This window comes from Janthinobacterium sp. P210006, assembly GCF_036231885.1.
GTDB lineage: Bacteria > Pseudomonadota > Gammaproteobacteria > Burkholderiales > Burkholderiaceae_D > Janthinobacterium > Janthinobacterium violaceinigrum.
Window position 1 is genome coordinate 1 of the sequence record NZ_JAZARD010000003.1, and the last position, 115,343, is coordinate 115,343.

81 protein-coding genes and 2 pseudogenes (1 of these 83 running past the window's edge) are annotated in these 115,343 nt (G+C 65.8%); 34 read left to right on the forward strand and 49 right to left on the reverse strand.

The window, feature by feature from the left end; translation table 11 throughout:
• Positions 1–119: pseudogene (locus VPH41_RS14240) on the forward strand (IS1595 family transposase); the annotation flags it as partial.
• 9 nt (positions 120–128) lie between these two features.
• On the opposite strand, the gene VPH41_RS14245 reads toward VPH41_RS14240, so the two are convergent.
• Together VPH41_RS14245 and VPH41_RS14250 are read right to left on the reverse strand one after the other, a co-directional pair.
• Entirely contained in the window at positions 129–1,115 is a 987-nt protein-coding gene (locus VPH41_RS14245) for a FecR family protein (protein WP_328570534.1), read from the reverse strand.
• Positions 1,112–1,630: a sigma-70 family RNA polymerase sigma factor gene (locus VPH41_RS14250; RefSeq protein WP_328570535.1), complete on the reverse strand. Its 519-nt coding sequence runs from the start codon at positions 1,628–1,630 to the stop codon at positions 1,112–1,114. Before VPH41_RS14250 ends, VPH41_RS14245 begins: the two co-directional genes overlap by 4 nt.
• Positions 1,631–1,757: 127 nt before the next feature.
• On the opposite strand from VPH41_RS14250, the gene VPH41_RS14255 reads away from it, so the two are divergent.
• Positions 1,758–2,249, forward strand: coding sequence for a hypothetical protein (locus VPH41_RS14255; RefSeq protein ID WP_328570536.1), 492 nt, complete (start codon positions 1,758–1,760; stop codon positions 2,247–2,249).
• A gap of 42 nt (positions 2,250–2,291) precedes the next feature.
• Here the strand turns inward: VPH41_RS14255 and VPH41_RS14260 are convergent, their stop codons facing one another.
• From VPH41_RS14260 to VPH41_RS14300, 9 genes are all read right to left on the reverse strand, one after another.
• Positions 2,292–3,011 carry an SIMPL domain-containing protein gene (locus tag VPH41_RS14260; RefSeq protein WP_328570537.1) on the reverse strand — a complete coding sequence of 240 codons (720 nt, stop codon included), beginning with the start codon at positions 3,009–3,011 and terminating at the stop codon, positions 2,292–2,294.
• A 74-nt stretch (positions 3,012–3,085) separates the two neighbouring features.
• Positions 3,086–5,293 (reverse strand): aldehyde oxidoreductase molybdenum-binding subunit PaoC, encoded by a 2,208-nt coding sequence (gene paoC, locus VPH41_RS14265; RefSeq protein ID WP_328570538.1) that lies wholly within the window; start codon positions 5,291–5,293, stop codon positions 3,086–3,088.
• Between the two features lie 3 nt (positions 5,294–5,296).
• Entirely contained in the window at positions 5,297–6,256 is a 960-nt protein-coding gene (locus VPH41_RS14270) for an FAD binding domain-containing protein (protein ID WP_328570539.1), read from the reverse strand.
• On the reverse strand, positions 6,253–6,912 hold the full coding sequence (gene paoA, locus VPH41_RS14275) for an aldehyde dehydrogenase iron-sulfur subunit PaoA (RefSeq protein ID WP_152284952.1): 660 nt from the start codon (positions 6,910–6,912) through the stop codon (positions 6,253–6,255). The genes VPH41_RS14270 and paoA overlap by 4 nt, the downstream gene beginning before the upstream one ends.
• Before the next feature lie 112 nt (positions 6,913–7,024).
• A complete protein-coding gene (locus VPH41_RS14280; RefSeq protein ID WP_328570540.1) occupies positions 7,025–7,765 on the reverse strand; it encodes an RNA polymerase sigma factor in 741 nt (246 codons plus the stop codon).
• Positions 7,762–20,403 (reverse strand): filamentous haemagglutinin family protein, encoded by a 12,642-nt coding sequence (locus tag VPH41_RS14285; protein WP_328570541.1) that lies wholly within the window; start codon positions 20,401–20,403, stop codon positions 7,762–7,764. The genes VPH41_RS14280 and VPH41_RS14285 overlap by 4 nt, the downstream gene beginning before the upstream one ends.
• Positions 20,404–20,547: 144 nt before the next feature.
• Positions 20,548–21,528 carry a FecR family protein gene (locus tag VPH41_RS14290; RefSeq protein ID WP_328570542.1) on the reverse strand — a complete coding sequence of 327 codons (981 nt, stop codon included), beginning with the start codon at positions 21,526–21,528 and terminating at the stop codon, positions 20,548–20,550.
• Positions 21,529–21,536: 8 nt separating this feature from the next.
• The gene (locus VPH41_RS14295; RefSeq protein WP_152258700.1) at positions 21,537–22,112 is read right to left on the reverse strand and encodes an RNA polymerase sigma factor; all 576 of its coding nucleotides are present in this window, start codon (positions 22,110–22,112) and stop codon (positions 21,537–21,539) included.
• On the reverse strand, positions 22,109–22,849 hold the full coding sequence (locus VPH41_RS14300; RefSeq protein WP_328570543.1) for a hypothetical protein: 741 nt from the start codon (positions 22,847–22,849) through the stop codon (positions 22,109–22,111). Before VPH41_RS14300 ends, VPH41_RS14295 begins: the two co-directional genes overlap by 4 nt.
• 209 nt (positions 22,850–23,058) lie before the next feature.
• Between VPH41_RS14300 and VPH41_RS14305 the strand changes: the two genes are divergently transcribed.
• Genes VPH41_RS14305 through VPH41_RS14315 form a run of 3 tightly spaced genes read left to right on the forward strand, consistent with a single transcriptional unit; the run spans position 23,059 to position 25,930 of the window.
• Positions 23,059–24,075, forward strand: coding sequence for a M14 family zinc carboxypeptidase (locus VPH41_RS14305; protein ID WP_328570544.1), 1,017 nt, complete (start codon positions 23,059–23,061; stop codon positions 24,073–24,075).
• Positions 24,072–24,878: an alpha/beta fold hydrolase gene (locus VPH41_RS14310; RefSeq protein WP_328570545.1), complete on the forward strand. Its 807-nt coding sequence runs from the start codon at positions 24,072–24,074 to the stop codon at positions 24,876–24,878. Before VPH41_RS14305 ends, VPH41_RS14310 begins: the two co-directional genes overlap by 4 nt.
• On the forward strand, positions 24,869–25,930 hold the full coding sequence (locus tag VPH41_RS14315) for a serine hydrolase domain-containing protein (protein ID WP_328570546.1): 1,062 nt from the start codon (positions 24,869–24,871) through the stop codon (positions 25,928–25,930). Before VPH41_RS14310 ends, VPH41_RS14315 begins: the two co-directional genes overlap by 10 nt.
• 10 nt (positions 25,931–25,940) lie before the next feature.
• On the opposite strand, the gene VPH41_RS14320 is transcribed toward VPH41_RS14315, so the two are convergent.
• Positions 25,941–27,074, reverse strand: coding sequence for a YbfB/YjiJ family MFS transporter (locus VPH41_RS14320; protein ID WP_328570547.1), 1,134 nt, complete (start codon positions 27,072–27,074; stop codon positions 25,941–25,943).
• Entirely contained in the window at positions 27,071–27,946 is an 876-nt protein-coding gene (locus tag VPH41_RS14325) for a LysR family transcriptional regulator (RefSeq protein WP_328570548.1), read from the reverse strand. Before VPH41_RS14325 ends, VPH41_RS14320 begins: the two co-directional genes overlap by 4 nt.
• Positions 27,947–28,033: 87 nt before the next feature.
• On the opposite strand from VPH41_RS14325, the gene VPH41_RS14330 reads away from it, so the two are divergent.
• Complete coding sequence (locus VPH41_RS14330; protein WP_328570549.1) at positions 28,034–29,095, forward strand: NAD(P)H-dependent flavin oxidoreductase; 1,062 nt, start codon at positions 28,034–28,036, stop codon at positions 29,093–29,095.
• A 90-nt stretch (positions 29,096–29,185) separates the two neighbouring features.
• On the opposite strand, the gene VPH41_RS14335 is transcribed toward VPH41_RS14330, so the two are convergent.
• From VPH41_RS14335 to VPH41_RS14345, 3 genes are all read right to left on the reverse strand, one after another.
• Complete coding sequence (locus tag VPH41_RS14335; RefSeq protein ID WP_328570550.1) at positions 29,186–29,389, reverse strand: hypothetical protein; 204 nt, start codon at positions 29,387–29,389, stop codon at positions 29,186–29,188.
• A gap of 95 nt (positions 29,390–29,484) precedes the next feature.
• A complete protein-coding gene (locus tag VPH41_RS14340) occupies positions 29,485–30,588 on the reverse strand; it encodes an agmatine deiminase family protein (RefSeq protein WP_328570551.1) in 1,104 nt (367 codons plus the stop codon).
• Between the two features lie 22 nt (positions 30,589–30,610).
• Entirely contained in the window at positions 30,611–31,768 is a 1,158-nt protein-coding gene (locus VPH41_RS14345; protein WP_328570552.1) for an agmatine deiminase family protein, read from the reverse strand.
• Between the two features lie 130 nt (positions 31,769–31,898).
• Between VPH41_RS14345 and VPH41_RS14350 the strand changes: the two genes are divergently transcribed.
• A complete protein-coding gene (locus tag VPH41_RS14350) occupies positions 31,899–32,795 on the forward strand; it encodes a LysR family transcriptional regulator (RefSeq protein ID WP_328570553.1) in 897 nt (298 codons plus the stop codon).
• Here VPH41_RS14350 and VPH41_RS14355 read toward each other — a convergent pair whose 3' ends face one another.
• From VPH41_RS14355 to VPH41_RS14365, 3 genes and pseudogenes are all read right to left on the reverse strand, one after another.
• A complete protein-coding gene (locus VPH41_RS14355) occupies positions 32,796–33,356 on the reverse strand; it encodes a phospholipase D family nuclease (protein ID WP_328570554.1) in 561 nt (186 codons plus the stop codon).
• Positions 33,357–34,502: 1,146 nt separating this feature from the next.
• The gene (locus tag VPH41_RS14360; RefSeq protein WP_328570555.1) at positions 34,503–35,306 is read right to left on the reverse strand and encodes a TOTE conflict system archaeo-eukaryotic primase domain-containing protein; all 804 of its coding nucleotides are present in this window, start codon (positions 35,304–35,306) and stop codon (positions 34,503–34,505) included.
• 71 nt (positions 35,307–35,377) lie between these two features.
• Positions 35,378–36,892 (reverse strand): annotated as a pseudogene (locus VPH41_RS14365) (MFS transporter).
• 141 nt (positions 36,893–37,033) lie between these two features.
• Between VPH41_RS14365 and VPH41_RS14370 the strand changes: the two are divergent.
• Entirely contained in the window at positions 37,034–37,894 is an 861-nt protein-coding gene (locus VPH41_RS14370) for a LysR family transcriptional regulator (protein WP_328570556.1), read from the forward strand.
• Here VPH41_RS14370 and VPH41_RS14375 read toward each other — a convergent pair.
• Positions 37,874–39,268, reverse strand: coding sequence for an MFS transporter (locus tag VPH41_RS14375; protein WP_328570557.1), 1,395 nt, complete (start codon positions 39,266–39,268; stop codon positions 37,874–37,876). The genes VPH41_RS14370 and VPH41_RS14375 overlap by 21 nt on opposite strands.
• A gap of 93 nt (positions 39,269–39,361) precedes the next feature.
• On the opposite strand from VPH41_RS14375, the gene VPH41_RS14380 reads away from it, so the two are divergent.
• From VPH41_RS14380 to VPH41_RS14390, 3 genes are all read left to right on the forward strand, one after another.
• Positions 39,362–40,258 (forward strand): LysR family transcriptional regulator, encoded by an 897-nt coding sequence (locus VPH41_RS14380; protein WP_152284643.1) that lies wholly within the window; start codon positions 39,362–39,364, stop codon positions 40,256–40,258.
• Between the two features lie 109 nt (positions 40,259–40,367).
• A complete protein-coding gene (gstA, locus tag VPH41_RS14385; RefSeq protein WP_152284644.1) occupies positions 40,368–40,982 on the forward strand; it encodes a glutathione transferase GstA in 615 nt (204 codons plus the stop codon).
• 259 nt (positions 40,983–41,241) lie between these two features.
• Positions 41,242–41,814, forward strand: a complete 573-nt coding sequence (locus VPH41_RS14390) for a DUF4337 domain-containing protein (RefSeq protein WP_193317634.1) — start codon at positions 41,242–41,244, stop codon at positions 41,812–41,814.
• Positions 41,815–41,851: 37 nt separating this feature from the next.
• On the opposite strand, the gene VPH41_RS14395 is transcribed toward VPH41_RS14390, so the two are convergent.
• Entirely contained in the window at positions 41,852–42,472 is a 621-nt protein-coding gene (locus tag VPH41_RS14395; protein ID WP_328570558.1) for a ParB-like protein, read from the reverse strand.
• Positions 42,473–42,520: 48 nt separating this feature from the next.
• Positions 42,521–44,182, reverse strand: coding sequence for a SulP family inorganic anion transporter (locus tag VPH41_RS14400; protein ID WP_328570559.1), 1,662 nt, complete (start codon positions 44,180–44,182; stop codon positions 42,521–42,523).
• Positions 44,183–44,343: 161 nt separating this feature from the next.
• On the opposite strand from VPH41_RS14400, the gene VPH41_RS14405 reads away from it, so the two are divergent.
• Entirely contained in the window at positions 44,344–44,673 is a 330-nt protein-coding gene (locus VPH41_RS14405) for a hypothetical protein (protein ID WP_152258680.1), read from the forward strand.
• 136 nt (positions 44,674–44,809) lie between these two features.
• Entirely contained in the window at positions 44,810–45,919 is a 1,110-nt protein-coding gene (locus VPH41_RS14410) for an acyl-CoA dehydrogenase (RefSeq protein WP_328570560.1), read from the forward strand.
• A 32-nt stretch (positions 45,920–45,951) separates the two neighbouring features.
• Here the strand turns inward: VPH41_RS14410 and VPH41_RS14415 are convergent, their stop codons facing one another.
• The 3 genes from VPH41_RS14415 to VPH41_RS14425 are packed head-to-tail and all read right to left on the reverse strand — an operon-like array spanning position 45,952 to position 47,978.
• On the reverse strand, positions 45,952–46,431 hold the full coding sequence (locus VPH41_RS14415; RefSeq protein ID WP_328570561.1) for a (R)-mandelonitrile lyase: 480 nt from the start codon (positions 46,429–46,431) through the stop codon (positions 45,952–45,954).
• 51 nt (positions 46,432–46,482) lie between these two features.
• The gene (locus VPH41_RS14420; protein WP_328570562.1) at positions 46,483–46,893 is read right to left on the reverse strand and encodes a carboxymuconolactone decarboxylase family protein; all 411 of its coding nucleotides are present in this window, start codon (positions 46,891–46,893) and stop codon (positions 46,483–46,485) included.
• Positions 46,893–47,978: an alpha/beta hydrolase gene (locus VPH41_RS14425; protein WP_328570563.1), complete on the reverse strand. Its 1,086-nt coding sequence runs from the start codon at positions 47,976–47,978 to the stop codon at positions 46,893–46,895. The genes VPH41_RS14420 and VPH41_RS14425 overlap by 1 nt, the downstream gene beginning before the upstream one ends.
• Before the next feature lie 240 nt (positions 47,979–48,218).
• Here VPH41_RS14425 and VPH41_RS14430 point away from each other — a divergent pair, with 240 nt between their 5' ends.
• The 3 genes from VPH41_RS14430 (at position 48,219) to VPH41_RS14440 (ending at position 50,513) form a co-directional block, all read left to right on the forward strand.
• Positions 48,219–49,052 carry an HDOD domain-containing protein gene (locus VPH41_RS14430; RefSeq protein WP_328570564.1) on the forward strand — a complete coding sequence of 278 codons (834 nt, stop codon included), beginning with the start codon at positions 48,219–48,221 and terminating at the stop codon, positions 49,050–49,052.
• A 112-nt stretch (positions 49,053–49,164) separates the two neighbouring features.
• Complete coding sequence (locus VPH41_RS14435; RefSeq protein WP_328571221.1) at positions 49,165–49,596, forward strand: hypothetical protein; 432 nt, start codon at positions 49,165–49,167, stop codon at positions 49,594–49,596.
• A gap of 8 nt (positions 49,597–49,604) precedes the next feature.
• The gene (locus tag VPH41_RS14440; protein ID WP_328570565.1) at positions 49,605–50,513 is read left to right on the forward strand and encodes a DUF2145 domain-containing protein; all 909 of its coding nucleotides are present in this window, start codon (positions 49,605–49,607) and stop codon (positions 50,511–50,513) included.
• Here VPH41_RS14440 and VPH41_RS14445 read toward each other — a convergent pair whose 3' ends face one another.
• From VPH41_RS14445 to VPH41_RS14465, 5 genes are all read right to left on the reverse strand, one after another.
• Positions 50,514–51,089: a flavin reductase family protein gene (locus tag VPH41_RS14445; RefSeq protein ID WP_328571222.1), complete on the reverse strand. Its 576-nt coding sequence runs from the start codon at positions 51,087–51,089 to the stop codon at positions 50,514–50,516. It abuts the gene before it with no gap.
• 5 nt (positions 51,090–51,094) lie between these two features.
• On the reverse strand, positions 51,095–51,556 hold the full coding sequence (locus tag VPH41_RS14450) for a GNAT family N-acetyltransferase (RefSeq protein ID WP_328570566.1): 462 nt from the start codon (positions 51,554–51,556) through the stop codon (positions 51,095–51,097).
• Positions 51,557–51,602: 46 nt separating this feature from the next.
• Positions 51,603–52,232, reverse strand: coding sequence for an NAD-dependent dehydratase (locus VPH41_RS14455; RefSeq protein WP_328570567.1), 630 nt, complete (start codon positions 52,230–52,232; stop codon positions 51,603–51,605).
• Between the two features lie 45 nt (positions 52,233–52,277).
• On the reverse strand, positions 52,278–53,558 hold the full coding sequence (locus VPH41_RS14460) for an arsenic transporter (protein WP_328570568.1): 1,281 nt from the start codon (positions 53,556–53,558) through the stop codon (positions 52,278–52,280).
• 120 nt (positions 53,559–53,678) lie between these two features.
• Positions 53,679–55,334 carry a DUF4394 domain-containing protein gene (locus VPH41_RS14465; protein WP_328570569.1) on the reverse strand — a complete coding sequence of 552 codons (1,656 nt, stop codon included), beginning with the start codon at positions 55,332–55,334 and terminating at the stop codon, positions 53,679–53,681.
• 194 nt (positions 55,335–55,528) lie between these two features.
• Here VPH41_RS14465 and VPH41_RS14470 point away from each other — a divergent pair, with 194 nt between their 5' ends.
• The 4 genes from VPH41_RS14470 to VPH41_RS14485 are packed head-to-tail and all read left to right on the forward strand — an operon-like array spanning position 55,529 to position 57,811.
• On the forward strand, positions 55,529–55,816 hold the full coding sequence (locus VPH41_RS14470; protein ID WP_328570570.1) for a DUF6150 family protein: 288 nt from the start codon (positions 55,529–55,531) through the stop codon (positions 55,814–55,816).
• A 21-nt stretch (positions 55,817–55,837) separates the two neighbouring features.
• Positions 55,838–56,413, forward strand: coding sequence for an Hcp family type VI secretion system effector (locus VPH41_RS14475; RefSeq protein WP_328570571.1), 576 nt, complete (start codon positions 55,838–55,840; stop codon positions 56,411–56,413).
• Positions 56,414–56,417: 4 nt separating this feature from the next.
• The gene (locus VPH41_RS14480) at positions 56,418–56,948 is read left to right on the forward strand and encodes a contractile injection system tape measure protein (protein WP_328570572.1); all 531 of its coding nucleotides are present in this window, start codon (positions 56,418–56,420) and stop codon (positions 56,946–56,948) included.
• A gap of 47 nt (positions 56,949–56,995) precedes the next feature.
• Positions 56,996–57,811 (forward strand): hypothetical protein, encoded by an 816-nt coding sequence (locus tag VPH41_RS14485; protein WP_328570573.1) that lies wholly within the window; start codon positions 56,996–56,998, stop codon positions 57,809–57,811.
• A gap of 3 nt (positions 57,812–57,814) precedes the next feature.
• On the opposite strand, the gene VPH41_RS14490 is transcribed toward VPH41_RS14485, so the two are convergent.
• The 3 genes from VPH41_RS14490 to VPH41_RS14500 are packed head-to-tail and all read right to left on the reverse strand — an operon-like array spanning position 57,815 to position 63,548.
• Positions 57,815–59,197: an efflux transporter outer membrane subunit gene (locus VPH41_RS14490; protein WP_328570574.1), complete on the reverse strand. Its 1,383-nt coding sequence runs from the start codon at positions 59,195–59,197 to the stop codon at positions 57,815–57,817.
• Positions 59,197–62,349 carry an efflux RND transporter permease subunit gene (locus tag VPH41_RS14495; protein ID WP_328570575.1) on the reverse strand — a complete coding sequence of 1,051 codons (3,153 nt, stop codon included), beginning with the start codon at positions 62,347–62,349 and terminating at the stop codon, positions 59,197–59,199. The genes VPH41_RS14490 and VPH41_RS14495 overlap by 1 nt, the downstream gene beginning before the upstream one ends.
• A gap of 26 nt (positions 62,350–62,375) precedes the next feature.
• Positions 62,376–63,548: an efflux RND transporter periplasmic adaptor subunit gene (locus VPH41_RS14500; protein ID WP_442906270.1), complete on the reverse strand. Its 1,173-nt coding sequence runs from the start codon at positions 63,546–63,548 to the stop codon at positions 62,376–62,378.
• A 133-nt stretch (positions 63,549–63,681) separates the two neighbouring features.
• On the opposite strand from VPH41_RS14500, the gene VPH41_RS14505 reads away from it, so the two are divergent.
• Positions 63,682–64,431: a response regulator gene (locus VPH41_RS14505; protein WP_328570576.1), complete on the forward strand. Its 750-nt coding sequence runs from the start codon at positions 63,682–63,684 to the stop codon at positions 64,429–64,431.
• A complete protein-coding gene (locus tag VPH41_RS14510) occupies positions 64,431–65,516 on the forward strand; it encodes an ATP-binding protein (RefSeq protein WP_152284663.1) in 1,086 nt (361 codons plus the stop codon). The genes VPH41_RS14505 and VPH41_RS14510 overlap by 1 nt, the downstream gene beginning before the upstream one ends.
• On the opposite strand, the gene VPH41_RS14515 is transcribed toward VPH41_RS14510, so the two are convergent.
• Complete coding sequence (locus tag VPH41_RS14515) at positions 65,517–66,425, reverse strand: LysR family transcriptional regulator (protein ID WP_328570577.1); 909 nt, start codon at positions 66,423–66,425, stop codon at positions 65,517–65,519.
• Between the two features lie 101 nt (positions 66,426–66,526).
• Between VPH41_RS14515 and VPH41_RS14520 the strand changes: the two genes are divergently transcribed.
• The gene (locus tag VPH41_RS14520; protein WP_328570578.1) at positions 66,527–67,525 is read left to right on the forward strand and encodes an aldo/keto reductase; all 999 of its coding nucleotides are present in this window, start codon (positions 66,527–66,529) and stop codon (positions 67,523–67,525) included.
• A 121-nt stretch (positions 67,526–67,646) separates the two neighbouring features.
• Positions 67,647–68,285 carry an NAD(P)H-dependent oxidoreductase gene (locus VPH41_RS14525; protein WP_328570579.1) on the forward strand — a complete coding sequence of 213 codons (639 nt, stop codon included), beginning with the start codon at positions 67,647–67,649 and terminating at the stop codon, positions 68,283–68,285.
• A 61-nt stretch (positions 68,286–68,346) separates the two neighbouring features.
• Here the strand turns inward: VPH41_RS14525 and VPH41_RS14530 are convergent, their stop codons facing one another.
• The 6 genes from VPH41_RS14530 to VPH41_RS14555 form a co-directional block, all read right to left on the reverse strand.
• A complete protein-coding gene (locus tag VPH41_RS14530; RefSeq protein WP_328570580.1) occupies positions 68,347–69,657 on the reverse strand; it encodes an ATP-binding protein in 1,311 nt (436 codons plus the stop codon).
• The gene (locus tag VPH41_RS14535; protein ID WP_328570581.1) at positions 69,651–70,316 is read right to left on the reverse strand and encodes a response regulator transcription factor; all 666 of its coding nucleotides are present in this window, start codon (positions 70,314–70,316) and stop codon (positions 69,651–69,653) included. The genes VPH41_RS14530 and VPH41_RS14535 overlap by 7 nt, the downstream gene beginning before the upstream one ends.
• A 69-nt stretch (positions 70,317–70,385) precedes the next feature.
• The gene (locus VPH41_RS14540) at positions 70,386–70,652 is read right to left on the reverse strand and encodes a UBP-type zinc finger domain-containing protein (RefSeq protein ID WP_328570582.1); all 267 of its coding nucleotides are present in this window, start codon (positions 70,650–70,652) and stop codon (positions 70,386–70,388) included.
• 43 nt (positions 70,653–70,695) lie between these two features.
• Entirely contained in the window at positions 70,696–71,382 is a 687-nt protein-coding gene (locus tag VPH41_RS14545; RefSeq protein ID WP_328570583.1) for a Fe2+-dependent dioxygenase, read from the reverse strand.
• Positions 71,383–71,394: 12 nt separating this feature from the next.
• The gene (locus VPH41_RS14550; protein WP_328570584.1) at positions 71,395–72,147 is read right to left on the reverse strand and encodes a tetratricopeptide repeat protein; all 753 of its coding nucleotides are present in this window, start codon (positions 72,145–72,147) and stop codon (positions 71,395–71,397) included.
• Complete coding sequence (locus VPH41_RS14555) at positions 72,147–74,549, reverse strand: TonB-dependent receptor (RefSeq protein WP_328570585.1); 2,403 nt, start codon at positions 74,547–74,549, stop codon at positions 72,147–72,149. The genes VPH41_RS14550 and VPH41_RS14555 overlap by 1 nt, the downstream gene beginning before the upstream one ends.
• Before the next feature lie 169 nt (positions 74,550–74,718).
• On the opposite strand from VPH41_RS14555, the gene VPH41_RS14560 reads away from it, so the two are divergent.
• On the forward strand, positions 74,719–75,453 hold the full coding sequence (locus tag VPH41_RS14560) for a response regulator transcription factor (protein WP_328570586.1): 735 nt from the start codon (positions 74,719–74,721) through the stop codon (positions 75,451–75,453).
• Positions 75,450–76,907: an ATP-binding protein gene (locus VPH41_RS14565; RefSeq protein WP_328570587.1), complete on the forward strand. Its 1,458-nt coding sequence runs from the start codon at positions 75,450–75,452 to the stop codon at positions 76,905–76,907. Before VPH41_RS14560 ends, VPH41_RS14565 begins: the two co-directional genes overlap by 4 nt.
• Before the next feature lie 13 nt (positions 76,908–76,920).
• Here the strand turns inward: VPH41_RS14565 and VPH41_RS14570 are convergent, their stop codons facing one another.
• Positions 76,921–77,526, reverse strand: coding sequence for a TetR/AcrR family transcriptional regulator (locus VPH41_RS14570; protein ID WP_328570588.1), 606 nt, complete (start codon positions 77,524–77,526; stop codon positions 76,921–76,923).
• Positions 77,527–77,618: 92 nt separating this feature from the next.
• On the opposite strand from VPH41_RS14570, the gene VPH41_RS14575 reads away from it, so the two are divergent.
• Entirely contained in the window at positions 77,619–78,467 is an 849-nt protein-coding gene (locus tag VPH41_RS14575; RefSeq protein WP_328570589.1) for a siderophore-interacting protein, read from the forward strand.
• A gap of 22 nt (positions 78,468–78,489) precedes the next feature.
• Here VPH41_RS14575 and VPH41_RS14580 read toward each other — a convergent pair whose 3' ends face one another.
• From VPH41_RS14580 to VPH41_RS14595, 4 genes are all read right to left on the reverse strand, one after another.
• Positions 78,490–79,119, reverse strand: coding sequence for a hypothetical protein (locus VPH41_RS14580; protein ID WP_328570590.1), 630 nt, complete (start codon positions 79,117–79,119; stop codon positions 78,490–78,492).
• A 152-nt stretch (positions 79,120–79,271) separates the two neighbouring features.
• Positions 79,272–79,934, reverse strand: a complete 663-nt coding sequence (locus VPH41_RS14585) for a DUF799 domain-containing protein (protein WP_046684982.1) — start codon at positions 79,932–79,934, stop codon at positions 79,272–79,274.
• Positions 79,931–80,302: a DUF4810 domain-containing protein gene (locus VPH41_RS14590; protein ID WP_442906271.1), complete on the reverse strand. Its 372-nt coding sequence runs from the start codon at positions 80,300–80,302 to the stop codon at positions 79,931–79,933. Before VPH41_RS14590 ends, VPH41_RS14585 begins: the two co-directional genes overlap by 4 nt.
• An 8-nt stretch (positions 80,303–80,310) precedes the next feature.
• Complete coding sequence (locus tag VPH41_RS14595) at positions 80,311–80,985, reverse strand: CsgG/HfaB family protein (protein ID WP_141168963.1); 675 nt, start codon at positions 80,983–80,985, stop codon at positions 80,311–80,313.
• 351 nt (positions 80,986–81,336) lie between these two features.
• Here VPH41_RS14595 and VPH41_RS14600 point away from each other — a divergent pair, with 351 nt between their 5' ends.
• Together VPH41_RS14600 and VPH41_RS14605 are read left to right on the forward strand one after the other, a co-directional pair.
• Entirely contained in the window at positions 81,337–82,536 is a 1,200-nt protein-coding gene (locus VPH41_RS14600) for a YbfB/YjiJ family MFS transporter (RefSeq protein WP_328570591.1), read from the forward strand.
• Between the two features lie 39 nt (positions 82,537–82,575).
• A complete protein-coding gene (locus VPH41_RS14605; protein WP_328570592.1) occupies positions 82,576–83,109 on the forward strand; it encodes an ankyrin repeat domain-containing protein in 534 nt (177 codons plus the stop codon).
• A gap of 606 nt (positions 83,110–83,715) precedes the next feature.
• Here the strand turns inward: VPH41_RS14605 and VPH41_RS14610 are convergent.
• The 4 genes from VPH41_RS14610 to VPH41_RS14625 form a co-directional block, all read right to left on the reverse strand.
• Complete coding sequence (locus VPH41_RS14610) at positions 83,716–84,072, reverse strand: hypothetical protein (protein WP_328570593.1); 357 nt, start codon at positions 84,070–84,072, stop codon at positions 83,716–83,718.
• Positions 84,056–110,206 (reverse strand): filamentous hemagglutinin N-terminal domain-containing protein, encoded by a 26,151-nt coding sequence (locus VPH41_RS14615; RefSeq protein WP_328570594.1) that lies wholly within the window; start codon positions 110,204–110,206, stop codon positions 84,056–84,058. Before VPH41_RS14615 ends, VPH41_RS14610 begins: the two co-directional genes overlap by 17 nt.
• Before the next feature lie 71 nt (positions 110,207–110,277).
• Complete coding sequence (locus VPH41_RS14620; protein WP_328570595.1) at positions 110,278–112,050, reverse strand: ShlB/FhaC/HecB family hemolysin secretion/activation protein; 1,773 nt, start codon at positions 112,048–112,050, stop codon at positions 110,278–110,280.
• Between the two features lie 334 nt (positions 112,051–112,384).
• Positions 112,385–112,957 (reverse strand): DUF4255 domain-containing protein, encoded by a 573-nt coding sequence (locus tag VPH41_RS14625; protein WP_328570596.1) that lies wholly within the window; start codon positions 112,955–112,957, stop codon positions 112,385–112,387.
• Here VPH41_RS14625 and VPH41_RS14630 point away from each other — a divergent pair.
• From VPH41_RS14630 to VPH41_RS14650, 5 genes are all read left to right on the forward strand, one after another.
• Positions 112,920–113,201: a hypothetical protein gene (locus VPH41_RS14630; RefSeq protein WP_328571252.1), complete on the forward strand. Its 282-nt coding sequence runs from the start codon at positions 112,920–112,922 to the stop codon at positions 113,199–113,201. The genes VPH41_RS14625 and VPH41_RS14630 overlap by 38 nt on opposite strands.
• 214 nt (positions 113,202–113,415) lie before the next feature.
• Entirely contained in the window at positions 113,416–113,832 is a 417-nt protein-coding gene (locus VPH41_RS14635; protein ID WP_152284939.1) for a hypothetical protein, read from the forward strand.
• A 17-nt stretch (positions 113,833–113,849) separates the two neighbouring features.
• Positions 113,850–114,326: a hypothetical protein gene (locus VPH41_RS14640; protein ID WP_152284940.1), complete on the forward strand. Its 477-nt coding sequence runs from the start codon at positions 113,850–113,852 to the stop codon at positions 114,324–114,326.
• Positions 114,327–114,348: 22 nt separating this feature from the next.
• Positions 114,349–114,810: a hypothetical protein gene (locus tag VPH41_RS14645; protein WP_152284941.1), complete on the forward strand. Its 462-nt coding sequence runs from the start codon at positions 114,349–114,351 to the stop codon at positions 114,808–114,810.
• Positions 114,811–114,840: 30 nt separating this feature from the next.
• A protein-coding gene (locus VPH41_RS14650; protein ID WP_328570597.1) for a hypothetical protein crosses the window boundary here: on the forward strand, positions 114,841–115,343 show its 5' end (the start). The gene runs 727 nt beyond the window's last position; only the first 503 of its 1,230 coding nucleotides appear in the window; its start codon is at positions 114,841–114,843; its stop codon lies beyond the right edge, outside the window.

Consider the following 115,343-nt stretch of genomic DNA (forward strand, 5'->3'; position numbering starts at 1 on the left):
CGCGCTACCTGCCCAATTACCTGGGCTGGCGCTGGATACTCGACGCCAGGCGCATCCGCTCACCAGAAACATTATTGAAAGCAACGCTGGGAGCATTCCCACATTTGACGGTGACATAGCCAAATAAATCAGCTGTGTTTCAGATCAATGCCGGACCACCAGCCGCCGGGACCTTGCCGCAAGGTGACCGGCAGGGTTTCCGCCAGCGCCAGCAGGGTGGCAGCGCTGTCGTCGAGCGAGTAATTGCCCGACACGCGCAGCGCGGCGGCGGCCGGCGTGATGTCGAGGTAGCCGTGGTGGTAGGGCCGCAAGGCGGCCACGAGATCGCCTAGCGGCTGGTCGACGGCCACCAGCATGCCCTGCTCCCACGCCGTCGCCTGGCTTGCCGCCAGGTCCGGCAACATGCGCAGGCGTTCCCCGTCGAAACGCGCCGCCTGGCCCTGGCGCAGCACGCGCGCCAAGCCGTTGCCGGCGGGACGCACTTCCACGTCGCCGTGCACGGCCAGCGCCACGGTGCCCCGTTCTTCGCGCCGCAGCATCAGCGCGCCGCCCTGCGCCGCCACCGTGCCGTGCTTGCTGCGCAACAAGAAGGGGGTAGACCCCGCCGCCACGCGCGCCAGCAGCTGGCCCTGGCGCAAGGTGGCTTGCCGGTGTCCATGGCCGACATCCGTGTCGGCCGAGGAACGGGCGTCGAGGGTCAGCACGCTGCCGTCGGCCAGCGCAAAGCGGCCCCGCGTGGCCGTGGCCGTATGCAGGTCGGTGCTCCAGTCCGGCAAGAAAGGACTGCCGCGCAGCAGCCAGGCGCCGCCGAAGGCCGCGCCCGCCAGGCACAGGGCGCCCTGCAGCAGCTGGCGCCGCTGCCTGTCGTGCTGCGCGGCGCGGACCAAAGTCTGTCCGACGGCCCCCGCCCCGCCCGCCCCCTGCAGCGGGCCGACGCTGCGTTCCACGGCTTGCCCCAGGGTGCGCCAGGCGGCCGCATGGCGCGCATCGGCCGCCAGCCAGCGCGCAAACGCCTGGTGCTGGTCCGCATCGGCCTCGCCCGAACTGAGTTCGACCAGCCAGCCGATGGCGGCATCCTGTACGGAAGGGGCAGGCATCGATGCGGAAACGCTCATGCCGCGTCCGCGGCGGCCAGGCAGCAGCGCAAGCCTTGCGCCATGTACTGGCGCACCATGCTGGCCGACACGCCCAGTGCATCGGCGATCTGCGCATACGTGAGGCCGTCGAGCTGGCTCATCAGGAAGGCGCGGCGCGCCTTGACGGACAGGGTATCGAGCGCGCGCGACAGGCGCTCCAGCGCTTCGAGCAGCACGGCGCGCTCTTCCGGCGACGGCTGCACGGCGTCCGGCAGCTGGGCCAGGGTCGCGATGTACGCCTGCTCGATATCGCGCCGCCGCCACTGCTGCAGCAAGATGCTTTTCGCCACCGTCGTCAGGTAGGCGCGCGGCTCGCGGATGGCGGCCAGGCGCCCCGCATGCAGCACGCGCACGAAAGTTTCCGACGCCACATCCTCCGCTTCCGCCCGGTTACGCAAGCGCAACAGCAGGCGCTGCAGCAGCCAGCCCTGGTGGCCCGTGAACAGGCTGGCGGCCAGGGCGGCGTCATTCGAGGGGAAAGGCAAGGCAGACAAGGAGCGATCCGGCGATATGAATGATAATGATTCTCATTATATTGCAGAGACTGGAGGATGTCGCGCAATTTTGCTATGGTTGTCCTGCGCGAACAACGCTCCCAACCTTTGAAAGCACTGCCCGTCCATGTCCAGCCTCCCGATAGACGCCCTCTCCGTGATTGCACGCCAGTGCATTGCCGCTAGCTGCCTGCAGCGTTTTTGCCGGCGCCATGGCATCGGCCATCCGGCCCTGTCCGCGTTCACCGATCACGTCTGGAAGGTGGCGCAGCTCGGGGCCGGCGATTTTGCCGCCTGGCAGCAAGGCTTCGCCTGCCTGCCCATTACGGGCATGGGCGACCCATGGCCGGACGACGCATGCCAGGCCGTCCCCGGGCATCTGCGCGACACCTTGACGCAGCTGGTGCAACACGTGCTGGAAACGAGCGCATCGACCTGGTATGGCGACGATCTGCCGGCAAGCAGGCGGCAGCTGGAAGCGGTCTTGCGCATCTGCGGGCAACACGGCGTGGCCGTGCCGGAGCTGGAGCAATATACGCAACACGATGCGTCACTGCGCGCAGGCTGGGGGCCGGCCCTCACGGACGCGGAAGTTATCGCCTGGAAAGCGCTTGTTTAGCTAATCCGGGCGCGCAGTGACATGCCGCGCCGCCAGCTGCACTTATTCCAACTTGAACAAGACATTCACGCTCTTCTCCAGTGCGATGCTGCCCGGCGCGCGGACGGCCGACGAAGGTTCCGTGGGAGGAATAAAGGGTGGTGGCGCGAAACCCTCATTGCCGGCATGCATCAGCGTGCGCTCCAGCGATTGAAACGACGCTTCCGATATGGCCATGACGGAGACGATCTTCCGGTTGAACGATTTGGCAATGCGCGCCGCCTTCGTTTCCGCATCCCTGGCAGCCTTCAGGTCCAGTTCAGCGACCAGCGCGTCGTGCGCGCTGGTCTTGAATTCCGTATCCATCCGGGTGATGTTTTTCATGCCGGCCAGCTCCGACACCAGCGGCGTCCATGCCGCCAAATCCCGGACCCACACGCGCAGGTTGCGGTTGATGACATACATGGGCGGCGAATCGCGTTTTTCCCTGCCTGAATAATCGAGCGTGCGCATGATTTCGGAAGCCTGGATATCCGCCTGCGCAATTTTCACCTTGCCCAGCAACTGGAAGACCTCGGCGGTACCGGCATTGACCACGCCCAAGGTTTTTGCCGCATCGGCGCCCCGGCTGGCAACGGTGATCTCCATGACGGCCATGTCCGGCGGCACTTCCACCTGGGCCGTCCCTGTCTGGAAAATGAAGGGATAATCGGGCAGGGACGAGGCCTGGGCGGCCATGTTCAAGGTAAAAAGACCCACCACCAGCAACAGTTTGCGCTGCATGCCACTCCCATATGTTCGTTGAATGTTTCGACAATATAGCAGTGCAGGCACAAAATCCCAATAGCCGGCCCCGCTCACGCAAGCCGCGACGATTCCGGCAATTTCGCCAGCAGCTTGTCCAGGGTCACCGGATACTCGCGCACCCTCACCCCCGTCGCGTTGTAGACAGCATTCGCGATGGCGGCCGCCACGCCGCAGATGCCCAGCTCGCCTACCCCTTTCGCCTTCATGGGCGAGGACATGGGGTCCGTTTCATCTAAAAAGATGACGTCCTGGTGCGGGATGTCGGCATGCACGGGCACTTCGTAGCCGGCCAGGTCGTGGTTGACGAAGTAGCCGCGGCGCCGGTCGACCACCAGTTCTTCCATCAGGGCCGCGCCCACGCCCATGGTCATGGCGCCGATCACCTGGCTGCGCGCCGCTTTCGGGTTGAGGATGCGGCCGGCCGCGCACACGGCCAGCATGCGGCGCACGCGCACTTCGCCCGTGTCGCTGTCCACGCCCACTTCCACGAAATGGGCGCCAAACGTCGATTGCTGGAATTTCTTGTCGAGATCGCCGTATTCCATATGGTCTTCGGCTACCACGTCGCCATGGAAGGCGGCCGCCGCCAGGGGCACGCTGCGTTCGCCCTCGCTCACTTGCCCATCCGAAAAGCGCGCCTGGCTTTCATCAAAGCCCAGCTTGCCCGCGATGGCCTGGCGCAGGCGCACGCACGCCGCATACACGCCGGCCGTGGCACTGTTGCCGCCCCACTGCCCGCCCGAACCGGCCGACACGGGGAAATCCGAGTCGCCCAGGCGCACGACCACCTTGTTCAAGGTCACGCCCAGCATTTCCGCCGCCGTCTGGGCAATGATGGTATAGCTGCCCGTGCCGATATCCGTCATGTCCGTTTCCACCGTGATCACGCCGTTGCCGTCCAGGCGCACCCTGGCCGCGGACTTCATGACCAGGTTGTTGCGGAACGCGGCCGCCACGCCCATGCCCACGAGCCAGCGGCCGTCGCGCCGCGCGCCCGGCTGCGGCTGGCGCGCCTTCCAGCCGAACTCCACAGCCCCCGTGCGCAGGCAGTCGATCAGGCGGCGCTGGGAAAACGGCCTGCCCGGTTTTTCCGGATCCACTTTCGTGTCGTTGAGGATGCGAAAGACGATGGGGTCCATTTTTAATTTATCCGCCATCTCGTCCATGGCGATTTCCAGCGCCATCAGCCCCGGCGCCTCGCCCGGCGCGCGCATGGCATTACCTTCCGGCAAGTCCAGCACGGCCAGGCGCATGGCCGTCATGCGGTTCGGCCCCGCATACAGCAGCCGCGTCTGCATCACGGCCGTTTCCGGCTGCCCCCCTTTCAAGTCGCCGGACCACGATTCATGGCCGATGGCCGTGATCTTGCCGTCGCGCGCGGCGCCGATGCGCACGCGCTGGATGGTGGCGGGCCGGTGCGTCGTGTTGTTGAACATCAGGGGCCGCGTCAGGGCTACCTTGACGGGACGCTGCGCCGCGCGCGCGCCCAGCGCCGCCAGCAAGGCTTCCGCGCGCACGAACAGCTTGCCGCCGAAACCGCCGCCGATGTAGGGCGAGACGATGCGCACCTTGTCTTTCGGCACGCCCAAGGTGCGGGCCAGGTCGCCCCGGCCCCAGTCCACCATCTGGTTCGCCGTCCAGACCGTCACCTTGTCGCCGTCCCAGGCGGCAATCGAGGCGTGCGGCTCCATCATGGCATGCGACTGGTCGGGCGTCGTGTAGCTGGCGTCCAGGCGCACGGGGGCATTCGCATACGCGCCCGCGAAGTTGCCCGTCTTGCTGTCGGGCTTGCCGTCCTTGGGCTTGACCGCCGCACTCCTGGCCTGGGCCAGGTCGAAGGCGCCCGGCTGCGCCACATATTTCACGTCGAGCAACTGCGCGGCCGAACGGGCTTGCTCGAACGTTTCCGCCACCACCAGCGCAATGGCCTGGTGGTAATGCTGGATGTCCGGGCCGCCCAGCAGATTGGCCGTGTTCATCTTGCCTTTTCCCAATTTCCCTGCCGATGCCGCCGTCACCACGGCCAGCACGCCGGGCGCGCGCCGGGCCGCACCCGTATCGATGGCATCGATGCGGCCCTTGGCAATGGCCGCGCCCACGACATAGCCGTAGGCGGCGTGCGGCGCAGCCTTGTTCTGCTCGTACGCGTACGGCGCCGTGCCCGTGGTTTTCAGGGGGCCGTCGATGCGGTCCGTGGCGCGGCCCACGACTTTCAGTTGGTCGATGGGATTGGTGGTGGCCGGTGTCGTGAATTTCATGGTCTAGCCCTTCCGTGCGGATGCTTGCGCCATCACGGCCGCAATCGTGCGCTGCGCCAGGATGAGTTTGTAAGCGTTGTCGGCCGTCGGTCTGGCGCCGGCCAGCAGGCGCGCGCTCACGGCGGCGGCGCCGTCGGGCATCGATTGCTCCGCCGCGGCCACTCTCCACGGCTGCGGTGCGACGCCGCCCAGGGCCAGCCTGCCCGTGCCGTCCGGCAAGATAATCGCTGCCACGGACACGAGCGCGAACGCATACGAGGCGCGGTCGCGCACCTTGCGGTAGATGTGGATGCCGGCTACGGGCCGCGGCAGGGTGACGCTGGTGATCAGTTCGCCCGGCTGCAGCACCGTTTCCCGCTGCGGCGTGCTGCCCGGCAAGCGGTAAAAGTCCGCGATGGGGATGCTGCGCGTGCTGCCGTCGGCCCGCACCGTGTCGATGGCCGCGTCGAGCACGCGCATGGCCACGGCCATGTCGCTGGGATGCGTGGCGATGCAGGCGTCGCTGCCGCCCAGAATGGCCAGCGGCCGGCTGAAGCCGGCGATGGCCGAGCAGCCGCTGCCCGGCACGCGCTTGTTGCACGCCTGGTTCGTGTCGTAGAAATACGGGCAGCGCGTGCGCTGCAGCAGGTTGCCGGCCGTCGTCGCCTTGTTGCGCAATTGCGCCGAAGCGCCGGCCAGCAAGGCGCGCGACAGGACTGCGTAATCGCGCCGCACGGTGGCATGGGCCGCCAGCGCCGTGTTGCGCACGAGGGCGCCGATGCGCAAGCCCCCGTCCTGTGTAGCTTCCACTTTATCCAGGGCCAGGCCATTGACGTCGATCAAATGCGCGGGGGTTTCAATCTCCAGCTTCATCAGGTCGAGCAGATTCGTGCCGCCCGCGATGAAGCGGGCGCCCGGCGTGCGCACGGCGGCGGCCGCCGCTTCGGCCGGCGTGGCGGCCTTTTCATAGCTGAACACTCTCATGCCGGCCTCCCCGCCACTTCCGCGATGGCTTCGATGATGTTGGAATACGCGCCGCAGCGGCAAAGATTGCCGCTCATGCGTTCGCGCAATTCTTCCGGCGTCGCCTGCGGCGGCGCGTTCAGGTCGACGCTGACGTGGCTGGGAATGCCCTGGCGGATCTCTCCCAGCGCGGCCACGGCCGAACAGATCTGCCCCGGGGTGCAGTAGCCGCACTGGTAGCCGTCATGCGCGATGAAGGCCGCTTGCATGGGATGCAGTCTGTCGGGCGTGCCCAGTCCCTCGATGGTGGTGACCGTGGCGCCGTCATGCATCACGGCCAGGGTCAGGCAGGCATTGATGCGCTGGCCGTCCAGCATGACGGTGCAGGCGCCGCACTGGCCGTGGTCGCAGCCCTTCTTGGTTCCCGTCAGGTGCAGGTGTTCGCGCAAGGCGTCGAGCAAGGTGGTGCGCGTGTCGAGTTCCAGGCTGCGGCGCTGGCCGTTGACGTCGAGGCTCACCTGCATCAGGACGGGCGGCGGTGCAACACCGGCCTGGGTGGACGCAGTCACCGCTTCCGCGGCGCCCGCCACGCGGGGCACGGCCACGGCCGTGGCCGACAGCGCGCCGGCGATCAGCAAGCCGCGCCGGCCCGCATTGATGTGATTACACTCTGTCATGTCGCGCTTCCTCCTGGCTGTGGACTGGCTGGGTGGGCGCATGCAGGCCCGAAGTGCCAGTCTGGCAGCAGCAGATGTACGCGTCTGTACGCGAACGAACGCAGATCAGCCGTCAGCCGCCCATGTGCGCTGGTCCTTTGCGCAAGCGCAAACTGCGCCGCGGCGTGCCGACTCCGCCCAGCGCCGCGTAGCCCGTGTGGCGGGCGCAATGGTCGAGCGCCTGGCGCAAGGCCGTATCGACGTTGCGCAGTGACATGTCGTGCCGTTCGGCCACTTCCTGGCGGGTCAGCTCGTCCACGCGCAGCGCTTCGAGCACTTGCCGGTGGCGCCGCGGCAGCAGTTCGACGGCCTGCGCCAGGCGGCGCACGTCGGCCTGCAGCTCGGCCAGGCGTTCCGGCCCTGCCGCCGTATCGGCGAGGAAATCGACCAGGCCGGCGGCATCATCCCCGTCACGCTCGTCCGCATACAGCCAGGCGCGGTTGCGGCGCAGGCTGTCCACGGCCGCGTTGCAGGCCACGCGGAACACATAGGCGGCGGGGCTGTGCGCCAGCGGCGCGCCATCGCCTGCCGTCCACGCGCCCAGGCGCAGCCAGGCGTCGTGCAGGCTGTCGCTGGCCAGCTCGGCGCAGCCCAGGTGGCGCGTCAGGCGCCGGTGCAGCGCCGCGTAATTGCCTTCCAGCACCGCCTGCAGCCGGGCGCCCTGAGCGGGCAACGATGGCGGCGGGGCCACATCGTTGGCCGCCCGCAGGCGGGGCCGGATGGCGGGCCGGTACCAGGCCATGCCCGCATGCCCGCCAGCGCCCGGCATGCGCAAGGGCAAGGCATCGGCCGCCTTCGCCATGCCGGCCATCATGGCGACAACCTGCTGCGCTCTTGCGCCGTCAGCTGGCGCGTGGCCGATTCCGGCAACGTCCCCAGTCCCAGCACGCGCACGGCGCTGCGGGGGTTGTAATCGGCCGCCTCGATGCGTGCGCCATCCTGCGGTGCCGCTTGCGCGCTGTCGGGCGGCGCCTCGCTGCCAAAGCCCAGCACGCGCACCGTGAACACGGATGGCTGCGCGGAACGGGTGGCGGCGCGCTCGCGCTGCACCACGTCCTGCGCCGCCGCCGTGGCCTGGGAAGCGGCCGCGCTGGCGTTCGTCATGGCCGCCACGTTGACGGACGCCACCGTCGGCATGCCCTTGGCCTCGCCCTTGACCTGGATGTTGGCTGCATTCATCACTTTCAGCGCGGCCAGGTTGACGTTGCCCGAGACGCGGATGCCCGCCTCGCCCGCGTCGATGGTGCCCAGCGGGGCCAGCAAGTCCACGTCGCCGGCCGGCACTTCCGCGATCGGCGCCAGGGTGGCGATGCCGGCGCCCGTGCTGGGCACGTCCGACGACAGGGTCACGTTGCCCCAGTTGTCATACACGCGCTTGGGCGGCGTGTAGACGATGGTCGACTTTGAACCGCGCCCCGCGTTGATGTCGCCCTGCGACGACCAGCCGAGGATGTCGCCGCCAAACGTCGTCATGATGCGGCTCTGGCCCAGCAGGATGCTGCCGTGCGAGAACAGGTCGATATTGCCGCCGCCCTTGGTGATGACGCCCGAGGTCGACGGGGGCGCCTCGCCTTCGATGCCCAGCACCTGCTTGCCGCCTGGCGTCAGCAGCTCGATATCGCCGCCGAAATTCGTGTGCACGTAGCCGCTGCGGGGAACGATGCGGTCATAGTTCAGCGAAAGCGGATTGTAGGCGGCATACGTGCCGCGGTACATGACGATATCGCCCGCATACGACATCGCCTTGCCGCTGGCGTCCGTGGCCGGCGCCAGGCCCGCGATGGCGTTGCGGCTGCGCAAGAAGCTGCCATAACGCGAGCTGTCCGCATCGTTGTATTCGCGCCCGCCCGCCTTCAGTTCCGCAAAATACACGGTGCGGGCGAATACGCGCTGCTGCGGCTCGGGCAAGGCGAGATAAAAGGCCAGCGCTTCGGCCGCCGTGCCCTTGAAGCCGTAGCGCTCACCGAGCCAGGTTGCCAATTCGCTGTCGTACGCTTTCACCACCTTGCCCGCCTGGTCCGCCAGCGGCACGCCCTTCTGCGCCACGTTCGCCGGGTCCAGATACGGCTTGACGAAGCGCAGGTAATCGAGGCCGGCCGCCCCCACGCCTGCCTGCATGGCGATGCCGGCGCCCGGACGCTTGTCTCCCGTCACGACGGGACCGAGGCTGACGACGCTGCCCTTGTCCTGCATCAATATGTTGCGGCCCGCGCTGATGTCCAGCGTGCCGGGACCGGCCACGTTGAAGGAACTGCCCAGGATGTCGCGCCCGGCCGAGACCACCGATACGTCATATGCATTGTTGTGCACGAAAAGGTTGCTGAGAATCCTGAAGCGCATCTCGCCGGCGGCGGTGCCATCCAGGGCTTCCAGCTGCGCCGTGCCGCTGCTGACGATATCGCGTCCCGCCTTCATCCACACGGCTTGCCCTCCCTCGTACCAGGTGATGCCCGCATGCGCGGCATCGGTGAATTCGATGATGCGGCCGCTATTCACGCCCACCAGGTCGCCCGTGGCGGCATAGATGCGGGCGGCCTGCGTACCGCTGTTCGCCGGGCCGGACGAGGAATTCGGTCCAAAGGCAAACAGCGGGAAGTTCCATTTCGTTGCTGGCGTCCCCTTGCTTGAGATATTGGCAGCCAGAGGATCGGTCACGTAAGTCCTGATATCCCAGCCCGTAAAGCCAGGCTTGAACGGCGTGACGATGCTGTCGGCGGCAGCACTGGACTGGCTGACGGCATAGCCGCCCGCATAGATGGAATCGCCGGCGAGCCACTGCAGCTGCGCATTGGGCGATGGCGCCAGCATCAGCGGATCAGCATAACTGGTGGCGGCAATCGCGTCGACAACTGCTTTGCCGTAATACAAGCTGCCATGCGGCGCCGCGGCCCGCACGATGGACGGGTAGACGATGGCCAGGTCGGTGGCCGTGCCAAGCGACCCGCTCAGGGGAGTCATATTGCCGCCGGCAGAGAACAGGTCGAGCGCCGTGCGCGGCGTCCACAGGCTGAACCAGCTGTAGCCATAGCCCTGCTCTCCGGACGGGCCGGTGAATGGCGTGGCATTGGGCAGGGACACGCGGCCGGGGTCGGCCACATCCTGCAGCGCCTGGTCGCCCAGGGTCGCCACGCTGAAGGTGGCGTCGCCGGGTACCAGGAGCATGCCGCCGCGCGGCGTGGCACGCGTGGCCGTGAAGGCGTCATAGGCCCGCGTTTCCAGCGGTACGTGCTGGGTAGGCTGCGAACCGTACTGCAGCGCCAGGCTGCCCAGCTGTGTGGCCGACGTTTCCGCGTGGCCCCGCAAGTCGACCAGCGCGCCATTCAGATAGCCTCCACCGGGCGTGCTGGCGGGATTGAGCGCACCGCCCACGCGCAGGTCGAGGTCGCCGCCGCCCGTCAGCAGCAGGCTGCCGTCGGCCTGCACGCGGCCCGTGCTGCCCACGGCCAGCAGCAAGCCCTGCGAACGGGGATTGATGTTGGCGTTATAGGAACTGCCCGTCAGCAGCGTCTGCACGCCCGCATCACCCGCCACCTCGGCGCGCACATTGCCGCCGCCCAGGGTACCGAAGCCCGTAAAACCCAGCACGGTGTCGGCCAGGGTATCGCGGCGCATATAGCTGCCGAAGTTGATCCACCACGCCGTCGGCTGGGCCGGGCCGCCCGTGGCCACGCCGCCGCTGCCCTGGCGCCACAGCCAGTTGCCCACCGGCACCGAATCGGCCAGGCCATCCTTGCTGACGGGACGCTCGTTGTTGGCGCTCGAGGCGTTGAGCAACGAGCCGCTCAAGTTACCCGCCACCTTCAGCAGCAGATTGCCGCCCTGGTCCGGATACCATGCCCGGTAGATGCTGTCGGTGCCGCCATCGACCAGGCGTTCATGCGCGCCGTCGGGGTTGCCCAGCACCGTACCGTTCGCATTGCGCGAGCGCGGCAGGTTGTACGGATCGCCGGCCACCGTCGGCGAAGACGACATGCCCGCCGTGTACACGCCATACAGGCTGTCCACGCGCAGGTCGCCGCCGCTGACGAGGTCCAGGTCGCCCGTGCCCGTGCGCAGCACGCTGTGGCGCAGGCTGCTCGCCTTGTAGTCGAACGTGGGGTTCGGCGTGCCGCACCAGGTGGGGTTCTCCTCGCAAATGGTGGGCCAGCCCAGCGCCACCGGATCGAGCAGGTCGCCCTCCTTGGTTTTGGGGTCGGCAAACTCTTCCGCGCCTACTTTGGTCCACACGTAGGACACCCTCAGATCGCACCAGCTGGGGGTGTCGGCGCAGAACGTCGCAATCGTGGTGCCGTTCTGATTGAGAAATTCCTCGGAAATCGGTTCGCCCGCCACGATGCCTTCGATGCCCTGCTCTCCCGCTTCCTTGCTCCAGTACTGCACGCCCTTCGGCGGGACCAGGATGCCGTACATGCCGTAGTGGCTGTCGGCCAGGCGCAGGGTGCCGTGCGCGGGATGCGCCTGCACGGCGCGCGTGTCGGCCCCGTCCAGGTCGGCGCCGGCCACCAGGCGCATGCCCCACGCTTGCGAGCCTTCGGCCAGCATGGGTGCGATGGCCCACAGCTTGCCCTGGCTGCCCGCCACTTCCGGACGCAGCTCGATGGCCGCCACACCGGGCAACAGCTTGACGTCGGTGCCGGACGGGATCAACGAGCCCACGGCCAGCGCCAGGTTGCCATCGAGTACGAAGACCGAGCGTTCACCGGCCACGCCAGGCAGCGCCACGCCCTTGGGCCAGGTCATGGCGCTCACTTTCACCGCTTGCTTGAGCACACTGCCGGCGTCCAGACGCATGCCGGCGGTGAAGGTCTGCTCCGTGGCCAGCAAGGTGCCGGCCGCGTGGACGATATTGCCGGCACTGTCGCGCACGGCAGCCGCCAGCACCGTACCGGCCGGCACGGTCATGGCCTGGTCCAGGGTCACGGCCACGGGCAGGCGCGTATTGGCCATCAAATTGAAACCCTTGATGGGCAGGTCATAATTGAGCGCGATGCCGCCCGGGAACAGCGTGCCATCGGCCACGGTCACGCCCTTGCCCGGCACGATGACGTCGCTGCCATTGATGTCGCGCCCCGGCAGCAGGCGCCAGCCGTTCTCGTCCTTGGTGGCGGGCGGCGGCGCGAAGCCGTCGTTGATGCTGCCGTAAATATTCAAATCGCCGCCGGCGCGCAGCAGCAGGCTGCCCACCTCGCCCGAGCCGCGCACGGTCGTGCGCTGGAAGCGGGGATTGAGGCTCGCGTAGCGCATGCCCGACAGATCCAGGTCGCCCTGCACCACCAGGTCGCCGTCCGCCGTCTTGCCGACGATATCGACGCCGGGACGCACATGCAGCGCATCGGCATACGCGGCCGTGGCCAGGCCCGCCAGTTTGCCGTTGCGCAAGGCCGTATTGGCCAGCGCCGCATCGATGAAGGCCGTGCTGTCGCCGTGCTTGCTGTCCAGATACGCCTGGTTGATCACCTGGTAGGGGCGGCCGCTGGCCGACAGGTCTTGCACCGGCTGTCCATTGGCGCCCGGCACTGTGGCGTAGGCCGCGTCGTCGTAGCGCTGCATGGCGTTGACGGCGATGGATTTCGCGCCGCGGATGGTCAAGCCGCCGCCGGCCGCAATGGCGATGTCGCCAAATGTGGCGGCGTCCGCATCCGTGCGCGCGCCGCCGCTGCCCAAGCGCGGCGCATACAATTCCACCGTGCCGCGCGCGGCGCCGTCATATTCGCCCTTGCCCTTGCCCGCCACGGCGGCCGTGCCGTGGCGCACGTCGATCTGCGCGCCGCCGGCCAGGTTCAATGCGCCCTCGCCCGCATTCAGTTCCACCGTGGCGCGGTTCGGGCTGTCGATGATCTTGCCATAGCTGTCGACGCGCAGGACGGTGCCATGCGCGTCGAGCACGGCGTTGCCGGCCAACGTCAATCCATGCTTGCCGGCCAGGCGGATGCTGCCCACGCGCTCGCCGCTGGCATCGATCACGCCTGCGACGGCGAGACTGCCATTGTCGACGGACACCTGCACTTCGCCCGCCTTGACCTCATTGCCGATGGTCAAGTCTCCCCGTTTCAGCTGGAAGCTGCGCGCGCCCGTCACGCCGCCTTCCGTCAGGCGCTGGTTCAGCGACGCGAACTGGCTGTCAAGCTTGCCGCCCGCGCCCAGGGTTTGCGCGCGCACGTCCACGCTGCCCTTCTTGTACGGCACCATGGTGCCGCCCGCGTCGTAGCTGCCGCTGGCGCCGCCCAGGATCTTGCCCTGCAAGTCCACCATGCCGGCAGCGCCGTCGAGCGCCACGGCCTTCAGGCTGCCGGCGCGGTTGTTGTCGGCCGACAGGTCGATCACGCTCCCGGCACCCTGGCGGATGTCGCCGGCGCGGCTGTCCAGGGTCACGTCGCCGCCCCAGCTGTATTTATCCACGTCAAAGAAAGTGCTCTTGCGGCCCGCCAGGTCGAGGCGGGCGCCGTCCGCCACGGTGATGTCATGCTGCGCGCTGACGGTGAGCTCGCCGCTCGGCAGCACCACGGCCGTGGCCACGCTGACGCTGTCGCCGTTCAAGCTCAACTGAGCACCGAGCCCATCGTTGTTCTTGACGGGCGCGGCCGGCGCCACGCCGGCCGGCGCCGCCACCGTCAGGGCGCCGCCCGCCGTGTAGCTATGCGTGGAACCGGCCTCGCCCGTCAGCAGCGGCGTGATGATGTTCAGTTTGCCGCCGCTGTACTGGTAGCCCTTGCCCGTCTCGTAGCCGTCCTGCGCCTGGTAGACGGACAGGCTGCCCTTGTGGTTGGCCGTGACCTGTCCGCTGGCCTTCAGGTTGACATTGGCAAAACCCAGCGCCAGGCGGTCGAACGAGGCGACGCCGGCCGGCTGCGTGAACGGGCCGAAACCGAAATCGATGCGCTCCGCCTCCAGGTTCAGGGTGCCGCTGCCCGTGCCGGCGCCGTGCGTGATCACATTGCCGGCCTGCGACAGGGCGCCGCCCCAGATCAGCTTGGCCGTGCGGATGGTGGCCACCGCGCCGTCGTCGCCCTGGCCATACATGGCCGGCGTGGTCAGCACCAGGCGCTCCAGGGTGGACTTGCCCGTCGTCTTGTCGTAGGTATCGAGCACCACGTCGCCATAGAAATTGACGCTGTCGGCCGCGCTCAGCATCAACGCCTGCAGGGCCGGCGCGCCCGTGCTGGTGTCGCCGCGCAGCAGGCGCTCCAGCACGCCCTGGTTCATGGCCAGGCCGCTGGAACGCGTGCCGCTGGCCTGGGCCGCCGCCAGCGCCTCGCTGCTGCCCATGTTGATGGCGCCTACCGCCAGGCTCAGGTTGCGCGTGCCGTAGCGGGCCGAGTTGTCCAGCTCGAAACTGCCGTTCGTCGACATCAGCAAGGTGCCTTCCGAGTACAGGCTGGCCGTGCCGGCGCAGGCGTCGCCGCACACGCCGATGCTGATGCCGCCGCGCGCCGAACCGCCGACAGGGACCACATTCATCAAGCCGTTCGAGGCGGCCAGCATATGGATGCCCTCGTTGCTCTGGTAGATAAAACCGTCGTTGGAGTCATAGGCGGCCTTGCCGCGGCCCACCGTGTTGATGCCCGCGCCTGGCGCAACATCGATCAGGCCGGCGGTCAAGTCCGTATTCCAGGGATCGCGCGCCAGCAGCATCACTTCCGGCGCCGCCAGGATGGCGCCGCGGCGCAGGTAGATATTGTGTGCCTGCGCCGTGCCAAAACTGATGTAATTACCGCCCTGTCCGTAATTGATGATGGGCGTGGAACCGATGACGATGCGCGCCGCGCCCATCGCGTTCAGGCTGCCGGCATGCAGCGTGACGCCGTCAAAACCCGGCGTGGCGGGCGCGCCGTCGGCGATGATTTCAAGATCCTCTGGGCCGCCCGCGATCACCGACACGGTGCCGCCGAAGCCGCCCGTGGCCGCGCCGAACTTGCCCGTGCCCTCGAACTGGAAGGAGTCGATGCCGGCGCCGGGCGCCAGTTGCAGCTTGAACGTCTTCGCATCGGCCGGCAGCAGCGCGCGGGGAATGCCCCGCGTTTGCGCGTCGGCCAGGGCAAACGCCGTATAGCCCATTTCGTTGTACTGCGAATACGTGCGCAAGACCTTGGCCGGCGTGAGTATCAGCTGGCTGGCCAGCGGCGCGCGGATATCCGTGCCCGCGATCGACAGCGTGCCGGGCGCTGCCCAGGAACCGTTGCGCAGCGGCTGCGCCGGGGCGCCGCCACTCGCCTGCCCCGCCAGGCCGTTCAGTTCCACGCGGAAGGCGCCCGGCAACAGGGCGTAGGTCGATGGCATCAACGTGTAGGTGCCGGCGGGCAAACCCGGCACGCCGCTGCCTATCGTCACCTGCCGGCCCACGACCGGGTCGGAAGCGGCCTGGTCGCCGCCCACGGGCGCCTGCGGCGCCTGCACGCCCGGCACGATGGCGTACACGGGATTCGTCGCCAGGCCCGGCAGGACAAACCCGCCGTTCGCCCCCACTTGCACCAGCGGATGGTAGCGCGCATCGGTGGAGCCGCCGCGGCCGGCGATGAAGCCGGCGCCCGTCAGTTCGCCGCCGCCCGACAAGTCCAGCAGCGCGCCCGGCTTGACGGCCACGGCCACACTGGCGATATCGACGCCGATGCGCATGGTGCCGTTGACGCTACTGCCGCCGACGCCGAGAAACTCCGTCTTCTTGCCATCGACGTTCCAGTTCTGGCCATCGGCCGTGCCGCCATACGGCATGACCATGCCGGCGGCGCTGACGGAGGTGATACTGCCAGGCAAGAAATTGATGCTCAGGCTATTCTCGTCCGCGCGCAGGCTGAGGCCCAGGTTAAGCAGGCCCAGCGGCGCGCGCACGATGCCGCCCTGCTCGATATGGGCGGCGCCCAGCTGCAGCATGCCAAAGGCCGAGTACGGCACGGCGGGAATGCTGTCCGTGCTGCGCGCAATGGTCAGGCTGCGCTCGGGATCGTAGACGATATTGCCGTTTTTTATATCCATGCCCACGCGCACGGCAGCGCCGGCGCCCGTGGCCGGATACATCTGGGCCACCTTGAGGGTCATGTCGCCCGGCGAAGACAGCACCGTCGACGGCTGGTTGCCATCCCAGCCCAGCGGCGACAGCAGGAAGCGCAGGTCGCCGCGGCTGGTCAGGCGCACGTCGTTGGCCACGACTTCGACCATGCCGCGCACGTCGATCAGGTCGCCCGCTATGCTGATCTGGCTGGCGACCGGCGACTTCCCTGCGCTGCCGGGCGTCGTATAGAAATCGCGGCCGGCCGGCTTGATGCTGGCCAGCCGCACATACGGCGCCGCCACGCTGACCTTCGCGTCGGGCGAACTGCCGGGCGACAGCACAGGCCCGCCGTACAGCTGGAAGCTTTGCCGCATCGTCAGCGACACGTCGCCATCGAAGCTGGCGGCGCCCAGCAGGGCCAGATTGCCGAAACCGCCTGCCTCCACCTGTTCCACGGAAAAACGGCCATGGCCGTACTGCAGCGCCTGCGGCCCGTCCTGGGCCGCTTCCCGCGCCGTCACACCGCCGGCCAGATCGCTGGCCGCCTGGCGCTGCGTCAGCCGCAGCTGGCGGCCCTGCAGCACCTTGGGCGTGGCCAGCACTTTCAGGTATTCGGGCGTGCCCGTGGCCACGGACAGGGTGCCGCCCGCCGCGCCCGCGCCGCCCGCCCTGGCCCGCAGCTGGCCATCGAGGTACAGGCCGTTGTTCGACGCCAGCGCGATGCTGCCGCCCGCGCTGGCCACGTCGATGGCGTCGCCATTGACGTCGAGCACGGCGTGCGCGCCGGACGCGTCGAGCACGGCGCCGTCGCGCACGACGACGAACAGGCTGGCCGCCGAGGTGCTGCCCTGCGCATGGTCGATCTCGCCGCCGACGACGATGCTGCCGCCATCGACCACCTTGCCGTAGCGCCGACCCTGCGCGTCCGTGGCGCTGACGGCGCGCGATGCCACGTCGAGCACGGCGTTGTCGCCGATCCAGATGGAGCGGCCATGGCCGGCCGCCTCCACCGCCTCGGACACGGGCTTGTCGACGCCCACGCCGCCCAGGCTGATCTTGCCGCCCCATGCGTTCAGGCGCCCTTCCACCGTCAGCTGGCCCACGCTGGACAGCTTGATGGACTGGCCCGCATCGACGCTGACCACGGCATTCTTGCCCACCAGCAACTCGGCGATGGCCATGTCGGCCGCGCCGGACTGGATATCGCCCACCTGCACGGCCAGGCTGGCGCCCTTGCGCTGCGTCAAGGTGCCCTTCAGCGGATTTTCCGTGACCTGTTCCGGCGTCCACAGGGCCAGTTTTTCATTGTCCACCACGCGCAATACCGGCATGCGCACGTCCACCTGCGTGCCGTCCGCTACCGTCACGCCCTGCTTGCCGACCAGGCTGTAGCTGGAAAAACCCTTGTCGAAGAAGCCGCCGTCCAGCTGCAGGGCACCCGCGGCGGGTTTTTCAACGTTGCCGATCATGATCTTGTTGGCCTGCAATTCCAGCTTGCCGCCGCCCGCCACGCCGTGGCCGCGCACTTGCGCGCCCTCGCCCAGCACCAGGTCGGCCTTCGGTCCGTAGCTGGCCAAGGTCACGTTGCCGCCCTTGCCGCCCTGCTGTTTCGCCTGCGCCAGGATGGCCGCGCCGGAACTGACGTCGACCAGGCTGCCATTGCCGATGCGCACGTCGCCATACGTTCGCAACGATATGCTGCCGCCGTTCATATAAGGCAGGCCGGCGGCGGCCAGCGGGTCGCGCAGCACGTTACTGAGCAAGCCGCTGGTATCGAGCGTGACGCCGTCGGCCAGCACCAGCGTGCCCGGGGGCACGCCCGGATTGACGAAGGTATCGAGCATGCCCAGCGAACCGATCTGGTTCAGCACGTTGCCGGCCGCGATGCTGCCGCCACGGCTGCGCAGGCTGGCATTGATGGCCACGTCCTTGCCGAACAGGGTGATATTGCCGCCATCGGCCACCTGCAGCGCGCTGTCGACGGTGATCGCGCCCTTGGCGGCGATGCGCAGGGCGCCCAATTGCTGATTATTCAGCAAGGTGGTGTCGAGCAGCAGCTTGCCCTCGCGCTCAGTGGACAGCACGCCTGTCACGTCGAGGCCGGCGGCGATGCCGTCCTGCACGCGCGTCAGGCGCACCTCGTCCATGACGGCCGACAGCGCATGCTGCAGCACGCCCGTGCGCTTGTCGAACATGGGCTGATACTGGCCCACGATCAGCTGGCCCCGCTGCGCGGCCGCCAGCTGCGACTGCTGGTAACCGTCCAGCAGCGCTTGCGGCGCCTGCGCCTGGCGCTCGCCCTGGAAGACGTCGCCCGCGATGCCCCCTTCCAGCACGGCCGATCCCGTGGCCACCACCAGCTTGCCCGCGTCGCGGCCCACCGTGTAGCCGTTTTCCAGGCGCTTCTGCGCGGCGATCAATGGATTGGCGTAAAAGGCGCTGGCATCCTTGCCCCAGCGCGCGTGCTCTTCCTCGTAACCCTTGTACACGCCCGCATACGCAAGGTCCGCGGGCGCGCTGCCGGCCTCATATAGCTTGCCGTCCGCGCCTTTCAGCCAGGTCTGGCGCAGCGCGCCCGTCTGCACGTCCAGGGTGCCGCCCGACAGGTTGATGCTGGAGCCAAGCTGTGTGACGACGTCCTTGCCGCCGAAGCTGACCGTGCCGCCCTGCGCCATCCATTCGCTGACGGAATGGCCCTGCGTGCCCAGGTAACCGGCCACTTCCAGCAAGCCGCCCGCCGTGTACCAGCGGTCGCTGTCGTAGCCGTTCGTGCCTTTTGGTACGAACACGAGCTTGCGGCGGTCCACCCAGATATTGTTGTTGATCAAGGCCTTGCCGTCGCGGTTGACGGGCGCATCGCGCTGCTCGTTGCCCTGCACGTTAATTTCGACATTGTTCGCTTCCATCGCCACCTTCACGCCCACGGCGCCGGAGACGTCGAGCTGCGCGCCGTCGCGCAGCAGGCTGCGGCTGGCCGCGTTGACGGCGATCTGGCCGCCCGTGGCCAGGGTCAAGGAATCGCCCATGAATTCCACCGTGCCGGCGCTGCCGATCTCGATGCGCGACTGGTCGCGGCGGTCGTTGACGGCGAGGATATTTTCCGTGGACGTCACGGCCGGGCCGCGCATGGCGTCGCGCTGGCTGTCGAGCGCCGTCGTCTTGCCGTCGTCCTCGACGAGGATGGCCGTGGTGGCGCCCCGTCCCACGGTGACGGCCGCGTCGCTGCCCAGCGCGTTCAGGTGAATGGTGCCGCGCGTGGCCGTGGTGGTGGACGCGAGCAGCACGCCGTCCTGCTGCACCGTGCGCCCGGCCAGAGTGACGTCGCCTTCGCGCGCCTGGATCAGGCCCGTGTTGACCACCTTGCCCGCCGTGCTGCCGGCCGCGAACTGGGGCGTGACTGCGCTGCCGCGCGTGGTCGACAGGGGATTGCCGTCCGTGCCCACGCCTTTCTTGATGGCGAAACTGTCGCCGGCGGCCAGCAGGGCCTGGCCTTTCGGCGTGCTGATTTCTCCCCCGTTGTGGACTTCCTGGCCCAGCAGCATCACGTAGCCGCCCCCTTCCGTGCTGCCCTTGGGCGCATTGCTGGCCAGGCGCGCGCCCGCCTGCACCTGCACCTTGCCGGCCGCATCCGTCAACGTCGTGGCGCCGGCCGTGCCGGCACTGTAGATGCCGTTTTTCTGGAATTGCGCATCGCTGATGCGGGCCGCGGCCGCCACCAGGCTGCGCGTGTCGACCTGGCTCGTGCCCGTAAACACGATGCCGTTGCGGTTGACCAGCAGCACCGTGCCATCGGCCTTGATCTGGCCCTGGATCTGGCTGGGACGCGCTTGCGGATCGTTGACCCGGTTCAGCACGGCCCAATCCTTTTGCTGCTGGAACGTCAATGTCGTGTCCTTGCCGACGTTAAACGTTTCCCAGTTCAGGATGGCCTTGTCCGCCGTCTGCTGCACCACCACGGCCGTCTTGCCCGCCGCTACCGTCTGCACGGGCGCCTGGGCATTGAGCCAGCCGGCCGTCAGGCTGTTGGTGTCGACCTGCAAGCCGCCCTGTGCCAGGCCATTTGGCGCACTGGCGCCGCCCGCGGCAGCCTGGCGCGCCTGCGCCTGGGCCGCTTGCTGGGCGGCGATGGCGCGCGCGGCCAGGTTCAGGTTGTTGAGCGAGCGCTGCAACTGCGCATTTGCCTGCTGTTGCTGGCCCTCGGGCCGGCTGCCCGGCGGCAGCGGCTGGCCATTCGGCAGCCGGCCCGAGGTGGCCGCCGTATTCTGCGCCGCGCCCTTGGCCGCGAACCAGCTGCCGCTGAACGCCTGCTGCGCACGCGCGGGCGTGGCAAAGGCGCCCGCCATCAGCATGGTGGTCAGCGCGTAAGCGAGCGGCGTGAGCCGCAAGCGGCTGCCCAGCGTGGAGGACCGCTGCGCGCCCGTGTCGACGTTTGGGACTGGGCGCTGGGCAGTGTGAAGCTTGGTCATGGCAATGGTTTCCTGGCTAGAGAGAAGGGAACGGAGCCTGGCGGTAGCGCAAGCGTCCATGCCTCCATGACGTAGCTGGACGGCGGAAGGGATAATGTTTTTTGAAAAATATTTTTATCTGCCCTGCCGCAGGGCAAACGGATATCAGCTGAGCAGCACGATGCCGCCAGGCAGGCTGGTCATTTGCGCGCCGTACAGGTCGCGTATCATCGCCAGCGCGCCATCGGTTTGCCCGATGGAAAAACGCATGCGCACGAGGCGGCGGCCCAGCTCGGCATTGCGCAGCAGCACGCGGCCGGGCCGGTAGCGGTTGATTTCATCGACCACCTCGGACAGCGGCTTGCCGACGAACGACAGCGCGCCCGTACGCCACGCGCTGGCCTCGCCCGCAGGCGCGGCCGTGACGGCTTGCGCGCCCCCGTCGTCGTACACCAGTTGCTGCCCCGCATCGAGGGTCTGGCGCCGCTGCTGCCAGACCACGTCCACGGCGCCCGCCAGGCAGGTGACGCAGACGGCATCGCCCGTGTGGCGGATATTGAAACGGGCCGACTGCGCCAGCAAGCGCCCTGCCCCCGCCGCCACCGTCACGGGCTGGCGCGCGCCGCTGGCGAGGATTTCCGCTTCGCCGCCCAGCAGTTCGATCGATTCCGGCGCCAGCACATTGATGCGCGTCTGCGTATTCATCTGCACCGTCATCTGCTGCGACAGGGCCACTTGCCGCTGTTCGCCCGTGCCCGTGCGGTAGTCGGCGCGCAATTCCTGCAGCGATGGCCAGGCGCCCAGCGGCGGACGCAAGGCCAGCACGGCCACGCCGGCCGCCAGCGCGCCGCCCAGGAAGGCGCGCCGCCCGGGACGCGCCGGAAACGCCAGCACGGCCGCCCGCTGCGGCGTGGCGGCGGCGCGGCTCAAGGCGGGATCCAGCGCCTGCCACACTTGTCCCAGCTCGCGCCAGGCGCGCGCATGCGCGGGGCTGCGCGCGCACCAGGCGCGCAAGGCGTCGGCGTCCGCCTGCGTGAAATCGTCGCCGCGCAGCCGCGCCCACCAGACGGCGGCTTGCTGGCCGATGGCGGCATCGCCGTCGGCGGTTTCGGAAGGGGCGCGTGGATCGCGGTCAGGAGCAGTCATGAGATTCATCAATATTTACGGCGGCCCGACACATCGCTGCGCTGGGCGGCCTCGGCGTCGGCCATGCACGTTTTACAGTGTTGCATGGCGGCCTGCAATTCTTTCTTCACCATCGCCACGGAAATGCCGAAGCGCTCGGCGATCTCCGCGTTGAGCAAGCCATCGACCCTGGCGGCCGTCAGGATGGCGCGGCGGCGCGGCGACAGGTCCGCCAAGGCCGCGTCGAGCGCCTGCACGTCGAGGCGCGCCGAGACGATGCGGGCGGGGTCGCTGATGTCGTCGCCCGTTTCGTCGGCCATGTGCATCAGCTCTTCGCGTTCGCGTTCCGTGACGATGATGCGGTCGCGGCGGTAGGCATCGGTGGCGATATTGGCGGCCATGCGCAGCAGATAGGCGTCGGGATTATGGACGGGCGCGGCGGCGGGGCCCGGCGCCACCATCGCTTCGAGGCGCAGCCACGTTTCCTGCAGCGCATCGGCCGCATTGTGCTTGCAGCCGACCACCCGTTCGAGGCGCCAGCGCAGCACGGCGTAACGCGAACTGAGGTGGCGTTTCAGCTTGGTGCGCAGGTCGGGCATGCTCATGGCGCCGCCCCTCCCGGCGCGCTGGCGGCGCAATCGACTTCGCTGCCAGGTCCTTGCGGCAGCAGCAGGATCGAAACGGGCTGCGGCATCGATGGCAGCGGCGCCGCGCCCACGCGCATGCCCAGCACCAGGCGCGCGATGGCCGTGTCGCGCGCGCGCAGCCCCGTGCTGTCGAGCAGGTGCACGCGGTCCACCACGCCGGCGCGGTTCAGGTATAGCTGCAGCGCCAGCCGGTAGCCGCCGGGACGCGTCTGCGCCGCGCGGCACAGCAACCCCAGCAGCACGTGCTGCAAGCGGCTCACATAGGCCGCATGGTCGCCGCCGTTCTGCACGGCGCCCGGGATGTCGGCGGCGGCCACGACGGCGGCCGGCGGCAGCTCCGCTGCGGCGGCGGCTGTGCGTGCCGGTGCGTACACGATGACGGCTTGCGCGTCGGACAGGCGCGATTGCAGCCCCGTGCCCGCCAGCAAAACTTGCAGGGCCGCGCCGGGCGCATGGGCGCCGCGCACGGCGGCCGACTGGCGCTGCGCGTAGCGCTGGTCCATCAGCACGGCGATGCCCGTGCGGCGGCTGTACAGGTCCAGCGCGTCGCCCAGGTTTTGCGCGGCAATATCGAACTGCAGCACGGGGCCGTCGGCGGACTGCGCCCGCACGGGCCCCACCGCGGTCAGGAAGCCCAGCAGAACCAGGTATCCCGCCAGCGCAAGCACATGGACGGATGCCGGGCTGCCTGTCATATCGCTATCGTGTCGCTATCGTGTGAGGGTGGAACCGCGTGGAAACGAGGTATTGCCAAGTAACAATTCTTGCTTCAACTGCAATAGCCTACACAGCAAAAATGACGGCTTCGTGACATGCTTGCGGTCAATAAATTTCGCCATGCGAGACGTCTGCCCCAGCAACGATTTCGGCTACACTGGCTGTCACATTCCCATTCAGACGCCTGATGATCGAAAAGAATCTGCCCGAGCTGGTCATGCTGAAGCGCCTCATCGACGAGGGCGGCAGCCACCTGGAAGTGGCTGCGCCCTGCAGCATCGCCATGGATGGGCGCGAGTTTCCCGTGTACACGATTGCCATGGGCAATCCCGGCCCCGACGTGCCCGTGCTGGGCTTTTTTGGCGGCATCCACGGCCTCGAGCGCATCGGCACGCAAGTGCTGCTGTCCTTCCTGGAAAGCCTGGTCGCGCGCCTGCGCTGGGACGCCACCCTGCACCAGCAGCTGGAAACCATGCGCCTCGTGTTCATGCCGCTGGTCAACCCGGGCGGCATGTGGCAAGCCACGCGCAGCAATCCCCGCGGCGTGGACCTGATGCGCAATGCGCCCCTGAGCGCGCGCGAAAAAGTGCCGTTCATGCTGGGCGGACAGCGCTACAGCGCCCGCCTGCCCTGGTACCGGGGCGCGGCGCACGACCCCATGGAACTGGAAAGCCAGGCCGTGTGCGACCTCGTCGAGCGCGAACTGCTGTCGCGCCAGTTCAGCATCGCCCTCGATTGCCATTCCGGTTTCGGCTTGCGCGACCGCATCTGGTTTCCCCACGCGCATACCAAGGTGCCCATCGAACACCTGGCCGAAATCGGCGCGCTGGAAGAGCTGTTCAGCCAGAGCTACCCCAACCACAACTATGTGTTCGAGCCGCAGAGCCGGCAATACCGCACGCATGGCGACCTGTGGGATTATCTGTACCTGAACGGCACCAGCCATACGGGCCGCGTGTTCCTGCCGCTGACCCTGGAAATGGGTTCCTGGCTGTGGGTCAAGAAAAACCCGCGCCAGCTGTTCAACCGGGTCAGCATGTTCAACCCCACGGCCGCGCACCGGCTGCAGCGCGTGCTGCGCCGCCACCTCGTGTGGTTCGATTTCCTCATGCGCGCCGCCAGCAGCCACGGCCGCTGGGTGCCGGAAGGCTTGCTGCGCAAGGCGCAGCGCCGGCGCGCCCTGGCGCAATGGTATGAATCATGAGCGGGCCGCCCACCTGGGTCCTGCTGCGCGGCCTGATGCGCGAACAGCGCCACTGGGGCCACTTTCCCGCCACCCTCGCGCACGCCTTGCCCGGCGCGCGCATCGTCACGCCCGACCTGCCCGGCAATGGCACGCGCCACCTGCAAACGAGCGCCACGCGCGTGGCGGACATGGTGGAAGACTGCCGCCGGCAGCTGCTGGAACGGGGCATCCCCGCGCCCTACCACTTGCTGGCCCTGTCGCTGGGCGGCATGGTGGCCGTGGAATGGGCGAGCCGTTACCCGCAGGAAATCGCCCGCTGCGTGCTGGTCAACACCAGCATGCGGCCCTACAGCCCGTTTTACCGGCGGCTGCGCTGGCAAAACTACGGCGCCCTGCTGCGCCAGCTGCTGCTGGGCGACCCGCGCAGCCAGGAAGCGCTGATCCTGCGCCTGACGAGCCGCCGCCACGGCGCCGGCAATGCGGCCTTGCTGGACAGCTGGCTGAGTTACCAGCAGCAATACCCCGTCAGCCGGCGCAATGCGCTGCGCCAACTGCTGTCGGCCGCCCGCTACCGCGCCCCCGCCAGCCGGCCCGCCATGCCCGTGCTGGTGATGGCGGGCGCACAAGACCGGCTGGTCGACCACCGCTGTTCGCAGCGCCTGGCGCGCGCCTGGCAGGCGGACTGCCTGATCCACGGCGATGCGGGCCACGACTTGCCGCTCGACGAAGGTGAATGGCTGGCGCAATCGGTGGCGCGCTGGATCGGGGTGACAATGACGGATAATGGCGAACAAAACACAGTACAGTCAACATGCGGATAACGGAACGTGAAAACCACCTGGCGGCGCTGGCGCAGGCCGGCGTACAGGATGACATTTTCCCAGGCGCGGCCTGGGCCTTTGGAACAGTCGACCACGATATGCACGACGGCGTGGCGGGCGCAGCCGGGCGGCTCACGCCAGAGCCCGCCAGCGCCGCCATGCAGGTCGACACCCTGTTCGACATCGCTTCGCTGACCAAGGTCGTCAGCGTCTGGCCGCTGGTGGGCTGGCTGCTGAACCGCCGGCGCCTGCGCCTGGACGACCGCCTGGCCGACCTGCTGCCCGGCACGGCCGGCTACGCGCTGGCGCCCATCACGGTGTTCCAGCTGCTCACCCATACGGCCGGCTTGCCGCTGCGCGCCCGCCTGCGCGCCAGCTATGGCGAGGTGTACGACGATATCGTGCGCGGCGTGCTGCGCGAGCCGCTGGAAGGCACGCCGGGCCAGGCCGTGGAATACACGGACCGCGCGGCCCTGATCCTCGGCTTTGTCATCGAGCGCTTGCTGGGCATGCCCCTGGACCAGGCGTTCGACGAGCACGTGCTGCGGCCGCTGGGCATGGCCGCCACGGGCTTCGGCCCCCTGCCCGCCGCGCATGGCGCTCTGGTCGCGCCCACCGAGTATTGCGAGCAGGCGGGCGCGCACCTGTCCGGCGTCGTGCATGATTTTTCCACCCGGCTGCTGGGCGGCGTGTGCGGCATCTCCGGGCTGTTTTCCAACGTGCCCGACCTGCAGCGCTTCCTGCGGGCGATGCTGGCGCCGCAGGCGGGCCGCCACGGCGAGGTGTTTGACGCCGGCTGGGTGCGCGACTCGCTGACGGTGCAGACGGGCGCCCTGACGCCGTCGCGCGGCCTGTTCTGGCACCCGGCGGCAGGCACGCTGGCGCAGGACGACGTCTGGTGCCATCTGGGTTTCACGGGCACGGCCATGTGGCTCAGTCCCCGGCGCGGCCGCTATGCGGTGCTGCTGACGAACAAGCTGTACTACACGCGCGATTCCGCCAGGGTCAACGCGCTGCGCAGCGACTTCATGCGCAGCGCATTCGACCTCTGACGCCGGCAGCTTACAGCCGCAGGCTCACGGCAATGGCCAGCAGCAGCGCGCCGGCCGCCGCCAGTAGTGCGCTGTTGAAACTATGCGACTGCGCATACAGGCTGCCGGCCAGCACGGGGCCGGTGATCTGGCCCACGCCATACACGACCGTCATGATGGCCATCATGTTGGCGCCCGCCTTGCCTGCGGCCCGCTGCGCGGCCGGCATGGCGATGGTCACCGTGCCTACAAACGTGCCGCCGACGAGGATGGCGCTGAGCAGGTAGCCGGCGGCCGACGGCGCCAGCACGGGCAGCGCCACGCCCAGCGCCTGCAACGCCAGGTTCAGCCGCAGCGCCCGGCGCGTGCCCAGCCGCTCATGCAGCCGGTGCCACAGGAAACACGAGGGCGCCGCGCCCAGGCCGAACACGGCCCACACGTGGGCGGAATTGAGATTGGGCAAGGCTACGCCCACCAGCACGGGCAGATACGTGGCCGTAACGATGTAGCCGAGCCCTGCCAGTCCGTAGATCAGCACGAGCGGCCACGGCGCCACGGGCGCCAGCGCCGGCGCAGAAGCTGGCGCCGGCGGCGCGTTCGGGCTCGCCTGGCCGCCGGCGGCAATGGCGGGCGCGGCCGCCAGTCCCGCCAGCGCGGTGACGCCGGCCAGCAGCAGCCACATGCCGGCACTGTGCCAGCCCAGGTACGATGCCAGCACCAGCAATTCGGCCGACACGGCGATGCCCGCCCCCACGCCCGCATACAGCAGCGGCGCGCCGCGCGCGTGGCGGCGCCGCTCCAGCAGCCACAGCGAGGCAGCCACCATGGCCAGCGCGCTGAAGACGCCCGCCACGCCCCGCACCGTCACGATGAGCCAGACGGGCATGGACAAGGCCAGCACGCCCAGGCACAGCGCCGTGCCGGCCACGGACCACAAACACAGCCGGTGCGCGCTGTGCGCCCGCGCGCGCATGGCCAGGATGGCGCCCAGCAAGTAGCCAGCATAGTTGGCCGAGGCGGCCAAGCTGCCGTCGCGCAAGCTCAAGACGCCTTCGCCAACCATGTGCGGATAGATGGCCGTGAAGGCAAAGCGGCCGAAGCCCATGCCGATGGCGAGGATGGCCGCCCCGGCGATGGCCGCGCGCAGCCTGATGGCCCCGCTCACGGCGCCGCCGCGCCGAGTTGCGCCAGCAAGTGCTGGAACGCGGGCACGTCGAAGCCCGCGCGCCACACCAGCACGGTGTCAATCTGCCCTGCAGGCAAGGTTTTCAAGCTTGCGGGCGCGTCCGACAGCGCCAGCACGCTGGCCGGCAGCAGGGTCACGCAGGCACCCGCCGCCACGCAGGCGATCATGGTGTGATACGAACTCATTTCCTGCACCCGCCACTGCGTGCTGCCGGCCACGCCCAGCAAGTCTTCCGCGATGCCGCGGTAGGTGCAGCCCTGGAGAAACGCCGCCAGCGAACGCGTGGCCACGTCCGCGGCCCGCCGCGCCTGCGCTTCGCTGGCCGGCAGCAGCAGGCACAACTCCTCGCGCCACGCGGCCCTCGATGCCAGTCCCAGCTCCTCCAGCGCGGCGGCGCCGCCGAACGATGGCGGCAAGGCAACAAACGCGCAGTCGAGCAAGCCCGTGCGCACCTGCTCGATCAGGGGACGCGACGGCCCCGTGCTCAACGCCAGCCGCGTCGCCGGATACCGCGCGTGATAGGCGGCCAGCAAGGCAGGCAGGCGGCTGGCCGCCGTGCTTTCCATGCTGCCGACGCGCAAGGTGCCGCCCTCGCGCCCGCCCGTGACGACATGCCGGGCCTCGTCCGCCAGCGCCAGCAGGCGCTGTGCATACTCGAGAAAACGCTCGCCCGCCGCCGTCAGGGCCATGCGCTTGTTGGTGCGCACGAACAGTTCCGCGCCGACATCGGCTTCCAGCTGCTGGATGCGCGTGGTGACGCTGGACGGCGCGCGACCCAGGCGGGCAGCGGCCTGGGTGACGCTCAGTTCACTGGCGACCGAGCAAAAAATCCGCAATGATTCCAAATCCATCGTATTCTCTTTTTGAAAATGATTATGGTATTATATTCTCAAAATACGAATCAAATGCAGCATCCTCAACTTCATGAAGGAATCATCATGACTTCATCCCAGCCCTTCCTCGACCGCCTCGGCCTGCAATACCCCATCATCCAGGCGCCGATGGCGGGCGTCTCCACGCCGCGCATGGCCGCTGCCGTCTCGAATGCGGGCGGCCTGGGCTCCCTGGCCATCGGCGCGGGCACGGCGGCGCAGGCGCGCCAGATGATCGCGGACACGCGCGCGCTGACGGACAAGCCCTTCAATGTGAATGTGTTCTGCCATGCGCCGGCCGTCAGGGATGCGCGGCGCGAAGCGGCCTGGCTGGCCCATCTGGCGCCCCTGTTTGCGGAGCTGGGCGCGGCCCTGCCCACGCAGCTGGACGAGATCTATCAAACCTTCATCGGCCATGCTGCGGCATTCGACCTGCTGCTGGAACTGCGTCCCGCCGTCGTCAGCTTCCATTTCGGCTTGCCGGCGGCGCAGCAGATCGCGGCCCTGCGCCAGGCGGGCATCTACACGATGGCCACGGCCACCAATGTGCGCGAGGCGCTGCTCATCGAACAGGCCGGCGTCGACGCCATCGTGGCGCAGGGCGTGGAAGCGGGCGGGCATCGCGGCGTCTTCGATCCGCAGGCGCAGGACGAGCGCCACAGCACTTCCGTGCTGCTGCGCCTGCTGGCGGGCAGCACCGCCCTGCCCCTCGTCGCGGCCGGCGGCATCATGGATGGACAAGGCATCCGCGCGGCGCTGGACCTGGGCGCCGCGGCTGCCCAGCTGGGCACAGCGTTCGTGCTATGCCCGGAGTCGGCGGCCAATGCGGGCTACCGCGCCAACCTGAAAAGCGGGCGGGCGGCCAGCACCCGGCTAACCAGCGTGCTCTCGGGCCGCCTGGCGCGGGGCATGGTGAACCGCCTGATCGCACATGGCGAAGCGCCGGGCAGCCCGCCGCCAGCCGACTATCCCGTCGCCTACGATGCCGCCAAACAGTTGAATGCAGCGGCCAGCCTGCGCGGCGACAGCGAATTTGCCGCGCAATGGGCTGGCCAGGGCGCCCCGCTGGCGCGGGAAATGGGCGCGGCGGAACTGGTGGCCACCCTGGCGCGGGAAATGGCCCGCTGATTCCAGGATGGCGCTGAGGTGACGTAGGACAAGGACAGCCTGCGGGCTTGCCAGGCGCGGCTGGCAGTGGACGGATGACTGCCCCGTGTCCTATTTTTTATACCGCGTGGCCAGCAGATAAACGCCGGCAGCCAGGCAGACCATGCCGACGAGGCTCAATCCCGATCGCGACAAGCCGGACCAGAACAATGAGCTGGCCAGGGCGGCAGTCATTACCGGCTGCAATTTAAAGGCACACATGCCGATGCCCAAAAAAAGCAGTCCGCGGACGGTGCGAGGAGACCAGCTATTCATTTTCTTCCCATTCTTGTAAGCGCATGCGCGCGGCTGGCAAATCTTACACGAGCCGCGCGTCAGGAAAGCAGCGAATTTCCCTCAGCGATCCGCGCCTACGCCGGCTGCTGCTGCGTGGTGCAGTGGATACCGCCGCCGCCGGCCGCGATGGCGTCGATGTTCAGCTGCACGATGTCGCGCCCGGGGAAGTGTTCGCGCAGGATGGCTTTGGTGTTGCGGTCGGCTGCCGCATCGCCGAATTCCGGGCACAGCACGGCGCCGTTGCAGACATAGAAATTGATGTAGCCGGCGGCGAAATCCTTGTTTTCATATTGCGGGCGCACCTGGCCCGGACCGGGCAGGACCACCACCTGCAGCGGACGGCCGCGCGCATCCGTGGCCTTGCGCAGGATGTCGAGGTGGCGCTGGGTGACGGCGCGCTCGGGCGAAGCAGGGTCGTTTTCAAAGCCGGCCGCGACGACGCCGGGAGCGCAGAAGCGCGCATAGAAATCCGTGTGGCCATCGGTGATGTCCTGGCCCGCGATGCCGGGCAGCCAGATGACTTTCTCGATGCCCAGCAGCCGGTGCAGTTCCTGCTCGCACTTTGCCTTGCCAACGCCGGGGTTGCGGTTGGCGTTCAGCACGCAGCTTTCCGTGATGATGGCCGTGCCCTGGCCATCGACTTCGATGCCGCCCCCTTCCAGCACCAGGCTGCTTTCCAGCACGGCAACGCCGGCGCGTCCGGCCACAAAACCAGCCACCAGCGCATCGTCGTCATAGTCCTGCTTTTCGCCCCAGCCATTGAAATTGAAATTCACGCCGGCCAGCGCGCCGCCCGCCTTCCTGACGAAGACGGGGCCCGTGTCGCGCATCCACAGGTCGTCGATGGGCTGCACCAGCAGCTTGACCTTGTTGCCGCACAGGCGAGCGGCCACGTCGTAGTCTTCCTCGTTGACGAGCATGTGCACGGGTTCGACGCTGGCAATCGCTTGCGCGATGCGCGCCAGGTTCGCCTGCGCGCCCGCCTTCAGGCGCTTGCCCCACACCTCGTCATTCGCGCCAAAGGCCATCCACGTGGCCGCGTGGCGCTCGCCTTCGTCGGGCATGCGCCAGCCGGCCCCTGCGGCCAGGGCCGACGAGGCAGGCAAAGCGGCGGGCAAGCCCACGGCGGCGCCTGCCGCCAGGCCCATGGCGCCCGAGAGAAAATGTCGTCGTTGCATGCTGTTCTCCTGTGATGCGCGTTTATGCCGGTTCCTGCTGCGTGGTGCAATGGATGCCGCCGCCGCCGGCCGCGATGGGATCGATATTGATCTGCACCACGGCGCGCCCCGGATACAGCTGCGCATACTGCGCCCTGGCGCTGGCGTCCGCCTGCGCATCGCCGAATTCCGGCAAGAAAATGGCGCTGCTGGTGGCATAGTAATTGATATAGCCGGCGGCGAAGGTATTCGGGTTGTTTCCAGGCCGAATTTTCTCGGGACCGTCGATGACGACGATCTGCAGCGGCTGATTATCGGCATCGGTGGCGCCGCGCAAGATCTCCAGGTGGCGGCGGGCCACCGCGTAGTCGTACGATTCCGTATCCATCTCGCGGTGCGCCACCACGACGCCGGGGCGCACGAAGCGGGCGTAAAAGTCCGTATGGGCATCCGTGATGTCCTTGTTCTTGATGCCTGGCAACCAGATCACCTTGCGGATGCCCAGCAGGCGCTGCAGTTCCGCTTCGCAGTCGGCCTTGCTCCAGCCCGGATTGCGGTTATTGTTCAGCACGCAACTTTCCGTGATGATGGCCGTGCCCTTGCCATCGACTTCCAGCGCCCCGCCTTCCAGCACCAGGCGCGTGGCCAGCAGCGGCACCCGGGCCTGGGCCGCGACCGTGTCCGCCACCTGCCCATCCTTGCCGAACTGCTGCTTGTTGCCCCAGCCATTGAAGTTGAACTTCACGCCGGCCCGCTCGCCGTTCGGCTTGCGCACGAAGACGGGGCCCGTGTCGCGCATCCATAAATCGTCCATCTCGGCGGCAATCAGATTCACGCGCGCGTCGAGCAATTGCCGCGCGCTGGCCAGTTCCGCCGGGCGCACCAGCATGTTGACGGGTTCGTAGGCGGCTATCGCATTGGCGATGCGCACCAGGGCCAGCTGCACCTGCGGCACTTGCGCGCGCGTCCACACGGCGCTCGAGGCGCCATACGCCATCCACGTCGCCTTGTGGGCTTCGGCCTCGTCGGGCATGCGCCAGCCGTCCGCCTGATTGACGCCACCGCCGCTAATGCTGGGCGGCGTGGGCGTAACGGGGCCCGCTTCCACAGCACCGCCGCCACACGCGGCCAGCATGCCGCCCATGGCCAGCGCGCTGCCACCCACCATGCAATGACGCAAGAAATATCGACGTGTATTCATATCCATCCTTGATTAGTTAGTCAGAGTGCCGCGCACCGTTTGCCGGCGCGTTGGCATGCACGGCATTGTGGCGGGATCAAGATATGAAAACAAATGATATGATTTGCTTTAATTCATTAAGTTTTCTCATATGTCAGAACATCGCATTCCTTCGCTGAAGTTATTGATGGGCTTTGAAGCGGCTGCCCGCCACGGCAATTTCTCGCGCGCGGCCGACGAACTGCACGTGACGCAGTCGGCCATCAGCCATCAGGTGCAGTTGCTGGAAGAACAGGTCAAGCAGCCCCTGTTCCGCCGCGCGGGACGGGGCGTGGAGCTGACGGTGGCGGGCGAAGTGCTGCTGCGCAGCGTGCAGCGCTCGATGACCGTGCTGCGCAGCGGCCTGGGGCGCATCGCCACCTATCTCGATCCTGGTCTCGTGGTGCTGGTGTGTCCGGCGCCCGTGCTGCACGGCTGGCTGCAGCCGCGGCTGCGGGCGCTGGAAACGCAGCTGCCCGAACTGTGCCTGCTGCTGTCGGTGGACGAGAGCGCCCGCTTCGTCGATGAAATCGACGTCGATATCGCCATCGGCGACCGTCCCCTGCTGCAGCCGGACTTGCTGGAAATCCCCCTGCTGCACGATGAATGGGTATTGGTGGCCAACAGCGAGCTGGCGGCGCGGCTGGCCGGCGTGCCGCAGGAGACGCATCACCTGCACGCGGATCTGGTGTGTCTGGAAGAAAGCTTGACGGGCGACGCGACGGCCCCCTTGTTCCTGGGTCCGCTGGCGCGCTTTCGCAAGCGGGCCATCTACGACGACGCGCGCCTGTTGCTCGACGCCACGCTCGACGGGCGCGGCATCGCCTGCCTGCCGCGCCTGCTGGTCGATGCCAGCCTGGCGCGCGGCCTGCTGCACGTGCTGCCCGCTTACCCCAGGGTGCCGGGCGCCACCTGGTGGCTGTCGGGCGTGGCGGAACATCCGCGTTCGCCCATCGTCGGGCAAGTATTCGACTGGCTGCGCGCGCAAGGCGCGGCGCAGGAGCAATGATCAGGGCTGCGGCACGCGCGCATAGTCGACGCCGCTGGCCCAGCGGTTTTCCCAGTGCGCCAGGTACGATTGCGCCAGGACCGCGCTATTCCACACGACGAGCACGTTTTCGCTGTTGGCGGTAGCGGCATCGGCCGTGTAATTGAAGCTGCCGTTCTGCACGGTCACGCCATCGGCAACGATGTACTTGTCGTGATGCAGCGCGTAGCGGGAAATGATGCGGGTGGGAATACCCGCATCGACGAGCCGGTTCAAGGCGGCCCGGCTGTTCTTGCGCGCGTTGCGCCGCGCATCGACGAGCACCCTGACGTCCACGCCCCGCTGCCGCGCGCGCAGCAAGGCCGCGACCACATGGGGCGAGCTGAAGGAATAGGCGGCCAGCCGGATGCTCGACGCCGCGCTATCGATGACCTTGAGCACCAGCGCCTCCGCCCCGCCATCGGGCGAAAACGCGTTCTCGATGGTGACCGTGGGCGCGGCGTCGGCGGCGAGCGATACTGGTGACGCCGGCGACACGCCTGCGGCCAGGCACAGCGCAACGGCAAGCAGGAGATTCTTCATCGCTGGCATTTCCTTGTTTCAATAATCGGGTGTGGATGAACAAAAAATCAGCCTGCAAGCAGACCCGGAGCCTACGTGACCGTCCGCTTTCACCCTTTGAAAAAGTCGAACGGCAACAATTTCAGGAGAACTCAGACTTCCAATCAGTCGGTGATCATTCAATAGCGGTGGTACTGACCAGTCTAGGCTGGCAGGATTTCTATCTAAATGTCAACGTACCTGCGTTTTTCTACACAATAGGCCGATTGGAGACCCTCGCAGTACGACCAAGTGCCGAACAAGTTTCAGATATCGTTCGAAAAAACGAATTCGAAATGAGTCACTGAAGCAGGCGATTCAAGAACATCCTTTAGCATCTCAGCAAAAGACGGCAGATGCTCCCATGACCAACTTGCACTCCATTCCATATGCGGTTGAAGCTGACCATCGCTATGTAACGTAAATCCATCATACCCCTGCAGACGGCACTTCTGCTCAAGAATCATCCGCAAGCATTTCTCTGCGTCTGTTCGTGCAACTAGCGTTATTCCTCCATGGTCGAGATGAGGGAATTCCCATTGTCGCAACAGTTGTTGTCGGTTCATATTGGAGGTAACTCACTTTAGAGCGTACGCCGGGGATACGGGCTTCTGGCCGTCCATGGAAAAGCTAAGACAAGTCTATGCACTTGTCCAGTTGAAATAACAGGTTAGGTCTCCAAAGCACTGTGGACATACCCAGTCGTCCCCAAGCGTATAACCTTCCTGAACTGAATCCGGAATATGCTGTTCGGCGATTGCAAGAGCGCGGCACTCTACATCACTAAGCATTTTGGGCCCCTTGGGACTGTTCTCGCAAGTGTCCATGACCGCGTCTGACCGGACCCGGCCGTTCTCTAGCGAACGCCATGGGCACGGAGCGCCTGAGCGACCTCGAATAGGCCAACGCATGCCAAAGCGGCGTGGCGGCAGGAGCATCACGGTGGGGCTTGTGAGGGTTTGCACCTTGTTGTAGCAATTCTTGTACTTGAGCAAGGTCGCCTAAAACACAGCGTAAAGAAGCTCGGTCATTCCAAGGTCGTCATACGCATCAATCAGCTCGCATTTGCTCATTTATCAACAGCCTCTGACTGTATTGTTTGTTCACCTCAGGCCAGCCATGCGGCGCCTACGGCAGCCGGTGCCGGAACGTCGGTTCGATGTTGCGCGCGTGCAGCCAGCGCACGATGTCTTCCAGGGTGGCGTCCTGCAACAGCAAGCCTGGCTGGGTAGCGGGCGCGATCGCCGGTGATGGGGCGACGGGAGCGGGAGCGGCGGCAGGCACTGCCTCGGCCAACCCCGCATGCCCCTGCAACTGCGCCAGCGCCTGCGCAAACTGGGCCGGGTTGATGCTGCGCAAGCTTTCCAGGAAGCCCAGCTGCGCGGCGGGCGGCGGGGCCATGTCCAGGCCCGGTTCGTCGACGAAGGCGGCGCCCATGCTGGGGTGGATGAAGGCGGCCCACTTGCCGGATGGCTGCAGGCAAGGCGGCAGCGCCACCTGTTCCACGTAGGCGGGCGGCGCGACGGCGAGGATGTCGGTCGAGGCAGGTAGAAAGGTCGAGCGCAGCAGTTGCGCGAACTGGCGCGCCTGGGCGACGGGCACGGGCGTGGCCAGCGACAGCCATAACTGGAATGCCGTGCCCGAGATGCTGACGGCGGGCGCCGGCAAGTCCAGCTCGTGCTGCACGGCATTGGCGATCGTGCACAGCGCGCTCCAGTGCGCTTCGCCGCCGCCCTTGCCGCCAAACTCCAGCACCAGCGCGCGCGCCAGGCCGCTCCCGGTCACGAGTCGCACCGCTACCGTCTGTTCGCCCGACAGATGGCGCGCCAGCACGGCCGGCGTCAGCGGCTGCGCGCCGCCATCCGCATCAACGTATTGCTGCTGTTCATCGAACAGATACAGGCGGGTGAGTTCGGAAATCAGTTTATGCATGGCGGCCTCGTAATGACGTTGAGCAACACTTGTCAACGTGCCCAGATTATAGCCTCCCCGAGCCATGGATCTCAGCGCGCCGGCAAGCCTGTCGCCTGCCCCGCCCGCCCGGCGCCAAATACCAGCCAGCTGGCCACGGCGAACAGGCAGGCAGCCACCCCGCCGTACAGCATCACGGCGCCAAAGCCCTGTGCCAGCGCAAGCTTCGCCACGCCGGCCGGCAATGCGCTGGCGCCCTTACCTGCGGACAAGTCTTCCGCCACGGCGCGCAAGGCGGCCCCACCCGGTCCGCCGGGCACATGCTGGCGCAAGGCGGACTGGATGGCTGCGACGAGGATAAAGCCCATCAGCGCGATATTGATGGACAGGCTGACCATGCGCGCGCTGATGTCGATGCTGGACGCCATGCCCGCCCGCTCGCCGGGCACGGCCCCCGTCGTCGTGTTGGTGACGGGGGTATTCGTCAGCCCCAGGCCCGTGCCCGCCAGCAGGCAGCCGGGCAGGATCGTCAGCCAGCTGGCGGCGTCCGCGCGGCTGCCCCAGCACATCAGCAGCAAACCCGCGCCGATGGCCAGCAAGCCGGCAGGAATGACGGCATCGGCCCGGTAGCGCAGCGCCAGCCGTTCGGCCAGCGGCGGCACGAGCAAGGTGGGCAAGGTGTAGGCCAGCAAGGTCAGGCCCGTGCCCAGGCTGCTGTAGCCGAGGCCATGCTGCACATACAGGGGCAGATAAATCATGAGCGGCCAGAAACTGCAATTCATGCCCGCCGAACCGAGCAGCGCGCCCGAGAAGCGACGGATGCGAAACACGGAAAAATCGATCATCGGGTCAGCCTAGCGCCGTTCGATGACGGCAAACAGCAGCAGGCTGGCCAGCGCCACGGCCAGGCTGGCCAGCGTACGCAGGTCCGTGAATCCCAGCGCCGGTCCCTACGTAAGGCACCAGGCCAGGCTGAACACGGCCAGCGACAGGGTGGCGATGCCGGCCATGTCCAGCTTGCGCCGCTGCGGGTCGCGCGACTCGCTCACGCCCAGGCCCGCCAGCAGCAGCGCAACGGCGGCCAGCGGCCCGTGCACGAGAAATACCCATTGCCAATTCGACAGCGCCACGATGGCCGCGCCGATGATGGGACCGAAGCCCAGGCCCAGGCCAAACACGATGCCCCAGGCGCCGAACGCCCTGCCCCGCGCGGCGCCCGCCGGGAACTGCTGGGACAGCACGGCCACCTGGCAAATCAGCATGGCGCCGCCCGCCATGCCTTGCAGCGCGCGCGCGGCGATCAGCACGCCCGTGCTGCCGGCCCAGCCGCATGCCAGCGAACTGAGGCCGAACAGCGCCAGGCTGGCCAGCAGCAAGCGCTTGCGGCCATAGCGGTCGGCCAGGGTGCCCGTAGCCATCAGCACGGTGGTGCAAGCCAGGGTGTAGGCGTTCATGATCCACTGCAAGTCCTTGAAGTCGCCATGCAGCACGGTTTCCAGGGTGGGCAGGATGACGGGCACGCTGGATATTTCCAGGCCGAACATGAGCGAGGCCAGGCAGACGGCGGCCAGGGTCAGTGCATTTTGTTGCGAAGTAGTAAGTAGCATCGAAGCCTTGAGTACGGTAGTCATGGAGGTGCGCGCGATGCCGGCGCACGGGGAGCCACCATTCTAGAAAGCCGCGACTCATGAGGGAAATGATAAAATTTTGTACAATTCATTCATTTTCATCATGAATCACGGGACCCCATGGACTTCGATACCGCCCTGCTGCGCGCCCTGGTTGCCGTCGCGGACACGGGCGGCTTTACGCGCGCCGCCGAACGGCTGCACCTGAGCCAGTCCGCCATCAGCCACCAGATCCGCCGCCTCGAAGAACAGGCAGGCACCACGCTGCTGGTGCGCACGACGCGCAGCCTGCGCCTGACGGAAGACGGCGAGGATTTCCTGCGCCACGCGCGGCAGATCCTCGCCGCCCAGGATGCGCTGTCGCGGCGCTTCCAGCGTTCCGCGATTGCGGGCGCCGTGCGCTTTGGCGTGCCGGAAAATTTCATGGGCGCGCGCCTGCCTGCCCTGCTCGTGCAGTTTGCCCACCTGTTTCCCGCCGTGCGCCTGGATGTGACGGTGGGCACCTATCTTGATTTACAGAAACTGGTCGCCGCCGATGCGCTGGACCTGGCCGTCGTCATGGCCCTGGCGGACGGGCAAGATGACGCGGCCGTGCTGCGCCGCACGCGCTTCGTCTGGGCGGCGGCGCAGGATTTCCGGCACGACGGCCAGGCGCCGCTGCCATTGGCATTTTCACCGGTGCCCTGCATGCACCGGCAGGTGGGCGTCGATGCCCTCGATGGCGCCGGTCTCGACTGGCGCGTGGCGTTTACCTCGCCCAGCCAGCAAGGCTTGCGCGCCGCCGTGCTGGCAGGGCTGGCCATCACGGCCTTGCCGCAAGGCGACCTGGAGCCGGGCATGGTGGTGATCGATGGCCAGCACGGCTTGCCCGCCCTGCCCGCCGCCCGCTTCCAGCTGCTGTGGCGCGCCGCCGGCAGCACGGCCGCCGCCGATGCGTTCGGGCAGTTGCTGCGCGCATGGTCAGCCGCCGCGGCGGCTTGACAGCACCAGCAGCAAGGCCAGTGCCAGCATGGCGCTGGCGCCGCCCAGGGCCACCGTGACGCGGTGCGCCAGCAGCGGCACGCCCGCCAGCTGGCTTGCGCCCAGGCCGGCCACGGCCACCAGCACCGCCAGTCCCAGCGCATTGCCCATCTGGTGCGCCACGTTGACGAGGCCCGAGGCGGCGCCCGCATCCTGCGCGGGCACGCCGGCCACCCCGGCCGCCGTCAGCGGACTCAAGGCCATGCCCTGGCCCGCGCCGATCAGCACCATGGGCAAGGCCACGCCCAGCCAGTACACCGTGCCCGCATCGACGCGGCTCAGCCATGCCATGCCCAGCGCCGTTGTCGCCAGTCCCACGGCCAGCAGGCGCGCATTGCCCAGGCGGCGCGTCAGGCGCGGCACGCACAGGGCCACGCCAAAGTTCACCAGCGTCATGGGCAGGAAGGCCAGGCCCGTCAACGATGGCGGATAACGCAGCACCACTTGCAGGAATTGCGTGGTGAAAAAGAAGAAACCGATCATGGCGCCCAGGAACAGCACGCGGGCTCCGTACGCGGCATTGCGCTGGCGGCTGCCAAACAGGCGCAGCGGCAGGATCGCGTGCGCGGCGCGCCGTTCGATGGCGATGAAAGCGGCCAGCAGCAGCACGCCCGCCGCCAATGCACCTTGCGTCAGACCGTCTCCCCAGCCGGCGCCGGCCGAGCGGATCAAGCCGTACACGAGGGCCGCCATGCCGACGGTGGAGCTGGCCGCGCCGGCCACGTCGAAACGACCCTGCTTCATTTCACTCTCGGCGAGGTAGCGCTGGGTTGCCGCCAGCATGGCGGCGCCGATGGGCAGGTTGATGAAAAATCCCACGCGCCACGACAGCCATTCGGCCAGCACGCCGCCCAGCACCAGGCCCACGCTGGCGGCAATGCCCGCCACGGCGCTGTACAGGGCGATGGCGCGCGTGCGTTCGCGCCCTTGCGTAAACGTGGTTTGCAGCAAGGCCAAGGTCGATGGCGCCACAATGGCCGCACCCACGCCCTGGATGGCGCGTGCGGCGACCAGCATGGCCGGCGACTGCGCCAGGCCGATGGCCAGCGACGCCACGGTAAACAACACCAGGCCCAGCTGCAGCAGGCGCCGCCGGCCATAGATATCGCCGGCGCGCGCGGCCAGCAGCAGCAAGCCGCCAAAGGTCAGGGTGTAGGCGCTTTGCACCCAGGCCAGGCCCGTATCCGTAAAACCCAGTTCCTGGTGGATTTTCGGCAAGCCCGTCAGCACGATGGACGTGTCGAGCACGATCATCACGTAGCTGACGAGGATGATGGCGAGGATGGCCGCCTTGTGCGGCGCGGCGGAGGGAGTAGCAGCTGGCGGATTGTTCATGCCATCACTGTAAGCCGTATGCATTACGATGAATAGATGGTAAAGTCCGCATGAACTTATTAGCACAACTAATGAATTGGAAAGACATCCGCCATGGCACAAACCAACTTCAACGATATCCTCGCCTTCGTGGCCGTGGCCCGCGAAGGCAGTTTTACCCGGGCGGCGGGCAAGCTGGGCGTGTCGCAGTCGGCGCTGAGCCAGACGGTGCGCGCGCTGGAGGCACGGCTCGATTTGCGCCTGCTGGTGCGCACCACGCGCAGCGTCTCGCCTACGGAAGCGGGCGAACAGCTGCTGCGCACGGTGGCGCCCCGCTTCGACGAGATCGAGGCGGAACTGGCCCTGCTCAGCGCACGGCGCGACAAGCCGGCTGGCAACATCCGCATCAGCGCGGGCGAGCACTCGGCGCTGACGGTGCTGCAGCCGGCCATCGCCCGCTTGCTGCCCCAGTATCCGGACATCAACATCGAAATCGTCGTCGACAACGGCATGACCGATATCGTGGCCGCGCGCTGCGATGCGGGCGTGCGGCTGGGCGAACAAGTGGCCAAGGACATGATCGCCATGCCCATCGGCCCGGATTTCCGCATGGCCATCGTCGCCTCGCCCGCGTATTTCAGCCGCCATCCGGCGCCCGTCACGCCGCAGGACTTGATGGCGCACAACTGCATCAACATGCGTTTGCCCACCCTGGGCGGCCTGTTTGCCTGGGAATTTGCCAAGGACGGGCAGGAATTGAAAGTGCGGGTGGAGGGGCAGATGATCGTCAACAATCTGGCGCTGCGCCTGCATTCGGCCCTCGATGGCCTGGGCCTGGCCTGCATGCCGGAAGATGCGGTGCTGCCCTGCCTGGCCGATGGCCGCCTGGTCCGCGTGCTGGACGACTGGTGCCCCGCCTATGCGGGCTACAAGCTGTACTACCCGAGCCGGCGCCACCCGTCGCCCGCGTTTACCGTGCTGCTCGACGCCTTGCGCTATCGCGGGGTTTGAGCCAGCGCAATCCTTTACCCGCAGTGAACAGTGAATTGCACGAACACGCGTTTACCGTGCGCCGGCGCAGGACTATAGTGGCTTCTTTCCCACCTGTTCAAGGATCGTCATGAAACTCTTCTACTCGCCGGGCGCCTGCTCGCAGGCACCGCACATCATCCTGCGCGAAACGGGCACGCCGTTCACCCTGGTCAAGGTCGACCTGGGCCAGCACCGCACGCAGGATGGCGGCAATTACTACGAACAGAACCCGAAAGGCCAGGTGCCGCTGCTGGCCCTCGACGATGGTACGGCCTTGAGCGAAGGCCCCGTCATCGCCCAGTACGTCGCCGAACAGGCCGGCAGACAGGATCTGCTGCCGCCCGTGGGCAGCCTTGCCCGTTACAAGGTGCTGGAATGGCAGAACTACATCACGTCCGAGCTGCACAAGTCGTTCAGCCCCCTGTTCGATCCCCGCATCGACGCGGCCACCAAGGCCTTGTTCATCGAACAGCTGGGCAAGAAATACAAGTGGATCGACAGCCGCCTGGAAGGCCGCGCCTACCTGACGGGCGACACGTTCACGGTCGCCGACGCCTATCTGTTCGTCATCACGGGCTGGGCCCCAGGCCTGGGCGTGGATCTGTCCGCGCTCACGCATCTGCAAGCCTTCCTGGGCAAAGTGGCCCAGCGCGACAGCGTCAAGGCGGCCTGGGAAGCGGAAGGGCTGGCCAAGGCCGCTTGAGCGCCATGGTCCCCGTGCACGGGCCACGCCTTTGCCGGCTGGCCGTGCACCGCCATGGTGGTCAGCCGCATCGGCGCGCACGGGGTGTCCCTGCCATCGTTCAGGGAGGAACGGGTGCGCCGTACGCTAGCCGCTCCTGCCCGCTCGCGCCATGGGACGGCGCCCGCCGGCTTGTACGGCAGATGCGGTAGTATCGTCATGCTGGCGTCCGTTTGCTGCCAATTCGTTTCCTCCCACCTGCTCCCGCGAAAGATCCGTCATGGAAGAAGAATATGAAGTACCGAGCCCCCATGAACACGCCGTGGAAGAGGCAACGGAGAAGGAGCGCGATGGCCTGACGCAGAAAATCGCCCTGATGACGGCCATTCTCGCCACCATCGGCGCCCTGATCAGCTACCAGAGCGGCAATGCGCAGAACGAAGCCATGTTCCTGAAGAACGAGAGCATCCTCAAGCAGGCACAGGCCAGCGACCAGTGGGCCCTGTACCAGGCGAAGTCGACGAAGGGCCATATCGCCGAGGCGACGGCCGCGCTGGCCAGTGTACCCGAGGTGCGCGCCCGCTTCCTGGCGGAACAAGCCAGGCAGGAACGGGAAAAGGCGCTGGTGCAGGCGCAGGCGCGCCAGCTGGAAGAGCAATCGAGAAAGCTGGGCGAGGAATCGGAAGCCAAGCTGCGCCCGCACGAACGGCTGGCCATGGCCCTGACCTTCATCCAGATCGCCGTGGCGCTGGCCGCCATCACCGTGCTGACGCGGCGCCGCTGGCTGCTGTGGGGTTCCGTGGGCGCGGCGGCGGCCGGCATACTGGCGGCCGGCAGCGCCTTCCTGCTGTAGCGGCCGGTAGTTCAGGCGGGTTGTTCAGGCGGACAGTTCAGGCGGGCGGCACGACGCCGCTCCAGCCGGGCAAATAGCGCGCTTGCTGGCTGCGCGCCAGCTTCATCGCTTGCGCCAGGGCCTTGGGGAAGTTTTTCTTCAGCATGGCGGGCGCGATGCGGCTGCGGAAGAAATCGGCCCACAGGAATTCGCTGAACGGCGTCACGTCCTTGGCGTAGCCGCCCGCGCTGCGCAATTCGCCGGCCAGGCTGCGGTAGGGATCGTCGTGCAAGGCGCTCAGGTGCCGGGGGATGGCGGAGAAATCGCGGCGCAAGCCCTCGCTGTCGTACGGGTGCACCCACTGGTGGTGGTCCATCACATGCCAGAAGTGCAGCGGTTCCAGCCAGGACAAATCCTTCAATATCATCAGGCTGACGGTCTTCACGCCTTCCTGGTGCAGCGCCAGGCCGAAATGGTGGTGGTCGACGATGTAGTGGCGCCCTTCCGGGCCTATGATGCTGGGAAACCAGTGATCGGCCAGCGCCGCCGTCCGCGCCTTCCTGCCCAGGCTGGCCCAGTGCGCGCGCTTGAGCGCCACCTCGGCCATGCCGACCGTGATCTGCGTGGGCAGCAGCTTGTTCAGCCTTCCCTTGACCAGTTGCGGTTTCGCGCTTGTCATACCGTCTCCCCGATGCGTGACCTGGCCGCCAGCGTAGCATAGTCGCCGCTACTTTTCAGGCGTGGCGGCGGCCAGCAGGCGCACGGCTTCGGCCACGCTCAATTCGCTGAGCAGCAAAGCCGGCGCCCCTTCGGCGGCCAGCATGTCCTGCAGCGCCAGCTGCAGCACCGTGCATGCGGGCTCCTTCAGCCGCGCCAAGGCCAGGCCCAGTCCCCGCCCACGCACGAACGCGGCAAAGTCGCGCAAGGCTTCGACGCTGCTGCCATCGAGGTCCGGCGACTCTTCCAGGCTGAGGATCACCTGGCGCAGCGGACCGGACCGCTCTTCCACCAAGGCGCGCGCCAGATGCAGGCTGCGCTCGGCATTGACGAAGAACAGGGGCTCGTCGAGGCGCAGTATCAGCAGCGCCGGCTGCGCGCGGGCATCGCGGTGCAGCGCCAGCTTCACGTAGTCGTGGCTGTCGCCCAGCCGCCCCAGCACGGACATGCCGGGCCGCGACAGGCGGCGCAGCATCAGCAGCAGGCTGATGGCGATGGCCACCAGCAAGCCGTCGAGCACGCCGAACAGCAGCACGCCGGCAATTGCCGCCAGTACCAGCAGGCGGTCGCGGCGCCAGGCGAAATACGGCCGCAGCGCCACGGGATTGAGGGTATGGCTGACGGCGTGGATGACGACGGCGGCCAGCACGGGCACGGGCGTGAGCGCCACCAGCGGCAGCAGGGTCAGCACGATCAGCCCCACCACGGCGGCCGCCACCAGTCCCGCCAGGCGCGAGGTGGCGCCCGCCGCCTCGTTGGCCGACGTGGCCGAATAGCCGGCGCCCACCGGCATGGCTTGCAGCAATCCCGCCACCACGTTTGCCGCACCCAGCGCCAGCAAGTCGCGCTCGGGCGCCACGGGGTCGCCATGCTTCAAGGCAAAACTGCGGATGGCGCCATACGATTCCGCATACAGGATCAGCGCCAGCGCAAACGCCAGCTCGGCCAGGCGCGTCCATTCCTCCTGCGTCAGGCGCGGCAGCACGGGTATGGCCAGGCTGATATCGATGGCACCCACCAGGGCCACGCCGTGACCCGGCAAGTCGAGCCACTGGCCGGCGGCTATGCCCAGCGCGATGACGATCAGGCCGGCGGGCCAGCGCTGCCTGCCCCGCAGCAGGAACAGCAACAGCAGCGCCGCCCCGCACAGGGCCGCGCCGCGCCCGTTCCACTGCCCTGCCCGCGCCAGCAGGCCGGGAACGAGATGCAGCATGTCGCCCTGCGGCGGCTGCACGCCCAGCACGCCGGGCAACTGTTTCACGATGATCACGATGGCCAGGCCGAAGGAAAAGCCCCGCAGCACGGGCTTGGCGATGAATTGCGTGACGCTGCCCAGCCTGGCCACCCAGGCCAGCAGGAAGAACCCGCCCGTCAGTATCACCAGGCCCGCCATCAGCATGAGCCGGTGGCCCGCCGTGCCGCCCGCCAGGGAAGCCATGGCCGCGGCCAGCACAGCGGCCGACGACGACGTGGCCGAAACGATGGCAAAGCGGCTCGTGCCCAGCACGCCATAGCACAGCAGGCCCGCAAACAGGGCCAGGATGCCCGCCTGCGGCGCCAGGTTGCCGATGCTGGCATACGCCACCGCTTCCGGCAGCAGCAGGCCGGCGATCGACAGGCCCGCGCTGACATCCTGCCAGCGGTTCGTTTGCGTCGCAGCCGGTGCGCTCATGGCGATGCTCCTGGTGGGTGGCGCTCATCGGCTCCATGATGCGGCAAAACGGTGTTTCCGGCCACATTTGCTTACATTTTATACATAAAAACTGTCTACCGGCGGCCCCGGCAGCGCGTTCAGGCAGTGTGACATCCCTGATCGACCACCTGGAGACTACAATGAAAACCACCGTCCTGTCCGCCATCACCGTAATCGTGCTTGCCTCGGCTGCCGCCAGCAGCTTTGCCGCTGAAACGACCTGGCAGAAAAACCATCCCCGCCGCGAGCAGGTGAACAACCGCCTCGCGCATCAGAACGCGCGCATCCACAAGGAAGTCAAGGAAGGCGAAATCAGCAAGGGACAGGCGGCCGCCCTGCACCGCGAGGACCGCAGCATCCGCCGCGAAGAGCGCAGCATGGCCAAGCTCGACAACGGCCATATCACCAAGGCGGACCAGCGCGCGCTGAACCAGCAGGAAAATGTGGTCAGCAAACAGATCGGAAAGTGATTTGACGCAAGGGACGGCGTTGCACGGTGCGCCAACGGCACACGGCAACGGCCGCCCCATGGCAACGCGTTCCCGCCGCCCGCGGCATGCAGCTCTGTGCGAAAATGCCCGCCTTCGCCATTGTCCGATACCGCCCATGCCGCACCTTGCCATTGCTCCCCTCCTCCCCGCCCTTTCCGGGCGCGACGCGCGACGCATCGCGCGCCATGCACCGGCAGCCGATGCCGTCCGCTTCCTGCATCCGGCCCAGCAGGCGCTGCTGCACCGGCGCGGCTGGCTGACGATGCTGGCGCCGCGCAGCGCGGGCGGCGCCGAGCTGCCCTTGCCGCAGGTGGTGCGCCTGGAAGAAGCCGTGGCCGCCGTCGACGGCAGCATGGGCTGGGTGCTGACCCTGTGCGCGGGCGCGGGCTGGTTCGCGGGCTTTCTGGCGCCCGCCATGGCGCGGGCAATCATCGGCACCCCCCGCGTCTGCCTGGGCGGCAGCGGCGCGGCCACGGGATACGCGGAACAGGAAGGCGACGGCTACCGCATCACGGGCAGCTGGGACTACGCCAGCGGCGCGCCCATGGCAACCCACTTCACGCTGAACGCCCGGCTGCAGCGCGATGGCCAGCCCCTGCTCGATGACGAAGGCAAGCCGCGCATCCGCGCCTTCCTCGTGCCCGCCGCGCTGGTGCAGCTGGTGCCGTCGTGGAACAGTCTGGGCATGCGCGCCAGCGCCTCGCACAGCTACCGCATCGATGGCGAGTGGGTAAGCCAGGAGCACGGCTTCGCCATCGATCCTTCGGCCGCCACGGCCGATGGCCCCCTGTACCGCTATCCGTTCTATTCGCTGGCCTACGTGACCCTGGCGGCCAACGTGGCCGGCATGGCCAGCCACTTCATGGCGCTGGCCGAGGAATGCATGCGCCACCGGCGCCATGCACGCGCCGGCTTGCCGCTGCTGGAGGTGCCGCAAGTGGCCGCCATGCTGCAAGACAGGAAAGACGCGTTCGCGGCCGCCCGCGCGCATTTCTATGCCGTGCTGGACGACAGCTGGGCGCAGGTGGCGGGCGGCGCGGCGCTCAACGGGGACGCCATGCAAGCCGTACAGGCAAGCTCGCTGGACCTGGTGGCGCTGTGCCGCGCGGCCGTCGACGGCCTGTACCCGTACTGCGGCCTGTACGCGGCGCGCGAAGACAGCACCATCAACCGCGTGTGGCGCGATTTCCATACGGCCAGCCAGCATGCGCTGCTGCTGCCCTAGCGTGCGCGCCCTCGGCGCCGCCAGCCGGCGCCTCAGCGGGGATAGTGCTCGTCCGCCACCTGTTCCAGCCAGCTGACGGCCGTCCCGTCCTGCGCCTCCGCAATGGCGACGTGCTGCATGGCGGACGTGGCCGTCGCGCCATGCCAGTGCTTGACGCCGGGCGGTATCCACGCCACGTCGCCCACGGCCAGCGCTTGCAGCGGTCCCTGCCAGTGCTGCACCCAGCCCTGGCCTTGCGTGACGATCAGGGTCTGGCCCAGCGGATGCGTATGCCACGCCGTGCGGGCGCCCGGTGCAAAGCTGACGATGGCGCCGCCCGCGCGGGCCGGAGACGGCTGCTGGAACCTGGCGTCCACTGCGACCGTCCCCGTGAAATAGGCGGCGTCGCCGATGCTGGTGGGCAAGGCGGCTGCGCGCGTGACGGTGACGGCCGCTGGTGCGGCAGCAGCCTCAACAGAGGCTGCCCCGGCGGGCAGGCAAAGCGGCAAGAGTGCCGCAGCGTATCGATGCATGGGTATTTCCTTTCTTGCCGCGCGCGGCGGCGGTCATTGCGGTCATTGCGGTTATTGTTTACGGAAGACCTCTTTCGCCACGGCCAGCGCCGAGACGGCGTTCGGCCAGCCCGTATAGAACGCCAGGTGCGTGAGCGCCTCGACCAGTTCCTCTTCGCTCAAGCCGTTCTGGCGCGCCAGCAGCAGATGCGATTTCAGCTGGTCGGGACGGTGCATGGCCACCAGCGCGCTGACGGTCACCAGGCTGCGGTCGCGTTTGGACAGCTGGGGACGCTCCCAGATATCGCCATACAGCACCTTGTCGGTGAGCTCGGCCATCTTCGGAGCGATATCGCCCATCAATTGCTGCGCGCGCGAGGGCGCTTTGACTTCCCCATCCAGCTGTTGCGCCGGCGCCAGGGCCGGCAGCGCCAGGCAGGCCGCCAGCAAGCCCGTTTTCATGCCGTTCGAGACGCTGCCCATCACGCCCCCAGGTGCTGGCGGAAGAACGCGTCCAGCCTGGCCAGCGACTGCGCGATGTAAGCCGGCCGGTCATACAGGTCCACGTGCGAAGCGCCCGGCACGACGAACAGTTCCTTCGGCTGCGCCGCCTTGCCGTAGGCATCTTCGCTGAAGTAGGCCGACGGGGCGCGCTCGCCCACGATCATCAGCAAGGGGCGCGGCGCAATCGTCTCGATCTGCGCGAACGGGAAGAAATTCATCATCGGCGCCAGGCTCGTAAAGGCGTACAGGCTGGTCGAGTGCGGGTGGCTGCCGCGGGGCGTGGCGTAGTAATCGAGGAATTCGCGCACGATTTCCTGCGCATCCGGCCCGGCCGACTCGGGCAGCGCGCGGATGTCGCGCCGTGCTTCGCCGCGCGCTTCGCGCGTGCGCTGTTCCCCGATCTCGTCCAAGGTCTGCATGCGCTGCTCGTAGGTGAGCGTGTCGCCCAGCCCCTGGCGGCGCGCGCGGCCCATGTCGTACATGCTGACGGTGGCGATGGCCTTGATGCGGTGGTCGATCTGCGCCGCGCTGACGGCATAGCCGCCACCGCCGCAAATACCGAGCACGCCGATGCGCGCCGGGTCCACGGCAGCATGACAGGCGAGGAAATCGACGCAGGCGCTGTAATCGCCCACGCGCGTGCCCGGCACTTCCGTGTAGCGGGGCACGCCGCTGCTGTCGCCGTAATGGGAAGCGTCGAAGGCCAGGGTCACGTAGCCCAGTTCCGCCAGTTTTTGCGCATGCAAGCCCGCCGTCTGCTCCTTCACGCCGCCGAACGGGTGGCCGATGACGATGGCCCGATATTTCCTGGACGCGTCAAAGCGGGCCGGCGTGAACAGGTTGGCCGCAATCACCGTCTGCGCGCCGGTGTTGGGAAAAGTGACGCGCTCGATAGCGACGCCGTTGCGCTGGGGGTGGCCCACGACCATGGGCCGGGTGGGCGCGGACGCCGGCGCTTGCGCCTGGGCGGAACCTGCCAGCGCCATGCCGGCGCCGCCGGCCACCACGGCCAGCGAGGTATTGAGGAACGTGCGCCGTTGCGGCTGGAGGACTTCATCACGCATATGCATTCCTTGTAAACATTGATAAGGGACAAGCCGCATGCCCGACAAGGTGGCGGCAGGTCAAGCGTAACCGCCCTCGCCCACCGTGAATAGACAGCTCAATCTACTAAGGTCTATAAGCACAGCTCATGAATCGAGGCCTTGCTCCCCGTGCGCCGCGCATGGCGGTCAAGGCTGGCGGGCGCCGTGCAGCCTCGATTGCCTGCTAATATGGGGCATTGCTACTTCCCGTCCCTATCCATGCACGTCAACACCCTCAGCAGTCTGGCGCAGCTTCTGGCCAGCGCCGAAACGGAAACGCTGGCGTTTCCTACCAGCATCAATACGGCCCTGCTCCTGCAAAAGGAACTGGCCAACCCGGATTGCCACTCGGCCGACATCAGCCGCCTGCTGCTGTGCGAACCCACCTTGTCGGCGCGCGCCGTGGCGCTGGCCAATTCGGCCCTGTTCGCGCCCGGCCAGGCGCCCGCCATCACCAGCGTGCGCGCCGCCGTCGAACGGCTGGGACACCGCAACCTGTATGCGCTGGCGACGGCGGCCGTGATCCGCCAGCTGAACGCGGGCATCCGCGACGACGCCTTGCGCGCCCGCGCCACCCAGCTGTGGGCGCACACCGTGCACGTGGCCGCGCTCGCGCACGGCCTGGCCACCACCGTCACGCACACGGATGCCGATACGGCGCTGTTCGCCGGCATCGTGCATGAAGTGGCGGGCTTTTATCTGCTGGCCCAGGCCGACAAGACCCCGGGCCTGTACGCCCAGCTGGAAACGCAGATGGCGCCCACGCTGGAAGTGATCGGCCGCGCGCTGATGCGCCAGCTGGGCGTGCCGCTGCCCGTGGCCGATGCCGTCAATGCCTTGCCCGGTTCGACCATCATGCTGCCGCCCGAAGGCTTGCGCGACACCCTGCTGCTGGCCAAGGCGCTGGCGCCCGTGCCCTCGCCGCTGCCGCAGGCGGGCATCACCGTCAGCGAGGCGCTGCAAGCCTACCTGGAACACGATCCCGTGCTGCAGGCGCTGCGCACGCAGCCGTCGGCCGAAGCGAAAGGACTGATCGAGGTACTGCTCAGCTGATGGCCGATCTGCTATGATGGCGCGGGCCGGGATGGACCCGGTCCGCTTTCATTGATGTTATTGCCACTGCCTCTCAGTTCACTGGAAAACTGCCTTGACTACCTCCTTACGCATGCTCGGCCTGGCCGCAGCACTGACCGTGGCGTGCAACGCCAACGCCGACAGCTTCGTTTCCTCGGCCTCCAGCGCCGGTTCCCAGTCGAGCGGCAGCATTTCCGATTCGCTCAAGGGATCGAGCAACAGCTCTTCGCGCGACAACAAGGTGGCCAATGGCCCCTACCGCATCATCGACGTGGCCGCCGTGCCGGGCCGTAAGGGCATGACGCGCCTGACCATGCAGGCCGACGCCACGGCCACGCCGCTGGTGCTGGACTTGCCGCAGGCAGCGCTCGACAAGCAGCAGCTGGCGCAGGGCGACATGGTGCATGCGCAAAAACGCGCCTACGGCATCGAATTCTCGCGCAACGACACGCGCGCCGCCTTCTTCCTCGTGCTGGCCGACGACTGGTACGGCGAACTGGCCACGCGTCCCGTCAGCCTTTGATACGACGGATGACCCTGCGGCTGCTGGCCGGCTGCGCCGCACTGGCGCTGGCTGGCGCCGCCCAGGCAGGCACTGCGCTCGCCTCGTCGCGCTTTTGCGACCGCGCCCAGGAACTCACGGCTGCCGAACAGGACCGCCTGTTGCGCTTTGCCGCCGTCGTGCGCGAGGAGCTGGCCGCCACCGAGGGCAGCGTGGCCCTGATCAGCCGTTCCGGCCTGGACCTGGCCCGCTTCGGCATCCGCTATTCGCACGCGGCGCTGGCCTGGCGCCACGACGACGACAGCGGCTGGTCCGCGCGCCAGCTGTACTACGCCTGCGATGAAGGCCGCCCGCGCATCTTCGACCAGGGCACGGCCGGTTTCGCCATGGGCACGGACAATCCCTCGCTCGGCTACATCTCGCTGCTCAAGCTGCCGGCGGAAACCGTGCCGCCCCTGCGCCGCGCCCTGCTCGATCCCGTGCGCGTGCAGCAGTTGCTGGCGGGCCGCTACAGCGCCAACGCCTATGCGTTCAGCCTGAAATACCAGAACTGCAATCAGTGGGTGGTGGAATTGCTGGCCGCCGCCTGGGGAGAGCTGGCCGCGGGCAGCGACCTGCGCGCGCGCGCCCAGGACTGGCTGCGCGCCGCGCCGTATGCGCCCGCCCCCGTCGACGTGGGCGCGCGCTGGCTGATGCTCGGTTCCATCTTCGTGCCCCTCGTGCACATGGACGACCATCCGCCCGAAGCCATCGGCACGATGCAGCTGGCAGTGAGCCTGCCGGCCAGCCTGGAAGCGTTCGCGCGCCAGCGCCTGCCCGCCAGCGAACGCGTGGAAATCTGCCACGACGGCAGGCAGGTGGTGGTGCACCGGGGCTGGGAAGCCATCGCCGACGGCTGCGTGCCGGGCCCCGACGACAGGGTCATCGCGCTCGACTGATCACTGCTGCGCGTCGAGCGCCTCGCCGATCGCATAAAAACGCCCGCCCGCGATGTAGTGCAGGCTGCGCCAGGACGGATCGGCCTCCTCGAAATGCCAGTGCCCGTCGCGGAACACGCGCGTGTCGGCCCAGGCGCCCACCACTTCGCCGATGAACAGGTCGTAGGCGGCCTGGTTGTGCGGCTCGGGGAGCAAGCGGCACGCCAGCCAGGCGGAACACCCGGCCACGCACGGCGCCTCCACACCTTCCATCTGAAACAGCTGGACGCCCGCGCGCGCCAGCTTGTCCGGCTGCGCGTCGAGGCTGTGCGTGCCCACGGCGTGCGTCAGCTGCAATTGCGCGGCCGTCGGCACCTGGATGACGAACGTGCCGCTGCCCTCGACCAGCGCGCGCGTGCGCGTGGCCTTGTCCAGCACCACGGTCAGTTTCGGCGGCGCGAAATCGAGGGCGCAGGCCCAGGCGGCGGCCATCACGTTGTCGATGCCGGCATGGCGCGCCGAAACGAGGATGGACGGCCCGTGGTTGAGCAGGCGGTACGCTTTTTCCAGCGGCACGGCGGCGATATGGCTGTCGATGGCTGTCACGATGCGTCCTTTGCAGAGAGTGTCAAGAGCATGTCCCACTGGTCGATGCCGGGCCCGAAACCATCGGGCGTCACCTTCACCGTCTCGAAGCCGAACGCGGCATAGAAGCCCTGCGTGTGCTGGCTGGTATTCATGCGCACGCTGGCCACCTGCGGCAAGGCGCGGATGGCATCCAGGCGCGCCTGCGTCAGCGCGCGGCCCAGCCCCTGTCCATGCACGTCCTGCGCCACCATGCCCCAGCACAGGGCGGCGACGGTGCCGTCCCCGTCCAGCGCATGGCCGCCGCAGGCGACGAGGCGGCCGCCGCGCAGGATGACCAGGTAGGGATGCGGCGAGGTATCGAGCCAGGCGGCAAAGTCCGCGCGTTCGGACGGATCGAAAAAGCGCGGCGTATTGCCGTCGAACAGGGCCAGGCAGGCATCGCGGTCGCCGGCCTGGTAAGGACGTACAGTCTGCATGTGTTGTACTTTCAGGGACAGGAGCACAAATTATACGGGCGCGCGCTCACAGCAGCCGCTCCGATGTCACCACGTGCACGCCCGGCGCGGCGGCGATGGCCGCTTCCAGCAAGGCGCCGGCGATGCGGGGCGCGGGATTGATGCGCCAGCGGCGCGGCAGCACGGGACCGAGCACGCGCAGGATGCGCAAGGCGGCGCCCTCGCCCGTGCGCACTTCGTCGCGCTCGCCGCCGATCAGGCCCGGGCGCACGTGGGTGAGCGAGTCAAAGCCCAGCGCTTCCAGGTCGCGTTCCAGCTCGCCCTTGACGCGGTTATAGAAGATGCGCGAAGCGGCGTTGGCGCCGGCCGCCGAGTTGAGCGCATACGTGCGCGTGCCGGCCGCCAGCGCCAGGCGCGCCACGGCCAGCGGATAGTCGTGGTCGACCCTGCGGAACAGCTGGCGCGTGCCCGCCGCCTTCATGGTCGTGCCCAGGGTGCAGATGACGGCGTCCGCCTGCCACCACGATGCGTCGGTCGGCAGCTGATCGAAATCGACGAGGGGCGCGTCCAGCTTCGGGTGCGGCGGCAAGGCCTTACGCACGGGGGCGGCGACATGGCTGACGCGCGCATCCAGCAGCGCCAGGCGCAGCACTTCGCGGCCCACCAGGCCCGTGGCCCCCACAAGTAGTAATTTCATGGCTTTCCCGTCAAAATTGCTGTCAGCCATCACCATACACGCAACTCAGCCCAGGCGCAGCGCCAGTGCCGCAAGGGTCACCAGCAGCACGGGCACAGTCAGCACGATGCCGACGCGGAAATAGTAGCCCCAGGAAATGTGAATTTTCTTGCTGTCGAGCACATGCAGCCACAGCAAGGTGGCCAGGCTGCCGATGGGCGTGATCTTCGGTCCCAGGTCGCTGCCGATGACGTTGGCGTAGATCATCGCTTCGCGCACGGCGCCCTGCGCCGTGGTCGGGTCGATGGCCAGCGCGCCCACCAGCACCGTCGGCAGGTTGTTCATCACGGACGACAACAGCGCCGTCAGCACGCCCGTGCCCATGGCCGCGCCCCACACGCCATACTGGCCGAAGTGGTTCAGCATGCCCGTCAGGTACGCCGTCAAGCCCGCATTGCGCAAGCCGTACACGACCAGGTACATGCCCAGCGAAAAGACGACGATATGCCACGGCGCATGGCGGATCACGTGGCGCGTGGAAATCACATGGCCCCTGGCGGCCACGCCCAGCAGCAGCGCGGCGCCCACGGCGGCGATCAGGCTGATGGGCACGCCCAGGCTTTCTTGCGAGAAAAATCCCACCAGTAGCAGCGCCAGCACCAGCCAGCCCGCGCGGAAGGTGGCCAGGTCGCGGATGGCGGCATCCGGGCGTTTTAATTGCGCCACGTCATAGTCGCGCGGAATATCTTGGCGGAAAAAGAGCAGCAAGGCCGCCAGGGTGGCAAGCACGGCCACCACGTTGACGGGCACCATCACGGACGCGTATTCGGCAAAGCCGATCTTGAAGAAGTCGGCCGAGACGATATTGACCAGGTTCGACACCACCAGCGGCAGGCTGGCCGTGTCGGCGATGAAACCGGCCGCCATCACGTAGGCCAGGGTGGCCTTGGCGGAAAACTTCAGCGCCCGCAGCATGGCGATGACGATGGGCGTCAGGATCAGCGCGGCGCCGTCGTTGGCAAACACGGCGGACACCAGGGCGCCCAGCAAGACCAGCAGCACGAACAGTTTGCTGCCGCTGCCCCCGCCCCAGCGCGCCACGTGCAAGGCGGCCCATTCGAAGAAACCGGCCGCGTCCAGCAGCAGGCTGATGATGATCACGGCAATGAAGGTGCCGGTGGCATTCCACACGATATGCCAGACGACGGGAATGTCGCCCCAGTGGATTACGCCGGCCAGCAAGGCGACGCCGGCGCCGATGACGGCGCTCCAGCCGATGCCCAGGCCGCGCGGTTGCCAGATAACGAGAGTCAGGGTAGCCAGGAAGATCAGGAAAGCGGTCAGCATGCGGTAATGGTCCCGTGCAATGCGGCGTCGCGGGCACCATGCGCCGCAGCCTGTGAATTTGAACAATAATTCAATAATACTGGAATTATTGAATCAATGCAAAGCTGCGGCGTCGCTTCCTTATTTTAATGCGATGGCGATATCGACCAGCCCCACCGTGCCGTTACCGATGGCGGACGCCGCTGGCGCCGCCGCGCCGCCGCTCAGCACCGCCGCGCCCGTCGCCAGGTCGATGCGGTACAGCGAGCTGGGGCCAGTGGCGGAAGTGCGCAGGACCGCCAGCGCCAGGCCGTTGGCACCGCCCGCGATATCGAAGCCGACGTCGCCCGCCGCCGCCACGCCCAGCAGCCCCACATTGACGAGGGTACCGTCATTTGGCGGATTTTGCAGGGCCAGACTGGCGCTGGCCGTGTCGATATCGAACAGCGTGGTGGCCGTCGTGCCGGCAAAGCTGTTGCTGTAGGCCGCCGCCGTCACAACCGGCGCCGCACCCGCGCGGTTGATGGCGCCATCGGTGGTGGTGGCGCCCGTGTCGACATTGATGCGCAAGCTTTGCCCCGTGTTAGCGATCACGCGCAAGCGGTCGGCGACGGGATTGAAGTCCACGCCAAAGGCCGTTCCGGCGATGGCCGTGTAGGGCGCGCTGGCGTCCGCCGCATCGGCGGCCAGCGTCGCCTTGACGCTGGCCGCGCCAGTCGCCGGATCGATGGTGACGATGCGCCCCGCCGAGGAGACGCCGTACAGCAAGCCATCCTTGGGACGGATGTCAAAGCCCAGCAGGCGCTCGCCCGCCGCCAGGCCGGTGATGGCCACGTTGGCGTCCAGCGTGTTCGGCGTGGCCGTCTTGAAGGTGACGATGCGGGCGTCGTCCGTCAAGCCATACGCGATGGGTGCGGCAGGCACTGTCAAGGCGATGCCGCGCAAGTCTTCCGTCACGCCGACGGCCGCCACCAGGGTCGCCGGCGCAGTCGCCGCCGCCAGGTTCAGGGTGTACAGATTACGCACGCCGGCCACCGTCATGACGGCATAACCCGTGTTGGTGCGCGCATCGATGTCGAAACCGGCCACGCCGGTCGCCGCCACGCCCAGCGGCACGGCGCCGGCCAGGGTGCCGTTGTTGGGCGGATTTTGCGTGTACAGGGTGGCATTGGCCGCATCGATGACAAACAAGGTGGTGCTGGCCGTGCCGGCGAAGCTGTTGCTGTAGGCCGCCGCCGTGATGGCCGTCGTGGCCGCGCCGCCATTGATATTGCCATCCGTGGTGGTGGCGCCCGTGTCGACATTGATGCGCAGGCTCTGGCCCGTGTTGCTGACGATGCGCAGGCGGTCGGCCACCGGATTGAAGTCGACGCCGAATTCCGTGCCGGCCAGCGCCGTGTAGGGCGCCGTGGTGTCGCTGGCATCGGCTGCCAGGGTGGCTTTGACGGTGGCAGCGCCCGTCACGCCATTCAGGGTATAGATGCGCCCCGTGCTGCCGACGCCATACAGCTGGCCATCGGCGGGACGGAAATCGATGCCCAGCAGGTTTTCACCCGTCTGCAAACCCGTCACGGTGGCCGTGGTGCGGATGGTGGCAGGCGTGGCGCGATCGAACGACAGCAGTTTATTGCTGGCGGTGAGCACGAAGACATCGCCGGCCACGACTGCGGGCGGCGGTGGCGTGACGACAGCATCGTCATGGCCGCTGCCGCCGCAGGCGGACACGGTCATGGCGACCGCGGAAACAAGCAGCAGCCTGGAAAACGGCAAAGATGGCAAGGTCGGTAATGTCGGCATGGTCGTGGCCCCTGTAAGAGTGAGTGAAGGTGCCGCTCATGCCGCGGTCGCAGCGAGCGCACCCCTGTACTACCCGCCATGCCCGCGTTTGGATGCAGCGGCGCAAAAAATTTATTTCGGCGCGATTTATGCTTGTGTTTAGGCAATTTTTTCGGTGTATAGTCGCAGGCACGATTGAAACGGGGGACAGGAAAGTGGCGCGCATCTATCAGACCAACAACATGGGCGAAGCCGACGTGCGGGTGGCCATCGTGCCACGCGGCAATGCCGACTTGCTGGTGCACCGCGCGACCAGCTGGGGCCTGGCGCACGGCGACGCGCAGTGGTTCATCACCCGTGAGCGCCAGGATGCGACGGCCAGCGTATATTTCACTTCGCCAGGCTTCGCGCAGCTGTCCATCAGTTTTGTCGATCACGCCAGCGAAGCGGGCTGGACCCGGCCACACCGGCTCAAGGGCTGCCTGTCGCACAACGGCATCTGACATCAAGCGGAGGAGTTCTTCATGGATTTGATCTTGCTGGAACCCGGCAACGGGGAATTGGTATTCGGTAAGGCGCCGGACGGTGAAAGCAAGGGTGGCGATATCGACGCCATCTGGCGCGACGCCGCTGCGCTGCGGGGCATGGGCCAGTGCATCGAGCTGGTGTCTTTACATCAAGGCATGAAGCAGCAAGTGACGACGGACGTCAGCAACTCTGCGCGCACGTCGGGCCGGCCCGTCATCACCGAGTTTACCTGTGTCAAATATGTCGACCAGACGTCCGTCAAACTGTATGAGCTGTGTCTGCGCGCCGAGCCGCTGGGCAGGGGCGCGGCCCAGCCGACCAGGCTGTACATCGCCCGCCATACGGGCGGCAAGACGGCCAACCTCATCACCATTTCCCTGCGCGACGCCCTGATCAGCGAAATCCAGCTGCAAACCCATCCCGATGACATGCCCACCGAACAGTTCAAGCTGAACTTTACGGAAATCCTCTGGAGCCACAGCGTGCAGCAGGCGGACGGCCAGCCCGGCGCCCAGTACACGACGGGCTGGAGCCTGGCGCGCAACCGTCCGATCGCGGCATTTACGGGATAAGCACATGATCGACGCGGCACATTCTCCCGACATCGTTTGCATCGGCAATGCCGGCCTGGCGCTGGTCCATCCCTTCCTGCCGGCAATGTTCCAGCGGCTGGACCTGCTCGCCACTGGCGGCGATGGCAGGCCGCAGCTGCGCGGCGAACAGGGCGCGCGCGCCGTGCGGCTGCTGCACTACCTGACGGATGGCAGGAGCGACGCACCGGAGCCGGCACTGCCGCTGAACAAGCTGCTGTGCGGCCTGCCCCTTGACTTCCCTGCCCCGCCCGTCGACCTTGGCCAGGAAGAACTGGCGCTATGCGACCAGCTGCTGCATGCGGTCATCGTCAATTGGCCCGTCATAGGCGCCGTCTCGATCACGGCCTTGCGCGCGACCTTCCTGCAGCGCGAAGGCCGGCTGCAATGGCGCGGCGCAGACGCCACCCTGACCGTGCAACGCAAGACGGTCGATGTGCTGATGCGCCAGCTGCCATGGTCCATGACCGTCATCCGGCATCCATGGATGCCGCAGCCCCTGCATGTGGCATGGTAGACCCGCAGCAAAGCGATACTAACCGATACTTCCACGAGGAAACCCGCATGAGCAACTACATCCGCATCGCCGGCAACCCCGCAACCGGCATCGTGCTGCTGGGCGACGATGGCGCGGTGCGCAGCCAGGGCCAGGTCGAAACATGGTCGGCATGGCTGGATTCCCCGCCGGCCGCCGGCTTCGTGCCCGGCGAAGCTGCGTTTGCCTGCCTGCACGGCGACGGCGCGGGCTTCGTCACGGTGGCCCATGGCACGGCCATCCGCTATCTCTCCGTCCTGGGCCAGCCGAATGCGCGCTGGAAAGACGTCGCCCCGCCGCCCGCCGGCACGGGCATCGCCGGCCTGGCGGGCGGCCCCCTGGAGGGTTACCTGCTGCTGGCCGCCGATGGCCGCCGCCTGTACCGGCTGGACGGCGCCGCCGCTGGCGGCGGGAACGCATGGCAAGCCTGCGCCGCCCCGCCGTTCAGCGGCAAGGCCGCGCTGATCGCCGGCGACTGGCAGCATGGCGTGCTGGCGCTGGCCGACGGTGCGGCAGCAAAGCTGAAGAGCGGCAGCACCGGCGACGCCTGGACGGCGCTGCCGGCGCCACCGCTCGCCTTCGAGATGGTGACGGGGAATTGTCAGGATGGCTTCATCGCCTACGGCGAGGGACGCTTGTTCATGCTGGACATGGGCGCCCAGCCGAGGTGGAGCCGCCTGGCCATGCCAGGCTTCGACATGCGCGCCCTGTCCGGCGATCCCGTTCACGGCGTGGCGGCCGTGCTGGCCGACTCCAGCGGCGACGGCACCCTGGTCGTCTATGCCCTGCGTCCGGGCAGGGAATCGTGGTCGCTGGTCCTTGCGCCGTCGGCAAGGCGCGCATAGTCCCTACTCTTCCAGCCCGCCTCCCAGCGCCTTGTACAGGGCCACGGCAGACTTGAACTGGTCGCGCCGCGCGTCGAGCAAGGCTTGCTGCGCCGCATACGACTGGCGCTGCGCGTCGAGCAATTCCAGCCGGCTGTCCTGGCCCGCGTCGTAGCGCAGCTGCGACAGGCGCTGGCGCTGTTGCGCCGCGGCCACCACGCGCTGCTGCGCGGCGATCTGCTGCGCATACGTGGCGCTGCCGGCCAGGCCGTCGCGCACCTCGCGAAACGCCGCCTGGATCGCCTGTTCATACTGCAGCACGGCGACGTCCTTGCGCAGGCGCGACAGCTGCAGTTCCGCGCGCAGCTGGCCGCCCTGGAACAGCGGCTGCGTCACTTGCGGCGCGAACGACCAGCTGCGCGCGCTGCCGCGGAACAAGTCGCCCAGCTCCGGACTGGCAAAACCCAGCGACGCCGTCAGCGACAGACGGGGGAAGAAGGCGGCGCGGGCGGCGCCGATTTCCGCATTCGCCGCCACCAGCGCGTATTCGGCTTGCACGATGTCGGGCCGCCGCGCCAGCAAGTCCGATGGCAGGCCGGGCGGCAGCTGCGTCAGCACAGGCTGGCCATCGAGCGCGCGGCCGGCGGGCAGGTCGGCGGGCAATGGCGCGCCCAGCAGCAGTTCCAGGTTGTTGCGCGCCAAGGCACTGGCCCGCTCGCGGGCCTGCACGTCCGCTTCCGCCGTGGCCGCCTGCCCTTGCGCTTGCGCCACGTCCAGGCCGCTGCCCTGCTGCGCGCCGTGCAGGCGCTGCGTCAGGACCAGGGCCTGGCGCCAGTCGGCCAGGGTTTGCCGCGCCAGCGCCAGCTGTTCCTCGGCCAGGCGCTGCTCCAGGTAGGCGTCGGCCACGCCGCCGATCAAGGCCATGTGGGCGGCGCGCTGGCCCTGCTCCGTGGCCAGGTAGCGGGCAAACGCCGCGTCCGACAGGGAAGCCAGGCGGCCGAACAGGTCGATCTCGAACGCGCTCATGGCGATGCCGGCCGTGAACTGTTTTTGCGTTACGCCGTCGGCAGCGCGCTGGCGCACGCCGCCCGCATTCGCGCCGATGGCCGGATAGCGGCCCGCATCCTGGATCTGGTACTGGGCCCGCACGGCTTCCACGTTGAGCGAGGCCACGCGCAAGTCGCGGTTGTTTTCCAGCGCCAGGCTGACCAGGCGCTGCAGGCGCGCGTCGAGCAGCATCTGGCGCCAGCCCAGGTCGGCGGCAGTGCCGGCCATGCCTGCCGGCGCGGCCGCCTCGCCCGCATGGTAGCTGGCGGGGATGGGCGGCGCCGGCTTGACCAGCGACGGCGTCAGCGAACAGGCCGACAAGGCCAGCGCGGCCAAGGGCATGATGAATATCGAACGCATTACGACTCTCCTTCCACCGCGTTGACCGCGGTGCGATTGCGCTTACTGTCTTTTAAGAAATAATTTGCCATCTTGTCGACGGCGCCCAGCACCACGACAAAGAACACGGGCACGAAAAACACGGCCAGCACGGTGGCCGTGATCATGCCGCCGAACACGCCCGTGCCGATCGCGTGCTGCGTCTCGGCGCTGGCACCCGTGGCCAGCATCAGCGGTACCACGCCCAGCGCGAACGCCAGCGACGTCATCAAAATCGGGCGCAAGCGCAGGCGGGCCGCTTCCACCGTCGCTTCGACCAGTCCCTTGCCCTGCGCCTGCAACTGGCGCGCATATTCGACGATCAGGATGGCGTTCTTCGCCGACAGGCCGATGATGGTGATCATGCCCACCTTGAAGAACACGTCGTTCGGCATGCCGCGCAACATCACGGCCAGCACGGCGCCCAGCAAGCCCAGCGGCACCACCAGCATCACGGACACGGGAATGCTCCAGCTTTCATACAGGGCCGCCAGCACGAGGAAGACCACCAGCATCGACAGCGCCATCAGCATGGGCGCTTGCGAGGCCGATTCCTTCTCCTGCAGCGACTGGCCCGTCCAGGCCAGCGCGAAGCCGGGCGGCAGCTGTTTCACCAGGCGTTCCATTTCCAGCATGGCGTCGCCGCTCGAGACGCCGGGCGCCGCGCTGCCCGAGATGCGCGCGGCAGGATACCCCTGGTAGCGCACCAGTTGCAGCGGCGATTCGCTCCACACGGGGCGCACCAGTTCGCCCAGGGCCACCATGCCGCCCGCGTTATTGCGGATGCGCAAGGCCAGCACGTCGTTCAGCTGCATGCGCGACGGCGCATCGGCCTGGATGATCACTTGCTGCATGCGGCCCGCGTTGGGGAAATCGTTGACATAGGTCGACCCCATGGCCGCCGTCAGCATGTCGGCAATGGCCGTAAACGACACGCCCAGCGCTTCCGCCTTGGTGCGGTCGATATCGAGGCGCACGCTGGCGCCGGGCGGCAAGCCGTCCGGATACACGCCCGCCACCTTGCTGCTTTGCGCGGCCAGGCCCAGCAGCTGGTTCTGCGCTGCCTGCAGGGCAGCGATGCCCTGGCCGGCACGGTCCTGCAGACGCAGGGAAAAGCCGGACGAATTACCCAGTTCATCGATGGCGGGCGGCATCAGGCTCATGATCACGCCCTCCTTCGCCTGCGACATGGCCGCCTGCGCCAGCGCCACTTCTTCCTGCGCCGTGGCGCCGTTGCGCTGCTTCCAGTCCTTCAGCATGGTGAAGGCCAGGCCCGCATTCGGTCCCGCGCCGGAAAAGCTGAAGCCGAGGATGGACTGGTTCACTTCGATGCCGGGCCGCGTGGCCACGTGCTGCTCGTACAGCTTGACGACATCGAGCGTGCGCTCCATGGTGGCGTCGGACGGCAGCTGGATCGAGGTAATGAAATAGCCCTGGTCCTCTTCCGGCAGGAAGGCCGACGGCAGCTGCACGAAGGCCACGCCCAATGCGGCGACGATGGCGCCGTAGACCACCATCGAGCGGCCTGCGCGTTTCAGCATGGCCACCACGCCTTTTTCATAGCGGGCCGTCATGCGCTCAAACTGGCGGTCGAACCACAGGAAGAAGCCCTTCTTGTCATGGTCGTGCGGACCGATGGGTTTCAGCATGGTGGCGCACAGGGCCGGCGTCAGGGTCAGAGCCAGGAAGGCCGAGAACAAAATCGATACGGCCATGGCCAGGGTGAACTGGCGGTAGATGGCGCCCACGGAGCCGCTGGCCAGGGCCATGGGGATGAACACGGCCGTCAGCACCAGGGTGATGCCCACCACGGCGCCCGTGATTTCGCGCATGGCCTTCGACGTCGCTTCCTTCGGCGACAAGCCTTCCGTGGCCATCAGGCGTTCCACCGCTTCCACCACGACGATGGCGTCATCGACGATGATGCCGATGGCCAGCACCATGCCGAACATCGTCAGCACGTTGACGGAGTAACCGGCCAGCAGCATCACCGTAAACGTCCCCATCAGGGCAATCGGCGCGACGATGGCGGGAATCAGGGTGTAGCGTATCTTTTGCAGGAACAGGTACATGACGAGGAAGACCAGCACCATCGCCTCCAGCAAGGTGACGACGACCTTCTCGATCGAGATCTTCACGAACGGCGCCGTATCGAACGGCACCGAGTACTTGATCCCGGCCGGCATGGTGTGCGCCAGTTCGGCCATGCGCGCGCGCACGGCGCTGGCCGTCTGCACGGCGTTCGCGCCCGGCGACAGCATGATGGCGGCGCCCGAAGCGGCTTGCCCGTTTTCGCGGATGCTGAAATTGAAGCTTTGCGCGCCCAGCGATACGCGCGCCACGTCGCCGATGGTCACTTTCGAGCCGTCCGCATTCGCGCGCAGCACGATGGCGGCAAATTCGGCCGGCGTTTGCAGCTGGCCCTGCACCGTCAGCGGGATGGTGACGCGCTGGCCATGCACGGCGGGCGAATCGCCCAGGCGGCCCGGCGCGATCTGCGCATTTTGCTGCGCCACGGCGGCCGTGATATCGCCCATCGCGATGTTGTACGACACCAGCTTGGCCGGGTCGACCCAGATGCGCATGGCCCGCTCGGAGCCGAACAGCTGCACCTTGCCCACGCCGGGGATGCGGCGCAGCTCTTCCGTCACGTTGCGCGCCAGGTAGTCGCCCAGCGCCACTTCATCGTGCTGGCCAGTCTCGGAAATCAGGCTGACGATCATCAGGAAGCCGGACGACGCCGATTCCACCGTCAAGCCGTTTTGCCGCACGGCTTGCGGCAGGCGCGGCTCGATGGCTTTCAGGCGGTTTTGCACGTCCACCTGCGCCATTTCCGGATTCGTGCCGGGCTGGAAGGTGACGGTGATCGAGGCCGAGCCCGAGGTATCGGTGGACGACTCGAAATACAGCAGGTGCTTGACGCCCGACAGTTCACGCTCGATCAGGCCCACCACGGAATCGTTCATGGTTTGCGGCGTGGCGCCAGGGTAGCTGGCGCTGATGCTGACGCTGGGCGGCGCCACCGAAGGGAAGCGCGCAATCGGCAATTGCGGTATGGCGATCAGTCCGAACAGGACGATGAAGACCGCCACCACCCACGCAAAGACGGGGCGGTTGATGAAAAATTGAGGCATATCATTAAGCTTTCAATAAGTACTGGTCAGCGCACGGCGCTGACGGGAGCGGCGGTGGCAACGGCGGCGGCCCGCTTCCACGGCTGGGGCGCGGCGGTGGCGCCCGGCTGCAAACGTTCCTGGCCTTCGATGACGACCGTGTCGCCCGCCTTCAGGCCGCCGTTGACGACGTACTGGTGCTCGACCACGTCGCCCACGGTTACCGGTTTCAGGCTGGCCTTGTGCGCGCCATCGAGTACCCAGGCCTGCGCCTGGCCGTCGCTGCCGCGCAAGACGGCTTGCTGCGGCACCAGCACGCCATCGGCCTGCACGGCGCGGGCGATGCGGGCCCGCACGAACATGCCCGGCAACAGCTGGCGCTGCGGATTGTCAACCAGCACGCGGATGACGGCGTCGCCCGTGCCCGCATCGACGCTGATGCCGGAGAACAGGATGCGCCCCGTGACGGGATGCGGCTGGCCATCGGCGCCCAGGATGGTGACGGGCAGCTTGTCCGCGCCGCCCTTGCCGTCCGCGTTCGCGGCCCGCAGCGCGGCCAGCGCGGCGGCCGGCTGGCGCACGTCCACATACACCTTGTCGATCTGCTGGATGCGCGCCATCGGCGTTGCATCGGCCAGGCCCACGAGCGCGCCTTCCGTCACCAGTTCGGAGCCGATGCGCCCCGCGATAGGCGCCTCGATGCTGGCAAAGGCCAGGTCCAGGCGGCGGCGCGCCAGGCTGGCCCGCGCCTGCGCCACGGTGGCCACGGCTTGCTCGCGCTGGGCCACGGCATCGTCATACGCCTGGCGGCTGATGGCGTCCGCCTCGACCAGCGGTTTCAGACGCTCGGCCTGGCTGCTGGCGCGGTTGGCCGTGGCCACCGCATGCTGCAGGGCGGCGGCGGCCGAGTCGACGTCCGCCTGGAACGGTGCGGGGTTCAGCTGGAACAGCTTCTGCCCCGCCTGCACTTCGGCGCCCTGCTCGAACTGGCGGCGCAGCACGATGCCGCCCACCTGCGGGCGGATGTCGGCCGTGCGGAAGGCCGCTACCCTGCCCGGCAATTCGTCGCTGAGGAGCACGGGCGCCGCCTGCAGCTTGAGCACCGTCACGGCGGCGGGCGGTGCGGCGCCTTCTTCCGGCGCGGGTTTGGAACAGGCGGCAAGGCTGAGCAGTGCCGCGGCGATCAACATGTTTTTCTTGGTGAGGTGGCTCGGATGCATGGTCTTTCTCTATGGCAGATCCCAACCGGCGGTCCGGTCGACAGATAAGCGCAGCATAGAAGGCTTGCGTGGATGTTCCGTCAAAGAAATGTGGAGATTCGATGGAGAGAGCGAAGAATGCTAGACTATTTGCATGAACTATCTCCACAGCTCCACGCAACCCTCCTTCCTTGCCACCACGCCGCCTTCCGCCCTCATCCTGATCGCCGAAGACGAACCGCAAATCGCCCGCATCCTGTCCGGCTACCTGGAGCGCGACGGCTACCGCACGGCGTTCGCGCCCGATGGCCAGGAAGCGCTGAACCAGCACCTGGCGCTGGCGCCCGACCTGCTGCTGCTCGACGTGCAAATGCCCCGTGTCGATGGCTGGGGCGTGCTGACGGAAGTGCGCCGGCGCGGCGAAACGCCCGTCATCATGCTGACGGCGCGCGACCAGGATGCGGACAAGCTGGCCGCCCTGCGCGTGGGCGCGGACGACTACATCATCAAGCCCTTCAATCCGGCCGAAGTGGTGGCCCGCGTGGCGGCCGTGCTGCGCCGCTCGCGCGTGCGCCACCACCCGGTGGGCGGCCAGCGCCTGCGCTGCGGGGCCATCGAAATCGACCAGGAAACGTATGTGGCCAGCGTGCTGCGCGACGGCATGCCCGTGCCCCTCAGCCTGACCCTGACGGAATTCCGCCTGCTGGCCCACCTGGCGCGCACGCCGCGCCGCGTGTGCAGCCGCCTGGAACTGCTGGAGTCCTGCATGCCCGAGAGCAATTCGCTGGAGCGCACGGTGGACAGCCACGTCAGCAAGCTGCGCAAGAAGCTGGAGGAAGCGGGCGTGATGAACATGCCGGCCAGCCTGCGCGGCGTGGGCTACCGGCTGGAAGGCGAGCTCTGATGCGCTTCACCGGCTTGAACCGGCAGATCGTGCTGTCGATGTCCGTGCTGATGGTCAGCAGCATCCTGCTCATCTGGATCGGTTCCTGGACCTTCTTTGCCATCGCCTTCAAGATCGACCCCGGCATGCTGTCCGAACCGGACGACTGGTCGCCGACGACGGCCGAATGGCTGTGGATCTTCGCCATCACCATCTTCGGCCTGGGGCTGGCGGCGTTTTTCGCCATCAAGCTCGCTTCGCGCATTCTCAAACCGATCAATTCCGTGATGGACAGCGTGCGCCGCGTGGCGCATGGCGACCTGTCCGCGCGCGCGTTCGCGGGCGACCGCAGCCTGGGCGAGACGGCCATGCTGGTCGATGACTTCAACAGCATGGCCGAACGCTTGCAGCGGGCGGCCAAGGAAAGCGAAACGTGGAATGCGGCCATCGCGCACGAACTGCGCACGCCCGTGACCATCCTGCGCGGCACCCTGCAAGGCGTCGTCGACGGTGTCTTCAAGCCCGAGGAAGTGCCGTTTTCCAGCCTGCTGGCGCAAGTGGAGGACCTGGGCCGCCTGATCGAGGACTTGCGCACCCTGAGCCTGGCCGACAGCGGCTACATGCAGCTGCGCATGGCGTGGACGGACCTGACCCTGGAAATCGAGGAAGTGGGCCGCCTGCTGGCGCCGGACATGGAAGCGGCCGGCTTTGCCCTGCAACTGCACCTGTCCGACCATCCCGTCTGCTGCGACGCGGCGCGCATCCGGCAAATCGTGCTGGCCCTGCTCGACAACGCGCGCCGCTATGCGCATCCGGGCCTGCTGCGCGTGCGCACCCGCGTGCAGGCGGGCCAGTATTGCCTCAGCGTCGAAGATGCGGGTCCCGGCATTCCGGAAGAACTGGCGCCGCACGTATTCGAAGCGTTCCGCCGCGGCGACAGCGCCAGGGTCGACCTGAATGCGGGCAGCGGCCTGGGACTGGCCGTGGTCGAGGCCATCGCCCGCGCGCACGGCGGCAGCGCCGCCTGCACGCGCGGCAAGGCGGGCGGCAGCCTGTTCACCGTCAAATGGCCCGTCGAGCATGGCGCGCCGCCGGCCGCGGGCTGACTACGCGGGCGCCTGCGGCGGCGTGGCCGCATCGGCGCGCACCATGTCGACAAATACGCGCAGCACGGACGGCATCTGCCGCCGGCTCGGGTAGTACAGGAAGTAGCGGGGCGGCGGCGGCAGGCAGCGCTCCAGCACGCAGACCAGCCGCCCCGCCGCGATATCGGCGCGCGCATCGGCTTCATACACATACGCCAGTCCCGCGCCGTCGCGGGCCGCGCGCAGCATCAGCTCATCGTCGTCGAACACCAGCGGGCCGCCGACGGCGATGCTGACGCCCTCGCCCGCCTGGCCGAATTCCCACGCATACTGGCGCCCGCTGGGAAAACGCCGGCCGATGCAGGCATGCCCGAGCAGCGCGCGCGGCGTGCTTGGTGCGCCATGCGTCGCCAGGTAGGCGGGCGACGCCACCACCACGAACGGCTGCGGCGCGCCCACGGGCACGGCGATCATGTCGGCCGCCACGTGCTCGCCGAAGCGGATGCCCGCGTCAAACCCGTCGCGCACGATGTCGATCATGCCGTCATCGGTGACGAGTTCCACTTGCACGCGCGGATAGCGGGCGACAAATTGCGCCAGCATGGGCGCCAGCAGCAGCCTGGCGGCGGGACGGGGCACGTTCAGGCGCAGCTTGCCTGCGGGCACATCCTGCAAGGTGCTCAGGTCCAGCAAGGCGTCCGTGATTTCGCGCATGGCCGGCGCCAGCCGCGCCAGCAACTGCTGCCCCGCCTCGGTGGGCGTGACGCTGCGCGTGGTGCGGTTCAGCAGGCGCACGCCCAGGCGCTCTTCCAGCGCGCGCAGCGCATGGCTGAGGGCCGAGGCGGACACGCCCCGTTCCAGCGCCGCCTTGCGAAAGCTGCGCAGGCGGGCGACGGCGGCAAAGGCCGTCAATTCATTCAGGTCAGCCATTATTCATGAGCCATTTTCAGTAATACATGCAGGATAAGCGATCTTATCGCATGGTGTTCCTTCCAGCATACTGATTGCCTCTCTTTTGACAAGGAATGGCAATGGAATACAGAACACTGGGCACCTCCGGCTTGCAGGTCGCCCCCATCGGCCTGGGCTGCATGGGCATGAGCTTTGCCTACGGCGGCGCGGACGAGGCCGCCTCGCTGCGCGTGCTGCACCGCGCCGTGGAACTGGGCGTGACCCTGATCGACACGGCGGAAGTCTACGGCCCCTACGCCAACGAGGAACTGGTGGGCCGCGCCCTGAAGCAGCTGCGCGGCAAGGTCAGCATCGCCACCAAGTTCGGCTTCAAGATATTGCCGCACGGCCAGGGCGTGGAACGCATGGCGGGCGTGGACAGCCGGCCCGAGCACATCGTGCAGGCCGTGGAAGCATCGCTGTCCCGGCTCGGCATCGACAGCATCGACCTGCTGTACCAGCACCGCGTGGACCCCGCCGTGCCCATCGAAGACGTGGTGGGCGCCATGGCCGGCCTGGTCCGGGCCGGCAAGGTACGCCACCTGGGGCTGTCGGAAGTGTCGGCCGCCACCCTGCGCCGCGCCCACGCCGTCCACCCGATTGCAGCCGTGCAGTCCGAATATTCGCTGTGGAGCCGCGACGTGGAAGCGCAGGTGCTGCCCGCCTGCCGCGAACTGGGCATCGGCTTCGTGCCCTACAGCCCGCTGGGCCGGGGCTTCCTGACGGGCCAGCTTCCTTCCAGCACCACGCTGGCGCCCGACGACTACCGCCACAGCCTGCCCCGCTTCCAGGCGCCGGCGATGGCGGCCAACGGGCGCCTGGTGGCTGCGCTGCAAGGCCTGGCGGCCGCGCGCGGCGTCACGGCGGCCCAGCTGGCCCTGGCCTGGCTGCTGGCGCAAGGCAGCGACATCGTGCCCATTCCCGGCGCCCGCAGCCTGGCGCACCTGGAAGAAAACGTGGCCGCCGCGCAAGTCGCGCTGAGCGCAAGCGAGCTGGCCGCCATCGGCGCCGCCATCGCGCCCGCCGCCGTGCAGGGCGCGCGCTACCCGGCTGTGGAACTTGCCATGGTTGGCCTGTAGACAACAGTGCCCGAGTGCGCTAATTTGGGCACGAACGACAAGTTCTTTTACCCGCCGCACTTGAAATGGCTGAATCCGCTATCATTTCCAATCTGAACTATTCATTATGAAAGGGATTTACATGTCCGATTTGCTCGAAACATTGCAATGGCGCTACGCCACCAAGAAGATGGACCCGGCGAAAACGGTGCCGCAAGACAAGGTCGAGCGCATCCTGGAAGCCGTGCGCCTGACGGCCAGCTCCAGCGGCCTGCACCCATATGAAGTGTTCGTGGTGACGAATCCGGCCCTGCGCGAGCAGATCAAGCCGCATGCGTGGAACCAGGCCCAGGTGACGGATTCCTCGCACCTGCTGGTGTTTGCCGCCTGGGATAATTACACGGTGGAACGCATCAACGCCCGCTTCGACCTCGTCAACGAAGTGCGCGGCTTCAGGAATGAAGGCTGGGAAGCGTACCGCCAGCAGATCCTGGCCACGTATCCGCAACGCGACGCGGAAACCAACTACCAGCACGCGGCGCGCCAGGCGTATATCGGCGTGGGCACGGCCCTGATCGCCGCGGCGCAGGAAAAAGTCGATTCGACGCCGATGGAAGGTTTTGATCCGGCCAAGGTCGACGAAATCCTGGGCTTGCGCGAAAAAGGCTTGCGCTCCGTCGTCATGCTGCCGCTGGGCTACCGCGCCGGCGAAGGCGACTGGCTGGTGGACCTGAAAAAAGTGCGCCCCGCGCGCGCGCAATTCATCACCGAGCTGGCGTAAGCGCTTCGCCTGCAACTGAAAAGCGGATGCCTTCGCCGGCATCCGCTTTTTTTTTGTCCGTTCAGGCTGCCTGCGGAAAGCGCACCGTCACCTGCAAGCCCCGCCCCGCCTCCCCGTCGGCCAGTGCGATGTCGGCCTGGTGGTGCTCGGCGATGTGGCGCACGATGGACAGGCCCAGGCCGCAGCCCCAGGCGTCGTTGCCGTCGGGACGGAAGAAGCGGTCGAACAGGCGCGCATGGTGCTGGCGCGGAACCCCGGGGCCGTTGTCGGAGACGCGCAGCAGGGGCCGGCCCTCTTCCAGCGCCGCCTGCAGGTCGACCCGGCCGCCTTGCTGCGTGTAGCGCAAGGCGTTGTCGATCAGGTTATTGAGCAGCACTTGCAAGCCGTCCGGGTCCGCCTGCACCAGCACCGTGGCCGGCAGCGTTTCCACCACGCCCAGGTCGATTTCGCGGCTGTCGGCCAGCGCGCTGTGGTCGGCCACGGCCGCTTCCAGCAACTGTCCCAGGTCCACCGTGTGCAGCTGGCTGGCCGCCAGCGCCGTCTCATGGCGTGCCAGGCTGAGCAGCTGGCGCACCAGGTGCGTGCTGCGGTCCAGCCGTTCATGCAGGCGCGCCAGGGCCACGCGGCGCTCTTCCTCGCTGGCGGCGCGCTCGGCCACCTGCAGCTGCAGTTTCAATGCCGTCAGCGGCGAACGCAATTCATGCGCGGCATCGGCGACAAAGGTACGCTGCGCCGTCAGCGCCGCCTCGAACTGCCCCATCAGGCTGTTGAGCGCCAGCGCCACGGGCCGCAGTTCGGGCGGCATGTCGTCGGCCGCCAGCGGCGTGAGTGCATCGGGCGAACGGCCCGCCACCGATGCGGCCAGGCGCTGCAGGGGCGCCAGCGCGCGTCCCACCACGACGACGATCAGCAGCCCCAGGAGCAGCGCAAACGCCAGCAGCGGCGCGCCCGCCCGCACGGTCATTTGCCAGGCCAGCTGGTCGCGCACGGCCTGCGCCTGCGCCACCTGCACGTAGCGGCCGCGCCGCGTCACGCCGTACAGGCGCCAGTCCTCGCCCTGCACCAGGACATCGGCAAAGCCGGCCAGCGCATAGCGCGGCAATTGCGGCTGGTCCGGCAAGACGGGCAATGGCTGCCCATCCTCGTCCCACGCCTGCAGCACGAACGCTTCTTCCGGGTCCTGCGCGGCGGGCAAGCCAGTCTGCGGCTCGAATTCGTCGGGCAAGGCCACGGCCAGCTGGCGCAGCTGCAGATCGGCCAGTTCATTGGTTTCTTCCAGCAGCGAGCGGAACAGCGAAATACCCGCCCCCAGCACGCACATCAAGGTGGCGGCCAACAAGCCCAGCTGCAATTGGCGGCGGATGGTCAGCAAGATGCTACCCGCATCTTGTAGCCCACGCCGCGCACCGTCTGGATGCAGTCCGCGCCGAACTTCTTGCGCAGCTGGTACACGTACACGTCGACGGTATTGCTTTCCACTTCGCTATCCCAGCCATACAGCTTTTCGCCCAGCTGGCGCTTCGACACGACCTTGCCCGGATGGTCGAGCAAGGCGCGCAGCACGGAAAACTCGCGCGGCGGCAGCTTGATCTGCTCTCCCTCGAACGTGACGTCGTGGCTGGCCAGGTCCAGGGTCAGCGCGCCATGCTCGATGACGGAGCGCGAACGGCTGACGCGGCGCCGCAGCAGCGCGCGGATGCGCGCCAGCAGCTCGTCGAGGTCGAACGGCTTGACCAGGTAATCGTCGGCGCCGCTGTCGAGCCCTGCCACGCGCGCGGGCGTGCCGTCGCGCGCCGTGATGATCAGCACGGGCAATTCGGCGCCACGCGCCCGCGCGCCGCGCAGCACATCCATGCCTTCTTTGCCTGGCAAGCCCAGGTCCAGCAGCATCAAATCGTAGGCAAAGCCGGCCAGCGCCAGCTCCGCATCGTGGCCATCGCGCACCCAGTCCACGGCATAGCACTCGCCGCGCAAGCCTTCGACCAGGCTTTCCCCGATCATCGGATCGTCTTCCACCAGCAGCACGCGCACCCGGGCCTCTCAAGATCTTGAAAAAGCCGTCATCTTACCTTGGCTGGCGGCAAGCCATCGGATGGCCGGCTAGATCGGGTCATAGAACAGCTGGTCCACAAAGCACCAGCCCCAGGTCTCGCCCGGCTCCTTCGAGCGGATGATGGGGTGGCCCGTGGCGTGGAAGTGCCGGCTCGCATGCCGGTTTTTCGAGTCGTCGCAACAGCCCACATGGCCGCACACCATGCAGACGCGCAAATGTACCCAGCTGTCGCCCGTTTTCAGGCATTCCTCGCAGCCATCGCCATTGGCGCCACGGGTATGGATGTCATGTAGATGCCGGCAAGCCTCGCTCATGCTGTTCTCCTTCGACGATGCAGGCATGGTAGCGCAAATGCGCTCAGCCCTGCGCCCACATGCGCAGCAGGTTGTGATACGCGCCCGTCAGGCCCAGCACGGCCGTGGACGAGGCGTGCTGCTCTTCGATGCGCAGCAGCATCAGGTCGCGGTCCATCTGGAACAGCAGCCGGCGCTGCGCTTCGTCACGCACCATGCTTTCCAGCCAAAAGAAGCTGGCATAACGGCAACCTTTGCTGACGGGATTGACCCGGTGGACCTTGTCGGCCGGATACAGCAGCATGTCGCCAGCCGCCAGCTTGACGTGCTCGTCGCGCCAGCTGTCGGCCAGCACCAGCTCGCCGCCCTCGTATTCCTCGGGATTGCTGAGGAATAAAGTACAGGACAGGTCCGTGCGCACCCGCCCGCCATCGGGCAGGTAGCGCATGGCCACGTCCACGTGCTCGTCCAGGTAGTCCTGGCGTTCGCCGTCGTAGCGGCTGAACATGGGCGGCGCGATGTGGCGCGGCAAGGCGGCCGAAAAGAACAGCTGGTTGCGGCGCAAGGCTTGCAGCACCAGCTGCTGCAAGTGCTGCGCCAGCGGTCCCTGCTGGGGCAATTGCCCGTTGCGCTTGATACTCTCCGGCAAACTGCCCGACGTGACCCTGCCATCTTCCCAATCGGCGCCTTCCAGCGCCGTGCGCGCGTGCGCCAGTTCGGTGTCGTTCAGCACGGCTTTCAAATGCAGCATGATGTTGCTCTCTTATTCAGTAAATAATGGTTCGCCCGCCAGCGCGCGCACGGCGGGCACGTCCGATTGCGCCAGCCACGGGTGCAGATTGGCCATGAACGCGGGCGTGGCCGTGGCGGGAATGCGGCGCAGCCAGGCCACGGCCTGTTGCGGCTTGCCCCGCTGCAACAGCAGACGCGCATGGTTGAACTGGCCGCGAAAGTCGCCACCGATAGCCGCCTGGCAATACAGCACGGCCGCCTGCGCCGGGTCGGGCAGCATTTCCCAGCCTTCTTCATAAAAACGGCCGAGGATATTGATGGACTTGGCGTGGCCCAGGCGGGCGGCCTGGCGGTACAGCGCCAGCGCGGCAGGCCGGTCGGCGGCAAGGCCCTTGCCGCTCATCAGCAGATTCGCCAGGTTGTACATGCCCCAGTCCAGTCCGCCTGCGGCCGCCTGCCGGTACCAGTACACGGCCAGCTGCGCATCCTCCGCCACGCCCCAGCCGTTTTCCAGGCAGCGGCCCAGCATGTTGACGGCTTCCACATCGTCGCGCGCGGCCGCCTGGCGGAACCAGTGCACGGCTTGCGCAGGGTCCGGCGGCACGCCCTGCCCCACCAGCAGGCGCTGCGCAAGGATGGCCTGCGCGCGCGGCACGCCCTGGCGGGCTGCCAGTTGCAGCCACGCCAGCGCTTGCGCATCGCCGCCAGCGCCTTCCGCGCCCGCCAGCATGGCGGACCAGTCCGCTGCCGGCAGCCGGCTCAGCGCCTTGACACTGGCCAGCATCAGAAGCTCAGGTCCGCGCTCAGGCTGACGCTGCGGCTGGCGCCGGGCACGCCGTACAGCTGGAAACCATCCAGCGAGGAACCGATGCGCGCCCAGTAAAACTTGTTGGCCAGGTTTTGCACGTTCAGGTTGAGCGCCAAGCGCGGGTTGACCCGGTAGCGCGCGGCAAGGCTTTGCACCCAGTACGACGGCGCCTTTTCCGTGTCGAACACATAGGTGGGCGCCTTGCCCGCAGGGCCGGCAACGGTGCTGCTGTTATTGTTCAAGCCGCCCACATAGGCATTGTCCGAATAGCGGCGCTCGCCCACGTACTGCGCGCCATAACTGAGCACCAGGCCCGCCATGGGCGTGTACGAGGTCCACAGATTGAAGGTCCAGTCCGGCACATTCTTCGCTTCGCTGCCGCGGTTGACGCCCTTGGTCTGCATGCTCATCAGACGCGACATGCCGCCATACACGGACCATTGCTCCGTGACATTGCCCTGCACGCCCAGTTCCGCGCCCTTGACCCGCTTGGCCGGCAAGGCGCGCACGGGCGAGACGTCGCCGTCGCCGTACTCCCAGGAATCGCTCACCTGCGTGCGGAACACGGCGGCCGTCAACGCCAGGCGGTGGCGCAGCACGTCCCACTTGCCGCCCAGCTCCATGGTCTTCGACGTGGCCGGCGCATACGCGGATGCCGCCGCCGAGCCGTAGATGGCATTGTTCGTCGACGCGCCCAGGGCCGACGGCTGGGCCGCCTGCGCGTACGCCAGGTACAGGCTGGCCTCGTCGACAGGCTTGTACAGGACGGCGAGGCGGCCGCTGGCGGCGCCGTCGCTGCTGTGCGAGGTATGCACGCCCTTCAGCGACGTGTCCGCCTTCCAGTGGTCGTAGCGCAGGGACGCCACCATGCGCCATTGCGGCGTAAAACGGATGGCGTCCGTCACGTACAGGCCCGCATTGCTGATCACCGATTCCAGGCCGCCATTGCCCTTGACGGTGGCCACGCTGCCCTGCGCCACTTGCGGATGGGCCATGTCGAACCACAGGGTACCCGCGGGGGCATTCACCGTGCGCTGGTAGTCGCCATAGGTCTCGCGGTACAGGTCCAGGCCCGCCACCAGTTCGTGCCGCACGGGTCCCGTGTCAAAGGCGACGCTCGCATCGGTCTGGTTCGCCAGGATCCTGTAGCGTTTCGAGGTGCCGAAATCGCTGCCGCGCAGCACGCCATACGCATCCGTCTTGTTGCCGGCATCCGTGTACGCGGCGATGCCATTGATTTTCGTCAAGCCGCCCACGCCCGTGTAGCCCAGCGACGTGCCCAGGGTGGCGCCGCCGGCGCTGGCCGCATTGAAGCGGGCCGGCGACAGCACGGACAGATTGTCCGTCAGCGCCCAGCGCGTCTGGTTGCGCAGCTTCACGCCCGGCGCGAAATCGTGCTCGACCTTGATGGTGGCCGCATCCGACGTGGTGCGCTGGGTGTAGCTGTCGGCGCCGAACCAGGCGCTGTGCGGCACGTTGGCCATGGGCTGGCCGCCCGTGCCCCGCTGGATCGGCAAGCCGCCGTCGGGCACGTTGTCATCTTCCTGGTGGAACAGGTCGACCCATACGCGCGTGGCGCTGTCCAGGCCCGTGCCCACCGACAAGGCCAGGCCCTGGCGGTCGCTCTTCGTCACGTCGCGCCCTGGCACGTCGTTCTTTTGCTTCATGACATTCAGCCGCAGGGCGCTGCCCGTGCCCAATTGCTTGTTCACATCGGCCGTCACGCGGCGGTAGGCCGCGCTGCCCACGCCGAAGGACGCCGTATTCGCATTGCCCAGTCTGGCTTCCTTGCTGACCAGGTTGACGGTGCCGCCCACGGCCGAAGTGCCCGATTCGATGGAACCGGTGCCCTTGAACACTTCCACCTGCTCCAGGTTGAACGTGTCGTTGCGGCTGGACATGCCCGCATCGCGCATGCCGTCCACCGTCAGGCTTTGCTCGGAAGAAAAACCGCGGATGGTAAACAAATCGCCCCAGCCCAGGTTGCCCTCGCCCGACGTAAACGTAATGCCAGGCACGTTCTTCAGGATGTCCTGCAGGTTTTGCGCATTTTGCTCCGTCAGCACTTCGCGCGGCACGATGGTGATGCTTTGCGGCGTGTCGCGCAGGGGCTGGGCGAATTTCGCCGAACTCAGGTGTTCCGGCTTGTAGGCGGGCGCTTCGCGCTCGGCCTTGACGACCACCTCGTTCAATTGCTGCGGCTGCGTGGCGGCCGACGCGGCTGCATCGGCCGCATCGGCCGCCAGGGCCGCGCCCGTGGCGCCCAGCGACGTCAACGCCAGCCCGGCGGTGGCCGACAGCTTGCCGTACTGGCCGAACAGCGATTCGATGGTCCTGGCCGTGCTATTGCCGCGGCTAAATTGTTTCTCCTGATGCATGTAGCTTCCCTTTGCCGATTGTAATGATTCTCACTACAGGCACTATAATGGCCGGCTGGCAGGGCCAGAACAGGCCCGCGGACAGGAATGTAATGAAATGTGTTGGCGCCGCATGGCCGTCACATGCCATTACAAAAATGCGCAACACATCACCATTGACAGCAGGAACATGGCTACAGGAACGAAACGGGCGGACCAGGTATTGATCGTCGACGACGATGTGGAAATCCGGCAATTGCTGTCGGCATATCTGGTCAACGCGGGCTACCAGGCGCATGCGGCGTCCGGTGGCGATGAAATGTGGCAAGTGCTGGCCAGCACGCCCATCGACATGATCATCCTCGACCTGATGCTGCCCGGCGACGATGGCCTGGAACTGTGCCGCCAGTTGCGCGCGCGGCGCAATATTCCCGTCATCATGCTGACGGCGCGCGGCACGCTGGTCGACCGCATCGTGGGCCTGGAAGTGGGCGCCGACGATTACCTGCCGAAACCGTTCGATCCCCGCGAATTGCTGGCGCGCATCAAGGTCATCATCCGCCGCGCCCGCAGCTTCCCGGAAAAGCACGAAGCGGACCGCATCGGCACGCTGCGTTTCGAAGGCTGGCAGCTCGACACGCGCGCGCGCCAGATGCGCTCGCCCCAAGGCGTGACCTTGTCGCTGGGCAGTTCCGACTACCTGGTGCTGCGGGCCTTGCTCGACCATCCGAAACGCACCCTGAGCCGCGACTTCCTGCTGGCCGCCGTGTATGGCAAGGAAAGCCTGCCCTTCGACCGTTCGATCGACGTGTGCGTCAGCCGGCTGCGCCAGCAGCTGGGCGACAATCCGCGCCTGCCGGCCCTGATCAAGACCATCCGCAATGGCGGCTACATGCTCAACGCCGACGTGGCGTACGAAGAATGACGGGCCTGGCCGCCGTGCTGCAACGGCTGTGGCCGCGCAGCCTGTCGGGCCGCCTGGCCCTGGTGCTGGTGCTCGGCATGCTGGCCGCGCAAGCCCTGACGGGCACCATCTGGTATGACATGCGTTACGGCAAGGCAATGGAAATTCCCACGCGCCTGGCCGCCACCCGCCTGGCCGACGCCGTGCGCATGCTCGACGCCGTGCCGGCCGCCAGCCGCCCCGCCATGCTGGCCGCCATCAGCAGCGCGGACTTTAACGTGCGCGCCGTCGACGGCCCTGCCGCGACGCCGCCGCCCCTGGACCGCAACGACGTCTTCAGCAGCGAACTGTTCCTTGACGTGCTGCGCCAGCGCCTGGGCGGCCAGGCCGATGAACTGGCGCATCATGGCGTGCGCGTGCTGGCCAGCGAGCTGGCGCACGCGGCGCCCCGCGAAGGCAACTGGCTGACCCTGCTGCGCGATCCCTTTCCCACGGGCCATTTCGTCGTCCAGCTGCGCCTGCACGACGGCGCCTGGCTGCAGGCGGAAGCGCGCGAAGGCCAGGCGGGCATGAGCACGGCGCCGCGCGCGGCGGCCATCGACTATCTGCTGCGCATCTACGTGCTGCGCATCGCCGCCATCCTGCTGCTGGCCTGGCTGGCCGTGCGCCTCGTGATGCAGCCGCTGGGCAAGCTGGCCAGCGCGGCCGACAAGCTGGGCGAAAACATCTTCAGCCCGCCCTTGAGCACGCATGGTCCCACGGAAGTGCGCAAGGCGTCGCAGGCGTTCAACGCCATGCAGCGCCGCCTGATCGACAATATCGCCGAGCGCACGCGCTTCCTGGCTGCCGTCTCGCACGATCTGCGCTCGCCCATCACGCGCATGAAACTGCGCACGGAGCTGCTGCCCGGCGAGGGGGAGCGCGTGAAATTTCGCCGTGACCTCGATGAAATGGATGCACTGGTGGGCGCCACCCTGACCATGGTGCAGGACAGCGGCTTGCACGAACAGCGGCAGATGGTCGATATCGACAGCCTGCTGGCCAGCCTGCGCAGCGATTGCGCGGAAACGGGCGGCCAGGTCAGCATTACGGGCGATGCCGCACCCCTGCCCGCCCACCCGCGCAGCCTGAAGCGCTGCCTGCAAAACATCGTCGACAATGCCATCCGCTATGGCAGCGCGGCCCGCGTGCTCGTGCGCGACGAGGCAAACCAGGTGACGATCGAGGTACGCGACGACGGCCCCGGCATTCCCGAAGCGCTGCTGCAGCGGGCGCTGGAACCGTTTTATCGGCTGGAAACATCGCGCAACGCCGCCACGGGCGGCTTCGGCCTGGGCCTGTCCATCGCCCAGACGGTGGCGCTGGCGCACCATGGGGAATTATCGTTGCGCAATGGCGAGGAACGGGGCCTGGTGGTGACCCTGGTGCTGCCGCGTGCCAGCGGGCAATGGCGGCCGGACCACGCGCAGGCGTAGCCAGGAAGCGGCATCACTGCATTCGCATGGCCAGCGCCCCGATCACCAGCGCACGCATGCCCAGGTCGAACTCGGCCTCGATGGCCCTGTCGCTATCGCTATCGCTATCGTCCTCGTCCCCGTCTTGCCATGCGTCGCCGGCCGGCGCATACGCGGTGTCGGCCAGGGCCACGCAGTGCAAGGCCACGGTCGACAGCAGCCAGCGGGCGCGCTGCTTCGGCAACTGGTAGGCGTGCGCCACCTGCGTCTGGTGGGCGTCGATCCGGGCCAGCATGGCCGGTGTCGTCGCCTTCCTGCGCAGCAGGTAGGGCGCCAGCCCCGGATGCGACTTGACCAGTGCGCGCAGCGAAGCGCTGAAACGCAGCAGGTAGTGCTCCAGGTCACCCTCGCCGGGCGCCGGCAATTGCCAGCGCGAAAAAATCTCCTCCGCCACCAGCAGCTTGAGCGCGGCCAGGTGCGCCACGTGCTTGTACAGCGCCACGTGGCTGACGCCCAGCAAGGCGGCCACGCCCGTGAAAGTCATGGCGGGCAAGCCCAGCGCGATGCCCGCGTCCGCGATGCGCTCGCGCGTGATGCTGGGAGGACGCCCGGGACGGGGCGAAGTTGTGGCAATAGTCATCGTGATTGTCCGTGGCGGCAGCTGCGTTGTCGGTTTCAGATAATTAGTTTAGCATGATGAAACTAATTACCCAATACCAAGGAGTACTTACCATGGCAACACCCCTAGAACAGCAATCCGGCGGCCCCCTGCGCAATGCCGAACATGACCGCAGCCTGCATGAAGTCACGGCCGCCGTCGTCGCCATCGCGCACCCCGTTCCCAGCGTGCTGCGCGTCACGGCCCGCCTGGAGCGTTCCGGCGACGATCCCCACTGGGCGCTGCCCAACGTGGCTTTCCGCATCCATCTCGACGGCCCCGCGTATGGCGGCGCGTCGCGCATCTACACCGTGCGCAGCTATGACGCGCAGGCAGGAACGTTTACCTTCGATATCGTGCGGCACGCACACGCGAGTCCGATGATGCGCTGGGGTAGCAACCTGCGCGCGGGCGATGTCTTCCGCCTGACGGGACCGCGCCCGCAATTCGTCGTTCCTGCCGATGCCGAAAAGAAAATCGCCCTCTTCCTCGACGAGACGGGCATTCCCGCCCTGTACGCCATGTTGCAGCAATGGCCCGCCGGCGCGGCCGGCATCGGCTGGGTCGTGACCGATGATGCCGCCGCGTTCGAGGAATTACCCGCCGTGCCGGGCCTGGCATTGCAGCGCCTGGGCACGGCCCACGTGGCGCCGGACGGGCCGCTGGCAGCCCAGGCCAGGGCCTTGCCGGATCCGCACGGTTACGTCATCTGGGGCGCCGGCGAACGCGATGAAATGCGCGCCATCCGCCAGTATTTCCGCATCGACGCGGGCCTGGCGAAAGAGCAGGTGCTGGTAGCGGGCTACTGGAAACGGGGCGTCAGCAACACGGACATCGATCTGCGCCGCCGGCAAAGCTTCGAGCAGCTGATCGCCAATGGCGGCACCCTGGCCGACTTCGACGACCTGGCCGTCGAGGTGTAAGCAGCGCCGGTCGCGGCGCGCGCTAGCGGGCGGCGAAGTCGAAGCGCCACGCATCCTGGCTGCGGTGCAAGGTGACGTCCACTTCGGACGCCGAGACCGGCATCGCATACTGCGTCATGTCTGCGAAACTCTCCAGGCTGTAGGTCTGGCCCGCCGTCGGCCGCATGGCCACGACGAAATACAGGCTGGGCTGGTATTCGAAACCGACCGTCATGTTGACATCGACATCGGGCATGGTCGCGACCGGCCGGTCATTCACATACCAGTTGCAGCTGAATGGAATGAACGGGCTGGTCTCGTTCATGACGCCGCATTGCGACGGCGTCAGCTTCGATTGCGCCAGCGAGGCGGCGGCGGGCTGCAGCAGCGGCGACAAGCCATGCGGACTCACGGCCGACAGCAGCTGGCCCGGCGCGATGACCTGGCGGCCCGAGACGATCCTGTTGCCCGTGATGCCGAAACTGTTCACGTCGGTCGAGATCCTGTCCTCGTAGTGGAACGATTCGGTGGCACCCGCCGACCCCGTCAACACCTGCCAGGCATGGCTGCGGTAATGGCCCTGCGGGTTCTGCAGCTTCAGGAAAACCAGCACGGAGTTGCCTTGCAAATCGTCTGTTTCCACGTTGTAGCGGACGTTGAATTGAATGCCCATCGCTTGCTCCCTGCCTGGAATCTGCACGAACTCAGGAAAGACAGCGCCGGAGGACGAGTCCACGATTTCCTCCGGCGCTGGTGGTCACTGCCCATATCGGCCCTGCAGCAAGCCCTGCCGATGCAGGGCCTGTGCATGGTACCAGCGGACGATTACTGCGCCAGGTAGCGTTCCGAACGGGGACCGTACAGCAGGCCATTCGGCACGCCGGCCGACAGCAGGCGCGCATTGGCGGTACCGGCGATAGGATGGCTGGCATCGGTGCTGGTGTTGATGATCTGCTTGACTGCCGCCGTCACCAGGGCGCCGATCAGACCGCCGCCACCGCTGTTATTGCCTTCATTGCTGGATGCGCTGGCCGCGCCCTGCCACAGCAAGGCGCCCGTCTTCAGGTCAACCAGCTTGGCGTCGACCGACACCACCGTCACGCTGTCGATCACGGCGTAAGTCGTGCCGTACTTGGAGATCGTTACGTACAGGCCCGCATCGGCGCCAAAGATCTCGTTGAGCTTTTTCGCATCGACGCCGTGGATATCGGCAGCGTTCGTCAAGCCGTTCTGCTTGAAGGTTTCACCGACCACGGCGACCGGCAGCACGTAGTAGCCCGCTTCGGCCAGCGGATACGTCACTTGCGCGTAGACGCTGTTGCCGGCATTGACTTCCGGCGAGTTGTTCAACGGCGGCAAGACGACGATCGAACGGGGCTTGGCAGCCTTGAAAGCCGTATAGTCGTATGCGGCCTGCTTGGTGGCGCAACCGACCATGAAGATGGCGGGACCCAGGCACAAGGCCATTTTCAACATGCGCGACATCATAATTTCTCGCCTTTTTTCATTTTACCCAACAGGAAGTCCATGTACGGCGTCGATTCCGGGAACAGTTTTTTCTCGTCTTCGAACTGTGCTTCGACCTGCTCCGGCTTGCCCGTGATCGAGTACAGCATGCCCAGATGGGCATGGAAACCCGGCGGCGCATGGTTGCCCTTCGCGCTGATCACTTGCAGGTCTTTTTCCATGGCGGCGATCTGCTGCTCCGGACTTTCGCCCTTCAGGTATTCATACACTTGCGGCTGGTAGCCTTCCCATTGGTACAGGCTCTTCGATTGCGTGGCGCAACCGGTCAGTGCGGCACAGGCGAGCAGCGCCAGCAGAGCTGCGCCCTTGTTCATCATTGTCTGTTTCATGGGATACCTTATTGTTTGCGCAGTGCGCCCGCTTCGACGCCAGCCACCAGGCGCTCGACCGCTTCGCGCATGGCCAGATCCAATACCTTGCCGTTGAGGGTGGCGTCATAGCTGGCGGTGCCGCCAAAGCCCAGCACTTCACGGTTCGACAGGCTGTATTCGCCGGCGCCGGCGGCCGAATACACGACTTCCGAGGTGGCGATGTTAACGACGTTCAATGTCACTTTGGCATATGCCACTTGCGTCTTGCCGCGGCCCATGATGCCGAACAATTGCTTGTCGCCTACTTCCTTGCGGCCGAATTCGGTCACGTCGCCGGTCACGACGAAGTCCGCGCCCTTGATGTTCTGGCCCTGCTTCTTGAACTCGGCTTCCTGCTTGAGTTCCGCCATGTTGTCGCGGTCGAGGACGTTGAAACGGTTGGACGTCTGCAGGTGCGCAATCAGGATCGTTTTCGATTGGCTGCCCAGGCGGTCGACGCCATCGGAAAAGATGCCGCGCATGAAGTTGGAGCGGTTGTCGAACTTGCCGACAGCGATCAGGGTGCGTGGACCAACGTAGGGACGGGCCGCGCTGGCGACCGTGGGGACAGCCAGGGCTTGCGACGATTCGGAAGCGCAGCCCGCCAACGCCGCGCCAATCAGCGCTGCAATCAACAACGCGCCGGGTTTATTCTTGTTCATAGTGCCCTTATGAGATGGATGATCAGGAGCAACCTGCAAAAATTGATTTTAGGCAAGTTAATTTCCTAATTGCAATTATATGGTATTGCATGTCTCACAATTCTCTCCAAAAGTAACGATGGCGAGGATTGCATTGTTCCCGACGCTTTTCAGACGCAACACATGCCAACAGAGCTGTGGAAAAGAAACGGCGCCGGCTTGACTTCTGCAGGCCGATTCATTAACTTGGCAGCAAAAACCGGCCTGCGGTAAGGGCCGGATTCCACTGCCACCGGCAGACCTTGTCCGCCGGCGTGCTCTACCCCGGCGCCAGCTCCACGGTACGTTTTCACATAGATGGGTCACCAGGCCATGCCGACACACGATTCTTCCCCGGCCCATCCGCTGGCCACGGCGCTGGCCCTCTCGCTGGGCGCCGCCATCGCGCTGGGCCTGTCGCGCTTTTCCTACGGCTTGCTGCTGCCGCCCATGCGCGCCGACCTGGGCTGGTCCTACCTGCTGGCAGGGTCCATGAACACCTTCAATGCGCTCGGCTACTTTCTCGGCGCCCTGGCCGCGCCGGCGCTGATGCGCCGCCTGGGCGTGTGGCGTTTGCTGATCGCCGGTTCCGTGCTGGCCAGCCTCTTCATGCTGATGTCGGGCCTGGTCAGCGACACGGCCGCCCTGTTCCTGCAGCGCGTGTGCGCGGGCGTCGCCAGCGCCTTCATTTTCATCGCCGGCGGCGTGCTGGCGGCCCGGCTCGGTTCCATGCACAGCCAGCGCGCCGGCTTCTACATCGGCCTGTACTACGGCGGCACGGGTTTCGGCATCGCACTGTCGGCCCTGCTGGTGCCGGCCGCGCTGGCCTCCGCGCACGCGCACGGCGCCGCCCATGCATGGCAATGGCCCTGGCTGGCACTGGGCATCGCCTGCCTGGCCGCCACCGCCCTCATGGCCGTGCCGGCGAAAGCCATCGGCGAAGCGCCACGCACCCTCGACGCCCCGCGCCCCTTCGCCTGGCGCGATTTTGCCCCCAGCCTGGCCGGCTATTTCATGTTTGGCGTCGGCTACATCGGCTACATGACCTTCGTCATCGCCCTGCTCAAGCAGCAAGGCATGCCGCCCACGCAGATTACCGTGTTCTACACGCTCCTGGGCCTGGCGGTGGTGGCATCGTCGCGCATCTGGGCACGCATGCTCGACCGCTACAAGGGCGGCGAATCGCTGGCGATCCTGAACGCCGTGCTGGGCGCAGTCACCATCCTGCCCGCGCTGACGAGCTTTGTGCCCGTCGTGTTCATTTCCGGCCTGGTATTCGGCGCCGTATTCCTGTCGGTGGTGGCGTCGACCACGGCCCTGGTGCGGCATAACTTGCCGCAGCCATCGTGGACGGCCGGCATCAGCGCCTACACGACCGTGTTCGCGCTGGGCCAGATCGTCGGCCCCATCGTCGTCGGCTGGATTGCCGACGGCCCCGCGGGACTGGAGCGGGGCTTGATCGCCTCGGCCATCGCCCTCTTCATCGGCGCGGCACTGGCCGCGCGGCAAAAGGCGCTGGCGCCAGTCGCATAGTAGACTGCAAGCCTGTCCCACTTTCGCAGGAAACACACGATGAACACCGATGCACGCAAACTCCCCGCAACGATGGATGCCGAAACCCTGGAATTCATCCAGGGCCTGTTCGCGCTGGTGCGCGAAGGCGATACGCAGCAACTGGGCGCCATGGTCGCGCAAGGCGTGCCCGTCAACTTCCGCAACGAAAAAGGCGACAGCCTGATCATGCTGGCCAGCTACCTCGGCCACCTGGAAACGTCGCGCCTGCTGCTCGAAGCGGGCGCCGACGCCAACGTCCCCAACGACCAGGGCCAGACGCCGCTGGCCGGCGTGGCCTACAAAGGCTACCTCGACATCGCCGAACTGCTGCTCAAGCACGGCGCCAGCGTGGAAGGTGCCAGCCCGGACGGCAAGACCCCCTTGATGATGGCCGCCATGTTCAACCGCCTGGCCATCCTCGACCTGCTGCTGCAGCACGGTGCCCGCATCGACGCCGTGGACAGCCGCGGCATGAGCGCCGTCTCGCTGGCCAAATCCATGAATGCGCAGGAGACCCTGGCACGGCTGGCCGGCCAGGGGCAGACGGCATAACCGATGCAGGTATCTGCGAATGCCGCCAGGTAAAAAAATAAACGCAGGAGCTTGGCTGTTTCATTGATTCGGCATTGGCCTTACGATGCCGGACGGGAGTTTATTCCCATTCGATTGTCAATGAGGTGGCTAAGCGTTTGATTTTTCGGTGATTTCCAAACTACTCAGCTACCGATACCCTCAAAAATACCCTCAGCGGATCTATCTGTCATTGCCGGTTCGTCGCGGACGGAACGGAAGAGGAAAATCCGCTTGTTCAAACCGGTCACCAGATTTTCCTGGCCGATGACGCCTTCGTTTCGGCACATCAACAATCGCAGCGCTCCGATGCATGCAAAGCCCCCCCCTGAGGCAGCAGCACCGCGCGATCACACGCCCCTCACGCAACATCAGGCACCTTATACCGACAGGGGCGAGGCAATGGCACACGCTACTTTACCTAACGCTTTACCATGCCCTTCATCGCCGCCGCTTTTCACGTCTCGAGTTGGACAGTCAACCGGGCCGTGTCGGTATTTAATAAAGCGTAATTTGCCGCATAAAAAGATGCCCAAGGATAAAATCGTGTATAAATGCCGTACCGCCCCCCGGCGCATCAAGGATCTTCTAACCTCGCCCGAAGAATTCATCAAGAAGTTTTAAGTTATGCTCAATTCCTTCTATAGAGGCTTCCAACGTAAACCGTCGAGAATTTTTATAATCCCAAAATTCTCCAGGATTAAAATAATGAGGACCTATTGCCAGAGAAGGAATCGCTATAAACCCCCCCCTATCTTGAGCTATCCGATATTCTACAACATGCTTCCTCTCCAAAAGGTATCTCACATAATAATCCTCCCCTTCCACTCCAACAGGCCTAACATTTTCAAATCTATAAACTTCTCGATTTCCATTTTTCTCATAGTAATCGCCAATAGCATTGAAAAGAAATTCAAAACTTTCTTCATTATTTTTTAATAGCACGATAAAAACCTCCTTGTTGTATTACCTTATAGCCATTTTCCATTAGATGTTGAAATTCAAGCTTTGTAAAATAGCCGGCAGAAATCGCTGCGGGATCCGCAGTAAACACAAAACTCTTATTCTGTGCTATTTGTTGATTTAAAAAAGTTTTATTTATATCCCACATTTTATCAGCACCCAACTGCCCTTGGACAGCAGACCAGTCAGACATCGAAAAGTATGTTGAACCACGGGCCTGAGCAACCGCCTCATATGAATTACTGTTGCCTGCAATATACTTCCCTAAAACAACTTCCGAAGCGGCAGCATTGTGAGTTGAACTTATCGCTGCTTGGTTATACATTTGATGTATCAACTCAGGGGAAGATCCATCTCGATAGAAATTATTTAATTTCGCCGCTGCCTCTTGTGCTGCCGCCGAACCATTTCCACCTATACGTAATGCATCAGGTAGCAAATCATACAAATATTTCCCTTTTGTCGCAATAGAAGAAAACACTTTAGCAACAATAAAATCTGACCCGGCAATTTCCAATCCATCACGCAAACTATCTGCCATGCGAAAATGATTAGTACCAGAACGATAATCTGGAATTGCCTGCAGCATCGACTCATTTTTCGATATTGCATGTGGCACATTATTATTATCGTAAATTACTTTATTGCCATAAGAAATAGCTCTATTTGTCAACACTGCACAATCATCCTTCAGACCCGCAGCACAAACAGACGCCAACAATACATCCCTTTCCGCAGACTTCTTCGCCAAAGCTTCAGCGGTTTTACAAGACGGGTCACCTGGACTTTTGCAAGCAGCCAGTGCTGCTTCATATTGCTCCCGCTCCGAATTTTCAATGCCTACCTTGTTGTGGTTAAGGTAATTATTCGCCACCTCATTTAACGCGCTGTTTGCCCCAGCCACGCCGCCGGCCACAGCACCTACGGATGCACTAGCTGCCAACAACAATGCACTATGCAGTTCTTTAGGCAGGCCCAACTTAGCAATTTGCCCCGATAGGGCATGGGTCGTCATTTCTGCTGCCCCCGCACCTAATGCCCCACCAGCCCCGCCGACGATACCACCAATTGCAGTATGCATAGCAGTCTTAGCAAAACCACCCTCCTTCCATGTTTCTGCCAGCTCCTTACTCTGCTGCAGTAACTCGGCTTTTTTGACAGGATCTTTTTCATCATTCGCTTGCTTCGCGAGTTCTTTTGATTCCGCCAAGCGTTTGTCGGCATAATCTCCCACCTCTTTCGCCGCCGCTGCCGCAAACGCCGCCGTCACATCCATCGTCGCCTGCAACGCGGCCTTGTCAAAATTATTGCCAATCTTGCCACTGCTATCCACTCCGGTCGTCACATCGCGGTTCACACCCGCGACAGCTTCTTCCGCTCCCTTGCCCGTCGCCGCGCGCTGGGCCGCATCATCTGTGATGACCAGAGTGCCGCCGCTGATACCGCTACGTGTAGTACTGCTGGCGTTCTCGCTGAGTGCGACAATGGCAGGCAGGCCTTTGGTGATACCGCCGTCACCTCCAACATTGGTCAAGTTCTTATTCTCTTCGCCCGCCTTGCCAGCGACCGAAAATCCACCCGACACCCCCACACTGCTGCCCTTCGATATCGCATGGTTGGCAATGTCGCTGTGCGTCAAGGTCGAGGTAATCAGGCTGCTGTTTGGCTTACCCGCCTCCGTGGCGCTGATGACGGCGCCTTTCAGGTCCGTATTGCCGCCGACCTTGATCTGGAAGCCGCCGTCGCCCGCCTTGATGCCGCTTTGCTCCTGCACGCTGGCATAGTCGTTGTGCATGTTGCTCTGGCTATAGCTGCCGCTGACGCTGGCGCCAAAGCCCACGGTACCACTGACGGACATGCTCTGGCTCTTGCTGTCGAACTTGGCCAGGTCTTGCAGACTCTCCAGGTTCAGATTGCCCTTGATGTCGCCAATCACCTGGTTGGCGCTGGTCACGGCACCCTTGATGTTGGTATCGCCGCCGCTGCTGATGACCAGCTTGTCGCCCGCTTTCACATGCGTATTGAGCTGCGTCGTGCCATCTCCGTCCTCATGCCCCTTGCTGCCGCTGACGCTGGCCGTGAAGCCGAAAGACATGCCCTTGCTGCTGACACTGGCCGCCACGCCTGCCGACGCACTCAGGCTCGAACTCTTGCTGTGCTGGCTTTCCGTGTCCTGCGCGGCCAGCAGATTGACGTTGTTATCGGCATGCAGGCGAATATCGTTTTTCGCGTTCAGGTCGCTGCCCAGGATATTGATGTTGCTATCCTTGCCACCGCCCAGAGCCGTGATATTGATATTATTGCCTGTCAATACGCTACCGCTATGCGTGGTGCTGGCCGTCGTTTGCGTCTGGATGCTTTCCGAATGGCCCGCCGTCAGGCTGATGCTGATGCTTGGACCGCCTTCCTTCATCATGTCCTTGGCAGCGTCCTTGGCGGCCATGGCCGTGGTCGCCGCCGCCATGGCTGTGACGCGGCCATCCTTGGCCGTGCTGGCCGCCGAACTCATGGTTTGCAGGGTCTGAATGGCGCTGATCACGCTGCCGCCCAGAGCCAGGGTCAAGCCATCCTGCGTCGTCTTGACTTCAAATTTCCCCTTCTCATTGTCCTGGCCCGGCTTGATGGTGACGCTCTTGCCGATGATATCGAGATCGGTGGCGGCAAGAATATCGCTGCCACCTATCGTCACGTTATTGCCGGCGACCATCGTCAGCGCGCCGCCCGTGGCACCGATCGAGCTGCGCGCCTCGCCGCTTTGCAAGGTGGCGTCGCGCTCCTGGTCCACCGTCGTAGTCTTGGTGCCGTAGCTGAAGCCGATGCCGCCACTGCTCATGAAACCGCTTTTCTTGGTACTGGAATGGTGCAGCTCGTACACGGTATTGGTGGCCGCGTCGATCGTGATGTTGTTACCTGCCAGTAAACGCGTCGCATCGTCGCTCAAGATGCTCGAGCCGGTGACTTGCAGATCGTGCCCCGCCTGCACCGTCACGCTGCTGCCGCCCAGCGAAGTGCCGATCGCCGTGGTGGTATCGACCACATCGTGCTTGGTCGTCGTGGTCTTGTTCCAGAAGCCCTCCTTCGTCGATTTGCTGGCGGTATCGCTCACTTCATTCTGGAAACCATTGACCAGGCTGATGTCATTGCCCGCCAGCAGGCCCAGCGTCCCGTTCGCCTGCACGTCCGCCGCACGCGCCGTCAGATCATGGCCCGCCTGCAAATTGACGTTGCCGGCGCCCATGATCTGGCTGCCCACTTCCCCCGTCTTGCTCTGCTTGCTGTAATTGTCGGCGTTGCGTATGTCATTGTGGGTGGAGGCCACGGTGACGGTATTGAGGGTCAGGTTATTGCCCGCAATCACGCTGGTCTGGCCATTCACGCCCGCGTTGGCGATCACGCCGCCCGTTACCGTCACATCGCGCCCTGCCTGCACGACGAGGGCATTGCCTTTGTCCGTGCCCGTCACGTACATGCCTGCCGTCGAGCCGATGGTGGTGCTGGTCGACGTGTAGCCTGGCCCGTCCTGGCTGGCATTGCTGACGGTGGTGCTGACCACGTTGATATCGCGGCCTGCACTGGCCAGCAACTGGGATTCCGCCACAACGCTGCCGCCGCGGTTATTGATGTCATTGCCGGCGATCAGCGCCACTTTGTCGCCGTGTACTTCGCCTGCCTGCTGCTCGATACGCTTGGCCGACAAGCCGCTGCCGGAGGTAGCCACCACCGTATCGACGCTCAGGTCGCGCCCGGCAGAGATTGCCGTGACGCCGCCCGGCCCGGTATTGCTGACAATACCGCCAGCAATACTGACATCCCTTCCCGCAGACAGCACCAGGCTGCTGCCACTGGCCGTATCGCCACTCACGTACAGCCCTGCCACCCGCCCCAGATAGCGCCCGTCTTCCAGCGTATTGGTGGAAATATTAATGTCGCGTCCCGCGCTCGCCTGCAGTGCGCTATTGGCCGAAATGGTACCGCCGATATTATTCAAATCGTTGCGCGCCGCGATGCCGACGTTATCGGCACCGACACGCCCCCCCAGATTGCTGACATTCTCCGCATTCAGCAACACGACTTCACGGCCGGCAATGGTGCCGCCATTCACCAGGTCGCCCGACAAGCGGATATCGACCTCCTTGCCTGCCAACAGACTGCCGGCGCCATCGAGGTCGTCTTCACGCACGCGCACGTAGACTTGCGGCACAAGCACCTTTTGCGTGGAACCATCGGCCAAGGTCACGTCCTGCTCCACCAGCCAGACGATATCGCTGGTCAGCGCCGCCATCTGTGCCGGTGTCAGCGCCAGACCGGGACGCAGGTCCCAGGTCTGGGCAAAGGCGGCACCGGCATCCATCAGTCCCCGATACTGCTGGTCATCGCTGGAATAGTCGCCGGTGAAGCGCTGCCCCGTCAATTCCGCGATCTGCTCGCGCACCAGGCGTTGCTCGTAAAAACCGTCGCCCAGGCGCTTTTGCGTCACTGTCGGATCGAGCTGGACCTTGCTGGTCAGGTAGTCCGACCCCGTCCAGTCCTTGTAATTGGCAAAACGGGGATCCGTTTCCACGAGGAAGCGCGATGCAGGTCCGGGACTCGTCCTGAACAGGCTGGCATTCGGAATTTGCGTGGAAGGCGACGTCGTGCGCACGACTTGCGCGCGCCCCGAAGGGTTCGCCAAAGCCACCTGGCCGATGACCGTCATGCGTCCGGCGGACGCGCCGCCGGCGCCGGCCACCTGCGCTGCGCTGCCGGTGGCGCTCGACACCGTGGCGCCATGCGCTGCGGCCATGCCGGACTGTGTGGCCTTGCCCGGCCCCGTAGCGCCTGCCGCAAGTTCCTGCTTGACGCCCGCCAGGCTGAGCGCCTGGCCAGCATTGCCGGCACGCTCGCTCCCCTGCAAGCCATTGCCGCCGCCCACTGAGGCAGGACCACCTTGCGTATTTTTCGCCAGCAAGTCCGCATCGACCTTGCCGGCACCAGCCACTCCGCCGACGGCGGCAACACCGCCATCCTGCACACTGCCGTGACCGGCTGCCTGGCCCCCGCTGCCAAGGCGTCCGCTGCCCTGCACACCGCCGGTCCCGCCTACCGCAGCGGGTCCGCCTTGCGTCCCACCTGCCAGCAAGGCAGGATCGACCGTGCCAGCCCCGGCGGCACCGCCAACGGTACCTACAGCGCCGCCCTGTACGCCCCCGTGCCCGGCCGACTGGCCAGCGTTGCCGAGACGCCCGCTACCTTGCAAGCCGCCGGTCCCCCCTACCGCATCGGGTCCGCCTTGCGTCCCACCTGCCAGCAAGGCGGGATCGACCTTGCCAGCCCCGGCGGCACCGCCAACGGTACCTACAGAGCCGCCCTGTACGCCCCCATGCCCGGCCGACTGGCCAGCGTCGCCGAGACGTCCGCTACCTTGCAAGCCGCTGCCTCCGCCGACCGCGCCGGGACCACCCTGCGAGTCACGCGCCAGCAGGGCCGAATCAACCGTGCTGGCGGCGCCGCTTCCTGTGGCCGCGCCGGCGGAACCGCCCTGCACCGCGCCATGGCCGGCTGTTTTCCCCGCGTTGCCAATCCGGCCACTGCCATCTTGGCTACCTTGCGCTGCCACGGCAGCCGCGCTCTCGCCATCGGCCCCCACCGTGGCGCGGCCAGTGTCGATGCCCAACGTTGACGTCTGTCCGCCCGCACCCGTGGCGCCGGCGACGGCCGAACCGCTGAGCGCGTCGACATTGCCCACCTGCCCCGCATTGCCCGTGCCGCTGGAGCCGTTCAATGCCCCCGTGCCGCTGGCTACCCCGGCGCCTGTCCCGCCAGCAGCACTCACACCTGCAACGCTGCCAGGCGTGCCACTCACTGCCGTGTGCGTCACATTTGCATTGGTGGCGCCGGTGGCGCTGGTGCCGCCATTGACGCCGCTCACGCCTGCCGACGATGGCGATGCGTTTGGCGTTTTTTGATAAATCTGTTTGACCGGATCCGCCGAGCTATGTTCGACCGGCGTCAGGTTCTGCTCTCCCATCGGTTTCTGAACATAGCCACCCCAGGCGCTCGATGGCATATACAAGACATTCTCGGATGTTCCCGTCTCCTTCGAATAGGTATGCAGATCAACTGGCGGATTGACAAGCGCGGTTCCTTCCATGTAGAGCTTCCCACCTGCAATGACATGGCTTTGCTCGTTGCGCGCATCGCTGGAGCGAATCGTCACATTGCCACCCGCCAGCAGTTTCGCCGGATCGGTATCCACCACGGTTTCTGTACGCGAGGTACGTGTCAGCCGGTAGATGACGTACTCTTTTTGTACTATCCCATTTGCATCAACAATCTGACCACCTACGCTTCGAAAGCGCTTGTCCTTTTCACCAGGGAGCAGGCTCCCGTACTCTATGACACTTACGGTCCCGCTATCGAGCGTCTCGATCCTGAAATGCGTATTTAAATTTCGGAACTGACTCGCCCCCATCTCCAGATTCCCCAGCGCCTCGATCGTCGCACTCGCATTCGTCACCGATCCCGCCCAGCCCGTGGCGATGCGGTTGCCGTCCAGATAGCCGCCGATGGAAATATCGCCGCCGCTGAAGATCAGGCTGTGCTCGCGGTTGTTGAGTGTCGTCACGCCAATGTCGAGGCGGGTGCGTGCGGCGATGGTGGCCGCCACGCCGCCTTCCACGTCGTTGTTGATGGTGCCGCCGCCGATGCTCAGATGGTCGCCGTAGATGCGGCCCGTGCCCATGTTGTTCAGCGTGCCGACGTTCAGTTCCGTGTTGATGCCGTCGATCACGCCCCGGTTGTTCAATACGCCGCCGACGTTGACGCGCGTCGTGCCCGCATTGATGTCGCCCGTGGCCGTGTTATCGAAATTGGCCGCGCCCAGGGTCAGGGTGCTGCGCGCCTGGATCTTGCCGGCATTGGTCAGCAATCCGCCGATAGTGATACCGGCATTGCCATTGGCCATGATCTCGGCACCCGCGTTCAGCGTGAAATTGCCGGCCAGGTCCAGCGCCAGGTCTTGCTGCGACAATACCTTGCCGTCGCCGCTCAAGCTGCCTGCGCGGATATCGGTGCGCTGGCCACCGATGATGGTGCCGCCCGTGTTGGTGATGGCCAGGCCACGGCCGGGGCCGTTATCCTGCAACGACAGCGTGCTGCCGGCACTCAACATGCCCAGGGTATTGTTGATGCTGCCTGCGCTGTTGATCGCCAGGTTGCCGTCCGCGCGCACCGCACCCTGCACATTGCTGACATTGGCGCTGTTCAAGGTCACGTGCACGCCTTCGATGCCCTGGTTCGCACCCAGGGTGCTGGCATTGTCGATGGCGCCGCCCGTCACGGTAACGGCCGCGCCGGAGCGGATCAAGCCTTGCTGGTTGTTGATACTGCCGCCACCCGCGTTCAAGCCGATATTACCCAGCACCTGGATTTGCCCGCCCTGGTTTTGCAAGCCGCTCAGGGCCAGGTCCAGCGCCGACTTGCCCACCACCTGGCCGCCGCGGTTGTCCAGCTGGCCCACGCTGCCCGTGATGTTGCCGGCCGCACCCAGATAGCCGCCCGCATTGTTCCAGCTGCCCGTTTGCAGGGCCAATCCTGCGCCGCTGCTGATGCCGCCCGCGCTGCCCGGATGGCGCACCGCATACGCGCCCGCATTGGTGTTGAGTAAAGCATTGCCGTGCGTATCGATGGTCATGGCGCCGCCCGACTGCAGCAAGCCGCCATCGTTGTTCAGCAGCCCCGTCTGCAAGTTGACGGTGCCCGTGCCCGCCAAGGTGCCCTGGGTGTTGTTGAAGGCCTGGCCATGCGTATCGAGCGTGACGTTCGCGCCCGCGATGGTGCCCAGCCCGTTCGACAGGCCGCCATTGCGCAGGATAATATCGCCGCCCGACTGCAGGGTGCCGCCGTCGTTGACGGTGGCGCCCGTGGACGTGACCGTCAACAGGCCCTGCACCGAAGCCAGCTTGCCGCCGGCGCTGTTGTCGATGCTGGCCGCGTTCACGCTCACGTTGCCCGTGGCCGCCAGCATGCCGCCCGCATTGTTCAATGCCTGCGTCACATTTGCCGTCAGCTGCCCTCCTGCCGTGGCGCTGCCGCCCTGGTTCAGCAGATTTCCGGCACCCAGCACGACATTGCCGCCGCCGGCGATGGCGCCGCCATGGCGGTTGTCGAGCACGCTGCTTGCCGTCACCGTCAGGTTGGCCGTACCGGCCGCCTGCAGCTTGCCGCCCTGGTTATCGAGGCTTGGTGCGACGATATTCGTGTTGCCGTTGCTGGCGATGGTGCCGCCGCGGTTATCCAGGCTGGTCGTCAGTTGAATGCTGGTGTCGCCTTTGCCCAGCTGCGTCAGGTTGCCGCCGCCATTGTCCAGAGTGCTACCCGTCACGCTGATTTGCTGCGCGATGGTGCTGGCGTTGCGGTGGTCGATGGCGCCGGCCGTGACGACCAGCGCGCCATTGCCCGTGATCTGTCCGCGCTGGTCGTTCAGCTGGTTCGCTTGCAGGCTCAAGGTGCCGCTGCCCGCATGCTCGATCTTGCCATCCGTATTCGTCAGCGTACCCGCTTTCAGGCTCAGGTTGGCGCTGTTGACGGCGATACGCCCGCCCGTGTTGTCCAGCACGCCCGCTGGCGATGTCAGGTCGATGGCCGTATTGCCGGCCCCCGTCTGCACGATGCTGCCTTGCTGGTTGTTCAGGTTACCAACGCCAACGGCCAGCTGGCCTGCGCTGATATCGCCGCGCTGGTTGGTCCACGTCTGGCCAGTCCCGCCTGCCGTAATGGTCAGGGCGCCCGGCGTGGTGACCACGGCGCCGCTGGTGCTAACGTCGCCCGTTGTCGCCGTCAGACTGATATTGCCGGCGCTGCTGCGGCTGCCACCGAGGTCGACGCTGCCGCCGCTCAGGACGGCATTGCCTGCCGCCAACACTTGCCCATGGGCACCCAGCGCCTGCTGCGCCGTGACCTGCAAGTTGCCGCTCGTTTGCAGGCTGCCATCGGCTTTCACACCCGCGCCGATCAGGCTGGCTGCGCTGCTATTGACACTGTTGGCGCTGATGGTGTTGTTGCCCTGGGCCAGGATCACGCCGGTATTTTCCAGCGCCCCCGTCACGGTCAGTACCTGCTCTGCGCCGGCAAACAGGCTGCCGCTGTTGCGCACGCTGCCCGCCGCCGTCGTCAGATTGCCGCTGGCAACGATGCTGCCCTGCGCATTGAGCAGCTCGTCCATCGTCAATTGCGCATTGCCGCCCGCCGCTTGCAGCTGGCCCAGGGTGTTGTCCACCGTGCCGCCAGCCACGGTCAGGTCGCGGCCGGCAATGATCACGCCGGAGGTATTGTCCAGCTTGCCCGTCGCCGCCACATTGACATCTTGTGCGGACGCAATACGGCCATGGTCATTCAACAAGGCGCCCGTTTCCACGCGTACATTGCCATTTGCCTCGATCTTGCCGCCGCTATTGTCCAGGCGCGTGCTGGCCAGCACTGTTGCCGCACTCGTGCCCAGCTGCGTAATCTGCCCCTGGCGATTGTCGAGGATGCCGGCGGAGACGTTCACCTGCTGCGCCAGCAGGCTGGCATTGCGGTGATCGAGGTAACTGGCCGCCACCTGCAGCGCGCCATTGCCCGTCAGCTGGCCCCGCTGGCCATACAGATTCGTGGCGCGGATCTCCAGCACGCCCTTGCCCGCATGTTCGATCTTGCCGTCGATATTCGTCAGGTCGCCCGCCTGCAGGCGCAGGTTGGCGCTGTTGACGGCGATGCGCCCGCCCGTATTGTCCAGCACGCCCGTCTCGATGACGGTGTCGCCCGTGCCCGTCTGTATCAAGCTACCCTTGGCGTTGTCCAGGTTGGCCACGCGCAAGGACAATTGCCCCGCACTCAAGCTGCCGCCCTGGTTCACCAATGCCTGCCCGTTGGCGGCATTGGCCGTGATGCTCAATAGGCCATTGGTCGACACGACGGCCTTGCTGGTCGTCACATTGCCCGCCAGGGCCGTCAAGCCGATATGCGCCGCACTGGTCTGGCTGCCGGCCACGTCGACCGACGCGCCCGTCAATTGCAGCTGGCCGGCTGCCATGTTCTGGCCGCCAGCCTGCAAGATACCATTCGTTTTTACCGTCAAGTCACCGGCCGAAGCAAAGCTACCATCGGCGCGCATGCCCGCTGCCAGCAGGCCGTTGCCGCTCAGACTGCCCGCCGTGATCGTCGTATTGCCCAGGGCGGCCAGCGACCCCGTATTGCTCAGCAAGCCGCCGATCTCCAGGCTCTGGTTGCGTCCCGCATACAGCACGCCCGCGTTGAGCACGTCGCCGCTGACCTTGGCCGTGATATCCGTACCCGCGCTGAGCATGCCTTGCGCATTGCGCACGCTGGCCGCGTCCAGGCGCATGGCGCCAGTGCCCGCCTGCAGCAAGCCGCGCGTATTGTCGATGGCGCCGCCCAGGTGCAGATCGGTTGCCGCCGCAATCACGCCGTCTGTATTGACGAGTGTGCCGGTGCTGACGATATCGGCGGACGTGGCCGAAGTGATCTTGCCTTTGGTGTTGTCCAGGCTGCCGGTCTGCACCGACAAGGTGCCGTTGCCGGCCATCTCGCCACTCGTATTGTCCAGCAAACCCGTGACGGCGACGTGCATATTACCGGTACCCGTCTGCAGCAGATGGCCGCCCCGGTTGCTCAGGCTGTCGGCCTGCACGTTCAGGGAGCGTCCCGTCGTGGTGGCGTTGGCGTGGTCAAGCAGGCCGGCCTTCAGATCGACGGCGCCATTGCCGATGATGCTGCCGCCGGCGCCCTGCAAGGTGGCTGCCGTGATGGCCAGGGTGCCGGCACCCGCATGCTCAATCTTGCCGCCCGCATTCGTCAAGGTGGCCGCGCCCAGGGTCAGATTGGCGCTATTGACGGCGATGCGCCCGGCGCTGTTGTCGAGATTGCCCGTCTGGATGACGGTATCGCCTGTGCCCGTCTGGATCACGGTACCCTTGGCGTTGTCGAGATTGCCCACGTGCAGGTCGAGCTGGCCTGCCTGCACCGTGCCTTCCGTGTTGTGCAAGGTGGCATTGCTCGTGATGTTGAGCGCACCTGGCGTCGTGACCACCGCCTTGTTCGTGCTGACGTCACCCGTTGTTGCCGTCAGGCCGATGTTCGCGGCGCTGGTCTGGCTGCCTGCCAGATCCACGCTGGCGCCTGTCAGCGTCGCCTTGCCCCCAGCCAGGTTCTGGCCGTGCGCGGCCAGCGTTTGTGTTGTACTGATCGTCAGGTCGCCAGTTGTGCCCAGCTTGCCATCGGCCTGCATGCCCGCGCCAATCAGGCTGCTTGCGCTGCTGTCGAGGGTTTTCGCCGTCAGGCTGGTGTTGCCCTGCGCGGCGATCACGCCCGTGTTCGTGATGGCGCCACTGGCGTTCAAGGTCTGGTTGCCGGCAGCATACAGGCTGCCGGTGTTGTCCAGGCTAGCCAAGGTGGCGTTCAAGTTGGCGCCAGCAAACACGTTGCCGGCCGTATTGTTGAATTTGCCGGCATTCAGCGTGGCATCCCCGGCCACTGCCTGCAATTGGCCCTTGGTGTTGTCGATATCGCCACCGGACAATGCCAGATGGCGTCCCGCGGCCACCGTGCCTTCCGTGTTGTCCAGGCTGCTCACGTTCAATGTGGCATCCTGCGCCGCCACGATGCGGCCCGTGTTGTTCAGCAAAGTGTTTGCCTTGACCAGCGCATCGCCATTGCCCTCGATCTTGCCGCCCGTGTTGTCCAGCTGGCCGGTAGCCGCCACCGTCATCAGCCCGGTACCCGTCTGTGCCAGGCTGCCGGCACGGTTGTCCAGGCTGCCGGCGTTGATGGTCAGCTGGTTCGCCACCGTCGTGGCATTGCGGTGGTCGAAGGTGGCTGCCGTGATGTCCAGCTTGCCATTGCCCGTGATCTTGCCGTACTGGTTGTTGAATTGCCCTGCGTTAATCGCCAGCACGCCGGCGCCTGCATGCTCCAGCTTGCCATTGATATTCGTCAGCACCGTCGCGTTCAGGGCCAGGTTCGCGCTGTTGGCGGCGATGCGGCCCGCCGTGTTGTCCAGCTTGCCTGTGGTGATGACGGTGTCGCCCGTGCCCGTCTGCACGATCTCCCCGCTGGCGTTGTTTAGATTCGCCACGTTCAGCTGCAACTGTCCGCCAACCAGCTGGCCCTGGTTATTTACCAGTGACTGGGCGTTATGTGCGTTGGCGGTGATGGCCAGCAGATTGCTCGCGGAAATCACCGCCTTATTCGTCACGACATCGCCAGTATTTGCCGTGATGGCGATGTTTGCCGCGCCAGTCTGGCTACCCGACAAATCGACCGATGCGCCAGTCAACTGAGCGCTACCCGCCGCCAGGTTCTGCCCGCTCGCCTGCAAGACGCCATCCGCGTTGATGGTCAGATCACCTGCCATGCCCAGGCTACCGTCCGCTTTCACTCCAGCGCCCAGCAAGCCGCTGCTGGTCACTTTGCCAGCGGTAATATGGGTATTGTTGACGGAAGCAATCGATCCCGTGTTGTTCAACAGACCACCCACCGTCAGTTGCTGGTTGCGGCCTGCGTACAGCAGGCCAGCGTTGCTCAGGTCACCGCTCACTTTCGCCGTCAGGTCCGTGCCGGCGCTGACCGTCCCCTGCTGGTTCAGCAAGGTCGCAGCATCCAGACGCAAGGTATCCGCTTGCAATACACCTCGGGTGTTGTCCAGCGCGGCGCCGCCGACGTGCAAGTCAGCAGTCGCGGCAATCACGCCGTCGGTATTGTTCAGTACGCCCTTGCTGACGATGTCCGCCGACGCAGCGGACGTGATGCGGCCCTTGCTGTTGTCCAGCACGCCCACCTGCAGATTCAATGTCCGCGTGCCTGCGTGCTCGATCTTGCCTTCTTTGTTTGTGACGCTGACGGCATCGATGTGCAAGTTTGCGCTGTTGACGGCGATACGGCCAGCCGTATTGTCCAGATTGCCGGTGACGATGCTGGTATCGCCAATACCAGTCTGTAAGACTGTGCCCTTGGCATTGTCCAGATTGCCCACGTGCAGGTCGAGCTGGCCCGCCTGCAAGGTACCTTCCGTGTTATGCAGGGTCGCGTTGCTCGTGACGTTCAATGTGCCCGGCGTCGTCACCACGGCCTTGTTCGTACTGACATCGCCTTTGGTTGCCGTCAGGCCGATGTTCGCGGCGCTGGTCTGGCTGCCGCCGATGTCGAGCGTGGCGCCTGTCAGTTTGGCATTGCCTGCCGCCAGGACCTGGCCATGCGTAGCCAGCGTTTGCGTGGTATTCAGGGTCAATTCGCCAGCCGCGCCCAGCTTGCCATCGGCCTGGATGCCGGCACCAATGAGGCTGCTTGCGCTGCTGTCGAGCGTCTTTGCCGTCAAGCTGGTATTGCCCTGCGCGGCGATCACACCCGTGTTCGTGATGGCGCCACTAGCGTTCAAGGTCTGGTTACCGGCTGCGTACAGGCTGCCCGTATTGTTCAGACTGGCCAGTGTCGCGTTCAGGTTGCCGCCGGCAAACACGTTGCCTGCGGTATTGTTCAGGTCAGCCACGTTCAGGGTGGCATTACCGGCCACGGCCTGCAATTGCCCCTTGGTATTGTCGATGTCGCCACCGGACAGCTGCAGATGACGTCCTGCCGCCACCGTACCTTGCGTGTTATCCAGGCTGCCCACCGTAAGCTCAGCGTCCTGCGCCGCCACGATGCGACCCGTGTTGTTCAGCAAGGTGGTTGCCTTTACCAGCGCATCGCCGTTACCCTCGATCTTGCCGCCCGTATTGTCCAGCTGGCCGGTGGCCGCCACCGTCATCAGGCCGGTACCCGTCTGCGCCAGGCTGCCAGCACGGTTGTCCAGGCTGCCGGCGTTGATGGTCAGCTGATTGGCCACCGTCGTCGCCTTGCGGTGGTCGAAGGTGGCTGCCGTGATATCCAGCTTGCCATTGCCCGTGATCTTGCCATACTGGTTGTTGAACTGGCCCGCGTTGATGGCCAGCACGCCCGCGCCTGCATGCTCCAGCTTGCCATTGACGTTCGTCAACACCATCGCGTTCAGGGCCAGGTTCGCGCTGTTGGCGGCGATGCGACCCGCCGTGTTGTCCAGCTTGCCTGTCGTGATGACGGTATCGCCCGTGCCCGTCTGCACGATCTCGCCGCTGGCGTTGTTCAAATTCGCCACGTTCAGCTGCAACTGGCCGCCCACCAGCTGGCCCTGGCTATTTACCAGTGACTGGGCGTTATGTGCGTTGGCCGTAATGGCCAGCACGTTACTCGCGGAAATCACCGCCTTGTTCGTCACGACATCGCCAGTAGTTGCCGTGATGGCGATGTTTGCGGCGCCCGTCTGGCTGTTCGACAGATCCACACTGGAACCCGTCAGCGTCGCACTGCCTGCCGCCAGGTTTTGTCCGCTCGCTTGCAGCACGCCATCGGCATTAATCGTCAGATCGCCCGCCGTACCCAGGCTACCATCGGCTTTCACACCGGCGCCCAGCAGGCCGCTGCTGGTGACTTTGCCAGCGGTAATATGGGTGTTGTTGACGGAGGCAATCGATCCCGTGTTGTTCAGCAATCCCCCCACCGTCAGTTGCTGGTGGCGGCCCGCGTACAGCAGCCCCGCGTTGTTCAGGTCACCGCTCACTTTGGCCGTCAGGTCCGTGCCCGCGCTCACTGTCCCTTGCTGGTTCAGCAAGGTCACAGCATCCAGACGCAACATGTCCGCCTGCAAGACGCCGCGCGTGTTATCGATATTCACGCCACCCACATGCAAATCGGCAGTCGCTGCCATCACGCCATCGGTATTATTCAGCGCTCCCTTGCTGGTAATGCTCGCCGATGCAGCGGACGTGATGCGGCCCTTGCTGTTGTCCAGTACGCCCGCCTGCAGATTCAAGAGGCCCGTACCCGCATGTTCGATCTTGCCATCGCGGTTCGCCAGCGTGGCCGCATCGATGTTCAAGTCTTTGCTGTTGACGGCAATGCGGCCCGCTGTATTGTCCAGACTGCCGGTGACGATGCTCGTGTCTCCCATGCCCGTCTGCAAGATGGTGCCCTTGGCGTTGTCCAGGTTGCCTACATGCAGATCGAGCTGGCCTGCCTGCAACGTGCCTTCCGTGTTGTGCAAGGTGGCATTGCTCGTGATGCTCAATGTGCCTGGCGTCGTCACCACCGCCTTGTTGGTACTGACATCGCCCTGGGTTGCTGTCAGGCCGATGTTGGCGGCGCTGGTCTGGCTGCCTGCCAGATCCACGTTACCGCCTGTCAGGTTAGCGTTGCCCGCCGCCAGATTTTGGCCATGTGCAGCCAGCGTTTGTGTCGTGCTGATCGTCAGGTCGCCAGCTGTCCCCAGCTTGCCATCAGCCTGCATCCCTGCGCCGATCAGGCTGCTTGTGCTGCTGTCGAGCGTCTTTGCCGTCAGGCTGGTGTTGCCCTGCGCGGCGATCACGCCCGTGTTCATGATGGCGCCACTAGCGTTCAAGGTCTGGTTACCGGCTGCGTACAGGCTGCCCGTGTTGTTCAGGCTGGCCAGTGTCGCGTTCAGGTTGGCGCCGGCAAAGACGTTGCCTGCAGTATTGTTCAAGTTCGCCGCAGTCAGGGTAGCGTTGCCGGCCACGGCTTGCAATTGGCCCTTGGTATTGTCGATGTCGCCACCGCTCAATGCCAGGTGACGCCCTGCCGCCACCGTACCTTCGGTGTTGTCCAGGCTGCCCACGTTCAATGTGGCATCCTGCGCCGCCACGATGCGGCCCGTATGGTTCAGCAATACCTCGGCGTTGACCAGCGCATCGCCATTGCCCTCGATCTTGCCGCCCGTGTTGTCCAGCTGGCCGGTAGCCGCCACAGTCATCCGTCCCGTACCCGTCTGCGCCAGGCTGCCGGCACGGTTGTCCAGGCTGCCCGCGTTGATGGTCAGCTGGTTGGCCACCGTCGTCGCATTGCGGTGATCCAGGGTAGCTGCCGTGATATCGAGCTTGCCATTGCCCGTGATCTTGCCGAACTGGTTGTTGAATTGCCCCGCGTTGATGGCCAGCACGCCCGCGCCTGCATGCTCCAGCTTGCCATTGACGTTCGTCAGCACCGTCGCATTCAAGGCCAGGTTCGCGCTGTTGGCGGCGATGCGGCCCGCCGTGTTGTCGAGTTTTCCCGTGGTAATGACGGTGTCGCCGGTGCCCGTCTGCACGATCTCGCCGCTGGCGTTGTTCAGGTTCGCCACGTTCAGCTGCAACTGGCCGCCCACCAGTTGGCCCTGGCTGTTCACCAACGACTGGGCGTTATTTGCGTTGGCGGTGATGGCCAGCAGATTGCTGGCGGAAATCACCGCCTTGTTCGTCAGTACATCACCAGTAGTTGCCGTGATGGCGATGTTTGCCGCACCCGTCTGGCTCCCCGACAGATCCACACTGGAACCCCTCAGCGTCGCACTGCCCGCCGCCAGGTTCTGGCCGCTCGCCTGCAGCACGCCATCGGCATTGATGGTCAAGTCGCCCGCCGTACCCAGGCTGCCGTCCGCTTTCACGCCAGCGCCCAGCAAGCCACTGCTGGTGACTTTGCCAGCGGTAATATGGGTGTTGTTGACGGAAGCAACGGAGCCACTGTTGTTCAGCAAGCCACCGACCGTCAGTTGCTGGTTGCGGCCCGCGTACAGCAGCCCCGCGTTGTTCAGGTCACCACTCACTTTGGCTGTCAGGTCCGTGCCAGCGCTCACTGTCCCCTGCTGGTTCAGCACATTCGCGGCATCCAATTGCAAATTATCCGCCTGCAACACGCCGCGCGTGTTATCCAGCGCAGTACCACCCACCTGCAGGCCAGTGGTCGCGGCGATCACGCCATCGGTATTGTTCAACGTACCTTTACTAACGACAGAAGCAGCTGCCGACGAGGTGATGCGGCCCTTGCTGTTGTCCAGCACGCCTGCCTGCAAATTCAACGTCCCCGTGCCTGCATGCTCGATCTTGCCGTCCTTGTTGGTAACGCTGACGGCATCGATGTTCAGGTTCTTGCTGTTGACCGCGATGCGCCCCGCTGTATTGTCCAGACTACCGGTGACGATGCGCGTGTCGCCCGTGCCCGTCTGCAAGATAGTGGCCTTGGAGTTATCCAGATTGCCCACATGCAGGTCGAGCTGGCCTGCCTGCAACGTGCCTTCCGTGTTGTGCAGGGAGGCGCTCGTCGTCACATTCAGCGTGCCCGCCGTTGTCACGACAGCCTTGTTGGTACTGACATCACCCGTTGTTGCCGTCAGACCGATGTTCGCGGCGCTGGTCTGGCTGCCTGCCAGATCCAAGCTGGCGCCCGTCAGATTGGCATTGCCTGCCGCCAGATTCTGGCCATGTGCGGCCAGCGCTTGTGTTGTGCTGATCGTCAGGTCACCGGTCATGCCCAGCTTGCCATCAGCCTGCATGCCCGCACCGAGCAAGCTGCTTGCGCTGCTGTCGAGGGTTTTCGCCGTCAAGCTGGTATTGCCCTGCGCCGCGATCACGCCCGTATTGACAATGGTGCCGCTGGCGTTCACAGTCTGGTTACCGGCTGCGTACAGGCTGCCCGTGTTGTTCAGGCTGACCAGTGTCGCGTTCAGGTTGGCGCCGGCAAACACGTTGCCTGCGGTATTGTTCAAGTTCGCCACATTCAAGGTAGCGTTGCCGGCCACGGCTTGCAATTGACCCTTGGTATTGTCGATATCGCCACCGGACAGCTGCAGATGGTGCCCAGCTGCCACCGTGCCTTCCGTGTTGTCCAGGCTGCCCACGTTCAATATGGCATCCTGCGCCGCCACGATGCGGCCAGTGCTGTTCAGCAGGGTGGCTGCCTTCATCAGCGCATCGCCATTGCCCTCGATCTTGCCGCCCGTGTTGTCCAGCAAGCCGGTAGCATTGATGCTCATCAGGCCGGCACCCGTCTGCGCCAGGCTGCCGCTGCGGTTGTCCAGGCTGCCAGCGCTGATGGTCAGCTGGTTCGCGATGGTGGTCGCATTGCGGTGGTCGAAGGTGGCTGCCGTGATGTCCAGCTTGCCATTGCCCGTGATCTTGCCGGACTGGTTGTTGAACTGGCCCGCATTGATGGCCAGCACGCCCGCGCCTGCGTGCTCCAGCTTGCCATTGATGTTCGTCAGCACCGTCGCGTTCAGCGCCAGGTTAGCGCTATTGGCGGCGATGCGGCCCGCCGTGTTGTCCAGTTTGCCGGTGGTAATGACGGTGTCGCCGCTGCCCGTCTGCACGATTTCGCCGCTGGCGTTGTTCAAATTCGCCACGTTCAACTGCAACTGTCCGGCCACCAGCTGGCCCTGGCTGTTCACCAACGACTGGGCGTTGTTTGCGTTGGCGGTGATGGCCAGCACGTTGCTGGCCGAGATGACGGCTTTACTCGTCAGGACATCACCAGTAGTTGCCGTGATGGCGATGTTTGCCGCACCCGTCTGGCTGTTCGACAGATCCACACTGGAACCCGTCAGCGTCGCACTGCCCGCCGCCAGGTTCTGTCCGCCCGCCTGCAAGACGCCATCGGCATTGATGGTCAAGTCGCCCGCCGTACCCAGGCTGCCGTCCGCTTTCACGCCGGCGCCCAGCAGTCCGCTGCTGGTGACTTTGCCAGCGGTAATATGGGTGTTGTTGACGGAGGCAATGGAGCCACTGTTGTTCAGCAAGCCACCCACCGTCAGTTGCTGATTGCGGCCCGCATACAGCAGACCAGCGTTGTTCAGCGTATCACTGATGCGCGCCGTCAGATCCGTGCCGGCGCTCACTGTCCCTTGCTGGTTCAGCAAGGTCACAGCGTCCAGACGCAAATTGTCCGCCTGCAACACGCCGCGCGTGTTGTCGATATTCACACCGCCCACATGCAAGTCGGCAGTCGCTGCCATGACGCCATCGGTATTATTCAGTGTACTTTTGCTGACGATGTCAGCCGACGCAGCGGACGTGATGCGGCCCTTGCTGTTGTCCAGCACGCCCGCTTGCACCGACAAAATGCCTGTGCCTGCATGCTCGATCTTGCCGTCCTTGTTGGTGACGCTGACGGCATCGATGTTCAAGTTTGTGCTGTTGACAGCAATGCGGCCCGCTGTATTGTCCAGACTGCCTGTGACGATGCGCGTGTCGCCCGTGCCCGTCTGCAAGATGGCACCTTTTGCGTTGTCCAGATTAGCCACATGCAAATCGAGCTGACCTGCCTGCAAAGTACCTTCCGTGTTGTGCAAAGTGGCATTACTCGTGATGTTGAGCGTGCCTGGCGTCGTCACGACCGCCTTGTTCGTGCTGACGTCACCCGTTGTTGCCGTCAAGCCGATGTTGGCCGCGCTGGTCTGGCTGCCGGCCAGATCCACGCTGGCACCTGTCAGATTGGCGTTGCCTGCCGCCAGGTTTTGGCCATGCGCGGCCAACGCTTGTGTTGTGCTGATCGTCAGGTCACCTGCCGTGCCCAGCTTGCCATCAGCCTGCATACCCGCGCCAATCAGGCTGCTTGCGCTGCTGTCAAGCGTCTTTGCCGTCAGGCTGGTGTTGCCCTGCGCGGCGATGACGCCCGTGTTCACAATGGCGCCTGTTGCGGTCAGGGATTGATTCCCAGACGCATACAGGCTGCCCGTGTTGTTCAAACTGACCAGTGTCGCGTTCAGGTTGGCGCCGGCAAACACGTTGCCTGCGGTATTGTTCAAGTTCGCCACAGTCAAGGTGGCGTTGCCGGTCACGGCCTGCAATTGGCCCTTGGTATTGTCGATGTCACCACCGCTCAATGCCAGGTGACGCCCTGCCGCCACCGTGCCTTCGGTGTTGTCCAGGCTGCCCACGTTCAATGTGGCATCCTGCGCCGCCACGATGCGGCCCGTGCTGTTCAGCAAGGTGGTTGCCTTTACCAGCGCATCGCCATTGCCTTCGATCTTGCCGCCCGTGTTGTCCAGCTGGCCGGTAGCGTTCACCGTCATCAGGCCAGCACCCGTCTGCGCCAGGCTGCCGCTGCGATTGTCCAGGCTGCCCGCGTTGATGGTCAGCTGATTGGCCACCGTCGTTGCATTGCGGTGGTCGAAGGTGGCTGCCGTGATGTCGAGCTTGCCATTGCCCGTGATCTTGCCGAACTGGTTGTTGAATTGCCCTGCGTTAATCGCCAGGATGCCGGCACCTGCGTGCTCCAGCTTGCCATTGATATTCGTCAGCACCGTCGCGTTCAGGGCCAGGTTTGCGCTATTGACGGCGATACGGCCCGCCGTGTTGTCGAGTTTTCCGGTGGTAATGACGGTGTCGCCCGTGCCCGTCTGCACGATCTCGCCGCTGGCGTTGTTCAGGTTCGCCACGTTCATCTGCAGCTGACCGGCCACCAAGTGGCCCTGGCTATTTACCAGTGACTGGGCGTTATTTGCGTTGGCGGTGATGGCCAGCACGTTGCTGGCCGAGATGACGGCTTTATTCGTCAGTACATCGCTAGTAGTTGCCGTGATGGCGATGTTTGCCGCACCCGTCTGGCTACCCGACAGATCAATGGAGTCGCCCTTCAGCACGGCGCTGCCCGCCGCCAGGTTCTGTCCGCTCGCTTGCAGCACGCCATCGGCATTGATCGTCAGATCGCCCGCCGTGCCCAGACTGCCGTCCGCCTTCACGCCGGCGCCCAGCAAGCCGCTGCTCGTGACTTTGCCAGCGGTAATCGTCGTGTTATTCACGGAAGCAATCGATCCCGTGTTGTTCAGCAAGCCACCGACCGTCAGTTGCTGGTTGCGGCCCGCATACAACAGGCCCGCGTTGTTCAGGTCACCGCTCACTTTGGCCGTCAGGTCCGTGCCGGCGCTCACTGTCCCCTGCTGGTTCAGCAAGGTCGTCGCATCGAGATGCAAATTGTCCGCCTGCAAGACGCCGCGCGTGTTGTCGATATTTACACCGCCCACATGCAAGTCGGCAGTCGCTGCCATCACCCCGTCGGTATTATTCAGGACGCCCTTGCTGACGATGTCGGCCGATGCAGCCGAGGTGATGCGGCCCTTGCTGTTGTCCAGCACACCCGCTTGCAGATTCAAGAGGCCCGTACCCGCGTGCTCGATCTTGCCGTCCTGGTTCGTGACCTTGACGGCATCGATATTCAAGTTCTTGCTGTTGACGGCGATGCGGCCCGCTGTATTGTCCAGACTACCGGTGACGATGCGCGTGTCGCCCGTGCCCGTCTGCAAGATGGTACCTTTTGCGTTGTCCAGATTGGCCACATGCAAGTCGAGCTGGCCTGCCTGCACCGTGCCTTCCGTGTTGTGCAGGGAGGCGCTCGTCGACACATTCAGCGTGCCCGCCGTTGTCACGACCGCCTTGTTCGTGCTGACGTTGCCGGTTGTTGCCGTCAGGCCGATGTTGGCGGCGCTGGTCTGACTGCCGGCCAGGTCCAGGCTGGCGCCTGTCAGGGTCGCCTTGCCCCCAGCCAGGTTCTGGCCATGTGCGGCCAGTGTTTGTGTAGTGCTGATCGTCAGGTCACCGGCCGTGCCCAGTTTGCCATCAGCCTGCATGCCGGCACCGAGCAAGCTGCTTGCGCTGCTGTCGAGGGTTTTCGCCGTCAGGCTGGTGTTGCCCTGCGCGGCGATCACGCCCGTGTTCATGATGGCGCCACTAGCGTTCAAGGTCTGGTTACCGGCTGCGTACAGGCTGCCCGTGTTGTTCAGGCTGGCCAGTGTCGCGTTCAGGTTGGCGCCGGCAAACACATTGCCGGCGGTATTGTTCAAGTTCGCCGCAGTCAGGGTGGCATTGCCGGCCAAGGCTTGCAACTGGCCCTTGGTGTTATCAATGTCGCCACCGTTCAATGCCAAATGACGCCCTGCCGCCACCGTGCCTTCGGTATTGTCCAGGCTACCCACATTCAATGTGGCATCCTGCGCCGCCACGATGCGGCCCGTATGGTTCAGCAATACCTCGGCGTTGACCAGCGCATCGCCATTGCCTTCGATCTTGCCGCCCGTGTTGTCCAGCTGGCCGGTAGCGCTCACCGTCATCAGTCCGGTACCTGTCTGTGCCAAGCTGCCGCTGCGATTGTCCAGGCTGCCAGCGCTGATGGTCAGCTGGTTCGCCACCGTCGTCGCATTGCGGTGCTCGAAAGTAACTGCCGTGATATCGAGCTTGCCATTGCCCGTGATCTTGCCGGACTGGTTGTTGAACTGCCCTGCGTTAATCGCCAGGATGCCGGCGCCTGCATGCTCCAGCTTGCCATTGATGTTCGTCAGCACGGTCGCATTCAAGGCCAAGTTCGCGCTGTTGGCGGCGATGCGACCGGCCGTGTTGTCGAGTTTTCCCGTGGTAATGACGGTGTCGCCGGTGCCCGTCTGCACGATCTCGCCGCTGGCGTTGTTCAGGTTCGCCACGTTCAGTTGCAACTGGCCGCCTACCAGTTGGCCTTGGTTATTTACCAGTGACTGAGCGTTATTTGCGTTGGCGGTGAGGGCCAGCAGATTGCTGGCGGAAATCACCGCCTTGTTCGTCAGCACATCACCAGTAGTTGCCGTGATGGCAATGTTCGCCGCGCCTGTCTGGCTACTCGACAAATCGACCGATGCACCTGTCAACTGAGCACTGCCTGCTGCCAGGTTCTGTCCGCTCGCTTGCAGCACGCCATCGGCATTGATCGTCAGATCGCCTGCCGTACCCAGGCTGCCGTCCGCTTTCACGCCGGCGCCCAGCAAGCCGCTGCTGGTGACTTTGCCAGCCGTAATATGGGTGTTGTTGACGGAAGCAATGGAGCCACTGTTGTTCAGCAAGCCACCGACCGTCAGTTGCTGATTACGGCCCGCGTACAGCAAGCCCGCGTTGTTCAGGTCGCCGCTCACTTTGGCCGTCAGGTCCGTACCGGCGCTCACTGTCCCTTGCTGGTTCAGCAAGGATGCCGCATCCAGACGCAACATGTCCGCCTGCAAGACGCCGCGCGTGTTGTCCAGCGCAGTACCACCCACCTGCAAGCCAGTGGTCGCGGCGATCACGCCATCGGTATTGTTCAACGTACCTTTACTAACGACAGAAGCAGCCGCCGCCGAGGTGATGCGCCCCTTGCTGTTGTCCAGCACGCCAACCTGCACCTGCACGCTGCCATTGCCCGCAATGCTGCCGCGCGTGTTGTCCAGGGTCTGCGCCACGTCCACGCGCATTTGTCCTGGTCCTGTCTGCTGCACGGTGCCGTCGCGGTTGTCCAGATTACCGGCCTGCACGGTGACCTGCTGCCCGGACGTGATTGCCTGGCGGTGATCGATCGTCTCCGCCTGGATATCCACCAGGCCATTGCCCGTGATCTTGCCCCGTTCGTCATCGAAGCGCGTTGCTTCAAGGTGCAAGCTGCCCGTGCCCGCGTGTTCGATGCTGCCGTCGCGGTTGGTCAGCTGTTCCGCCGTCAACGCCAGGTTGGCGCTGTTGACGGCAATGCGGCCGCCCGTGTTGTCCAGGGTGCTGCCTTGCAAGGTGGTATCGCCCATCCCCGTCTGGATCACCGTGCCGCCGCGGTTGTCCAGCGATCCCGTTTTCAGGTCCAGCTGGCCCGCGCTCAAGGTGCCGCGCACGTTCGACAGGGCCTGGCTGCTGCCGGCCGCCGTCACGGACAGCAAACCCGTGGTCGTCACCAGTGCGGTATCGGTGACGACATGGCCGGTACTGACGTTCAGGGTAATCGCCGCGCCGCCCGTCTGGCTGCCGCTGAGATCAATGGCGGCAGCATGCACGCTCGTCTTGCCTGCCGCCAGATTCTGGCCATGGGCGCCGATCGCCTGCGCTGCCGTCAGTTGTAACTGGCCATTGCCGGCCAGGCTGCCGTCGGCGCGCACGCCGGCGCCCAGCAGGCTGCCGGCCGCACTGTCGATACGGCTGGCATCGATACGGTTGTCGCCTTGCGCAGCGATCACGCCGCTGTTGCTGACGGCGCCGCGCACCTGCAGCGCCTGGCTGCCGGCCGCATACAAGTTGCCGCTGTTGAGCACGTCGCTGGCCTGGGTGGCCAGGTTGCCACCGGCAAACACGCTGCCGGCCGTATTGTTCAGCTTTGCCACGGACAGACTGGCATCGCCCGCCAGCGCCTGGATCTGTCCCCGCGTATTGTCCACGTCGCCACTGTCCAGGCGCAGTGTGCCGCCCGCGGCCAGGGTCGCTTCGGTGTTGTCCAGCACGCCCGTCGACAGCACCACATCCGTGGCCGAGACGATACGGCCCTTCTGGTTTTGCGCGCTGCCCGCCTGCACGCTCAAAGCGCCATTGCTTTCCAGCGCGCCACTGCGGTTGTCCAAGCCGTTGCGCACCTGCACGCCGGTCGCTCCCTGGCCGCTCTGCGCCAGGCTGCCACCCCGGTTATCGAGGCTGCCTGCATCGATGTTCAATTTCCCAGCTACCGTGCGGGCATCGCGATGGTCGACCTGTTCCCCACTCAGCGCCATGGCGCCGTTGCTGACGATGCTGCCGCGCTGCAAGTTGACTTGGGCTGCGCCAATCTCCAGCGCACCCGTGCCCGCATGCTGGATCTGCCCGTCCTGGTTGCTCAGACTCGCCGCCTGCAGGCGCAAGGCCTGGCTGTTCGTGGCGATGACGCCGCGCGTGTTGTCCAGCGCTCCTGGCAATTGAATGGACAGGTCGCCAGCACCCAGCTGCGTGAGCTGGCCGCCCACGTTCGACAGGTCGTGCGCATGCACGCCCAATTGCTGGCCCGTCAGTTGCGCCGCATCGCTGCGCACGGTGCGCGCCGCGTCCAGCTGGAGGCGTTCGCGCGCGCTGACCTGCGCGCGGCTGGCGTCGAGGTCGCCCGCGCTGGCACCCAGGCCGACATTTGCGCCCGACACTTGCGCACCCGTCAAATCGAGCTGGCGTGCCGCCAGGCTGCTGTCGCCGCCCGCCACAGCCGTGCCGTGCACAGCCACCACATCGCCTGCCGTCACGTTCAGCTTGCCGCTAGCCGTCAAGGTGTTGTCCAGATTCAGACCTGCGGCCAGCACGGAACCCGCCGCCCCATCGATGCGCGCAACGGCGCCCGTGGCGTGCACCTCGACATTCTTCTGCGCGCCGATCACGCCGCTGTTGGCAATATTGCCCTGCGCCTGCACCTGGCTGTCGCCGCCCGCATACACGGTACCGCTGTTGGCCACGTCGCCCGTCACCGCAATGCTGGTCTGGCTGCCGCTGCCGGCCGACTGGATATTGCCGCTGTTGCTCAACCAGCCATTCGATTGCAGCACCAGGTTGCCGGCCGTGGCCGCCAACACGCCCGCGTTGCGCACGCCCAGGCCCGCTTCCGTGCCGATCAGGGTGATCTTGCCCGCGTACATGCCACCCAGCTGCGCCACGTCCAGCGCATATGCCGGGGCCGGCCCCACGCCAGCCGCAGCGCCCGCCACGCCATGCGCCGCATCGATCTGGTTAGTACCTGTGACGACTTTCAATTCCTGCGCCCAGATGCCGCCGTTGATCTGCGCGGCGCGCGCCAGGATGGCCGTGTAGTCGCTCAGCGACGTGTCCAGGCCGCGGCCGTTGATGGTGACCACGCCGCGCTGCACCATGTAGCCGTCCAGGCTGCCATCGTTGAGCATCGGCGTGCCCGTCGTCAGCACGACCCGGCTGGCGTTGATGAAACCACCGCCATCGATGGCTACGCCGGCCGGGTTGGCGATGACGACTTCGGCCCGCTGCCCCGCTACCTCGACATAGCCGCGCAGCTGGCTGGGGTTGGCCGAATTGACTTCATTCAAGATCACGCGCGCGCTGCCGCCCGCCAACCATGGATTGCCCTGCACCCAGCCACCCGTCTGCGTCTGCACGTTGCCGCGGCTGTTGTTGAGGATGGCGCCATTCGCCGTCACGTCGAACTGGCTATAGGTATTGCGCGATACCCCTGCCGCGCTTGGTGTCTGGATATTGACCTGCGTCACGCCGTTCGCGCTTTGCACCACGGTCGGACGCTGGCGGCCCGGCGCGTTCGGATCGGCCACGATCTGTCCCATGGCCGGCCCCGCCACAAAGCTCACCATGCCCAGCGCGGCAAATATTGCCAAGGCCAGCGGCCGCAACTTGCCATTCACACTGAAACTTAGCCCGCCGCCATCGCCTTCAAACACGCCGCTGTCCAAGCCGCCTTCGCCCTTGGCCGCCTTGCCTTGCGAACTAGCATTTTCGGCGACCACCATCAATTGGCCACGGCGTTTATTGAAGATGATGCGGTACAGGTTCTTGTTCATGAAATGTCCTAATGACAATTAAATGATGCGATAGAGAGAAGAGAACGGCTGATCAGTCGCGGTGTCTCAGATTAATAGCTGGCGTTCAGGCTGAAGCCGGCCGTATGGCTGGCCGTGCGGAACAGCTCAGGCTTGCGTACGGGCCAGCCGACAAAGGCGTCGTACTGCACGCCCTGCCATTGGCCGCGCAGGCCCACGAAGGCACCTGTCAAATTGGTGGCGATCAGCCAGGCGGCAGATGGTCCGGCCACTTCGCCGTGGTCGAGTCCCGCATACGCTTCCTGGCCGCTGCTGCCCAGCGGCACGCCCAGCTCGTTGCGCAGCAGCCAGCCCCGTTCGGCCGACAGGCTGCTTTCGCCGTCATAGCCGCGCACGGTATACCGCCCGCCGATGGCAAAACGGTCTTGCGGCACCAGCGGCGTGCGGTTGTGCTGCATGCGCCAGCTGCCGGAATAGCGCAGCGACTGGCCGGCTAGCGTGAACGGGGCTGCCAGGGCCGCGTCGGCCAGCAGCAGCTTGAAGCGCGACGTGCCTTCGCCGAACGCTTCCTCGGGCGCGGCCAGCGCATCCATCGCGCCCGTGCCACGCCGGTATTGCAGGTTCAGGTCCAGGGTGGCCTGGCCCAGGAATTCGCGGTGGCCGATGCCCAGCTCCCAGCCCGCCATGCGGCGGCGCTGCACTTCCACTTCCGTGTCGTCGATGAAGTTCTGCGCGGAACGCTGCCAGCCCCGTAGCGACACCGTCGTCTTGCGCGAGGCGTCGCGGTAGATCAAACGCGACAACTTGACTTCGCGGTTCTGGCTGGCGCCGCTGTAGTTGTAGTCCTGGCTGATGCCGGCCACGGACTGGTGGTAATGGCTGTCGCTGGCCGTGAAAGCCAGCAGCCAATAGGCGTAGGGAATCGAATAGTGGGCCACCATGCCGGCCGTGCCGCGCGGACCGTCGCGGTCGCCGTCGACGTTCTGGTTCAGACTCAGGTAAAACAGGTCGTTCAGGGTCAGCCAGTGGTCATACGACAGGGTCACGCTGCCCTGCAGCTTGCCCGTCGAGCGCGAACCGCCATCGTCGAGGCCCAGCGCCAGGCGGAATGGCAAGCCCTGCTTCCACTGGATCTGCAGGTCGCTCTCGCCCGGCTTCGCGTTGCCGCCCTCGGCCGGCATGATCTGGATATCGGCTTCGGCCGTCGGCACGCGCTTGAAATTCTCCAGCGCCTGCTCCGTGTCGCGCACGTTGAGCAAGTCGCCCGGGCGCGCCGGCACGGCATTCCACCAGGTGGCGCGGGGGTTGGTGCCGGGCGCAAAGCCGATCTGGCGGATGCGCCCCGGTATCAAGGTCAGGGTTAAGGTGCCCTTGCTCAAGTCCTGCGGCTCGGCCAGCACGCGCGTGGTGACGTAACCGCGCGCGATGATGGCGTTCTGCATGCGGCCCATCAGCACATTGATGGCCTGCGTGCCCAGGCAACGGCCCAGCGCAGAGTCCGGCGTGCCCAGGTCGTCGCGGCTGGCGGCGCCCAGCGCCCACTGGAATTGCGCGGCATCCTCGCCCCGCAACTCCAGGTGGTCGATGGTAAAGCATGGCGATTCGCCTGCGGGCAGGCGGTTGGCGGATGCGGCCGTAGGCGCCTCAAGCAGGCGCACGTCGGGCATGCGTTCCTGCTGCTGGCGCAGGACGCGCTCGCGTTCTTGCTGGCGTATCAGTTCTTGGCTGGCATCGTCGCGCTGGCTGGCGCCAGGCGGGGTGGGAAGGGGCGGCGCGATGTCGGGACGGGTCTGCGCGGACACGGCGGCACACAGGGTGCCGCTAAACAAAAATACACCGCACCATGGCGTCAAGCGCAGGTGCATATGTTGCCTCAAATAATTATTTATGTAAGTAAATTATAAAATAACTATTTCTATATAGCAACTATATTTATTTCTTGAGAACTTTAGCGATTTAGTAACTACCTTTCAACTATCCAATTACCACTAGTAAGACAGGTGGGCAGGCAATGGCCAGTGCTGTCATGAAGCCACCGAGACCTTCTGTGTGCATTTTTTGCAGCAACCCGCACCCCTGAGAAATCGGGGCCTGCGCGAATCGAAGTGATTTGGAGAGATAGCGATGCCTTGCATCTGCATCGGCGGCCTCCCCTCATGGCTATTGCAGCGCATGGCAAGCCGCCGGGACGTACCGCCGCTAGCCTATGGCGGGCGTCACCGTGCCGGGCCCATCCTGCTGCCGCGTCACCATGCGCAGCTTGTAGAGCGCCGACGGCCGGTACCGGGCGCCCAGTACGGCCCACACATTATGCAATTCCTGCGTGCTGAGGCTGACCAGTTCGCACGACAGCTTGTCCAGGCCGGTGGGGAAGCCAGGACCGCTCTGCGCGTCGAACGCGGGCCGGGCCTGGAAGTAGCCCAACACGTAGCTGAGTACTTTCAGGCCCTCCGCGTAGTGGTCGAAGGACGCGGACATCATCACGTACAGGTTCAGGTGCAGCGGCGCGGGAGCACCCGCGTAACCACCACCCGAGGTCCGGACCGGAATGCCGGGCGCCGGCGCGGTCGTTTCCTGGCCGATATTGACGAGGGTGACGACCAGCTTGCCCTCGAACACCGGCAAGGCCGAGCCATCCATGGCCGACAAGCCGGACAGCACCGCCACCGAATCGGTACTGCCCAAGCGTGCCCTCAAAAAACTGTTCAGTTCGTGAACTACAAAGTTCAGTGCCGTGTCTATCATCGATACTCCAAAAGGTAAGGTGCTCATCTTTGCGCAAACGCGCCGCCACGACCTACGTCGTCGGGAACGGTTCCCTCACGGCCGCGGCGCAGGCATCGTCAATAGTACCCGTGGGATCGCCCGCCAGAATGGCCACGCCGGAAAAATCCCCGATCCCCGGCAACAGGCGGGCCACGTGGCGGCCTGCGCATTCGGCATTGAAGCGGCGGTTTTTGCATCCCCATACAACGGTTTCCACAAGGCGGCTTATGTAGTAAACATAACAAAATGAAAATTTAGTTAACGTTGTTACAATTGAAGAGAAATCTTATTCTGAATTCCGCTAGAGTTTATCTTGTCGCGGCGCTCATCAATATCGGCATAGGCAAGTCGACGATGTCCTTGACCAGCAAGACGATACATATCTCTGCAGTGATGACGGCGCAACAGCGTTCTACCGGGTACCTGAAATTCCACGTTTCTCAACAAAAAGCGAGGCATTTGATATGGCAACTCCAATTTCACAGTGCAGTGTATTCATCCAGATCTGGATCGATACCAATGCCGTACAGGCGGGACAGACCAAGGGCATCTACCTGGTCGACAACCGCACTTCGGGCGGCAGTCAAAACGAGGGTTCCGTCAACCTTCAAACCAATTGCACGCGCGGTTCGTTCATCTGCTGGACGATCATACCGATCGATCCGAATTTTGTCGCTTCGGGCGGTTCCGTCCAGATCCAGTCGATTGGCAACTCGAACGTCTGGGGCGACAGCGGCCAGCCGCAGCGCGTGGACAATTGGAACTTCACGGGTCAGGCGCAAAGCGGCACCAGCGGCAACTATGCCTTGGGCCTCAATGTCCAGGCGCCAGGCGGCTCCGGCATTTCCCTGAGCATCAATCCTGGCATCGCAGCCCACTAACCGGACGGGAGAATCTCATGAGCTATCAGGCAACGCAGCAACCTTTCGTCCGCGCCGTTCCCCAGAATGCCGCCATTCCCAACCCGCAAACCCAGATTTCGATCGTGATCGACACTGCGTTCATCGTGGCAACGGCCGGCAACAACATCAATACCGGCGTCTACATGATGGACGACCAGCTGAACTCCGGCAGCTCCGGCGAGGGACAGCTGGAACTGAGCACGGTATGCCCGGTCGGCAACCTGATCGGTTTCACCGTCTACCCCCTGGATCAGAATTCGGGGGATACGGTCGCCATCACCGGCTTCAACGTTTCTCAGGGCAACGTGTTCGGCAACCAGGGCTATCCGCTGCAGATCAAGCCTAACTACTGGATCGGCCAGGCCACCAATGCGGGCAACCAGACCTACCAGATCCAGGTAAAAGTGACGGCCGGCGGCTTGCGTCCGACCGACTACTACATCAACTGGGATCCGTTCATTACCGCGCGCTAATCCGGCGCCGGAGCAAGTCCGCATGGCTGGCGCTTTCGTGCGTGCCGTACAGGCGCCCGCCTCTGCGGCAGCCGTCCAGGCGCAGGTCGTGATCGCCGTCGACACCGCCTATGTGGCCGGTGCCGGCGGCAGCAGCATCACGGCCGGCATCTACCTGATGGATAACCAATTGAACACCGGCAGCACCGGCGAGGGCAGCATGACGCTGCACAGCGTGGTGCCGGTCGGCGCACTGATCGGTTATTCCGCCTACCCGATCGACACGGGTTCCGGCGACACGGTCGTCATCACCGGCTTCAGCGTCATCGAAGGAAACGTCTTTGGCAGCCCCGGCTATCCCATCCAGCAAAGCGCTGGCTACTGGATTGGCCAGGCAATGAACATCGGTTCCCAGACTTACAAGATTCAGCTGCGCATCACGGCGGGCAGCTTGCGGCCCACCGATTATTACGTGTATACCCAGGCCGGGCTGACCGCCCGATAAACGCATCAGCGTGCATAAGCGAGGATCACCGTGCCGTCATTCAGTCCTAACAACAGTTATGTGGTGTACACCTCGTATAGCGGGCCCGATGCGCCTGGCGAGCTGCAGGCCTGGCTGCTGCCGCCGCAGTTCACCTATGGCAAGCAGTCGCCGCCTGTGCCGCTGGCGCTCCCCAACTTGTGGACGGGACTGGGCGATCCATCCACACTCAAGCTGAGCAACCCCGACTTCGCGATGGCGGTGACCTTCAATCCGCCGCCGACCCGGGCCAGCGTCACGCTCAAGCTCACGCTCACCGGCCTGAACGCGTGGAACACCAGGCCCGCGTCGCGCGCCGCCTTGCGCAGCAATTTTCTGGCGTTCGTGGCCGGCATCGAGACGGCTTTCGAGCTCAGCTCGCCGCCGCTGCTGGTACCGGGCGCCACCGCGCAAATCGCCGCCACCCTGATCCAGTACCTGCCGCTGCCGCTCGGCGAGCTGCTGCTGTACGGCTGCGGCCTGGAAACGGGCATCGGCACCGGCGCCCCCGCCTC

What these genes read in the sequence shown, in the direction of transcription:
- VPH41_RS14330 (WP_328570549.1), top strand. Translation starts at nt 28,034, where the DNA reads ATGACTTCATCCCAGCCCTTCCTCGACCGCCTCGGCCTGCAATACCCC.
- VPH41_RS14290 (WP_328570542.1), bottom strand. Translation starts at nt 21,528, where the DNA reads ATGACTGCTCCTGACCGCGATCCACGCGCCCCTTCCGAAACCGCCGAC.
- VPH41_RS14285 (WP_328570541.1), bottom strand. Translation starts at nt 20,403, where the DNA reads ATGACCAAGCTTCACACTGCCCAGCGCCCAGTCCCAAACGTCGACACG.
- VPH41_RS14460 (WP_328570568.1), bottom strand. Translation starts at nt 53,558, where the DNA reads ATGCTGACCGCTTTCCTGATCTTCCTGGCTACCCTGACTCTCGTTATC.
- VPH41_RS14390 (WP_193317634.1), top strand. Translation starts at nt 41,242, where the DNA reads ATGGAAGAAGAATATGAAGTACCGAGCCCCCATGAACACGCCGTGGAA.
- VPH41_RS14380 (WP_152284643.1), top strand. Translation starts at nt 39,362, where the DNA reads ATGGCACAAACCAACTTCAACGATATCCTCGCCTTCGTGGCCGTGGCC.
- VPH41_RS14620 (WP_328570595.1), bottom strand. Translation starts at nt 112,050, where the DNA reads ATGCACCTGCGCTTGACGCCATGGTGCGGTGTATTTTTGTTTAGCGGC.
- VPH41_RS14560 (WP_328570586.1), top strand. Translation starts at nt 74,719, where the DNA reads ATGGCTACAGGAACGAAACGGGCGGACCAGGTATTGATCGTCGACGAC.
- VPH41_RS14425 (WP_328570563.1), bottom strand. Translation starts at nt 47,978, where the DNA reads ATGCGTGATGAAGTCCTCCAGCCGCAACGGCGCACGTTCCTCAATACC.
- VPH41_RS14515 (WP_328570577.1), bottom strand. Translation starts at nt 66,425, where the DNA reads ATGGCTGACCTGAATGAATTGACGGCCTTTGCCGCCGTCGCCCGCCTG.
- VPH41_RS14570 (WP_328570588.1), bottom strand. Translation starts at nt 77,526, where the DNA reads ATGACTATTGCCACAACTTCGCCCCGTCCCGGGCGTCCTCCCAGCATC.
- VPH41_RS14525 (WP_328570579.1), top strand. Translation starts at nt 67,647, where the DNA reads ATGTCCGATTTGCTCGAAACATTGCAATGGCGCTACGCCACCAAGAAG.
- VPH41_RS14305 (WP_328570544.1), top strand. Translation starts at nt 23,059, where the DNA reads ATGATCGAAAAGAATCTGCCCGAGCTGGTCATGCTGAAGCGCCTCATC.
- VPH41_RS14640 (WP_152284940.1), top strand. Translation starts at nt 113,850, where the DNA reads ATGAGCTATCAGGCAACGCAGCAACCTTTCGTCCGCGCCGTTCCCCAG.
- VPH41_RS14440 (WP_328570565.1), top strand. Translation starts at nt 49,605, where the DNA reads ATGACCCTGCGGCTGCTGGCCGGCTGCGCCGCACTGGCGCTGGCTGGC.
- VPH41_RS14605 (WP_328570592.1), top strand. Translation starts at nt 82,576, where the DNA reads ATGAACACCGATGCACGCAAACTCCCCGCAACGATGGATGCCGAAACC.
- VPH41_RS14300 (WP_328570543.1), bottom strand. Translation starts at nt 22,849, where the DNA reads ATGACAGGCAGCCCGGCATCCGTCCATGTGCTTGCGCTGGCGGGATAC.
- VPH41_RS14280 (WP_328570540.1), bottom strand. Translation starts at nt 7,765, where the DNA reads ATGATGGCCGGCATGGCGAAGGCGGCCGATGCCTTGCCCTTGCGCATG.
- VPH41_RS14255 (WP_328570536.1), top strand. Translation starts at nt 1,758, where the DNA reads ATGTCCAGCCTCCCGATAGACGCCCTCTCCGTGATTGCACGCCAGTGC.
- VPH41_RS14545 (WP_328570583.1), bottom strand. Translation starts at nt 71,382, where the DNA reads ATGCTGCATTTGAAAGCCGTGCTGAACGACACCGAACTGGCGCACGCG.
- paoC (WP_328570538.1), bottom strand. Translation starts at nt 5,293, where the DNA reads ATGAAATTCACGACACCGGCCACCACCAATCCCATCGACCAACTGAAA.
- VPH41_RS14295 (WP_152258700.1), bottom strand. Translation starts at nt 22,112, where the DNA reads ATGAGCATGCCCGACCTGCGCACCAAGCTGAAACGCCACCTCAGTTCG.
- VPH41_RS14595 (WP_141168963.1), bottom strand. Translation starts at nt 80,985, where the DNA reads ATGAACAAGAATAAACCCGGCGCGTTGTTGATTGCAGCGCTGATTGGC.
- VPH41_RS14395 (WP_328570558.1), bottom strand. Translation starts at nt 42,472, where the DNA reads ATGACAAGCGCGAAACCGCAACTGGTCAAGGGAAGGCTGAACAAGCTG.
- VPH41_RS14270 (WP_328570539.1), bottom strand. Translation starts at nt 6,256, where the DNA reads ATGAGAGTGTTCAGCTATGAAAAGGCCGCCACGCCGGCCGAAGCGGCG.
- VPH41_RS14465 (WP_328570569.1), bottom strand. Translation starts at nt 55,334, where the DNA reads ATGCCGACATTACCGACCTTGCCATCTTTGCCGTTTTCCAGGCTGCTG.
- VPH41_RS14520 (WP_328570578.1), top strand. Translation starts at nt 66,527, where the DNA reads ATGGAATACAGAACACTGGGCACCTCCGGCTTGCAGGTCGCCCCCATC.
- VPH41_RS14575 (WP_328570589.1), top strand. Translation starts at nt 77,619, where the DNA reads ATGGCAACACCCCTAGAACAGCAATCCGGCGGCCCCCTGCGCAATGCC.
- VPH41_RS14245 (WP_328570534.1), bottom strand. Translation starts at nt 1,115, where the DNA reads ATGAGCGTTTCCGCATCGATGCCTGCCCCTTCCGTACAGGATGCCGCC.
- VPH41_RS14370 (WP_328570556.1), top strand. Translation starts at nt 37,034, where the DNA reads ATGGACTTCGATACCGCCCTGCTGCGCGCCCTGGTTGCCGTCGCGGAC.
- VPH41_RS14505 (WP_328570576.1), top strand. Translation starts at nt 63,682, where the DNA reads ATGAACTATCTCCACAGCTCCACGCAACCCTCCTTCCTTGCCACCACG.
- VPH41_RS14410 (WP_328570560.1), top strand. Translation starts at nt 44,810, where the DNA reads ATGCCGCACCTTGCCATTGCTCCCCTCCTCCCCGCCCTTTCCGGGCGC.
- VPH41_RS14540 (WP_328570582.1), bottom strand. Translation starts at nt 70,652, where the DNA reads ATGAGCGAGGCTTGCCGGCATCTACATGACATCCATACCCGTGGCGCC.
- VPH41_RS14350 (WP_328570553.1), top strand. Translation starts at nt 31,899, where the DNA reads ATGTCAGAACATCGCATTCCTTCGCTGAAGTTATTGATGGGCTTTGAA.
- VPH41_RS14335 (WP_328570550.1), bottom strand. Translation starts at nt 29,389, where the DNA reads ATGAATAGCTGGTCTCCTCGCACCGTCCGCGGACTGCTTTTTTTGGGC.
- VPH41_RS14315 (WP_328570546.1), top strand. Translation starts at nt 24,869, where the DNA reads ATGCGGATAACGGAACGTGAAAACCACCTGGCGGCGCTGGCGCAGGCC.
- VPH41_RS14475 (WP_328570571.1), top strand. Translation starts at nt 55,838, where the DNA reads ATGGATTTGATCTTGCTGGAACCCGGCAACGGGGAATTGGTATTCGGT.
- VPH41_RS14500 (WP_442906270.1), bottom strand. Translation starts at nt 63,548, where the DNA reads ATGCATCCGAGCCACCTCACCAAGAAAAACATGTTGATCGCCGCGGCA.
- VPH41_RS14455 (WP_328570567.1), bottom strand. Translation starts at nt 52,232, where the DNA reads ATGAAATTACTACTTGTGGGGGCCACGGGCCTGGTGGGCCGCGAAGTG.
- VPH41_RS14405 (WP_152258680.1), top strand. Translation starts at nt 44,344, where the DNA reads ATGAAAACCACCGTCCTGTCCGCCATCACCGTAATCGTGCTTGCCTCG.
- VPH41_RS14420 (WP_328570562.1), bottom strand. Translation starts at nt 46,893, where the DNA reads ATGGGCAGCGTCTCGAACGGCATGAAAACGGGCTTGCTGGCGGCCTGC.
- VPH41_RS14490 (WP_328570574.1), bottom strand. Translation starts at nt 59,197, where the DNA reads ATGCGTTCGATATTCATCATGCCCTTGGCCGCGCTGGCCTTGTCGGCC.
- VPH41_RS14345 (WP_328570552.1), bottom strand. Translation starts at nt 31,768, where the DNA reads ATGAATACACGTCGATATTTCTTGCGTCATTGCATGGTGGGTGGCAGC.
- paoA (WP_152284952.1), bottom strand. Translation starts at nt 6,912, where the DNA reads ATGACAGAGTGTAATCACATCAATGCGGGCCGGCGCGGCTTGCTGATC.
- VPH41_RS14510 (WP_152284663.1), top strand. Translation starts at nt 64,431, where the DNA reads ATGCGCTTCACCGGCTTGAACCGGCAGATCGTGCTGTCGATGTCCGTG.
- VPH41_RS14585 (WP_046684982.1), bottom strand. Translation starts at nt 79,934, where the DNA reads ATGATGTCGCGCATGTTGAAAATGGCCTTGTGCCTGGGTCCCGCCATC.
- VPH41_RS14625 (WP_328570596.1), bottom strand. Translation starts at nt 112,957, where the DNA reads ATGAGCACCTTACCTTTTGGAGTATCGATGATAGACACGGCACTGAAC.
- VPH41_RS14550 (WP_328570584.1), bottom strand. Translation starts at nt 72,147, where the DNA reads ATGCTGGCCAGTGTCAAGGCGCTGAGCCGGCTGCCGGCAGCGGACTGG.
- VPH41_RS14555 (WP_328570585.1), bottom strand. Translation starts at nt 74,549, where the DNA reads ATGCATCAGGAGAAACAATTTAGCCGCGGCAATAGCACGGCCAGGACC.
- VPH41_RS14415 (WP_328570561.1), bottom strand. Translation starts at nt 46,431, where the DNA reads ATGCATCGATACGCTGCGGCACTCTTGCCGCTTTGCCTGCCCGCCGGG.
- VPH41_RS14400 (WP_328570559.1), bottom strand. Translation starts at nt 44,182, where the DNA reads ATGAGCGCACCGGCTGCGACGCAAACGAACCGCTGGCAGGATGTCAGC.
- VPH41_RS14615 (WP_328570594.1), bottom strand. Translation starts at nt 110,206, where the DNA reads ATGAACAAGAACCTGTACCGCATCATCTTCAATAAACGCCGTGGCCAA.
- VPH41_RS14635 (WP_152284939.1), top strand. Translation starts at nt 113,416, where the DNA reads ATGGCAACTCCAATTTCACAGTGCAGTGTATTCATCCAGATCTGGATC.
- VPH41_RS14580 (WP_328570590.1), bottom strand. Translation starts at nt 79,119, where the DNA reads ATGGGCATTCAATTCAACGTCCGCTACAACGTGGAAACAGACGATTTG.
- VPH41_RS14485 (WP_328570573.1), top strand. Translation starts at nt 56,996, where the DNA reads ATGAGCAACTACATCCGCATCGCCGGCAACCCCGCAACCGGCATCGTG.
- VPH41_RS14480 (WP_328570572.1), top strand. Translation starts at nt 56,418, where the DNA reads ATGATCGACGCGGCACATTCTCCCGACATCGTTTGCATCGGCAATGCC.
- VPH41_RS14325 (WP_328570548.1), bottom strand. Translation starts at nt 27,946, where the DNA reads ATGGATTTGGAATCATTGCGGATTTTTTGCTCGGTCGCCAGTGAACTG.
- VPH41_RS14260 (WP_328570537.1), bottom strand. Translation starts at nt 3,011, where the DNA reads ATGCAGCGCAAACTGTTGCTGGTGGTGGGTCTTTTTACCTTGAACATG.
- gstA (WP_152284644.1), top strand. Translation starts at nt 40,368, where the DNA reads ATGAAACTCTTCTACTCGCCGGGCGCCTGCTCGCAGGCACCGCACATC.
- VPH41_RS14360 (WP_328570555.1), bottom strand. Translation starts at nt 35,306, where the DNA reads ATGCATAAACTGATTTCCGAACTCACCCGCCTGTATCTGTTCGATGAA.
- VPH41_RS14375 (WP_328570557.1), bottom strand. Translation starts at nt 39,268, where the DNA reads ATGAACAATCCGCCAGCTGCTACTCCCTCCGCCGCGCCGCACAAGGCG.
- VPH41_RS14355 (WP_328570554.1), bottom strand. Translation starts at nt 33,356, where the DNA reads ATGAAGAATCTCCTGCTTGCCGTTGCGCTGTGCCTGGCCGCAGGCGTG.
- VPH41_RS14565 (WP_328570587.1), top strand. Translation starts at nt 75,450, where the DNA reads ATGACGGGCCTGGCCGCCGTGCTGCAACGGCTGTGGCCGCGCAGCCTG.
- VPH41_RS14310 (WP_328570545.1), top strand. Translation starts at nt 24,072, where the DNA reads ATGAGCGGGCCGCCCACCTGGGTCCTGCTGCGCGGCCTGATGCGCGAA.
- VPH41_RS14495 (WP_328570575.1), bottom strand. Translation starts at nt 62,349, where the DNA reads ATGCCTCAATTTTTCATCAACCGCCCCGTCTTTGCGTGGGTGGTGGCG.
- VPH41_RS14590 (WP_442906271.1), bottom strand. Translation starts at nt 80,302, where the DNA reads ATGAAACAGACAATGATGAACAAGGGCGCAGCTCTGCTGGCGCTGCTC.
- VPH41_RS14435 (WP_328571221.1), top strand. Translation starts at nt 49,165, where the DNA reads ATGCTCGGCCTGGCCGCAGCACTGACCGTGGCGTGCAACGCCAACGCC.
- VPH41_RS14450 (WP_328570566.1), bottom strand. Translation starts at nt 51,556, where the DNA reads ATGCAGACTGTACGTCCTTACCAGGCCGGCGACCGCGATGCCTGCCTG.
- VPH41_RS14430 (WP_328570564.1), top strand. Translation starts at nt 48,219, where the DNA reads ATGCACGTCAACACCCTCAGCAGTCTGGCGCAGCTTCTGGCCAGCGCC.
- VPH41_RS14645 (WP_152284941.1), top strand. Translation starts at nt 114,349, where the DNA reads ATGGCTGGCGCTTTCGTGCGTGCCGTACAGGCGCCCGCCTCTGCGGCA.
- VPH41_RS14600 (WP_328570591.1), top strand. Translation starts at nt 81,337, where the DNA reads ATGCCGACACACGATTCTTCCCCGGCCCATCCGCTGGCCACGGCGCTG.
- VPH41_RS14340 (WP_328570551.1), bottom strand. Translation starts at nt 30,588, where the DNA reads ATGCAACGACGACATTTTCTCTCGGGCGCCATGGGCCTGGCGGCAGGC.